The 115,343-nt window shown below is 35.3% G+C and carries 101 protein-coding genes and 4 tRNA genes (2 of these 105 cut by a window edge); 54 read left to right on the forward strand and 51 right to left on the reverse strand.

The window, feature by feature from the left end:
* A protein-coding gene (gene fahA / locus K0U91_RS02500; protein WP_220180292.1) for a fumarylacetoacetase crosses the window boundary here: on the forward strand, positions 1-1,009 show its 3' portion. 239 nt of this gene lie to the left of the window's left edge; 1,009 of the gene's 1,248 nt are visible here — the last part of the coding sequence; its start codon lies beyond the left edge, outside the window; it ends in the stop codon at positions 1,007-1,009.
* Between the two features lie 161 nt (positions 1,010-1,170).
* Positions 1,171-1,992: a flavin reductase family protein gene (locus tag K0U91_RS02505; protein WP_220180293.1), complete on the forward strand. Its 822-nt coding sequence runs from the start codon at positions 1,171-1,173 to the stop codon at positions 1,990-1,992.
* Between the two features lie 108 nt (positions 1,993-2,100).
* Here K0U91_RS02505 and K0U91_RS02510 read toward each other — a convergent pair whose 3' ends face one another.
* Positions 2,101-2,949 (reverse strand): alpha/beta hydrolase family protein, encoded by an 849-nt coding sequence (locus K0U91_RS02510; RefSeq protein ID WP_220180294.1) that lies wholly within the window; start codon positions 2,947-2,949, stop codon positions 2,101-2,103.
* Between the two features lie 115 nt (positions 2,950-3,064).
* On the opposite strand from K0U91_RS02510, the gene K0U91_RS02515 reads away from it, so the two are divergent.
* The 3 genes from K0U91_RS02515 to K0U91_RS02525 are packed head-to-tail and all read left to right on the forward strand — an operon-like array spanning position 3,065 to position 5,224.
* The gene (locus tag K0U91_RS02515) at positions 3,065-3,838 is read left to right on the forward strand and encodes a HipA family kinase (protein ID WP_219970922.1); all 774 of its coding nucleotides are present in this window, start codon (positions 3,065-3,067) and stop codon (positions 3,836-3,838) included.
* Positions 3,825-4,208, forward strand: coding sequence for a DUF3037 domain-containing protein (locus K0U91_RS02520; protein WP_219970875.1), 384 nt, complete (start codon positions 3,825-3,827; stop codon positions 4,206-4,208). The genes K0U91_RS02515 and K0U91_RS02520 overlap by 14 nt, the downstream gene beginning before the upstream one ends.
* A gap of 20 nt (positions 4,209-4,228) precedes the next feature.
* On the forward strand, positions 4,229-5,224 hold the full coding sequence (locus tag K0U91_RS02525; protein WP_220180295.1) for an alpha/beta hydrolase: 996 nt from the start codon (positions 4,229-4,231) through the stop codon (positions 5,222-5,224).
* Here K0U91_RS02525 and K0U91_RS02530 read toward each other — a convergent pair.
* From K0U91_RS02530 to K0U91_RS02545, 4 genes are all read right to left on the reverse strand, one after another.
* Entirely contained in the window at positions 5,205-5,726 is a 522-nt protein-coding gene (locus K0U91_RS02530) for a hypothetical protein (RefSeq protein WP_220180296.1), read from the reverse strand. The genes K0U91_RS02525 and K0U91_RS02530 overlap by 20 nt on opposite strands.
* A 20-nt stretch (positions 5,727-5,746) precedes the next feature.
* Positions 5,747-8,077, reverse strand: a complete 2,331-nt coding sequence (locus K0U91_RS02535; protein WP_219970872.1) for an ATP-dependent helicase — start codon at positions 8,075-8,077, stop codon at positions 5,747-5,749.
* A gap of 160 nt (positions 8,078-8,237) precedes the next feature.
* The gene (locus K0U91_RS02540; protein ID WP_219970871.1) at positions 8,238-8,606 is read right to left on the reverse strand and encodes a response regulator transcription factor; all 369 of its coding nucleotides are present in this window, start codon (positions 8,604-8,606) and stop codon (positions 8,238-8,240) included.
* Positions 8,599-10,467 carry a PAS domain-containing sensor histidine kinase gene (locus K0U91_RS02545; RefSeq protein WP_220180297.1) on the reverse strand — a complete coding sequence of 623 codons (1,869 nt, stop codon included), beginning with the start codon at positions 10,465-10,467 and terminating at the stop codon, positions 8,599-8,601. Before K0U91_RS02545 ends, K0U91_RS02540 begins: the two co-directional genes overlap by 8 nt.
* A 161-nt stretch (positions 10,468-10,628) precedes the next feature.
* Between K0U91_RS02545 and K0U91_RS02550 the strand changes: the two genes are divergently transcribed.
* The 3 genes from K0U91_RS02550 to secG all read left to right on the forward strand — a co-directional run bounded on the left by K0U91_RS02550 (position 10,629) and on the right by secG (position 14,561).
* Positions 10,629-11,942 carry a M16 family metallopeptidase gene (locus K0U91_RS02550; protein WP_219970869.1) on the forward strand — a complete coding sequence of 438 codons (1,314 nt, stop codon included), beginning with the start codon at positions 10,629-10,631 and terminating at the stop codon, positions 11,940-11,942.
* A gap of 102 nt (positions 11,943-12,044) precedes the next feature.
* Complete coding sequence (locus tag K0U91_RS02555) at positions 12,045-14,090, forward strand: M16 family metallopeptidase (protein WP_219970868.1); 2,046 nt, start codon at positions 12,045-12,047, stop codon at positions 14,088-14,090.
* 123 nt (positions 14,091-14,213) lie between these two features.
* On the forward strand, positions 14,214-14,561 hold the full coding sequence (gene secG, locus K0U91_RS02560) for a preprotein translocase subunit SecG (protein WP_220180298.1): 348 nt from the start codon (positions 14,214-14,216) through the stop codon (positions 14,559-14,561).
* A gap of 53 nt (positions 14,562-14,614) precedes the next feature.
* Here secG and K0U91_RS02565 read toward each other — a convergent pair whose 3' ends face one another.
* On the reverse strand, positions 14,615-15,454 hold the full coding sequence (locus K0U91_RS02565) for a glycosyltransferase family 2 protein (RefSeq protein ID WP_220180299.1): 840 nt from the start codon (positions 15,452-15,454) through the stop codon (positions 14,615-14,617).
* 1 nt (position 15,455) lies between these two features.
* Positions 15,456-16,067 carry a recombination mediator RecR gene (gene recR, locus K0U91_RS02570; RefSeq protein WP_219970864.1) on the reverse strand — a complete coding sequence of 204 codons (612 nt, stop codon included), beginning with the start codon at positions 16,065-16,067 and terminating at the stop codon, positions 15,456-15,458.
* A 160-nt stretch (positions 16,068-16,227) separates the two neighbouring features.
* Here recR and K0U91_RS02575 point away from each other — a divergent pair, with 160 nt between their 5' ends.
* The 3 genes from K0U91_RS02575 to K0U91_RS02585 all read left to right on the forward strand — a co-directional run bounded on the left by K0U91_RS02575 (position 16,228) and on the right by K0U91_RS02585 (position 18,955).
* Positions 16,228-16,830: an LURP-one-related/scramblase family protein gene (locus tag K0U91_RS02575; protein ID WP_219970862.1), complete on the forward strand. Its 603-nt coding sequence runs from the start codon at positions 16,228-16,230 to the stop codon at positions 16,828-16,830.
* A 38-nt stretch (positions 16,831-16,868) separates the two neighbouring features.
* Positions 16,869-17,360: a hypothetical protein gene (locus tag K0U91_RS02580; RefSeq protein WP_220180300.1), complete on the forward strand. Its 492-nt coding sequence runs from the start codon at positions 16,869-16,871 to the stop codon at positions 17,358-17,360.
* Between the two features lie 149 nt (positions 17,361-17,509).
* Positions 17,510-18,955, forward strand: coding sequence for an aminoacyl-histidine dipeptidase (locus K0U91_RS02585; RefSeq protein ID WP_220180301.1), 1,446 nt, complete (start codon positions 17,510-17,512; stop codon positions 18,953-18,955).
* Positions 18,956-19,082: 127 nt separating this feature from the next.
* Here the strand turns inward: K0U91_RS02585 and K0U91_RS02590 are convergent, their stop codons facing one another.
* Together K0U91_RS02590 and K0U91_RS02595 are read right to left on the reverse strand one after the other, a co-directional pair.
* Positions 19,083-19,412: a 2Fe-2S iron-sulfur cluster-binding family protein gene (locus K0U91_RS02590; protein WP_220180302.1), complete on the reverse strand. Its 330-nt coding sequence runs from the start codon at positions 19,410-19,412 to the stop codon at positions 19,083-19,085.
* 61 nt (positions 19,413-19,473) lie between these two features.
* On the reverse strand, positions 19,474-20,529 hold the full coding sequence (locus tag K0U91_RS02595; RefSeq protein ID WP_220180303.1) for an NAD(P)/FAD-dependent oxidoreductase: 1,056 nt from the start codon (positions 20,527-20,529) through the stop codon (positions 19,474-19,476).
* A 152-nt stretch (positions 20,530-20,681) separates the two neighbouring features.
* Here K0U91_RS02595 and K0U91_RS02600 point away from each other — a divergent pair, with 152 nt between their 5' ends.
* The gene (locus tag K0U91_RS02600) at positions 20,682-21,452 is read left to right on the forward strand and encodes a DUF3108 domain-containing protein (RefSeq protein WP_219970854.1); all 771 of its coding nucleotides are present in this window, start codon (positions 20,682-20,684) and stop codon (positions 21,450-21,452) included.
* A 502-nt stretch (positions 21,453-21,954) separates the two neighbouring features.
* Here K0U91_RS02600 and K0U91_RS02605 read toward each other — a convergent pair.
* The 4 genes from K0U91_RS02605 to K0U91_RS02620 all read right to left on the reverse strand — a co-directional run bounded on the left by K0U91_RS02605 (position 21,955) and on the right by K0U91_RS02620 (position 26,194).
* A complete protein-coding gene (locus K0U91_RS02605) occupies positions 21,955-22,596 on the reverse strand; it encodes a response regulator (protein ID WP_220180304.1) in 642 nt (213 codons plus the stop codon).
* Positions 22,593-24,149 carry a sensor histidine kinase gene (locus tag K0U91_RS02610; RefSeq protein ID WP_258561900.1) on the reverse strand — a complete coding sequence of 519 codons (1,557 nt, stop codon included), beginning with the start codon at positions 24,147-24,149 and terminating at the stop codon, positions 22,593-22,595. Before K0U91_RS02610 ends, K0U91_RS02605 begins: the two co-directional genes overlap by 4 nt.
* A 262-nt stretch (positions 24,150-24,411) precedes the next feature.
* Complete coding sequence (gene pheS / locus K0U91_RS02615) at positions 24,412-25,422, reverse strand: phenylalanine--tRNA ligase subunit alpha (protein ID WP_220180306.1); 1,011 nt, start codon at positions 25,420-25,422, stop codon at positions 24,412-24,414.
* A 112-nt stretch (positions 25,423-25,534) separates the two neighbouring features.
* A complete protein-coding gene (locus tag K0U91_RS02620; protein WP_220180307.1) occupies positions 25,535-26,194 on the reverse strand; it encodes a YceI family protein in 660 nt (219 codons plus the stop codon).
* Between the two features lie 72 nt (positions 26,195-26,266).
* Between K0U91_RS02620 and K0U91_RS02625 the strand changes: the two genes are divergently transcribed.
* The gene (locus K0U91_RS02625; protein WP_220180308.1) at positions 26,267-27,202 is read left to right on the forward strand and encodes a sulfate/molybdate ABC transporter ATP-binding protein; all 936 of its coding nucleotides are present in this window, start codon (positions 26,267-26,269) and stop codon (positions 27,200-27,202) included.
* 261 nt (positions 27,203-27,463) lie between these two features.
* Here the strand turns inward: K0U91_RS02625 and K0U91_RS02630 are convergent, their stop codons facing one another.
* Positions 27,464-27,808, reverse strand: a complete 345-nt coding sequence (locus K0U91_RS02630; protein WP_219970843.1) for a zinc ribbon domain-containing protein YjdM — start codon at positions 27,806-27,808, stop codon at positions 27,464-27,466.
* Between the two features lie 183 nt (positions 27,809-27,991).
* Between K0U91_RS02630 and K0U91_RS02635 the strand changes: the two genes are divergently transcribed.
* Positions 27,992-29,197, forward strand: a complete 1,206-nt coding sequence (locus K0U91_RS02635) for an RsmB/NOP family class I SAM-dependent RNA methyltransferase (RefSeq protein WP_220180309.1) — start codon at positions 27,992-27,994, stop codon at positions 29,195-29,197.
* A gap of 24 nt (positions 29,198-29,221) precedes the next feature.
* Here the strand turns inward: K0U91_RS02635 and K0U91_RS02640 are convergent, their stop codons facing one another.
* On the reverse strand, positions 29,222-30,172 hold the full coding sequence (locus K0U91_RS02640) for a hypothetical protein (protein ID WP_220180310.1): 951 nt from the start codon (positions 30,170-30,172) through the stop codon (positions 29,222-29,224).
* A 137-nt stretch (positions 30,173-30,309) separates the two neighbouring features.
* On the opposite strand from K0U91_RS02640, the gene K0U91_RS02645 reads away from it, so the two are divergent.
* The 7 genes from K0U91_RS02645 (at position 30,310) to K0U91_RS02675 (ending at position 38,854) form a co-directional block, all read left to right on the forward strand.
* Positions 30,310-31,974, forward strand: coding sequence for a GLPGLI family protein (locus tag K0U91_RS02645; protein WP_220180311.1), 1,665 nt, complete (start codon positions 30,310-30,312; stop codon positions 31,972-31,974).
* A gap of 318 nt (positions 31,975-32,292) precedes the next feature.
* Positions 32,293-33,960: an asparagine synthase B gene (asnB, locus tag K0U91_RS02650; RefSeq protein WP_220180312.1), complete on the forward strand. Its 1,668-nt coding sequence runs from the start codon at positions 32,293-32,295 to the stop codon at positions 33,958-33,960.
* A gap of 143 nt (positions 33,961-34,103) precedes the next feature.
* The gene (locus K0U91_RS02655) at positions 34,104-34,916 is read left to right on the forward strand and encodes a hypothetical protein (protein WP_219970839.1); all 813 of its coding nucleotides are present in this window, start codon (positions 34,104-34,106) and stop codon (positions 34,914-34,916) included.
* Between the two features lie 84 nt (positions 34,917-35,000).
* Positions 35,001-36,404 carry an MFS transporter gene (locus tag K0U91_RS02660; protein ID WP_220180313.1) on the forward strand — a complete coding sequence of 468 codons (1,404 nt, stop codon included), beginning with the start codon at positions 35,001-35,003 and terminating at the stop codon, positions 36,402-36,404.
* A 137-nt stretch (positions 36,405-36,541) separates the two neighbouring features.
* Positions 36,542-37,417 (forward strand): pirin family protein, encoded by an 876-nt coding sequence (locus K0U91_RS02665; RefSeq protein ID WP_219970838.1) that lies wholly within the window; start codon positions 36,542-36,544, stop codon positions 37,415-37,417.
* 145 nt (positions 37,418-37,562) lie between these two features.
* Positions 37,563-37,880 (forward strand): GNAT family N-acetyltransferase, encoded by a 318-nt coding sequence (locus tag K0U91_RS02670; RefSeq protein ID WP_220180314.1) that lies wholly within the window; start codon positions 37,563-37,565, stop codon positions 37,878-37,880.
* Positions 37,881-37,954: 74 nt separating this feature from the next.
* A complete protein-coding gene (locus tag K0U91_RS02675; protein WP_220180315.1) occupies positions 37,955-38,854 on the forward strand; it encodes a pirin family protein in 900 nt (299 codons plus the stop codon).
* A 46-nt stretch (positions 38,855-38,900) separates the two neighbouring features.
* Here K0U91_RS02675 and K0U91_RS02680 read toward each other — a convergent pair whose 3' ends face one another.
* Entirely contained in the window at positions 38,901-39,299 is a 399-nt protein-coding gene (locus K0U91_RS02680; RefSeq protein ID WP_220180316.1) for a hypothetical protein, read from the reverse strand.
* Between the two features lie 571 nt (positions 39,300-39,870).
* Here K0U91_RS02680 and K0U91_RS02685 point away from each other — a divergent pair.
* From K0U91_RS02685 to K0U91_RS02730, 10 genes are all read left to right on the forward strand, one after another.
* Positions 39,871-44,757, forward strand: a complete 4,887-nt coding sequence (locus K0U91_RS02685; RefSeq protein WP_220180317.1) for a fibronectin type III domain-containing protein — start codon at positions 39,871-39,873, stop codon at positions 44,755-44,757.
* A 5-nt stretch (positions 44,758-44,762) separates the two neighbouring features.
* Positions 44,763-45,005 carry a hypothetical protein gene (locus tag K0U91_RS02690; RefSeq protein WP_220180318.1) on the forward strand — a complete coding sequence of 81 codons (243 nt, stop codon included), beginning with the start codon at positions 44,763-44,765 and terminating at the stop codon, positions 45,003-45,005.
* Between the two features lie 151 nt (positions 45,006-45,156).
* Complete coding sequence (locus K0U91_RS02695; protein WP_219970832.1) at positions 45,157-45,690, forward strand: NADPH-dependent FMN reductase; 534 nt, start codon at positions 45,157-45,159, stop codon at positions 45,688-45,690.
* On the forward strand, positions 45,690-46,268 hold the full coding sequence (locus tag K0U91_RS02700; protein ID WP_219970831.1) for a TMEM175 family protein: 579 nt from the start codon (positions 45,690-45,692) through the stop codon (positions 46,266-46,268). Before K0U91_RS02695 ends, K0U91_RS02700 begins: the two co-directional genes overlap by 1 nt.
* Before the next feature lies 1 nt (position 46,269).
* Positions 46,270-46,488 (forward strand): (4Fe-4S)-binding protein, encoded by a 219-nt coding sequence (locus K0U91_RS02705; protein WP_219970830.1) that lies wholly within the window; start codon positions 46,270-46,272, stop codon positions 46,486-46,488.
* Positions 46,488-46,886, forward strand: a complete 399-nt coding sequence (locus K0U91_RS02710; RefSeq protein ID WP_220180319.1) for an OsmC family protein — start codon at positions 46,488-46,490, stop codon at positions 46,884-46,886. Before K0U91_RS02705 ends, K0U91_RS02710 begins: the two co-directional genes overlap by 1 nt.
* Position 46,887: 1 nt before the next feature.
* Positions 46,888-47,169, forward strand: a complete 282-nt coding sequence (locus K0U91_RS02715) for a GNAT family N-acetyltransferase (RefSeq protein ID WP_219970828.1) — start codon at positions 46,888-46,890, stop codon at positions 47,167-47,169.
* Between the two features lie 115 nt (positions 47,170-47,284).
* The gene (locus tag K0U91_RS02720) at positions 47,285-48,859 is read left to right on the forward strand and encodes a sodium:solute symporter (protein ID WP_220180320.1); all 1,575 of its coding nucleotides are present in this window, start codon (positions 47,285-47,287) and stop codon (positions 48,857-48,859) included.
* A 153-nt stretch (positions 48,860-49,012) separates the two neighbouring features.
* Complete coding sequence (locus tag K0U91_RS02725) at positions 49,013-49,864, forward strand: transketolase (protein WP_219970826.1); 852 nt, start codon at positions 49,013-49,015, stop codon at positions 49,862-49,864.
* A gap of 91 nt (positions 49,865-49,955) precedes the next feature.
* Positions 49,956-50,903: a transketolase family protein gene (locus K0U91_RS02730; RefSeq protein ID WP_219970825.1), complete on the forward strand. Its 948-nt coding sequence runs from the start codon at positions 49,956-49,958 to the stop codon at positions 50,901-50,903.
* 117 nt (positions 50,904-51,020) lie between these two features.
* Here K0U91_RS02730 and K0U91_RS02735 read toward each other — a convergent pair whose 3' ends face one another.
* The 3 genes from K0U91_RS02735 to K0U91_RS02745 all read right to left on the reverse strand — a co-directional run bounded on the left by K0U91_RS02735 (position 51,021) and on the right by K0U91_RS02745 (position 56,871).
* Entirely contained in the window at positions 51,021-51,410 is a 390-nt protein-coding gene (locus K0U91_RS02735; RefSeq protein ID WP_220180321.1) for a hypothetical protein, read from the reverse strand.
* 68 nt (positions 51,411-51,478) lie between these two features.
* A complete protein-coding gene (locus tag K0U91_RS02740) occupies positions 51,479-51,949 on the reverse strand; it encodes an Lrp/AsnC family transcriptional regulator (protein WP_047446659.1) in 471 nt (156 codons plus the stop codon).
* A 134-nt stretch (positions 51,950-52,083) separates the two neighbouring features.
* Positions 52,084-56,871 (reverse strand): translocation/assembly module TamB domain-containing protein, encoded by a 4,788-nt coding sequence (locus K0U91_RS02745; protein ID WP_220180322.1) that lies wholly within the window; start codon positions 56,869-56,871, stop codon positions 52,084-52,086.
* A 4-nt stretch (positions 56,872-56,875) separates the two neighbouring features.
* Here K0U91_RS02745 and tsaD point away from each other — a divergent pair, with 4 nt between their 5' ends.
* From tsaD to K0U91_RS02760, 3 genes are read left to right on the forward strand one after another with little or no spacing between them, the layout of a single operon-like run.
* Positions 56,876-57,892, forward strand: coding sequence for a tRNA (adenosine(37)-N6)-threonylcarbamoyltransferase complex transferase subunit TsaD (gene tsaD / locus K0U91_RS02750; protein WP_220180323.1), 1,017 nt, complete (start codon positions 56,876-56,878; stop codon positions 57,890-57,892).
* A gap of 3 nt (positions 57,893-57,895) precedes the next feature.
* Positions 57,896-58,306 carry a hypothetical protein gene (locus tag K0U91_RS02755; protein WP_220180324.1) on the forward strand — a complete coding sequence of 137 codons (411 nt, stop codon included), beginning with the start codon at positions 57,896-57,898 and terminating at the stop codon, positions 58,304-58,306.
* Between the two features lie 41 nt (positions 58,307-58,347).
* Positions 58,348-59,043, forward strand: coding sequence for an RsmE family RNA methyltransferase (locus K0U91_RS02760; RefSeq protein WP_220180325.1), 696 nt, complete (start codon positions 58,348-58,350; stop codon positions 59,041-59,043).
* Here the strand turns inward: K0U91_RS02760 and K0U91_RS02765 are convergent.
* Together K0U91_RS02765 and K0U91_RS02770 are read right to left on the reverse strand one after the other, a co-directional pair.
* Entirely contained in the window at positions 59,040-59,594 is a 555-nt protein-coding gene (locus K0U91_RS02765; RefSeq protein ID WP_220180326.1) for a hypothetical protein, read from the reverse strand. The genes K0U91_RS02760 and K0U91_RS02765 overlap by 4 nt on opposite strands.
* Complete coding sequence (locus K0U91_RS02770; RefSeq protein WP_220180327.1) at positions 59,594-60,268, reverse strand: TrmH family RNA methyltransferase; 675 nt, start codon at positions 60,266-60,268, stop codon at positions 59,594-59,596. The genes K0U91_RS02765 and K0U91_RS02770 overlap by 1 nt, the downstream gene beginning before the upstream one ends.
* A gap of 76 nt (positions 60,269-60,344) precedes the next feature.
* Between K0U91_RS02770 and K0U91_RS02775 the strand changes: the two genes are divergently transcribed.
* Together K0U91_RS02775 and K0U91_RS02780 are read left to right on the forward strand one after the other, a co-directional pair.
* A complete protein-coding gene (locus K0U91_RS02775; protein WP_220180328.1) occupies positions 60,345-61,361 on the forward strand; it encodes an asparaginase in 1,017 nt (338 codons plus the stop codon).
* A 55-nt stretch (positions 61,362-61,416) separates the two neighbouring features.
* A tRNA-Ser gene (locus K0U91_RS02780) sits at positions 61,417-61,503 on the forward strand.
* 271 nt (positions 61,504-61,774) lie between these two features.
* Here the strand turns inward: K0U91_RS02780 and K0U91_RS16190 are convergent.
* From K0U91_RS16190 to K0U91_RS02810, 6 genes are all read right to left on the reverse strand, one after another.
* The gene (locus tag K0U91_RS16190) at positions 61,775-62,881 is read right to left on the reverse strand and encodes a glycine-rich protein (RefSeq protein ID WP_258561901.1); all 1,107 of its coding nucleotides are present in this window, start codon (positions 62,879-62,881) and stop codon (positions 61,775-61,777) included.
* 950 nt (positions 62,882-63,831) lie between these two features.
* On the reverse strand, positions 63,832-64,527 hold the full coding sequence (locus tag K0U91_RS02790) for a hypothetical protein (RefSeq protein ID WP_220180329.1): 696 nt from the start codon (positions 64,525-64,527) through the stop codon (positions 63,832-63,834).
* A 304-nt stretch (positions 64,528-64,831) separates the two neighbouring features.
* Positions 64,832-66,274, reverse strand: coding sequence for a TolC family protein (locus tag K0U91_RS02795; RefSeq protein ID WP_219970815.1), 1,443 nt, complete (start codon positions 66,272-66,274; stop codon positions 64,832-64,834).
* Positions 66,261-69,455, reverse strand: a complete 3,195-nt coding sequence (locus tag K0U91_RS02800; protein ID WP_219970814.1) for an efflux RND transporter permease subunit — start codon at positions 69,453-69,455, stop codon at positions 66,261-66,263. The genes K0U91_RS02795 and K0U91_RS02800 overlap by 14 nt, the downstream gene beginning before the upstream one ends.
* A 7-nt stretch (positions 69,456-69,462) precedes the next feature.
* Positions 69,463-70,545, reverse strand: coding sequence for an efflux RND transporter periplasmic adaptor subunit (locus K0U91_RS02805; RefSeq protein ID WP_220180467.1), 1,083 nt, complete (start codon positions 70,543-70,545; stop codon positions 69,463-69,465).
* 132 nt (positions 70,546-70,677) lie between these two features.
* Positions 70,678-71,067 carry a hypothetical protein gene (locus K0U91_RS02810; RefSeq protein ID WP_220180330.1) on the reverse strand — a complete coding sequence of 130 codons (390 nt, stop codon included), beginning with the start codon at positions 71,065-71,067 and terminating at the stop codon, positions 70,678-70,680.
* 245 nt (positions 71,068-71,312) lie between these two features.
* On the opposite strand from K0U91_RS02810, the gene K0U91_RS02815 reads away from it, so the two are divergent.
* Positions 71,313-71,690 carry a hypothetical protein gene (locus tag K0U91_RS02815; protein WP_220180331.1) on the forward strand — a complete coding sequence of 126 codons (378 nt, stop codon included), beginning with the start codon at positions 71,313-71,315 and terminating at the stop codon, positions 71,688-71,690.
* Between the two features lie 28 nt (positions 71,691-71,718).
* On the opposite strand, the gene K0U91_RS02820 is transcribed toward K0U91_RS02815, so the two are convergent.
* The 8 genes from K0U91_RS02820 to K0U91_RS02855 form a co-directional block, all read right to left on the reverse strand.
* Positions 71,719-72,756, reverse strand: a complete 1,038-nt coding sequence (locus K0U91_RS02820; RefSeq protein WP_220180332.1) for an NAD(P)/FAD-dependent oxidoreductase — start codon at positions 72,754-72,756, stop codon at positions 71,719-71,721.
* Positions 72,757-72,810: 54 nt separating this feature from the next.
* Positions 72,811-73,749: a type IX secretion system ring subunit PorN/GldN gene (porN, locus tag K0U91_RS02825; RefSeq protein ID WP_220180333.1), complete on the reverse strand. Its 939-nt coding sequence runs from the start codon at positions 73,747-73,749 to the stop codon at positions 72,811-72,813.
* Positions 73,750-73,770: 21 nt separating this feature from the next.
* On the reverse strand, positions 73,771-75,363 hold the full coding sequence (gene porM / locus K0U91_RS02830) for a type IX secretion system motor protein PorM/GldM (protein WP_220180334.1): 1,593 nt from the start codon (positions 75,361-75,363) through the stop codon (positions 73,771-73,773).
* Between the two features lie 47 nt (positions 75,364-75,410).
* Entirely contained in the window at positions 75,411-76,103 is a 693-nt protein-coding gene (gene porL / locus K0U91_RS02835) for a type IX secretion system motor protein PorL/GldL (RefSeq protein ID WP_219970808.1), read from the reverse strand.
* A 63-nt stretch (positions 76,104-76,166) separates the two neighbouring features.
* On the reverse strand, positions 76,167-77,579 hold the full coding sequence (gene porK / locus K0U91_RS02840) for a T9SS ring complex lipoprotein PorK/GldK (RefSeq protein WP_219970807.1): 1,413 nt from the start codon (positions 77,577-77,579) through the stop codon (positions 76,167-76,169).
* Between the two features lie 107 nt (positions 77,580-77,686).
* Complete coding sequence (glmS, locus tag K0U91_RS02845) at positions 77,687-79,540, reverse strand: glutamine--fructose-6-phosphate transaminase (isomerizing) (protein ID WP_219970806.1); 1,854 nt, start codon at positions 79,538-79,540, stop codon at positions 77,687-77,689.
* A gap of 28 nt (positions 79,541-79,568) precedes the next feature.
* Positions 79,569-81,125: a DUF4270 family protein gene (locus K0U91_RS02850; RefSeq protein ID WP_220180335.1), complete on the reverse strand. Its 1,557-nt coding sequence runs from the start codon at positions 81,123-81,125 to the stop codon at positions 79,569-79,571.
* A gap of 23 nt (positions 81,126-81,148) precedes the next feature.
* The gene (locus tag K0U91_RS02855; protein WP_219970804.1) at positions 81,149-81,919 is read right to left on the reverse strand and encodes a glycogen/starch synthase; all 771 of its coding nucleotides are present in this window, start codon (positions 81,917-81,919) and stop codon (positions 81,149-81,151) included.
* Between the two features lie 169 nt (positions 81,920-82,088).
* Here K0U91_RS02855 and panC point away from each other — a divergent pair, with 169 nt between their 5' ends.
* Positions 82,089-82,937, forward strand: coding sequence for a pantoate--beta-alanine ligase (gene panC, locus K0U91_RS02860; protein WP_220180336.1), 849 nt, complete (start codon positions 82,089-82,091; stop codon positions 82,935-82,937).
* Positions 82,938-83,032: 95 nt separating this feature from the next.
* On the opposite strand, the gene K0U91_RS02865 is transcribed toward panC, so the two are convergent.
* The 3 genes from K0U91_RS02865 to K0U91_RS02875 all read right to left on the reverse strand — a co-directional run bounded on the left by K0U91_RS02865 (position 83,033) and on the right by K0U91_RS02875 (position 83,359).
* Positions 83,033-83,105 (reverse strand) — tRNA-Lys (locus K0U91_RS02865).
* A gap of 64 nt (positions 83,106-83,169) precedes the next feature.
* Positions 83,170-83,252, reverse strand: a tRNA-Leu gene (locus K0U91_RS02870).
* A 34-nt stretch (positions 83,253-83,286) separates the two neighbouring features.
* Positions 83,287-83,359, reverse strand: a tRNA-Lys gene (locus K0U91_RS02875).
* Between the two features lie 115 nt (positions 83,360-83,474).
* On the opposite strand from K0U91_RS02875, the gene K0U91_RS02880 reads away from it, so the two are divergent.
* Entirely contained in the window at positions 83,475-83,990 is a 516-nt protein-coding gene (locus tag K0U91_RS02880) for a shikimate kinase (protein WP_220180337.1), read from the forward strand.
* On the opposite strand, the gene K0U91_RS02885 is transcribed toward K0U91_RS02880, so the two are convergent.
* Positions 83,985-84,422 (reverse strand): RNA-binding S4 domain-containing protein, encoded by a 438-nt coding sequence (locus tag K0U91_RS02885; protein WP_219970801.1) that lies wholly within the window; start codon positions 84,420-84,422, stop codon positions 83,985-83,987. The genes K0U91_RS02880 and K0U91_RS02885 overlap by 6 nt on opposite strands.
* 54 nt (positions 84,423-84,476) lie before the next feature.
* Between K0U91_RS02885 and K0U91_RS02890 the strand changes: the two genes are divergently transcribed.
* Positions 84,477-85,202 (forward strand): hypothetical protein, encoded by a 726-nt coding sequence (locus tag K0U91_RS02890; RefSeq protein WP_220180338.1) that lies wholly within the window; start codon positions 84,477-84,479, stop codon positions 85,200-85,202.
* Positions 85,203-85,315: 113 nt separating this feature from the next.
* On the opposite strand, the gene mtaB is transcribed toward K0U91_RS02890, so the two are convergent.
* Complete coding sequence (gene mtaB / locus K0U91_RS02895) at positions 85,316-86,662, reverse strand: tRNA (N(6)-L-threonylcarbamoyladenosine(37)-C(2))-methylthiotransferase MtaB (protein WP_220180339.1); 1,347 nt, start codon at positions 86,660-86,662, stop codon at positions 85,316-85,318.
* A 206-nt stretch (positions 86,663-86,868) separates the two neighbouring features.
* On the opposite strand from mtaB, the gene K0U91_RS02900 reads away from it, so the two are divergent.
* Complete coding sequence (locus K0U91_RS02900) at positions 86,869-87,228, forward strand: nuclear transport factor 2 family protein (protein ID WP_220571813.1); 360 nt, start codon at positions 86,869-86,871, stop codon at positions 87,226-87,228.
* A gap of 43 nt (positions 87,229-87,271) precedes the next feature.
* On the opposite strand, the gene K0U91_RS02905 is transcribed toward K0U91_RS02900, so the two are convergent.
* Together K0U91_RS02905 and K0U91_RS02910 are read right to left on the reverse strand one after the other, a co-directional pair.
* Positions 87,272-89,368 (reverse strand): T9SS type B sorting domain-containing protein, encoded by a 2,097-nt coding sequence (locus tag K0U91_RS02905; protein ID WP_220180340.1) that lies wholly within the window; start codon positions 89,366-89,368, stop codon positions 87,272-87,274.
* A gap of 135 nt (positions 89,369-89,503) precedes the next feature.
* Positions 89,504-90,301, reverse strand: a complete 798-nt coding sequence (locus K0U91_RS02910) for a hypothetical protein (RefSeq protein WP_220180341.1) — start codon at positions 90,299-90,301, stop codon at positions 89,504-89,506.
* 154 nt (positions 90,302-90,455) lie between these two features.
* Between K0U91_RS02910 and glgP the strand changes: the two genes are divergently transcribed.
* Positions 90,456-92,120, forward strand: coding sequence for an alpha-glucan family phosphorylase (glgP, locus tag K0U91_RS02915; RefSeq protein WP_220180342.1), 1,665 nt, complete (start codon positions 90,456-90,458; stop codon positions 92,118-92,120).
* A 42-nt stretch (positions 92,121-92,162) separates the two neighbouring features.
* Here the strand turns inward: glgP and K0U91_RS02920 are convergent, their stop codons facing one another.
* A complete protein-coding gene (locus K0U91_RS02920) occupies positions 92,163-92,354 on the reverse strand; it encodes a DUF6496 domain-containing protein (RefSeq protein ID WP_219970794.1) in 192 nt (63 codons plus the stop codon).
* A gap of 11 nt (positions 92,355-92,365) precedes the next feature.
* On the reverse strand, positions 92,366-92,839 hold the full coding sequence (locus K0U91_RS02925) for a hypothetical protein (RefSeq protein WP_220180343.1): 474 nt from the start codon (positions 92,837-92,839) through the stop codon (positions 92,366-92,368).
* Between the two features lie 199 nt (positions 92,840-93,038).
* Between K0U91_RS02925 and K0U91_RS02930 the strand changes: the two genes are divergently transcribed.
* The 8 genes from K0U91_RS02930 to recG all read left to right on the forward strand — a co-directional run bounded on the left by K0U91_RS02930 (position 93,039) and on the right by recG (position 106,218).
* Positions 93,039-94,220, forward strand: a complete 1,182-nt coding sequence (locus K0U91_RS02930; protein WP_220180344.1) for a hypothetical protein — start codon at positions 93,039-93,041, stop codon at positions 94,218-94,220.
* Position 94,221: 1 nt separating this feature from the next.
* Entirely contained in the window at positions 94,222-95,607 is a 1,386-nt protein-coding gene (locus tag K0U91_RS02935) for a hypothetical protein (protein ID WP_220180345.1), read from the forward strand.
* Positions 95,608-95,702: 95 nt separating this feature from the next.
* On the forward strand, positions 95,703-97,832 hold the full coding sequence (locus tag K0U91_RS02940) for a S9 family peptidase (RefSeq protein WP_220180346.1): 2,130 nt from the start codon (positions 95,703-95,705) through the stop codon (positions 97,830-97,832).
* 252 nt (positions 97,833-98,084) lie between these two features.
* Complete coding sequence (locus tag K0U91_RS02945) at positions 98,085-99,734, forward strand: peptide MFS transporter (protein ID WP_219970789.1); 1,650 nt, start codon at positions 98,085-98,087, stop codon at positions 99,732-99,734.
* Between the two features lie 133 nt (positions 99,735-99,867).
* Positions 99,868-101,586 carry a peptide MFS transporter gene (locus tag K0U91_RS02950; RefSeq protein WP_220180347.1) on the forward strand — a complete coding sequence of 573 codons (1,719 nt, stop codon included), beginning with the start codon at positions 99,868-99,870 and terminating at the stop codon, positions 101,584-101,586.
* 137 nt (positions 101,587-101,723) lie between these two features.
* Positions 101,724-103,397, forward strand: coding sequence for a peptide MFS transporter (locus K0U91_RS02955; protein ID WP_220180348.1), 1,674 nt, complete (start codon positions 101,724-101,726; stop codon positions 103,395-103,397).
* A 29-nt stretch (positions 103,398-103,426) separates the two neighbouring features.
* On the forward strand, positions 103,427-103,960 hold the full coding sequence (locus tag K0U91_RS02960; protein WP_220180349.1) for a thioredoxin family protein: 534 nt from the start codon (positions 103,427-103,429) through the stop codon (positions 103,958-103,960).
* Between the two features lie 173 nt (positions 103,961-104,133).
* On the forward strand, positions 104,134-106,218 hold the full coding sequence (gene recG / locus K0U91_RS02965; RefSeq protein WP_220180350.1) for an ATP-dependent DNA helicase RecG: 2,085 nt from the start codon (positions 104,134-104,136) through the stop codon (positions 106,216-106,218).
* 46 nt (positions 106,219-106,264) lie between these two features.
* On the opposite strand, the gene K0U91_RS02970 is transcribed toward recG, so the two are convergent.
* Both K0U91_RS02970 and dapA read right to left on the reverse strand, forming a co-directional pair.
* Positions 106,265-106,762, reverse strand: coding sequence for a GNAT family N-acetyltransferase (locus K0U91_RS02970; RefSeq protein WP_220180351.1), 498 nt, complete (start codon positions 106,760-106,762; stop codon positions 106,265-106,267).
* Positions 106,763-106,827: 65 nt separating this feature from the next.
* A complete protein-coding gene (gene dapA, locus K0U91_RS02975; RefSeq protein WP_220180352.1) occupies positions 106,828-107,700 on the reverse strand; it encodes a 4-hydroxy-tetrahydrodipicolinate synthase in 873 nt (290 codons plus the stop codon).
* Positions 107,701-107,806: 106 nt separating this feature from the next.
* On the opposite strand from dapA, the gene K0U91_RS02980 reads away from it, so the two are divergent.
* The 4 genes from K0U91_RS02980 to recO all read left to right on the forward strand — a co-directional run bounded on the left by K0U91_RS02980 (position 107,807) and on the right by recO (position 112,568).
* Complete coding sequence (locus K0U91_RS02980; RefSeq protein ID WP_220180353.1) at positions 107,807-108,562, forward strand: 5'-nucleotidase C-terminal domain-containing protein; 756 nt, start codon at positions 107,807-107,809, stop codon at positions 108,560-108,562.
* On the forward strand, positions 108,562-109,512 hold the full coding sequence (locus tag K0U91_RS02985) for a bifunctional metallophosphatase/5'-nucleotidase (RefSeq protein WP_219970781.1): 951 nt from the start codon (positions 108,562-108,564) through the stop codon (positions 109,510-109,512). The genes K0U91_RS02980 and K0U91_RS02985 overlap by 1 nt, the downstream gene beginning before the upstream one ends.
* A gap of 78 nt (positions 109,513-109,590) precedes the next feature.
* Entirely contained in the window at positions 109,591-111,882 is a 2,292-nt protein-coding gene (gene porZ / locus K0U91_RS02990) for a type IX secretion system anionic LPS delivery protein PorZ (RefSeq protein WP_219970780.1), read from the forward strand.
* Complete coding sequence (recO, locus tag K0U91_RS02995) at positions 111,882-112,568, forward strand: DNA repair protein RecO (protein WP_220180354.1); 687 nt, start codon at positions 111,882-111,884, stop codon at positions 112,566-112,568. The genes porZ and recO overlap by 1 nt, the downstream gene beginning before the upstream one ends.
* A gap of 8 nt (positions 112,569-112,576) precedes the next feature.
* Here the strand turns inward: recO and K0U91_RS03000 are convergent, their stop codons facing one another.
* The 5 genes from K0U91_RS03000 to mqo all read right to left on the reverse strand — a co-directional run.
* Positions 112,577-113,386, reverse strand: coding sequence for a glucose 1-dehydrogenase (locus K0U91_RS03000; RefSeq protein WP_219970778.1), 810 nt, complete (start codon positions 113,384-113,386; stop codon positions 112,577-112,579).
* Between the two features lie 72 nt (positions 113,387-113,458).
* The gene (locus tag K0U91_RS03005; RefSeq protein WP_220180355.1) at positions 113,459-113,941 is read right to left on the reverse strand and encodes a GNAT family N-acetyltransferase; all 483 of its coding nucleotides are present in this window, start codon (positions 113,939-113,941) and stop codon (positions 113,459-113,461) included.
* Between the two features lie 7 nt (positions 113,942-113,948).
* The gene (locus tag K0U91_RS03010) at positions 113,949-114,575 is read right to left on the reverse strand and encodes a DUF1684 domain-containing protein (RefSeq protein WP_220180356.1); all 627 of its coding nucleotides are present in this window, start codon (positions 114,573-114,575) and stop codon (positions 113,949-113,951) included.
* Positions 114,576-114,974, reverse strand: a complete 399-nt coding sequence (locus K0U91_RS03015; protein ID WP_219970775.1) for a hypothetical protein — start codon at positions 114,972-114,974, stop codon at positions 114,576-114,578.
* A gap of 82 nt (positions 114,975-115,056) precedes the next feature.
* Positions 115,057-115,343 carry the end of a malate dehydrogenase (quinone) gene (gene mqo, locus K0U91_RS03020; protein ID WP_220180357.1) on the reverse strand. The gene runs 1,219 nt beyond the window's last position, so the window shows 287 of its 1,506 coding nt (coding positions 1,220-1,506); its start codon lies off the right edge, out of view; the stop codon is at positions 115,057-115,059.

The raw sequence follows: 115,343 nt of genomic DNA on the forward strand, positions 1-115,343 counted from the left end.
TGCTATCCGTCTTAAAATTCAGGAATTATTACAAGAAGGTTCTATTTTAGATAAGGATGAGAAAACCATTGAAGATGCATTTTACGATTTAGATCAAGTAAAAATGATTATGCCTGTTCATATTCCGAACTATACAGATTTTTACAGCAGCATTGAGCATGCAACCAATGTTGGAAAGATGTTCCGAGATCCCTCAAACGCTTTGTTACCCAATTGGAAGCACCTTCCGGTAGGTTATCACGGAAGAGCATCTTCAATTGTGGTTTCAGGAACTGATATCAACCGTCCAAAAGGCCAGATGAAACCTGCAGATGCTGACAAACCTGTATTCGGACCTTGCAAACAGCTGGATTTTGAATTGGAAATGGCTTTCATTATCAATCAGAATACAGAAATGGGAGAAAGTGTTTCTACAAAAGATGCTGAAGACGCAATTTTCGGAATGGTGGTTTTCAATGATTGGTCAGCAAGAGACATTCAGTCTTGGGAATATGTTCCGTTGGGACCATTTTTGGGTAAGAATTTCGGTTCATCCATTTCGCCTTGGGTAGTTACTTTAGAAGCTTTAGAACCATTCAGAACCACTTCCCCATCGCAAGAGCCGGAAGTTTTGGATTATTTAAAATTTGAAGGAGATAAAAATTACGATATCAATCTTGAAGTTTATCTTCAGCCAGAAAACGGTGAAGAAAACCTGATCTCAGAAAGCAATTACAAATACATGTACTGGAATATGACTCAGCAATTGGCTCATCATACCATAAACGGCTGTAATCTGGAAGTTGGTGATCTATACGCAAGCGGTACGATCTCAGGGAGTGACCCAAAATCCTTTGGTTCAATGCTTGAACTTACCTGGAGAGGACAAAATCCTATCACACTCAACAACGGACAAGAAAGAAAATTTATTGAGGATAACGATACCGTGACCATGAAAGCATGGGCTGAAAAAGGCGGAATTAGAGTTGGTTTCGGTGAGGTTTCCGGTAAAATTATTCCGACTAAATAATTTAAATAAACATTCAGATGCTTCGACTTCGTTCAGCATGACATCGCTACAAACATACTGCTAATTACAGTTAATATGAGAAATGTCCTGCTGAGCTTGTCGAAGCATCTTTCTTTAAAATAATTTGAATACTTAAGTTAGTTAAGTGCTAAAACAAAAACATGAAAACAGTAATTCCATCCGAAATATCTCCCGTACAACTACAAACCATTATGCAGACTGCCGTTTCACCGCGTCCTATTGCATTGGCTTCGACCGTTGACAAAGAAGGCAAAAGTAATTTATCGCCGTTCAGTTTTTTTAATATGTTCAGCACGGTTCCTCCGATTTTGATTTTTTCGCCATCAAGAAGAGTCCGAGACAATACCACAAAACATACGTTGGAAAACGTTTTGGAAGTTCCTGAAGTTGTCATTGGTACGGTTAATTTCCCCATTGTACAGCAAATCTCGTTGGCTTCCACGGAGTATGGTGACGGCGTTAATGAATTTATCAAGTCCGGATTGACAATGAAAGATGCAGACTTGGTGCAGCCAAAATTAATTATAGAATGTCCTGTCAATTTTGAATGTCAGGTTTTAGAAGTAAAATCTTTGGGCGATCAGGGAGGTGCAGGAAATTTGGTGATTTGCGAAGTTAAAAAAATCCATATCAGAGAAGAATATCTGAACGAAGAGGGAAATCTAGATCAGGCAAAACTAGACATGGTTGCACGTTTAAGCGGAAACTGGTATTCGAGAAATAATGAAAACAATCTGTTTGAAGTTCCCAAACCTTTGGTTACAAAAGGAATCGGTTTTGATTTGCTACCAAATGCCATAAAATATAGCAAAGTCTTTACAGGAAACGATCTGGGAATGCTTGCCAATGTAGAAGTTTTACCTTCTGAAGATTGTTATTCCGATGAAAATATTCATCTGAAAGCTCAGAAATTATTATTGGAAAATAAGATTGATGAGGCTTGGAGGATTTTAGTTAAATGATTTACTATTCTTAAAAACTTTAGATTTATTATATTTAACCACCCCGTCAAAAATTCTTTCGAATTTTCGCCACCCCTCCATTGTAGGGAATTCTCGCACGTTTTTTTGTTATTCATTCACAATTTTATCATTGATAAATTGAATACATTTTTCAATAACCGTGTTTAGATCTTCGGGCAATTCAGTTTCTGTCCATGGTTCTGTTGCTCCGAATGTGTGGTTGCCGTTTTCGATTAAAAATAATTCTGAATTGGGATTTAAAATATGTAAATGTTCTGCATTTTTCACATCAACGCCTTCATCGGAAGTTCCATGAATTATCAAAACATGTGCTTTTGACATTTCCATTGATCTTTCTGCATCAAAACGGTGCTCGCTATTTTTAAAATCTTCAAAAAATTGGTAGTAATGTGGCATTTCCTGTTTTGTACGGGCATTTTCAATATAATAAACTCCTTTAGCTTCCCATTCTGCAAGACCTTCATCTTTGGGAAAACGCTCTAAACTGTCTACACTGGCCAATGTGACCAAAGCATTAATTCTCTCATCCTCACAGGTTTTTACAATAGAAATTCCACCGCCTCTGCTGTGGCCAATAAGAATTACTTTCTGATCATCAACTTGTGGATCCTTGCTAAAATGATCAATGACCACTCCTAAATCTGACAATTCTTTTGTATAGTTATTATTTCCGAAAGCCTCCAAATCATCAAACCCTATTGGATTGATCAGTGTTGTTCCGTTGTGTGAAAAATTAAATTTCACAAAGAAAAGTCCTGCTTCAGCAAATTTCTCAGCCATTAAATTCCAGGAACCCCAATCTTTATATCCTTTGTAACCGTGAACAAAAATCACCAATGGTAATTTCTTATCTGATTTTAAATAATAAGTGTCAGCAAGGAAATCTTTGGTTTCCGGATTTGAAAGTATGATATTTTCATTTTTAGTGATATCCATATTTTGTTTTTTAAATTTCGCAGATGTAATCTTAAAATTCTAAAGGAATAAATAATTTTCATTCTAAAATAGTGTAAATAGAATGAAACACAAAGTAAAATCTTATTTTTGCGTTATGTTGGATTTACGAACAGTTACAGTAATGCGTTATATTCTTCCGTTGCGGGAGGGCGGTTCGCTTCCTGCTTTGGCAGAAGCTGATGATGATTTTAAATATGTTTTAAAATTTCGTGGTGCAGGTCATGGAGTAAAAATGCTGATTTCTGAGCTTTTAGGTGGGAAAATCGCAGAAGCTTTAGGTTTACAGATTCCAGAACTGGTTTTTGCCAATCTTGATGTGGATTTTGGCAGAACAGAAGCTGATGAAGAAATTCAGGATCTACTGAAGCTTTCGGAGGGTTTAAATTTAGGATTACATTATCTTTCAGAATCGATTGCATTTGATTCAAATATTAAAGTTGAACCTCTTTTAGCTTCGAAAATTGTCTGGCTGGATGCTTTTATTACCAATATTGACCGTACTTTTAGGAATACCAATCTTCTGATGTGGCATAAAGAATTGTGGGTTATTGATAATGGTGCCTCATTTTATTTTCACCACTCTTGGCAAAATTTTGATGTTGCTGCGAAGACCCCGTTCAAATATGTAAAAGACCATGTTTTACTTCCGCAGGCCACAATGTTGGATGAAGCTGAAAAGTTTGCCCATGAAGTTTTAAATGATGAGGTTTTCAGAGAGATCGTCAATTTGATCCCGCAAGATTGGTTACATTGGAACGATGCTGAAGAAAGCCCGGACGAGATCCGTGAGGTGTATTTTAACTTTATGAAAACACGATTAGAAAATTCTCAAATCTTTGTAAACGAAGCCAAAAATGCAAGAGGATAAAATATACGAATACGCCGTAATTCGCCTGGTGCCAAAGGTTGAAAGAGAAGAATTTTTCAACATAGGGCTTATCATGTTTTCAAAAAAAGAAAAATTTATACGGGTGGAATTTTATCTTTGTCCAGATAAATTTAAGTTAATCAAAAGCAAACTCGATTATGATGATATCATTCATAATCTTGAAAGTTTTCAGAAAATTGCCAATGGTGCAAAAGACGGCGGGCCGGTTGCCGAGATGGAAATTCCGGAACGTTTCCGCTGGCTGACTGCTTTGAGAAGCGCAGTTGTACAAACCTCAAGACCTCATCCCGGAAAATCTAAAGACCTGGAAGAGACTTTTGGTAAACTTTTTGAGGAGTTAGTAAAATAACACCTATTCAAAAATATTTTATGAATTTAGCAACTAGCAATATAAATATCTACAGGTTTTTTCTAAACCTGTTTTTTATTTTCTTTATTTCAGCATCCCTATTTGCACAAACCGAAAAAAGCACCCTTCTTCAGGAAAAAACGGCTGTTTCTGAAAATATTACTTATAAGAAAGACGGTACGGGTAAAGATCTTCTCTTAGATATTTATAAACCCAGAAAATCTACCGGGAAAATACCGGTTGTCATTTTTTTGCATGGCGGAGCTTGGGCGCTCGGCGACAAAGTAATTGCTCCGGATAATTACATCGAACAAACCATTTTAAAACTTACTGAAAAAAATTATGCTGTTTTAAGTGTCAATTATCGTTTGGTAAGTGAGGACATCCACTTTCCGGGTCCGATAGAAGATTCAAAAGACGCAGTAAGATGGGTAAGAAAAAATGCAGAAAGATATGGTTTTGATTCAGAGAATATTGGCTTTTGGGGAGTTTCTGCAGGTGCACATCTTTCATTGCTTTCCGCATACACTTCGGATAATGAATTTGTTGGAGATCCAGAACTTGCTAAATATTCCGGCAAGGTCAATTATGTAGTTGATAATTTTGGACCTACAGATATCAACAGACTTCTTCATACCAGAGCGCCAAAACCTTTATTGTTTATTGTTGGTTTAATTGCCGAAAAAATCATTGATATCAGATCAAAAATCGCAAAAGGAATGACAGGATATGATATAAAAACAGACCGGAAAAAAGTGATAGAATTTTGTAAAACGATCTCTCCTATTAACTACACTCAAAATACCGTTCCTACCTTAATCCTGCATGGAAATAAAGACAAAGTAGCACCTATAAGACACTCTAAAAGACTTGTAAAAATGCTTAAAAAGGCTAATACAGAAAATGAATTAATCGTTGTAGAAAAAGGTGATCACGGTTTCAGAACTACTGATAAGATGTATCAAAATGAGTTGAATGATGCGATGGTAAATTTTATCATTGCTCATAAAAAATAAACGAATTGGGAGGCTTTATTACAGGAATTTTACTTTTAAATTCAAATTCTCGTTGAGTTTCTATAAGTTTTAAAGTTTTTTTTGTTTTATAAATCCAATCAGCAAAATTTACTAACGATTTTGGTAAATGGTGACTATGAACTTTTATATTCTTATGTAATCCGTCTTTTTTAATAAAAAAGCTAAAGTATTCACCATCTGAATATTTTTCAAAATATAGAGTATCGAAACTTTTAAAATTGGTATTATTAATAAAACTATCAAACTCCTTTTTTTGCTGCTTATTGAGTTGAGAAATATAATTTGTTTCGCTTAATGGATGTTTCGAATCATCTGATGACCAATTTTGCCTAATAAAAACAGAATCGTTATTAGGATTAAATTTTATAGAAAAATCTGTTTCAAAAGTATTGTCAAATGAAAAATCAAATTCATCATAATCTTGTTTTTTACAACTTACGAGTAAAAATAAGAGTGATAAAATAGAAATTATTTTTTTCATTACACTAAAATTATCTAAAACTATATCTTCGTCAATTTAGCATATTTTAAAATCAAATTCTTTTCACCTTCGTGCAGGAAAACCACTTTTGCTTTGATATTCTGAGGATCAGTTCCGTCTAAGAATTTAACTTCACCGATACCGAAACGATCATGTCTTACCTTGTCTCCCACCTCGATATCCTGCGAAGAAGCCCCGCTTGGATTGATAATTTTTGCGGTACTTACGGGTTTTAATTTTCTCGGCTCGGCAATGGGCTTCTCATTTTCAGATCTTGCAATGGTTTTCTTTTCCACTTTTTTGAAGCTCCTCATTTCGGAAGGATGTTCATCAAAAATATTGGAAGTAATCCCTGCATTATTGATAAATCGGCTCTCAATAGCGGGATTTAATAATTCTAAATATTGCTCATCAACTTCACTCAAAAATCTTGAAGGTTCGGCATCGGTAATTTTCCCCCATTGAAAGCGTGAAACTGCGTATGAGAAGAATGCCTGCTTTTCAGCTCGGGTTAACGCAACATAAAATAAACGTCTTTCTTCTTCCAAATCTTCACGGGTCGCAGAACTCATAAAACTCGGAAACAGGTTTTCTTCTAATCCCACCAAATGCACAACAGGAAATTCTAAACCCTTAGAAAGGTGGATCGTCATCAGAGAAACCATATCTTCTCCGTCATCCTTTCTTTGGGTATCGGCAGAAAGTGCAATATTTTCAAGGAAATTAGGCAAGCTAGGATCGCCGTCTTCTAACTGCATTTGTTCTTCAATAAAGCCCTGCATCGAGTTCATTAATTCCTGAACGTTTTCTACACGCGAAACTCCTTCCGGAGTCTGATCGTCTTTTAAAAATTTAATCAAACCGCTTCGCTTTGCCACTTCCATTGCAACGCTGTATGCTGTTTCTGTTTTAAGCAAGACCTGAAATGCTTTGATCATTGACCAAAAATCGCTCAGTTTGGTTAAAACTCCATTGTTGAATTTCAATTGCGGCGCATACATTCCTAAATTATCCAAAACTTTTGACACCGGAATGTTTTGTGAATCTGCAAAAACAATTAATTTATTTTGTGTCGTTTCACCAATTCCCCGGGTTGGATAGTTGATGATCCTCATTAACGCTTCAGAGTCATTTTCATTTACCAAAAGACGAAGATATGCAATAAGATCTTTCACCTCTTTTCTTTGATAAAATGACAGACCGCCGTAGACTTTGTACGGAATATTTTTTCTTCTCAAAGAGTCTTCAAATGCTCTGGTCTGGGAGTTGGTACGGTATAAAATAGCAAAATCGCTGAATTTTTTCTGCTCTCTGTTTCTCAGTTCCCAAATATTTCCGGCCACGAAATTGGCTTCATCGGCATCAGATAGCGAACGGTAAACTTTTATTTTTTCACCTTCTTCGTTCTCACTAAAGACATTTTTCTTAAACTGCTGAAGGTTTTTGGAAATTACCACATTGGCAGCATTCACGATATTCTGCGTAGAACGGTAATTTTGTTCGAGTGAAACCGTCATGGCATCAGGATAATCTTTTTTGAAATTTAAAATATTATAAATATTCGCACCACGGAAAGAGTAAATCGACTGTGCATCATCGCCTACTACGCAAATATTTTCAAATTTTGAAGCTAAGGCTTTCACAATTAAATATTGAGAATGATTGGTATCCTGGTACTCATCTACCAAAATATATCGGAATCTGTCCTGGTATTTTGCTAAAACTTCAGGAAATCTTGTCAGCAATTCGTTAGTTTTCAGCAACAAATCATCAAAATCCATTGAGCCGTTTTTGTAGCAGGCTTCTACATATTTTTCATAAATCTTCCCGATGAATTTCATGTTGGCTTTTTCGTCAGCTTCCATTAATTCAGGATTGTTGTAGTATGCTTTTACGGTAATCAGATTATTTTTATAATTGGAAATTCTTGCCTGTACTTTTTTAGGCTTATACAAATCGGCATCAATATTCATATCTTTCAGCACTTTCCTGATGACATTTAAGGAATCCTGCTGATCATAAATCGTAAAGTTAGAAGGATAACCGAGATAATGCGCTTCACTTCTGAGGATTCTTGCAAAAACTGAGTGAAAAGTTCCCATCCAAAGACTTCTTGCATTGCTTTGTCCGACTACTTTTGCGATACGTTCCTTCATCTCTTTTGCTGCTTTATTGGTAAAGGTCAACGCCAGAATATTGAAAGGATCGATACCATTGGTAATCAAATGCGCAATCCGCATGGTAAGTACACGCGTTTTACCGGAACCCGCTCCTGCAAGCACCATGAGAGGTCCTTGTAATGAGGTAACGGCTTCGAATTGTGGTTCGTTGAGTCCTTTCAGATAATCCATACTGCAAAAAATTTGGGAACACAAAAATAGTGTATTATAAGGAGAATTCAAATGACGAATTTACATCTTGAAATTTAGAATTTCTGAATAAGATATTAGAATTTAAAAAAAAATCAGCAAAAAATTCTGCTGATTGATGATCTATTGTAAGTTTTGAAATTTATTTGGCATACGTTTTCAGTCGATCAACCATATCACCCAGGTCAAAAGGTTTTGCAATAAAAGCATCTGCACCGGCATCTAACGCAGACTGCTCCAAACCGCGGCTTGCTGACATAATCAAAACCGGAATATCTTTAAGGTTTTCATCAGCTTTGATCTCTTTACAGATATCTCTGCCATCTTCGCCAGAAAGCCACATATCCATTAAAATCACATTGGGTTTTGAATCGGGATTCAAAGTCTTGAGCATGTCTGAACCTTTATAAAATTTCTCAATCTCAAACCCTTCAAAATCAAGCATCATTTCTATAGAATCAACGATTGCAGGACTGTCATCTACCACTAAAACTTTTGTCTGACTAGGCATTTTGTTGTACGTTTTTATTTTTTGGAATTTCGAAACAAAAATCAGACCCTTTTTCTTCTGCCGACAATACGTAAATGCGTCCACCAGACCTTTTGATGATTTCAGATGATATATACAAACCAAGACCCAAACCAGGAAATGTATGTTCCTTTGAGTCGCTCACTCTGTAATATTGTTCAAAAACCTTGGCTTGCTTGTCTTGAGGAATTCCTATTCCGAAATCTCTCACACTGAAGGAGACCACATTGCCTTTCAGTTCTGTGGATATCTCGACTTTGTCTGCATTTGGAGAGTATTTTGTAGCATTACTGATCAGATTACTCATGACCTGTGAAATACGGTGGCGGTCTGCATTAACCATTCCGACTGTGGATTGATTAAGAATTATTCTGTGCCTTGAAGTCATCTGCTGTTCGGCGACAATTTCTTCGGTGAGCAGATCAAAATCAAATTCCGTTTCATTAAGCTGAATTTTTCCGTTCTGAATTTTGGTAACGTCCAACAGATCGCTGATCAGACTCGTCAATAAGTCAATCTGACCATCCATTTTTGCAGCGACTTCGGCATTTTTTAAATCATTCTTTTTAACAAGATTTTTCTCTATAAACTGAGTGTAAATTTTTAAACTCGTCAAAGGTGTTTTCAGCTCGTGACTGGCAATTCCTAAGAAATTATCTTTCTGTGTCTGCAGCTGTTTAAAATCATCAATATCTGTAAAAGTACCTATCCATTGTTTTACACTTCCGTTTTCATCAAAAGCGGGAACTGCTCTTCCCAGAAACCATCTGTACACTTCAGGTTTCCCGGGATCAATGAATTGGTATTCCATTTCAAAAGGCTTTCCTTCTTTTACACTTTCTGCCCAAAGGATTTCTACATTCTCGTAAACACCCGGTTTCATCACTCTTTTAACGCCAGCTGCAGGATCTTCATCTTTTTCAAATCCTGTATATCTGTACCAGTTATCATTCATATAAGTGATTTTTCCGTCTTTATCTGATGTCCACACAAACTGTGGCATAGAATCGGCCAGATCTCTGAATTTCTCTTCTCTTTCTTGAATTTCTTTTCGTGCGGTAACTAAATCTGTAACATCAACCGCCATATTGTGAATAGCATAGACTTCACCGGCAGAATTTTTTAATGGCTTATATGAAAAATTAAAATAGTAGCTCTGAAGCTTACCATCAACCACCAAATCTACGCGGTCTTCAGTAGCGGTGTACGTCTTTCCTGTTTTAAAAATATCTTTTAGAATACCGATAAAAGGCTGTCCCTCAAGCTCAGGCAAAGCATCTTCGAGTTTTAATCCTATTACAGAAGCATCTTTCCCCCATGTTTTGAGCATAAGATCATTGGCGAGCTCAATATATAAATCGTCTGTGCGATAAATGGCAATAGAATAGTCTGATTTTTTTATCAGATCCTCAAATCTGTATTCACTTTCTTTCAGCTTTCTTTCAGAGATGACCTGATCGGTTACTTCTGTTGCAACTACGCTTACCCCAATAATTTTGTGGTCTTCATTAAAAACCGGAGCATAAATGAAATCGAAAAAATATTCTTTTAAGTTTCCTGATTTTTCCAGGAAAACAGGAAGTTTATTTCCGTTAAAAATTTCTCCTTTAATATAGACATTGTCAAAGATTTCTACGAAACCCTGAGATTTGATTTCCGGAAGCGCTTCAAATAGAGGCTGACCAACCACAGAAGCATCTTTTCCCCATAATTCAAGCATCATTGGATTGGCATTGTGTATAATAAGATCATCACCAACCAGCAGACACATCGCGACCGGAGCCTGGCTGAATAATGTAATCAATGAATCCGGTGAAACATTCTTTTCTAAAAAACTTTTCATGAAAATCGATGGAATTGAGTTTTTAAATTTAGTTCTTAAAATGTGAGAACTTTATGATTGAAATCAAATTCAGATTCCAACTTTTAAAACTACAAAATTTTCTTAAAAATTTGTAACAATTAATGTATTTTTGGTACTCATTGACAAAACAATTTCTATTTATGAAAAAACGACTTCTTAGCGTTGCAGCTGCTGCTTTTTTTGGAGTAATGCTGAATGCACAACAAATCAAATTCGAAGAATATGATTTACCAAACGGTTTACACGTAATTCTTCATCAGGATAATTCAGCACCGGTAGTAACTACAGGTGTGATGTATCATGTAGGTGCAAAAGATGAAGTGATAGGAAGAACAGGTTTTGCTCACTTTTTTGAGCACCTATTATTTGAAGGAACTCCTAATATCAAAAGAGGAGAATGGTTTAAAATCGTTTCTTCAAACGGTGGACAAAACAATGCAAATACTACCAACGACAGAACGTATTATTACGAAACTTTCCCGTCAAATAACGAGCAATTGGGTCTTTGGATGGAAGCTGAAAGATTACGTCATGCAGAAATCAACCAGATTGGTGTAGATACACAAAGAGAAGTAGTAAAAGAAGAAAAGAGACTGCGAATGGATAATCAGCCTTATGGAAATCTTTTCACAACAGTACAAAAAAATCTTTTCACCAATCACCCTTACAACTGGCCGACTATCGGTTCTATGGAAGATTTGAATGGAGCAAAACTGGAAGAATTCAAAGCTTTTTATAAAAAATATTACGTTCCGAACAACGCAACTTTGGTTGTAGCAGGAGACATCAAACCTGAACAGACCAAAAAATGGATTCAGGAATACTACGGTGGAATTCCTAAAGGAACTGTTTATCCTAAAAACTTCCCGAAAGATACTCCTATCACTCAGGAAAAAGAAGTAACAGCAACTGATCCGAATATCCAGCTTCCTGCTTATGTTTTCGCATACAGAACTCCAGCGAACAAAGAAAAAGATGCTTATATACTAGATATGCTTTCTTCTTACCTGAGCAGCGGAAAATCTTCAGTTTTATACAAAAAATTAGTAGATCAGGAGAAAAAAGCGCTTCAGGTACAGGCTTTCAACCAAGGCCTTGAAGATTACGGTATTTTTGCATTCTTTGCAATCCCGATGGGAGCTACTACGAAGCAGACTTTACAGGCGGACATTGATGCTGAAATCAAAAAGCTTCAGACCACATTGATTTCTCAGGAAGATTACCAAAAACTTCAGAATCAGTTTGAGAATCAGTTTGTAAATGCTAACTCAAGCATTCAGGGAATTGCAGCTTCATTGGCTACAAACCACGTATTGATGGGAGATACAAATTTGATCAATAAAGAAATCGACATTTACAGATCTATTACTAAACAAGATCTTCAGAATGCTGCTAAAAAGTATCTTAATCCTAACCAAAGAGTAATCATTAATTACGTACCTGAAAAAAAGTAATCATTAAATAGATTCAAGATATTAGATTTCAGACAAATGACTTCTTTAATCTTAATACAATGATCGATTTAAATAAGGATTATTAAAATTAAATTTTTACAAATGAAAAAGCAATTAACATATATAGCCGTAGCATTTTTATTTACAGGAATGCTTTCTGCGCAAAAAATTGACCTTAATGCAATGCCAAAACCGGGACCCACTCCTGCGATCAACATTGCCCAGCCAAAAACTTTTCAGTTAAAAAACGGTTTAACTGTAATGGTCGTTGAAAACAATAAATTGCCAAGAGTCAACATGAGCCTTTCTATGGACAGACAACCTTATTTTGAGGGTGATGTTGCAGGAGTAAGCGAAATCATGGCCGATCAGCTTGGTAACGGAACAACGACTTTAAGCAAAGACGAATTCAACAAAAAAATAGACTTTTTGGGGGCCAACTTAGGTTTCTCTTCTGCAGGAGCTTCTTCTAATTCGCTTTCAAAGTATTTTCCTGAGGTTTTAGGTTTAATGTCGGATGCGATCATCAATCCTAAATTTTCTGCTGACGAAATTCAAAAATCTAAAGACAGAGCTATTGAAGGAATCAAAAGTGAAGAAAAAAATGCTTCATCAATCGCTTCAAGAGTTTCGAACGCTTTGATCTACGGAAAAAATACTTCAAGAGGAGAATTTGAAACGGTAGAATCTGTAAGCAAAATCCAATTAGCTGACGTACAGAACGTTTACAAAAAATATTACGCTCCGGATAACGCTTATCTGGTAATCGTAGGTGATGTAAAGTTTGACAAGGTAAAACCTTTGGTAGAAAAAGCATTCAGCAACTGGAAAAAAGCCAACACTACTTTTGCTCCAATGGAACCGGCTTCTAATGTTGCAAAAACAGAGATCAACGTAGTAGATGTTCCTTCTGCCGTGCAGTCTGTAGTTTCTGTAGGAAATATCAACACGCTGAAAATGAAAGATCCTAATTATTTTCCTGCTACAATTGCCAACTACATCTTAGGTGGCGGTGGTGAAGCAAGACTTTTCATGAATCTTCGTGAGAAAAACGGCTTTACTTACGGTGCTTACTCAAGCATGAATGCGAGCAAATATTCTCCTGATTTCTCAGCTGAAGCAAGCGTTAGAAATGAAGTTACTGATAAAGCAGTAAAAGAATTCATGAATGAAATCAACGGGATTTCTACAGTGAAAGCAGACGAATTGGCAAATGCAAAAGCTAAGTTGAAAGGAAGCTTCATCATGTCACTAGAGCAGCCTGCAACAATCGCAAGATTTGCAGTAAGCCAGAAAGTAAATGATCTTCCTGCCGATTTTTATACGAATTATTTAAAATCAATTGATAAAGTAACTGCAGCGGATGTTTCAAATGCTGTAAAAGCTACAGTTTTACCAAACCAAAGCAGAATCTTCATCGCAGGTAAAGCGTCTGATATCTCTGAAGGTTTAGAAAAATTGGGGTACCCTGTAAAATATTATGATGCCAATGCAAATCCGGTTGCAAAACCTTCTACTCAAAAAGTTGATGCAAGCGTAACCGTTGCTTCGGTTGTAGATAAATATATTACTGCAATCGGCGGGCAAGCAAATCTTGCAAAAGTTTCTTCTTATACAATGAATGCTTCTATGTCTATGCAAGGTCAGACTATAGATATCAAAGCAATCAAAGCACAAGGAGGAAAAGAGCTTCAATTAGTTACTATGGGAGCAATGACTCTTCAGAAGCAGGTTTTTGACGGAAAAACAGGATTTTCTGAGCAACAAGGTCAGAAAGTAGCAATGACAAAAGAAGAAATCGCAGACAATCTGAAAAATACTGAACTTTTCGAAGAATTAGGTTTTGCTAAATCTGCAGATTATAAATTGGCAGGAATTGAAAAAATTAACGGAGAAGATTCTTATGCAATCAAGGCGGGCGATGAGACTCATTATTATAGCGTAAAAACCGGTTTGAAAACAGGTAAAACTGAAGTACAAAAGGCCCAGGGACAGACATTCACAGTTCCTACAACGTATTCAAACTATAAAGATGTGGCAGGTGTGAAGATGCCTTATACCATTACGATGAGCCAGATGGGGATGGATATGACGATGAATGTAAAATCTTACGAGGTTAATCAGGCTAAAGACACTGATTTCAAATAAGAACTCAACATAGCATAAAAAAAGCGGTGACAATTGTTGCCGCTTTTTCTTTTTAGTGAAATCTTATTTTGCGGTTCTGCAAAAAAACATTAAATTTGCCCATTCAAAAAGATATTAGAATTAATGGATACTATATTTACACTATTGATGGTTCTTATTATGATTGCCAGCATTTTATTGGTAATCGTTGTTATGGCTCAAAATCCTAAAGGAGGCGGCCTTTCAAGTACATTCGGAGGTGCGTCTTCTGCACAGTTCGGAGTGCAGAGAACCAACGACTTCATGGAAAAATCTACATGGACTTTGGGAGCGACAATTATCGTTCTGATTTTAATCAGCGTAGTGGTAACAGGGAAACCTAAACAAACTGCACCGGGAATTCCACCAATGCCAAAAACTGAAGCTCCTGCTAATCAAACAGCTCCTGCTTCTAAAACTACAGCTCCGGTAAATGTTCCGGCTACTAAATAAGAAATTATTTTCAAGATAAATAAAAAAGCAACTTAATGAATTGAGTTGCTTTTTTATTTGAGTTTAATAAGCTCTATCTTGTGTCTTAATTTTAAACCGGCCTTAAGAAATGAATATTGTAGAGGTTTACTCTTGCGGTAGTATTTATCAATGAAAATCTGCATTGCTCCGTAAAATCTTTCGAGATAAATTTTATCTTTTATTGTGCTTTCGCCTTTATGATGAAGGATTGACGCTTTTCCATAATAATAATTCTGATAACCGCTTTTCAATAAAGTATAGCACAGATCAATGTCTTCACCGTACATAAAGTATTTTTCATCAAAACCGCCAACTTTTTGATAAACTTCTCTTTTAACAAGGAAAAATGCACCGGTAATCACTTCTATTTCTGCAATTTCAAATTCTTCAACATCATTTCGGTAATATGATTTTGAATTTTTCTTTTTGAAATTTGTAAACAGCTTTTCGAAAGAATTGAAAGTATCCGGAACAGAACGTTTGCTTTCCGGTAGAAAATTTCCGTTAGCATCATGCATCCTTACGCCTAAACAGCCAAAATTGGTTTTAGAATCGGCAAAATTCAAAATTTGATTTAAATAAAAACCTTCCAATTCGGTATCCGGATTTAAAATTAAAAGATATTCACCATTAGCTGTATCAATCGCTTTATTATTTGCTATCGCAAAACCTTCATTTTTTTCGGATGAAATAAATTTCACTTCCGAAAATTCTGAGATAAGCTCGCCCCACGAACTGTCGGTAGATTTGTTATCAATTACAATGATTTCGTAGTCGATTTCTTCGGCATATCTGTGAATGGACTGGAGACATTTTCTCAAAAGCTGAGTCACATTATAATTAACGATAACGATTGAAAGTTTTTGAGTCATTTTAATCTTTTTCGTTATATGGAAGCCTGTTGGTGATCGATCTTCCCAAGGAAATTTCGTCAGCATATTCTAATTCATCACCTACCGAGATTCCCCGTGCAATACTTGAAAACTGAATGCCCGAATTTTTGAATTTTTTATAAATATAATAAGCGGTGGTATCACCTTCCATCGTAGCACTCAAGGCAAAAATAAATTCTTTTGCGTGGCCGTGCTGCAGTTTTTTTTCAATACTTGGAATATTCAGCTGATGAGGTCCCACACCTTCCATCGGAGAAATTTTTCCTCCTAAAATCAAATATTTTCCTCTATATTTTCCGGTATTTTCTATAGCAATGACGTCACGCACATCTTCAACAATGCAAATCAGCTCATCACTGCGTTTATCGTTGCTGCAGATTTCGCAGATATCAAAATCTGAAAAATTATGACATTCTTTGCAATATTTGATTTCATTGACCAGATTGATAATAGAATTTCCCAAACCTGTCGCCCTGGAATTAGGCTGTTTAAGTAAATGAAGCGCAAGACGCAATGCCGTTTTCCTGCCAATTCCCGGAAGTCCGGAAATTTCCTCAACTGCTTTTGCCAATACCTTACTTGGATAATCCATAGAGCAAAAATAAGAATTATAGTTGAGAATTTTAAGATTGTAATCCGGAGAAGCATCACATTCTGATTATAAAAATTCTCTTTTTAAATGTTTTAATCTTTAAATTATTTAAAACCATTATCTTTGATCATCAAAATATTAAACAGAAAAATAAACTTTAATGGTACTTAACAACTTAAATTATCCGCTGGATTTTAAATTTAAAATTACAACGCTAGCCAGCGATTTCAACATAACAGACAGACAGGGAAACTCTGTAGCTTATGTGCGTCAGAAAATGTTTAAGCTGAAGGAAGATGTGATTGTTTTCAATGACGAAAGCAAGACAAAAGAACTTTTCAGAATTCAGGCCAACCAATGGATTGATTTTAATGCATCTTATTCTATAAAAGATACCCTAGGAAAGAACTTTGGTAGATTAGCAAGAAAAGGAATGCGTTCTATTTGGAAATCAACCTATGACATTTTAGATGAAAATGACCAAGCAAAATTTACGCTTAGCGAGGATAATGCTTGGGTAAAGTTTTTCGACGGAATGGTGGGTGAAATCCCTATTATCGGAATGTTTACAGGATACTTTCTAAACCCCTCTTACACTGTAAAAGGCAGTGACGGAAAAGATTATTTTAAATTAAAAAAAATGCCTTCCATGTTTGGAAGAAGATTTCAGCTTGACAGACTGATTGATATCGATGACCAGGATGAAAGTTTAGTCGTTCTTTCTCTATTGATGATGGTTCTTCTTGAGAGATCAAGAGGATAAGCTAAGCATTTTGCTTTTAAATTAAAAATAAATTTCAAATGAAATATCTTATCATTATTTGTTTTGCTCTGACTCTGATTGCCTGTAAAAGGGAGAAAGAAACAATTTCAAATTCAGCAAAAAAAGATTCGGTAAACATTACTCAGGATTCTGTAAAAACAGATGCTAAACCTGCTAATATTTTAGTAGATATATTTCCTTTTCCGAAAGAAATCAAAGAATGCTCTTGTTATTTTGCGAGAAACAAAGCAGATTTTGAAAACGAAAAATACATTTACGCCGATGATGCAGGGAAAACCGCTTACATGAAACTCGACGGCAAAAGAATTGCAATGAATCTGATTTCTTCTAGCGACATGGAAGTAGATGAAGAACTCAACAAAGAAATTGAAAATGAGAATTATAAAATCTCTGTGAGAGGCAAGAAAATAAAGAATGAAGAGGTTCTACTTTTTGAAGGTACTTTAACCATTGAAAAACCAGACGGAAGCATTACGACGATGCCAATTTATGGCGAGTGCGGATGCTAGATAATTAGTTAGTAATTAGTAAAAATACAGCTCCTGAATTTCGGGAGCATTTTTTATTTTTTTATTTGTCATATGCAATCGCCAAGTTTTAGTTTGGTATTTTCGTTTCTAAATCATAGCGATTTTGTAATTTTGATAAAAATAAATTTATGGAACTATCAAACATAGAACCGCAGATCATTTGGAAGAATTTTTCCAAATTAAATGCTGTTCCGAGACCGTCTAAAAAAGAAGGAAAAGTAATCGCTTTCATCAAAGAATTCGGTGAAAATTTAGGTTTAGAAACTACGGTTGATGAAGTAGGAAATGTAATAATTAAAAAACCTGCCACTGCAGGAATGGAAAACCGTAAATCCGTCGTGATGCAGTCGCATCTTGATATGGTTTGTCAGAAAAATAACGATGTAAATTTCGATTTTGAAACTCAGGGAATTCAAATGGAAGTTGACGGTGACTGGGTTAAAGCAAAAGGAACCACTCTAGGTGCAGACAACGGTTTAGGCGTTGCAACCATCATGTCAATTCTTGAAAGTTCTGATATTCCGCACCCTGATTTGGAGGCACTTTTTACCATTGATGAAGAAACGGGAATGACTGGAGCGTTAGGTCTAAAACCGGGTCAATTATCCGGGCAAATCCTTTTAAATCTGGATACAGAAGAAGATGACGAAATAGATATTGGTTGTGCAGGCGGAATTGATGTAACGGTAAGTAAAAACTATTCTACAGAAGCTTCTAACGGACAAATTGCAAGAATTGAAGTGAAAGGATTGCAGGGTGGACATTCAGGAATGGATATTCACAAAGGTTTCGGGAATGCCAATATTATTCTGGGAAGGATTTTGTATAAAGCTTTAGGAAACCAAAACATTCAGTTGATTTCTATCGACGGTGGCAGTTTAAGAAATGCCATTCCAAGAGAAGCTGTGGCTGTGATTTCTGTAAGAAACTCAGGAGAATTTATTGAGAATGTAGCCGATGGAATTAAAAAAGAAATTTTAGAAGAATTTGCTTCTATCGAGGCAGGACTTCAAATCAATATTGAAAATTCTACAAGCTCAGACAAAGCACTATCTGAGGAAGATTCAAAGAAAATTATTTTAGTTTTAAAATCCCTTCACAACGGAGTTTACAGAATGAGCCCTGATGTTAAGGATTTGGTAGAATCATCAAACAATGTAGCTAGAGTTGAATTGAAGGAAGGTGGTTTAAAAATTTTGAACCTTTCCAGATCATCGGTTGATTCATCTAAAGATTCTGTTGCCGAGCAATTAAAATCAGTATCAGAATTGGCAGGAATGAATGTAGAATTCAGTGGTTCTTATCCCGGCTGGAAACCAAAACCAGGTTCTGAAATCGTACAGCTGATGGAAAAAATCTATATCGAAAACTTTACAGAAACCCCTCATGTTGTAGCTTGCCATGCTGGATTAGAATGCGGAATCATCGGTGCCAATTATCCTGAAATGGAAATGGTAAGTTTTGGCCCAACTATTAGAGGAGCTCATTCGCCTGACGAAAAAGCAAATATTTCTTCGACACAAAAATTCTGGAGTTTTACAAAAGATATTTTAGCGAATATTCCTTTAAAATAAAGATAAATCACCATATTGAAATATCCAAATCATTTGATTTGGATATTTTTATTTGAACCATTAAAATTTTAAGAAAAAAACTCCTAAAAACAATTTAGGGAGTTTATATTTTCTTAGTAAAGATTTTCTAAGGATAAGGTGCAATCTCCACTTCAAGACCTTCCATAGCATCTGCAATATGAAGCTGACAGCCTAATCTGCTGTTTGGCTGTACGTGAAATGCTTCACCAAGCATTGCATCTTCCTCATCACCCATCGGCTCAAGTCCCGGATCTTGAATCACATAGACCTGACATGAGGCACACATGGCCATTCCGCCGCAGACTCCGATCGTTCCTTCCTCTGCCAATTCATAAGAACGGATGATTTCCATTAAATTCATTGACATATCTGTAGGCGCTACGATATCGTGGGTCAAACCTTCCCTGTCAGTGATTCTTATATTTATATCGCTCATTTTGTTGATTGATGGTTGATGCTTTCTGTTTAACAATTGATAACAAATACTGACAACTGAATTAATCTATCTTTTTTACAACTGCTTTTTCAGCTTCCTTACGGCTACCGTCGAATCCGTCTACTCCACTTACGGTAGTATATTTTAAAACGAATTTTTTACCCGGATTTAATCTGTTATAAACGCTCTGACACATTAAAGTAGCTTCGTGAAAGCCACAAAGAATCAGCTTTAATTTTCCAGGATAAGTGTTGATATCACCAATTGCGTAGATTCCTTCTATATTGGTTTGATAGTCTAAAGCATTGTTGACTACAATTGCATTTTTCTCGATATTTAAACCCCACTGAGCAATTTCGCCCAGCTTTGGAGTTAGTCCAAATAAAGGAATAAAATAATCAGTTTCTATATCAAATGCATCTTCGCCATCTCTTATCACGGTGATTGCTTCTACCTTACCGTCACCTTTTATGGCAGTGACTTCAGCAGGAGTAATCAATTTAATTTTTCCCTTATTTTTTAAATCCTGAACTTTTTCTACAGAATCTAAAGCTCCACGGAATTCGTTTCTTCTATGAATCAAAGTCACTTCACTTGCAACATTTGACAGGAAAACGCTCCAGTCTAAGGCAGAATCTCCACCACCTGCGATTACTACTTTTTTATTCCTGAAATGTTCCGGTTCTTTAACGAAATATTCCAGACCTTTCTCTTCATAATCAGCTACATTATCCATGGTAGGCTTTCTAGGCTCGAATGTTCCTAAACCACCCGCAATCGCAATTGCTTTACATCTATGGATTGTTCCTTTATTAGTAACCACCTCAAACCACTCTTCATCAATTTTTTTATATGATACTGCGGTTTCGCCTAATGTGAAACCTGGTTGAAACTGCTTGATCTGCTCCATCAAATTATCTACCAGTTCTCCTGCATTTACAGACGGATAACCCGGAATATCGAAAATCGGCTTCTTTGGGTACAGCTCTGCCAACTGACCTCCCGGTTGAGGAAGTGCATCTATGATGTGGCATTTCATTTTAAGCAAACCCGCTTCAAACACAGCAAAAAGCCCTGTTGGTCCTGCTCCGATAATTAATATGTCTGTCGTTATCATAATAGAAGATAATTTAATGGTATGTAGCTGCAAATTTACTAATTTTAATGCGAAGCATATTTAATCGAACTTAAATAAAAAACTGAGATTTATCAAATATCGTACTTAAAAAACTGCATTTTATTTGGCAGTGTTTTTGTAAAATTTATAACATGAGAAAATTATTTAATATTATAGCAATATTTGTATTCTTTTTAGGTCAGAGTCAGATTACCAATATCACCGATGGAGAATCTTTAACACTTCGGATTCATTACGGATTTTTAAACGCCGGATCTGCTAACCTTACCGCAAAAAAATCTGCTTATAAAGGTGTACCGCATTTATATGTAAAAGGAACCGGACAGACTACGGGCGCCGTTAAAGCTTTCTTTAAAGTAGAGGATGTTTATGAAAGCTACATCAATATGCAGACAGAACTGCCTAGCTTTTATGTAAGAAATGTAAAAGAAGGAACATACAGACAGCATTTACAGACTGTTTTTAATCATGATAACCACACCTTGGTTTTGACGGATAAAAAAACTCCTGCCAATGGTTCTAAAACCATAAAATCTGTAAAAGGCGTTCAGGATATGCTCTCTTGTTTCTATTTTTTAAGAAGCAAGACGACAGCAGAATTAAAAACCGGAACTGTTTTTAATATGAACGTTTGGATTGATGATGAGATGTTTCCATTTCAGCTAAAAGTCGTAGGAACAGAAAATTTAAAAACAAAATTCGGAACGATTAATGCGCTGAAAATTATTCCGTCTGTAAAAAGCGGAAGGGTTTTTAAACAAAAAGAAGGAGTGACGATGTGGGTTTCCAATGATGCCAATCACATTCCGTTGCTTCTAAAAGCCGAACTGGCAGTAGGATCGCTGAAAGCCAGCTTGGATGACTACAAAAATGTAAAATATCCTTTAAAGTTTACAAAATAGTTTTAATTCAGGAGGGCTGTAACAATATATTGTCAGAAGAAAAATAAAAGCCAAAGCAGAATTTGCTTTGGCTTTTTTCCTGCATCTATCACAGTACATTTTTTGCGGTGTGCTGATACCGGACTTATCACATGTGTTTTTAGAATCTTGTAATTTTTTTTTCATCTCAAGCGTCTCATACAGAGCCTTTCGGCTCTGAATTATGACACTTTAGTTTCATCAAGGTGTTTTATAAATGTTTATATCGGGAAATATCATCATTTATGGTTTTAGAATCAAATTTTGTTTTATTTAACAAATATGTTTAAATAACCATTTATATTGATACAAAAATACACAGATATAGATATATAATTTCTAAAAACACTTTAGATATATATCGCATCATCTGTAGATATTTATCGACAAACTATTGTACTTGATAATTTTACGGTTAAAAGTTGGAGGAATTTTTAAAAATTAGGAATCTTGAGCGTGATGAATGATTCTTCTTATTATAAAATCATTTATGATCTTTAATGAGTTCGATGAGTTCAACGATATTTTCAATCTTTAACTTATCAAACAACCGCTTTTTTTGAGTACTTACCGTATTCTGCTTGATGTTGAGTTTATTTGCAATTTCAAGATTTCCATACCCTTTCGCATACATTTCGGCGATCTGCATTTCTCTTTCTGTAAGGCGTGACAAAGGATTTAAGATATCACCGTTTCGCAACGAATTCATCAGCAAAGCCTGTACATCTGCTGAAATATATTCACCATCTCTAATCATCTTTTCTAAAGCATCTTTGATTTCGGATTCTTCGCTGAGTTTACTAAGAAAACCATTTGCACCTGCATTAATAAATTTAAGCGACTGTGCATATTCTGTACCTGTGAAAATAAGAATTTTAGTTTCCGGACTTATTTTTTTTATTTCTGGTAAAACACTGAAGCTGTTACCGTCAGGAAAATGAGCATCAATTATTGCTATGCTGATAGAATTCATTTTCATCAATTCTAGTGTCTGTTGCAGAGTAGATGCTTGAAAAACCTCATGATCTACATTCATTTCCTCAAGTAAAAACATAATCCCCTGTCTTATCAGACTGTGATCATCGGCAAGCAGAAATGTGACTGATGTTTGTTCAGAATAATTCATCTGTGAATCTTTAAATTGATCGTGAAAAACACATCAGTACCTTCATGCTGTTCACTTGAAACCGAAATATTTCCTGAATACAATTCTATAAGCTCTTTGCATAAGCTTAACCCAAGACCTGCACCCAAATTTTCTACCTCATTAGAAATAATTCCTTGATAATAAGGTTCAAATATTTTTTCTACATCCGATTTTGAAATCCCGACTCCTGTATCACTTATCTGTGTGATCAGCGCAATCGTATTTTCATCGGCAAGCTTTGCTGTAGTTGTAACAGTGATCTGCCCGTTTTCTGTAAATTTATTGGCGTTTCCTAGAATATTCATAAAAATCTGATTGATTTTAGTATTATCAGAAAAAATCATCAAATCCGGATCTATATTTTTATTAACTATGAATTTATTATTTCTAGTTTGGATGTAAGGTTCAATTGAATTTAGAATAGAATCTATTTCAGTATTAAGATTAAAAACAACGGGTATCAGTTTATTTTCTACATGCTGATTCTTTGTATATTCAAGAATCTGATTGGCTTGCATTAGTAGAGTATTATTGGTAAAGCTTATGGATTTCAGATATTCTTTGATGCTTTCATCAGTTGTTTTTTTATTAATTCTATTGATGAAAATACCTATAATTTTCAATGGCGATCTCAATTCGTGGCTAAGCATACCCAAAATCCTATTTTTAAAATTCAGGTTTTCACTGATTTGTTTATTGGCAGCATTCAATTTTCTTTCATATATGAAAGCAATTCTGGTAAAATACATGATTAAAATGGAGACGATGAACATCAAAACCATTAATCCCAATACCAGATATTTTCTGATTTTGTTGCTTTCAGAATTTTGGTCGGCATATTCTTTTTCCAGATCTGACTTAGAATCTTTAACTGCAAACTCGTAAATATTCATTAATCCATTGCTATATACCAATAATGAATTGAAGGTTGAATAAAATTTACTGTTGTCATTTTTATCTCTGTCTTTATTCTTCCCAACATTCACTCGAATTTTCTGCACTTCTTTAGTATAGTGCTTTGTGATTGACTTTATAATACTGTCAAATTCAGTTTTTATGGTGGGTACATCTAAGATTTTACCTCCTTTTACAGTGACCACAACGCTATCTTTTCTTACATTTTCCTTTCCTGCTATTGCATCACCTAAACGACCAAACAAACCTTTTTTCTTTAGCGTATCAGAATAAGTTTTTGTCTGAACTTCAAATTTATCAAAATTGTAATCGAAGTTATATTTTTTAAGCTTTGGTAAATCTTCGGGGATTTTTATATTTGATTTAGTAGAAAACTCATAGGTAGAATCTACTTTCAGTTTCAAATTTTTAGCATCTACAGCTTCACCCTTGTGTGATGCCAAAATAATTTTCAAATTTGGGTTCTGAAATTTGAAATTATTAATACTGTCCAGATTTTTTATCAGCTTATTAACAGAAATAAAATAAAATTTTAAGTACTCATCATTTTCACTTACTACATATTTCTGAAAATAATCCTGAGCATTGTTGAGTTCTTTTCTAGAGTCGTCAGTCAAATTTTCCAACCGGTGAACCTCACTTATCTGTTTTTCAATAAATTTTAGATTTCTATTATTGACAAACTCATTATAAAAAAATCCAGCTATGATACACTGTATTAGTAAAATGCAAATAATAAGAGAATATTGCACAACTTTTCTCAATCTAAAACTCATTGATTTTCTAATCATTCTTGTGTGTAATTATAGTATAAATTTAATAAAAAATCCTGTAAAAAATTAATTTACAGGATTTGAATTTATTTTAATTATAAATTGATTATAATGACTTAAATTGTTCTAGTGTTCTAATGTCATTTTCGAAGAACATTCTGATGTCGCTCATTTGGTAAAGAAGCATTGTAATTCTTTCAATACCCATTCCAAAAGCATAGCCTGAATATTTCTCAGAATCTATATTTACGTTTTTCAAAACTGCAGGATCTACCATTCCGCAACCCATAATTTCTAACCAACCTGTTCCTTTTGTGATTCTGTAATCTGTTTCAGAGTTTAATCCCCAGTATACATCAATCTCTGCACTTGGTTCTGTAAAAGGAAAATACGAAGGTCGCATTCTAATTTTAGATTTTCCGAAAAGTTCTGTTGTAAAAAACTGAATGGTCTGTTTTAAATCTGCAAAGCTTACATTCTCATCGATATATAAACCTTCAATCTGATGAAAGATACAGTGTGAGCGTGACGAGACCGCTTCATTTCTAAAAACCCTTCCCGGAGACAAAATTCTTATCGGCGGCTGATTTTCTTCCATATAACGGATCTGAACAGACGAAGTATGTGTTCTTAGAAGAATATCGGGGTTCTGCTCAATAAAAAAAGTATCCTGCATATCTCTTGCCGGGTGATATTCTGGTAAATTAAGTGCCGTAAAATTATGCCAATCGTCTTCAATCTCCGGCCCGTCTGCCACAGCGAACCCAATAGATTTAAAAATATCTATAATCCTGTTTTTCACTAAATTGATAGGATGTCTAGAACCCAGTTCTGAAGGAAAGGCCGGTTTTGTAAGATCTTCTTTCTCGAGGATAACAGAAGATTCAGCTGAACTTTTAAAGCCCTCCAATTTGGCAGCAACAGCTTGTTTCAAAGAATTGATTTTTTGTCCGAAATCTTTTTTCTGGTCGTTCGGAACAGTTTTTAATGATTCATAGAAATCATTCAGTACTCCTTTTTTACCGTTATACTTGATTCTGAAGTTCTCTATCTCATCTTTGGATGTTGCGCTGAAGCTCTGTACTTCGATGAGTAATTCTTCTATCTTTTCTGTCATTATATTAACCCTTTCAAAAAATGTAACTGCAAAAATAAGGTTTTCAGTTTAAAAAGTTTTTAATTATCATAAAAAATCTGCCTTTTCACAAAAACAGACTTTAATTAAAAAATTATTTCTTTTCCAAAGCTTTCATATTGATCTGAAGACTGACCTCATCTTTTATAACGCCATTTTCTGCAGGACTTTGGAATCTCACGCCAAATTCTTCTCTTTTTATATCTTTTGGTTCGGTTGCAATACTCACAACTCCATCATTTACAGAAACATTTGCTTTGAACTGAACAGGTTTTGTAATACCTTTTACCGTTAAATTACCATCCAATATTGTATTATAATCGCCTTGATCAGACGGAGTCACTTTTGTAATTTCGTAGGAGGCAGTTGGAAATTTTTCTGTTTCAAAGAAATCTCCGCTTTTTAAATGTCCATTTAGTTTATCCAACTGATCTGCATCATCCTGTAAATCTACAGAGGTAAGAGAATTCATATCCACTACGAATTGTCCGCTTTCCAATTGCCCATCTTTTACTGTAACATCACCGCTTTCAAAAGTAATGGTTCCGAAATGACTCGTATTTTCAGACTTGAAAACTTTATAACCCTTCCACTCCACTCTGCTGTTTAAAGTATCAACAACATATTTATTGCCGTCTTTTGTCGTAGCCACTTGGTTTCCTTCATTTATCAACGGTTTTTCTTTTTGACATGAGATAACTACAGCTGCAGCAAAAAGTGCAGGAATAGCCAGAGAGAATAATTTTCTTTGCATTATCATAAAATTTAAGTCTTTGCTAAATTACTAAAAATATGCCAGTGTTTTCTAAAACCGTATTTTTGTACAATGCTACTAGAGATAAACAACTTACATTTTTCACATACCAAAGAACAGCCCTTGTTCCGAAATTTTAACCTCAAACTTGAAGAGGGGAAAATACTGGCGTTGGCAGGCGAAAGCGGCTGTGGAAAATCCACCTTATTGAGCCTTGTATATGGGCTTTTAAACTGGGAACAGGGTGAAATTTTGTTTGAAGACAGAAAACTGATGGGACCTAAAGGAAACCTCGTTCCGGGAGAAGCTGAAATGAAATTTGTGGCACAGAGTTTTGACCTGATGCCTTATGCGACAGTAGCTGACAATGTGGGAAAATTTATTTCTAATATTAATTTAGCTAAGAAAAAAGAAACCGTAAACGAGCTTTTAGAGGTTGTAGGATTGGTAGAATCGGCTAATGCACTTCCTAAAAATCTGAGTGGCGGACAACAGCAAAGAGTTGCCATCGCAAGAGCACTTTCTGTTTTACCAAAATTACTTTTGCTGGATGAGCCTTTCAGCCATCTCGATTACGCCCGGAAAATCGAACTTCGGGAAAAGCTTTTCAGGTATGTGAAAGAAAAAAATATTTCACTGATCATTTCTACCCACGAACTGCAGGACATTATCCCGTGGCTTGACCAGATTGTTATTCTTGAAAACGGAAGACTTATACAGAATGACAACCCGGAAGAAACCTATAAAAACCCTTATAATACTTATGTAGCAAAACTTTTTGGAGAGGTCAATATCTTTACTGAATCTGAAATGAGCGATTTTGGAATTTCAAACTTTGCTTATTATCCAAATCAGATACACATTTCTGAAAATGGTTTTAATGCTGAGGTCATGGAAAGCAGGTTTGCAGGAAATCATTACTGGAATAAAATTATTTCTAACAATAAAGAACTGATTATGCATACCAACGAAAAGATTGGTGGCACACTGAAAATTTCTTTCAAATAACAACAATTTTTAGCATGCTTAATGTTAGTATGTGGATAAATTATAATGATTTATCTAGCTGATTATCAATAATATTAATACATTTGAGTCAGCAACAACATAAGGAAACTTTTGGCTCAATTCTCTTCCGCCATATAGACTGAAATTAGCTTTCTCCAGCAATGAAGCCTTTGGAAGAGTACACTGTCCAATCTTTTCCTTTTTTTATGCAAAAAATGCGTCCGAATTCGAACGCATTATATAGTATTAAAGAAAAAATTCTTAAGCCTTTTTCACAAATTCAGATTTTAAAGCCATTGATCCGAAACCATCAATTTTACAATCAATATTATGGTCGCTGTCTGGTCGCAACCGGATATTTTTCACTTTAGTTCCCGCTTTTACAGGTTTCGGAGCACCTTTTACAGGAAGATCTTTTACTACAACTACAGAATCTCCGTCTTGCAACTCATTCCCGTTAGCATCTAAAATTTTCCCAGAATTGTCAGTTTCTGCCGCATTTTCTTTAGGATTCCACTCATAAAAGCACTGCGAGCAAACCATCAAATCATCTTGCTCATAGGTAAATTCTGAATTGCATTTCGGACAAACTAAAGCCTCACTCATATGTTTAATTTTTGCAAAGGTAATTTTTTTGAGTTAGAAGTTAGAAGTTAGAAGTTAGAAGTTAGGCAAAGTTAAAAATACTATATTTAATGTAAGCTCAAATTGAATTTAACTCAAAATTATTAACCTAAAACTCTCAACTTAAATTCGTATTTTTGCAAGTTCAAACAGCATACTGCAACAATGGAATTAATACACAGAAACTTGGCCATCGGAATTCACGATGCTCTACAAGAAACCTTTTTTGAGAAAAATAAATACGCCGACAAAGTAATTGAAAGACTTTTAAAGGCTCACAGAAAGTGGGGAAGCCAGGACAGAGCAGTTGTTTCAGAGATTTTCTACAATATCATTCGTTGGAAAAGACGACTTGAATATTATATGGGTGAAAGCGTAAAACCTGATAACATTTACAAATTAATTGTTGCTTACTGTCTGTACAGCAAAACCAATTACAAAAGATTTGAAGAGTTTGAAGGCATCAAAATCGCTGACATTACGACCAAATTGAAAAAAGGAACGGTTCCTACAAAATCTATAGAATATTCAATTCCTGAATGGCTGGCTGAAACTTTAGAAAAAGAATTAGGCCCCATCTGGGAAAAAGAAATGAAGGCTTTGAATGAGCAGGCTCCTACTGTTTTGAGAGCAAATTCTCTGAAAACTTCAGCAAAAGAGCTTATTTCTGACCTTGCAGTTGAAAATGTCGTTGCTTACACTATAAAAAATTATCCTGACGCTGTGCAGCTAGAAGAAAAAAAGAACGTTTTTCTTACCAGCGCATTCAAAGACGGATTATTTGAAGTACAGGATGCTACCTCTCAGAAAATTGGTTATTTTCTTGATGTAAAAGAAGGCCAGAGAGTGGTTGACGTTTGCGCAGGAGCAGGTGGAAAAACACTTCACTTAGCCGCGTTGATGGGAAATAAAGGTCAGATTATCGCTTTAGATATTTACGAATGGAAATTGGCTGAGCTAAAGCGTCGTGCAAAAAGAGCCGGAGCGCACAATATCGAAACGCGTATGATTTCTGACAACAAAGTGATCAAACGTCTTCACGAGACTGCAGACAGGTTATTAATTGACGCACCTTGTTCAGGTTTGGGAGTTTTAAAAAGAAACCCGGACAGCAAATGGAAAATCGATCAGGCTTTCATCGACAGAATCAAAAAAGAACAGCAGCAGATCATTCAGGATTATTCTAAAATCCTTAAAAAAGGCGGAAAAATGGTGTATGCTACGTGTTCTATTCTTCCTTCTGAAAATAACGAGCAGGTTGCTGAATTTTTGAAAAACAACCCAGATTATAAATTAATCAAAGACGAGAAAATAATGCCAAGTCAAGGCTATGATGGTTTCTATATGGCTTTGATTGAGAGATTAGCTTAAATTCATCTCACATATACAAACAAACTACTCTATTTTTTGGAGTAGTTTTTTGTTGATATTGTAAATATATATGGTCTGATCACGGTCATATAAAATAATTTTATTTCCTATTTTATCTTTTGCCAGAACAAGAGGATACCAACTTCTTTTGGTTTCAATTTTTATTTTTTGTGATCTATTTTCTTCTCTGCCATCAAAGTATGTAAAGGTTTCCATATCATGAAAAACCAAAAAGAAATAATAACTTGAAGAATAAATATAATACTTAAAATCTTGAATTTTAAATTCATCTTTCAAAAAATCTCTATAAGGATTATCCGATTTAAATTTTTCTAAATTCATTCTAAAAACAAACTCGTTATTATTCCACGATATAATTGTTTCAGAATCTTCTGTTACAATTATATCTTCTTTAATAATCTCATCAATCAATTTTGAGTTTTGATTTACAATTTTAGAAATAAATTCTTGTGAGTTTGATAAGATTTTCATTTCCTCATCTTCATTATAAAAGTAAGGAGTGGAAACCAATGAATCGTTTATCTTCAGTTTATTTTGAATGGTATATTCTACCAACTTTAAAACATCGATTACATTTACTTTATCACTTATAATCCTTATTGCCAAACCTCTATTATTTGATTGTAGCAGAACTCCATCATCCAAAACAGCAACTTTATAATTTGAATTACCACTTTCTAAAATATAGAAATCATTCTTGTTGTCAGCTAAGTAGGTTTTTCTTTCAATCATAATTGTATCTCGGTACCCCATTTTATCAGAAATAATTTTTGATAATTTGCCGATAATATGCATTTTTAGTTCTTCTGATTCGATTGTTTTTGTTCCAAAATTGAATTGAGAAATAAAATAGGTTTTAATATTCCCAAAATTTTCAACTTTAACTTTGGGTTTGTGAGCACTAAAATTATTTGAGGTAATTAAAAATATAAACAAAAGAAAAAGTCTCTTCATTAATGTTATCAGTTTAAAAATAAACGTATTTATTAGTTAAATGTTTTACAAATATATACTTAAATCAACCTATTCATATAAAGATGTTTCATTGTATATCAACTAAAAATTATCTTTGCAAAAACCACTAAGATATCATGATCAGATCATTACTACTCAGTTTTTTCACACTTTTATCAGTTTTAAATTTCGCTCAGACCTACGAAATTCAATATGAAAGTTCATACAATGGGAAAGTTCAGCCTAACCAAAATCCTACAATTGTTTGGGTCAGTGAAAGTGAAAACTACATTCTAAATTCGAAAACAAAAGAACAAAAAAACGAATATCCTTTTGAGATCAGCAAAATTGAAAAACCATCAAATACGATCATTTCTTACGGATTTTTAAAGCCCGGTGAAATCATTTCGACTTCCGATTCAGAAGCAATCGCTAAACAAAGTTTTGAATTTACTGATAAAACAAAAAAAATATTAGGCTATACCTGCAAAAACGCAGTCACAAAAATCAATTCAAACACCATTGAAGTTTGGTACACAAATGATCTTAAACTGAAAGGTGGCCCATCAAGTCTTGGACAAAATTTAGGTTTGGTTTTGGAAATAGAACGCAACGGAAATTCTGCAACCACAGCAACTTCATTGAAGAAAATTAAAAGATCAGGAATTGAAAGCATCATTAACAAACCAATTTCTACAACAAATGTTTTAAGCTATAAAGATTTACTCTGGAAAAGCAGATTCACGACGTTAAAAGTTTTTGAAAATGAAATCATCAATTTCTCAGATCAGTCCAAATCTGATGAAAATATTAAAAGATTTGCTAACGGAACAATTATTTTAAGGAAAATTAAATTTCCGAAGATTTCGCAGGGCGAAAGTATTTTTGTCGAATTGAAACAACAATCAAACGGCGATGCTTATGACAGAACAGGAACGGTATTTTTCATTTCGGAAGATAAATCAAAATCTTTTTTTGACGGATTGGAAAAAGGAATAAAAACGCTTCCACTTTATAAAAACGGCAACGGAAAACAATATTTCGGAGTCATTTCAAATGAAAATTATCAGCCGACGGTTGAACTGATGAGATTCTTTACCGCTTTCGGAATCAATAAATTTAATAATTTAGAATTAAAAGATAAAACGTGGCAAACGGTGAGTCCGTTTCGTCAGGATATCACCGAATTGAAGCCTGCTCTTTCTGAAAAAGAAATCTGGATGGGAACTTTTATCGGGAATTACGACAAGGGTGGTCACAAAGTGAGTCTAGATATTACCATTCATAAAAGTGATCAGACTGTCAATAAAAATAACAGAATAATTCCGCTTTTTAATACGACAAACATTATGGAAATGGCAGGACAGGATTATGCGACGATGTTTAATAATGACAAAGGATTATTGGTTGAATTCACTTTAGAAAAAGACCTTACAAGTGCACAGTTAAGATATATCACCACCGGTCATGGTGGCTGGGAAAATGGCGATGAGTTTATTCCGAAAGAGAACTCAATCTATTTAGATGGAAAAATAACGTTCAAATTTACACCCTGGAGAACAGATTGCGGCTCCTACCGTTTATACAATCCTGCATCGGGAAATTTTCCTGACGGATTATCTTCTTCAGATCTCAGCAGGTCAAATTGGTGTCCGGGAACGATTACAAACCCAAACTATATTAAGTTAGGCAATTTAAAAGCGGGGAAACATACTATCCAGGTGAAAATTCCTCAGGGCGAACCGGAAGGCACGAGCTTCAGCGCATGGAATATTTCCGGAATATTGCTTGGATCTGAGTAAAACAAAACCTCCTTGCAATGTTATTGCAAGGAGGTAAAAACACAAATGATGAAAAAAAATTATTTCGAGCAACAAAGGAATGAAAAATATTTGAATTATTAATTACCATACATCAAGATTTTATAACTTTTTTTAATATTTCTCAGAAATTTACTATCTCGTTTACTGAAAAAATTTAAGATTATACGGAATAAATTTTAATTATAAATGATATTTTAATATTAAATGTATTTTTTAATTAAAAAAATAAACTGTAAGCAAAATTTTATTTTAAAATTTAAATACTATTCGTAGTTTTGATTTTAAATTAAATATAATATGTGTGGAATCGTATGCTTGTTTGATGCCAAACAACAAACCGAAATATTAAGACCTCAGGTTTTGGAAATGTCTAAAAAAATCCGTCACAGAGGTCCGGATTGGAGCGGTGTTTTTCAAAACGAAAAAGTTTTGTTTTCTCATGAAAGATTAGCGATCGTAGATCCTGCTTCCGGAAAACAGCCGTTGTTTTCTAAAGACGGTAAAATTGTTTTAGCAGTAAATGGCGAAATCTACAATCATCGGGAATTGAAAGAGGAATTTCAGGATTATGAATTTCAGACTAAATCCGATTGCGAAGTGATTATAGCACTATATCAAAAATATGGGAAAGACTTTATTGAAAAACTCAACGGTATTTTTGCTTTTGCTCTCTATGATATCGAAAATAACATTTACCTGATTGCCCGTGATCACATGGGAATTTGTCCTTTATATCAGGGTTGGGACAAAAACGGAAATTATTATATCGCCTCTGAGCTCAAAGCTTTGGAAGGTATCTGCAAAACGATAGACACTTTTCTCCCAGGACATTATGTTTACAATATTGAAGGAAGCGAACTTCAGCAGTGGTACAGAAGAGATTGGGAAAATTTTGATGCTGTAAAAGATAACGTAACGGATATTCAGTTAATAAGAAAAAGTCTGGAAGACGCAGTGCACAGGCAATTGATGAGTGATGTACCTTATGGAGTTTTGCTTTCGGGAGGCTTAGACTCATCCATTATATCGGCAGTTACTGCAAAATATGCGAGACAGAGAATTGAAAGCGGCGACACTCAGGAAGCGTGGTATCCGAGATTGCACAGTTTTGCAGTGGGTTTGGAAGGTTCTCCGGATTTGGCAGCAGCAAAAAAAGCGGCAGATCACATTGGCTCAGTTCATCATGAAGTTAATTTTACTGTTCAGGAAGGTTTAGACGCTATCCGTGATGTAATTTATCATTTAGAAACTTACGATGTAACAACTATCCGCGCTTCCACACCGATGTATCTTTTGGCAAGAGTGATCAAATCAATGGGAATCAAAATGGTGCTTTCCGGTGAAGGTGCTGATGAATTATTCGGTGGTTATCTGTACTTCCATAAAGCTCCGAATGCCAAAGAATTTCATGATGAGACGGTAAGAAAATTGAATAAACTTCACCTCTATGATTGCCTTAGGGCTAACAAAGCTTTGATGAGCTGGGGAATTGAAGGCAGAGTTCCATTTTTGGATAAAGAATTTATGGATGTTGCGATGAACGTAAATCCTCAGGATAAAATGATTGATAAAGCAAAAGGAAAAATTGAAAAATGGGTTTTAAGAAAAGCTTTTGAAGATCTTTTACCTGAATCTATTGCCTGGAGACAAAAAGAACAGTTTTCAGACGGTGTTGGATATTCATGGATCGATACTTTGAAAGAAGTTGCAGAAAAATATGTGACCGATGAGATGATGGCAAATGCAAAATTCAGATTTCCTCTCAACACACCTCAAAATAAAGAAGAATACCGTTACAGAACAATTTTTGAAGAACATTTTCCAAGCGAAACGGCGGCAGCGACTGTACCTTCCGTACCTTCTGTTGCGTGCTCCACTCCTATCGCTCTAGAATGGGATGAAGCATTTAAGAAAATGAATGACCCAAGCGGAAGAGCTGTAAAAGTGCATGAAACTTCTTACTAAAGCAACAAAATTTATCAATCCTGTATTCGTACAGGATTTTTTCTTAAATAAAACCAATAATATTTGGATAATTTAACTAAGTATTAAACTTATTATCTAATAAATAATTATATTTGAAAAATTAAAAAAATCTTTGCTGTAAAATGAAAAGAAACATTACTATTTTATTTGCTTTACTATCAGTGAGCTTCGCTTTCGGACAAGGTAAATATGGAAAATATCTCAATTCTAAAAAGCTGGCTCTTACTTATAAAAGCGTAAAACCTGCTGAGAAAGACGACTACTATCAGCAATATTACTGGTTGGTAAAAGCTGAACAGCTAAAAACATTCCCTCACCTTGCGGATATAAAACCTGTGGTTCTTTATAACTTTGTGAAAAAAGTAAATCCTCAGAACCCGACTAAAAAACTGGATGACAGAGGAAAAGAACTGAGAAAAACAGCAGAGCTATCTTTAGATCAATATTTCAAAAACAAAAATTTCCAGAATAACCAGGTATTATTGCTTAATTTGGAAACGTATGTAGATCCTTCTCAAGGTGAATATTTCACAAAAGTAGATGCAGAAAAAATCAAGCAGTTGGTGCCAAAAGAATTTTTCGGTTTTGCTTCGTTAAATAAGAAAACGATGGAAGAAACCAATTATTACCTTTGGGTTGACAAGAAAAAAGACGAGTTCAAAATTGTAGACATCGTTCCTAGTGAAAAAGACAAGAAATTTTATGCTTCGCTGAAACAGTATTTACCAAAATATAAATTCGAGAAAAAATATATGCCGACTGTAAAAAAGGGAAGTAAAGCTGATAAAACGGACAAAGATTTCTTCTACATAATGCCGTTTGAGCGAAATGTAGACAACATCGAATACAAAACAGACGATTTCGAAACATTCACACTAAGCCAGGTAAAAAGAGAAGGTGAAGCGTGGATAGGAGTAGAAAAGCCTAAAAAATAAATCCAAAAGTCCTGTGAGATTTCACAGGACTTTTTTAATGTTATAAAATGGTTTTAAAATTGCTTTTAAAATCATTTCTTGCTCATGCCGACCACCACATCTCCACGCCAGACCGTAAAAAAAGTTCTCCCTTTAATTTTAGCAACTGCGATCTTCATGCAGATGCTCGATTCTACGATTCTCAATACCTCCCTGCCGTCTATTGCAAGAGATTTAAAGGAATCTCCGCTGAATATGCAGAATGCAATCATCAGTTATGTTTTGACATTAGCGGTATTCATGCCGGCTAGCGGATTTTTGGCAGACCGTTTTGGAACAAGGAGGGTGTTTATATTTTCTTTGATCCTTTTCAGTTTAGGCTCGGTATTTTGCGCACTTTCCCAAAATTTAACACATTTGGTGATTTCAAGGGTGATTCAGGGAGTTGGCGGAAGTCTGATGACACCAGTAGGAAAATTAGCTTTAATTAAAACATTCAACCGAAACGAATTGCTTAAGGCGATGAATTTTGCTATAGTTCCTGCATTGATAGGCCCTGTTTTAGGTCCCTTGGTGGGTGGGTATATGGTCGATTACCTTTCGTGGCACTGGATTTTTCTGATCAACATTCCGATTGGGATTCTTGGGATCATTTTAGGTTTAAAATACATGCCGAATTACAACTCCAAAGAAACCGATTTTGATCTGAAAGGATTTATGATTTTTGCCGCAGCTTCTCTCCTGCTTTCCTTTGCACTTGAGCTTTTCGGAGATATGCAGAATATCACGCCGGTTTTGCTTGTTTTCATTTTGGGTTTTATGTTTCTGTATTATTATTACCACCATGCAAAAAAGGGAAAGAATCCTATTTTCCCATTGAGTTTATTTCAGGTCCGTACCTTTCGTGTAGGTATTTTGGGAAATCTTGCAACACGTTTAGGAATCAGCTCTGTTCCTTTGTTATTGCCTTTGATGATTCAGATTGCGTACGGCCAATCCGCAGTTATTTCAGGATGGATTATTGCCCCGATGGCGCTGACTGCAATGTTCGGAAAATCATCTGTCATTAGAATCTTAAATAAATTTGGCTACAAAAGAACCTTGATGGTGAATACATTTATTATTGGAATTTTAATCTGCTGTCTTGCCATTCCGGATATTCATACCTCAATTTTTTGGTTTGTGCCGGTAATTGCCATTTTAGGATTTTTCAATTCGATACAGTTTACATCAATGAACACCATCTCTATTGCAGATCTACGTAATTTCCAGACCAGCAGCGGAAATTCTCTGATTTCGGTCAATCAGCAATTAGCTATCGGTTTCGGAATTGCATTTGGTCTGATTGTTTTAAAAATTTACGAAAACAGCCCCGAACTTATCAAAGATGAAACACACAACGCATTCCGCTTAACATTTCTTACAGTCGGAATTCTGACCATTTTGTCAAGTTTGGTTTTCAGAAGACTGCATGTTTCCGATGGCCGTAATATGAAATCAGAAGCTTAGCAGAGTATAGAGTAAAAACACTCCAAATCTAAAACTCTCAAACACCACAGCTTTCACTCAAAACCACAACTTACCACACATCAATGGAATTCTCTTTTCACTGTCCTAATTTTGTTTAAAATTAAAACAAGCATATTATGACAACTAAAAAAGTAGAAATCATAGTTCCACCGAAACCTGCGCATTTTGTAGGTGATGGTTTTAGGGTGCATAATTTTATTCCGAGCGTTCAGAAACTGGATATGAAAAGGATGGATCCTTTCATCATGCTCGATTATAATTCTAAGTTTCATTTTAACCCATCCGAAACTCCAAAAGGTGTTGGCGTACATCCGCATCGCGGTTTTGAAACCGTAACCATCGCTTATCAGGGAAAAGTAGAACATCACGATAGTGCAGGTGGCGGTGGAATCATCGGTCAAGGTGACGTACAGTGGATGACTGCGGCAAGTGGGGTTCTTCATAAAGAATATCATGAAAAAGAATGGTCTAAGCTAGGCGGAATTTTCCAGATGGTCCAACTTTGGGTAAATCTTCCTGCAAAAGACAAAATGAGCAAACCCAAATATCAGGCAATCTCTAATTCAGATATGAAAAAAATAGATCTGTCTGAGAATGGCTTAATTGAAGTTATTGCAGGAGAATTTAATGGTAATAAAGGCCCTGCTTTCACGTTCAGTCCTGTCAATCTGATGAATGCTAAATTGAAATCGGGAGGAAAAGCAACCTTTAATTTTCCTGCCAATTTTAATACTGCAGCTTTAATTATAGAAGGTAGTATTATTGTAAACGGAGAAGAAAAAGTTCCGGTCAACAATTTTGTACTATTTAAAAATGAGGGCGAAAGCTTTACTCTTGAAGCAACTGAAGATTCAATAGTATTAATTATCAGCGGACAGCCTTTGAATGAGCCAATTTTTCCGCATGGGCCTTTTGTGATGAATTCGAGAGAAGAAATCATGCAGGCTTTTGAAGATTTTAATACCGGAAAATTTGGGTATTTAGAAGATTAAGTTCAGTTATAAATATAAAATTATATTTACAGTTTGTAATTCCGGAGGAATCTGCGCTTAGCTCATTATAACGGCTGAGATCCTTTCACGACGACAAACTGAATGCTAAGTATGAAAAATTAATTCACAAATAAATATAAAAATCATGAAACCAGAATTTGAGAACATTTCATTAGTAAAAAACGAAGAAAAAAAGAGATTTGAAATTGAATATAAAGGTCATCTTGCATTTATCGACTGTAAAGAAAAGAGCCGTCAGATTGCTTTAATTCATACAGAAGCAGAATCTGAATTGGCAGGAACCGGAGCCGCTGCCGCCTTGGTAGAAAAGACCCTGATCTATATCGAAAACAGTGGCAAAAAGCTGCTCCCTTTTTGTCCTTACGTTTTTGCTTTTATCAAAAAACATCCTGAATGGAAACGTATTGTTGATGAAAGGTTTGAAGGATATGACCAGCTTTAATTTTCATTAAACTTACAATATCAAGTAGAAATTTAATTAATTTAGCCTAAACTAAAAACTAAATCAGACTTATCATGTCAAACATCGGACTCATCTTAGAAGAAAAATCAGCAGATATAGGTAATTTTTTAGTGGGAAGACTTTTACCTTTCCGTGAAAAAAGAGCCGTCGGACCTTTTGTATTTATCGATCACATGGGACCTGCTGAATTGAAAGATTATCAGAATCTTGACGTTCCGCCACACCCGCACATCGGGCTTTCAACTTTAACTTATCTTCTCGAAGGATCTATTTTTCACCGAGACAGCATTGGCAGTGCGCTTGAAATAAGACCGGGTGCTGTCAACTGGATGACCGCCGGAAAAGGGGTAGTACATTCTGAAAGAACGCCTGAATATTTAAGACAAACCGATAAAAAGCTTCACGGATTCCAAATCTGGGTAGGTCTCCCGAAACATCTGGAGCAAAGCGAACCAACGTTCAGCCATATCGAAGCAGATGAGCTTCCGGTTTGGCAGGAAGGTGAAGTTCAGTACAAATTAATTGCCGGTGAAGCTTTTGGCAAAAAATCGCCGGTTCCTGTTCATAGTAAATTGTTTTTTATTGAAATTAAAACCAAAAGTATACAGAAAATAAGTATCGGGCAAGATCTTTACGGTGAAGCAGCAATGTATGTTTTGGATGGAACTGTAAAAATAGAAGGAAATGATTATGGATCAAAACAGCTTTTGATCGCAAAAAATGCCCAACTGTGCGAGTTTGAAATGAGCGACAATGCGACGGTCTACCTTTTTGGCGGCGAACCTTTTGATGAAGAGCGTTTTATATTCTGGAATTTTGTCAATTCAGACAAAGAATTGATTGATAAAGCAAAAGTAAACTGGAATGACCAGAATCACGAAGCTTTCCCATTGGTTCCGGGAGATGAAGAAGAATTTGTACCGCTTCCGAAAGCTATTTTAAACAGGAAATAAAACAAAAGTAAGCCACTTGTTTTGTAGTGGCTTAGCTTTTAAATCATTAATCTTCTCTTTGAGCTTCTGAAAGCTTTGCAATGAAATCTGTCCAAAGCTTAGAGTCTCCGGAAGTCATTTTTGATGACCAATTTGCATGCTGTGCAGTCCATTCTTTTGATTTTTCTGTGAGTTCCAGACTTTTTGGTACATCTCCGGCTTTTGAAGCTGCAGCCATTTCAGAAACCATGGTAGCGTATTCAGTAGCGAATTCCTGAACTTCCGGATTGCTGAATTTTGGTACCGGCACACCATCTATAGTGACGCCAGATGTTTCAGAGACATTTTTCTCCGGAACAGCAGAATTTTCTGCTTGAAGGCTCTCAGCTTTTGAGGCTTTAGTGTTTTTGCATGCTGTAATGCATATTAATGCAACAGCAAACAACATTAGGATAGTTTTTTTCATAAATATCTGATTTTATCTGTATTACAAATATAAATTAATTTATGAATTATTTAAATAAAAATATATTTAGGGTTAAATAATTCAAAGAAACAATACATGTTGTAAAAAATCAATAATTATTTTTATTTGTATAAATTTTTACTGATTTCTAATATAATAATTATACACATAAATTTTTACCATGAATAATTTAATATGATAATTTAGTAAACATTACAATGCAGTCTTATTTCTACCTTAATTAAAATATTTTGAAAGTTGTTGTTAACAATTTTTGTCATTAAATTTATATTATTGAATTATATAACATAATAATTTATTATTAACAAATTAAAATAATAATAAGATTATAAATTAATAAAAATTAGAAATAATAAATATTGACCTAAATAAAAAAAACACATTAATAACAAATCTCCATATTTATTTAAAATAATTCATAAAAAACGTTGTTTTATTGATAAAATTATTTAATTTTATCAAAATTATTAAGTTATTTAAAATAATAAAATATGAAACAATTTTATAAATGGGGGAAAAATCGGCCTAAAAACTTGTACTGTTTTAGTAAATGGTACAAACTATTACCATTTCTTATCACCTCATTACTGCGTCAAATGTAATGGGGCAAAATGCATCCCAATATTCTTTTACACAATCTAATGGTACTTACACTGCACTGTCTACTCCTACTGTATTAGGATCTGGTTCTGCACTTGACAATCAAACTTATTCTATAGCACCAGCAAGTTTAAGTGGTTTTAGTTTTAATTTTGCGGGAACAAATTACACTGCATTTACAGTCTCTGCAAATGGATTTATTGGTTTCGGATCTAGTCTAATGAGCGGAAGTACTTATACTCCAATTAGTTCAAGTACAGGAAGTAATGCTTTCGTGGCGGCATATGCTGATGATCTAGGGGGGCTAAGTGCAAGTACCCAAATTTCTTGGAAACTTGAAGGTTCTTCGCCAAATAGAGAATTGGTAATAGAATATAAAAATATAAGAAACTATAATACAAGTGGTATAGATTTATCTTTCCAAATCAGACTACGAGAAACTACAAATGTTATTAATATAGTATATGGCACTATGACATATACGAGTACTACAAGTGATGCCAGTCAGGTTGGTATTAAGTCAAGTACTACTACAGGACATTTTAGCAACAGAACAACTACTACCAATTGGAATTCTACTACAGCTGGAGCTTCAAATTCAGTAACCTGTACGGTATTAAATACAGTAACAATGCCTTCATCAGGACTTACATTTAGTTATAGTCCTCCATTACCTTGTACCGGAACACCTGTAGCCGGATCTGTAACTCCTACCACACAAAATATCTGTAGTGGAACGGTACCAGCAGTTTTAGCACTTACCGGGTATTCTACAGATAGCGGTATTGCTTTTCAATGGGAACAATCTTCTGATAACAGTTCTTGGACAAATGTAACCGGAGGATCAGGAGCTACCACAGCAACATATACTCCCGCATCTTTTGGGGGTGCACTTATTTACTATAGATGTAAAGTTACCTGTACAGCTAGTACATTGTTTAGCTACTCAAATGCTGTAACGATTGATAATACTATAAATCCAACAACACAAGTTAGTGGATTAGCGTTTTCCAATATAACTCAGGCTGGTTTTACTTCAACATGGACTAACGGTAATGGAAATAGAAGAGTTGTATATATAAGCAATAATCCTATAACAGACCCTACAAATGGTAGTGCTAATGCACTTACAGCAAATAGTATTTATGCAGGAAGTGGGCAACAAATTGTTTATGATGGTACGGGAACATCAGTAGCTATTACCGGACTTATTCCCGGAACAACATATTATGTAAAAGTGTATGAATATACTCGTTGTGGCTCTGCAAACCCATATACATATTACTATAACACAAGCTCAGGTACTAACGCAAGTACAGGTAGTCCTTCGGCACCCGTGGCTGTTCCATGGACAGAAGCATTTACCACTACTTCCTTACCAAGTTCTTGGGCTAACACTTCTACATGGCTAATTGGTAATATAAATACAACTATAAATGATGGTACAACTTCTAATTATATTTATTATAACTTGTACAGCACAGCTACAACAGCAAATTTTTCGACGGCAACTTTTTCGCCGCTACCTGCAAATTATCGATTAAGATTTAATTATAACTTAGCAAATTTCAATAGTCCTTTTGGTCCACCAGCCACTGGAAGTGGAAACTTTATTGTGGCAATTTCTACAAATAACGGAAGCACTTATACCAATGTGGCCACAGTAGCAAACAATGGCGTAGCAGGATGGCAAACCTATACTTACGACTTATCATCTTATGTTGGACAACAAATTAAGGTAAAACTAACTGGTAACTGGACTTCCGGAGATTATTATTTATCTTTTGATAATTTCAGAATAGAGGAAATCGCCGCATGCGACATTGTAACCAGTATATCTTCATCTAATATTACTGCAGTAGGTGCGGCTCTAAATTGGACATCATCTTCCTCCAATCCAAGTGGAGGCTATGAATACGAAATAAGAACCAGCGGTGCTGCTGGAAGCGGATCAACAGGTTTAGTTTCTAGCGGATCTGTTGGGGCAGGTATTTTAACTGCTAATATTTCCGGATTATCTCCTGCAACATTTTACAATGCATATATAAGAAGTAATTGTGATGCTCAAGGTTATAGTCTTTGGAGTAGTGCTGCACCATTTACCACATTCTGCAATACTCCGTCTGACGCTAGTAACATTGTGATCTCAAATATCACTGCCACAACATTAACACTTAGTTACACAACAGCACCTGTAGCACCTACAGGATATATGCTTTTTCAATCCACAAGTGCAGTTGCTCCCACTCTTACCAACGGTTCGTCATACACTAGTGGGGCAAGCTATACTCTTGGAGGACAAAATTACTTATGTCTCGTGAATAACAATGTAGGAACTTCTTTCAATATAACTTCACTTACCAGCAATTCAAGGCTTTATTATTACGTATTTTCAATTACAAATAGCGGTTGTAGTAACTCCTACTCTCCAGGCATTAGCAGTGCTCCCGTAACAACGTGTTCAGCAGCACCTACCTCACCTAGAGTAACGGGAATTACAACTAATGGAGCCAATGTATCTTGGACGGCTTCTGCTGTTGGAGGAGCCTTTGCAACCATAAACTATTCTTTAGAACTTTATACAGATGCAGCATATACAAACCAAGTTGCCGGCTCTCCGTATTCTACTGGAACGCTTCTTACTCAAGCATTGAATGGTTTATCTCCTTCTACACAGTATTATTATCGTATAAGATCTACAAACGGATCTTGTGGCAGCCTTGCTACCGGCACTTTTACTACACTTTGCAGTACAATATCGGCACCTACTGCAACACAAGATTTTAGTACTTTTTCGGGAGCGGCACCTAGCCCAGCATGTTGGTCTGAAGCCACAGGAGTTTTAGCTACTACTTCTACATTATCTGGAACAACGAGCGCATGGCTTAATAAAACCAATGGGTTTGCCAATATAAGCTCAACAAATATGGGGGTTTCCATCAATTTATACGGCACAAAAAATGAATGGATTATTTCTCCGGCGATAGATCTTGGCTCTACACCGGGATTGTACATATTAAAATATAAATATGCTGTAACGGGATATAATAACACAACAACTCAAACTACTTTAAGCACTCATAAAGTAAGTGTTGTTATTTCCACCAACGGTGGCGCTACATGGAGCAGCGCAAATACTCTAAAAACCTATACAGGCGCTGGTACATATAGCAATACAGGAGCTTTTGAAACAATAAATCTAAGTACATATTACGGAGTCGTAAAAATTGCTTTTGTAGCAACAACATCTTCTAACACACCAGATATAGATTTTCATATTGATGATTTTTCTATAGAAGCAGTGCCTTCTCCTATTTGGACAGGAAATCCTGCATCTTGGGTAAACGGATCACCTATAGCTAATTTACCCGCTACTATTGATGCAGACTATTCCGGGCCTTCTTTCACTTCCTTAAATCTAACGGTGAATACCGGAAAAATACTTGATATAAATAATGGAACAACGGTAACAACCGCTAACATTTCAAACAATGGTAATATTAATGTGAATGATGGAGGAAACCTTATTCAAACTGTGGGGTCCTCTTACTCAGGAAGCGGAATCTTTAAAGTAAATAAAAACGGAACCAGTTTACCAGACAGATATGCATTTTGGGCTTCTCCTGTAGTGGGACAAAACCTAAGTGAAATTTATGGATCCGGAAACACTCCGCCGTATATTACAACTTATGAAACTTCAACTGATTATTTTATCAATGCAGCTTCTACCACAGGTGCGTTTGGTGTTGGATATGCGATTAAAACACCATCTGTTTCAAATACTACATTCGCAGGAAACCCAAATAACAATGCCCAAACAACAGCTATATCTACTTTAGGAAACGGATTCAATTTAATAGGAAATCCATATCCCTCTAATTTAGATTTGAACGCATTTTATAATGCCAATTCATCAAATATTGCTAATACATTATACTTCTGGGATAACACAAGTAGTAACGTTACTACCCAGCAAGGAGCTACAACTACAAACTTTGGATATGCTACTTACAATCCAGTTTCTAGCACCTGGGCTCCTGCTCCCAATATTTCTGCTGTTCCTACTGATACTGCAGCAAAAATAGGACAAGCATTTATTATAAAGGCTTCCAGCGGTACTTCTGTAAATTTTAACAATACTATGAGGGTTTCTAATTCTGCAGCTTTCTTTAATAAAAACAACTCTAATATTGAAGGTAAGTATTGGCTAAAACTAGCTACGTCTTACAACACTAATAATACATTAGCCATTGTATATGATCAAGCAGCCAATAATTCTTTAGATAATTATGATTCTAAAGCGTTTGGAAATACTTCAGACAGTTTTTACTCATTAGTCAATGCTGATCAATTGATTATTCAAGGAAGATCTGGTTTCAATATCAATGATGTAGTACCTCTGGGTAACAAACATTTTGAAAATGGAACTTTTGTAATCTCATTGTCACAAAAAGAAGGATTGTTTAGTAACGGACAAGAAATTTATTTACACGATAAATTGCAGAATACCTACACAAATTTGCAAACTTCGAACTATAGCTTCACCAGTAATTCGGGTGAAACAGCGAACAGATTTGAAATTGTATATAAGTTAGGTACTCTAAGTACTTCCGAAACGCAAAACTCTGATATAAAAATATATAAAGATGGTGATGATTTCGTGGTTGAAAACAGCAAATCTATCCAAAGTGTGCAATTATTTGATGCTTCCGGAAGACTTGTTCAAAACTTAAAATCTAACGAAAAAACAATAAGATTGAAAGGAATAAGCCAAGGAATGTATATTATAAAGGCTACTTCTGAGGGTAAAGAATACACAAGAAAAATTATAAAATAAGGATTATGAAAAAAATATTGATCACATCGTTCATTTTATGTTCTTTCTTTGGATTAGCTCAGCAAAATTCAAATATTTTTACAAAAGATAATACAACATATTCTGAATCTACGACAGAACAAGACGTTATGGTTGAACCTGGAAATCCAGGAGATCCTGTACCGATTGACAATTATATACCTCCATTAATGGTAATTTCAATTTTACTTATAATTTACAGCAGTAAAAAAATTAAAAAAATCGATTAAAGTAGAATAATTTATTAATAATCAGCCGCTTCGTTTTTTACGAGGCGGTTATTTTTTAAACAAAAATCAGAATGGGATACATCTTGTCATTAACTTTATATGCCAGTAATCATAATAAATATTTATTTTTGATTAGTTTTATAAAATAACAATGAAAATATTAGCATTTGCAGGAAGCACCTCTTCCACATCCATTAATAGAGAGTTGGTAAAATTTGTTTTGAAAAGTTTTCCACAAGAAGAGATCAAGTTAATTGATTTGAACGATTTTTCAATGCCGGTTTTTTCTGTTGACCTGGAAAAGAAAGGATTTCCGGATGAAGCGCATCAATTTTTAAAAAATATTGAAGAATGTGATGTGATCATTTGTTCGCTTGCAGAACACAACCGCTCTTACAGTGCAGCTTTTAAAAATATTTTTGACTGGGCTTCCCGAATCAATGTAAAAGTTTTCCAAAATAAGCCAATGCTTTTGATGAGTACTTCTCCAGGCGGTTACGGCGGCGGAAACGTAATGAATACGGCAAAAACTTTTTTTCCTCAATTTGGTGCTGATGTAAAAGAAACTTTTTCATTGCCTAAATTTTATGAAAATTTCGATTTGGAAAGCGGGGTCATCAATCCGGAAATGCTGGTAGATCTGAATGGCAAGATTGAAAATTTTAAAGACCAGATCAAAAACTAATGACAAAAGGGAGATTAGAAGCTTTCAGCGATGGCGTTTTAGCTGTCATTATCACAATTATGGTTCTTGAGCTAAAAGTACCTGAAGGAAGTGATTGGGTAAGTCTGAAACCCCTTATCGCTAAGTTTTTGGCTTATATCTTCAGCTTTATTTACATAGGAATTTATTGGAATAACCATCATCACCTGTTTCAGGCTGTAAAAAAGGTTAACGGAAATATTCTTTGGGCTAATCTTCATTTATTATTCTGGCTTTCATTAATGCCTTCTGCAACAGAATGGATCGGAGCCACACACTTTGCAAAAAACCCTGTAACCATATATGGTTTTGGATTAATCATGTGCGCAATTGCCTACACCATATTGGAAAATTTAATCCTTAAAAACGAAGGTGAAAATTCAACTTTAAAAGAAGCTATACATTCTAAATTCAAAGAATATATCTCTATTGTATTTTATATTTTAGGGATCGTCACTTCTTTTTTCTATCCTTATATTGCCATAGGTTTTTACTATATTGTTGCTTTAATATGGCTGATTCCTGATAAAAGAATTGAAAAATTACTAAAAGAAAATTAACATGGAAACACACGAGTATATCAACGGTGAGATAACCGTCATTTGGGAACCGAAAAAGTGCATCCACGCTGCAATCTGTGTAAAAAGTCTTCCGCAGGTGTATCGTCCAAATGAAAAACCTTGGCTAAAACCGGAAAACGCAACACCTATGGAGCTGAAAAATCAAATTGATCTTTGTCCTTCAGGAGCATTAAGTTATAAATTCAACACAAAAAAATAATGGCTGTAACCGTAAAAGCAAGTCTAGGCAAAACAAAATATTATACCGAAGTTGTCGCCGGTGAAAATCAACTGATCACAGACGAGCCTATAGATAAAGGCGGCCAGAATAAAGGCTTTAATCCGTTTGAAATTTTAGCCACATCTCTGGCAAGCTGTACTGCTGCAACGCTCAGAATGTATATTGACAGAAAAGAATGGGATATCGAAAAAATTAATGTAGAAGTTGAACTTGAAAATTTTCCGCTGACGAGATTGGCGGTTTTTAGAAGAAGTATCAGCTTTGAGGGAAGTAATATCAATGAAGATCAGCTAAAAAGACTGTACACCATCGCAGATGCATGCCCAATTCACAAAATATTGACCAACGAAATAGAAATACAAACCAAAATTTCATAAGATGATAGAAATTAAACAAAACAATGACGACAAACACGGAAGCTTTGAAGCTTTAATTGATGGAAAAAGAGCAGGATTAATGACATATACTTGGGCCGGTGAAGCAAGATTCATCATCGATCATACCGAAGTTGAGGAAGAATATAATGGAAAAGGCGTAGGAAAAGAAATGCTGATCAAAGCAGTAGAATTTGCAAGAGAAAATAATAAAAAGATCATTCCGCTTTGTCCGTTTGCAAAAGCGACGTTCCAGAAAAATAAAGATTTGCAGGATGTGCTTTAATTGTATAGAATTTAAAAAAATATTTATAAAAACCTTTCAGGAAATTTCTCTGGAAGGTTTTTCTTTTTCAGCAGAAACAAAAAAAACTATATTTGCTAAAATTTAAAACCTACACATGAATTCCGGAACCATACTTTTGCTCTTTGTATTTATCTATTTCATCGGTCTTTTGGTGATTTCTTATTTTACGAGCCGAAATTCTGACAACCAGTCTTTCTTTATCGGAAACAAAAAAAGCAAATGGTGGCTTGTTGCTTTCGGAATGATCGGAACCAGCCTGAGTGGCGTAACTTTTATTTCTGTTCCCGGAACTGTCGGGAAAATGACGGGTTCTGAATACATCTTCGGAGGTTTTGAGTATTACATGATGGTGATCGGTTTTTTTATCGGGTATTTCATTGTGGCGGCGGTGCTCCTTCCCCTCTATTATAAGATGAACCTGACTTCGATTTACACCTATTTAGGAAAAAGGTTCAATGTAGAAGCACACAAGATCGGTTCCATTTTCTTCATCATTTCAAGAGCAATTGGTGCTACTGCGCGTCTTTATCTTGTCGTGAATGTTTTACAGATATTTTTGCTCGAAGGGTTGGGTGTTCCGTTCTGGGTAACGGCTGCAGTGCTTTTGCTGATGGTGCTGTTATATACTTTTGAGGGCGGGGTAAAAACTATTGTGATTACCGATACTCTTCAAACATCTTTTATGATTATCAGTCTGGTTGCGTGTATCGTGTATATTTTATCCAATTTAAATTTATCTTTCGGCGAAGCCTATACCATTTTGGGAGAAAAAAATTACACCCATTTTATTAATTTTGATCCCAATTCAAAAACCTTTTTCCTGAAAACCATTTTAGGCGGAATTTTTATTACCATTGCAATGACCGGATTAGATCAGGAAATGATGCAGAAAAACATTTCTGTTGACAATCTGAAAAATTCAAAGAAAAACATGCTTACTTTCGCAGGAACACTGCTTTTTGTGAATCTTGCTTTTTTGTTTTTGGGTGGCTTGCTTTATCTTTTTGCATTACAAAATGGTGCCGGATATTCTCAGATAACAAACATTGTAGAAGGAAAAGAAGTCGTTTCTAATATTTTCGGATTCAAAGATGCTGCCGGAAATGTAAAAAACATCATGGGAGACGATTTATTCCCTGCATTATCGCTTAACGGGTATTTTCCGATGCCAATTTCTGTCATTTTCATCATCGGATTGATATCAGCACTGTTCCCATCTGCGGATGGCGCGTTGACAGCGGTTACAAGTTCTTACTGTGTAGATTTATTAAATTTAAATGAAGATAAAATAAGGACTGAAAAGCAAAAAAAACATCTCCGTATGAAGATCCATTTGACGTTTACAGTGGTCTTCTTCATCCTGATTATGGTTTTTAAAGCAATGAATGACAAGTCGATCGTTTACCTTATCATGGAAATTGCAGGTTACACTTATGGACCACTTTTAGGCCTTTTTGCTTTCGGGATTTTTACCAAGTTCCAGATTTCAAGAAAATATTCCATTCTAACGATAACGCTTTTGGCTCCGGTCTTAACTTATCTTATTAATTATATGGTTACCACTTACACCGATTACAGAATTGGTGTAGAGCTTATTATTTTGAATGGATTGCTAACGTTTATTGGGTTGTGGCTGGTGAAAAATAAAAATTATTTGAAGTTGGTGTAAGTTATTATGACACCTAGCTTATTGTACGAACCGGTCGAGGTTTAGACCATAAAAAAGCAGATACTAACAGAATCCGGGGCTCAACATCCGGATTTTTCCATTTCCGTAAGCCAGCAAAAAATTGTAGATTTGCGTGCAAATAAATCCTATATAATGAGTAAAAGTATTGAAGAGCTGAAATCTCTTACTACGCAAATCAGAAGAGACATTTTGAGAATGGTTCATGCTGTAAATTCGGGACATCCTGGTGGAAGTTTAGGCTGTACAGAGTATTTCACAGCACTCTATGGCAAAGTAATGAATTACAATCTTCCCTTCACCATGGAAGGCAAAAACGAAGATCATTTCTACCTTTCAAACGGACATATTTCACCGGTTTTCTATTCTACATTGGCAAGATTCGGGTTTTTTCCGGTGGACGAATTAAAAACTTTCAGAAAACTGGATTCAAGATTACAAGGTCACCCAACTACCCACGAAGGTTTGCCGGGAATCAGAATTGCTTCAGGATCTTTAGGTCAGGGACTTTCTGTAGCACTTGGTGTTGCTGAGGGTAAAAAATTAGACGGTGACGATTCTTTGGTATATACCCTTCACGGCGACGGAGAATTGCAGGAAGGTCAGGTTTGGGAAGCATTAATGTACGCTGCAGCTAAAAAAGTTGATAATATCATCTCAACAATTGATTACAACGGACGCCAGATTGACGGTGATACCGATGATGTTTTAAGCTTAGGAAATTTACATGCAAAATTAGAAGCTTTCGGCTGGACTGTTTTGGAAGAGAAAAACGGTAACGATCTTGAAACAGTAATCGCGATTCTTGAAAGAGCAAAAACTGAAACGGGAAAAGGTAAACCGGTAATTATCATCCTACATACAGAGATGGGATTTGGTGTAGATTATATGATGGGAACTCATTCTTGGCATGGTAAAGCTCCGAATGACGAGCAACTGGATACCGCTTTCAAACAATTATACCTCGAAGCTCCTACAGATTATTAACATCATTGATAATTGATAGGCGATTAATGATTTTCGCATTTTCATATCAATTATCAAGCAACATTAATCAATTATAAATTAGAAATTCCTCATGAAATATACATATACAGAAAAAAAAGATACCCGTTCAGGATTCGGAGCCGGATTGGCTGAATTGGCTGACACAAATCCCAATGTAGTAGCACTTTGTGCAGATCTTATCGGTTCTTTGAAAATGGAGAAATTTATCGAAAAAGCTCCTGAAAGATTTTATCAGGTAGGTATCGCAGAAGCCAATATGATGGGTTTGGCTGCGGGCTTGAGCATCACAGGAAAAATTCCTTTTACAGGAACTTTTGCCAACTTTTCTACTTCAAGGGTGTACGACCAGATTCGTCAGTCTATTGCTTATTCAGGAAAAAACGTTAAAATCTGTGCTTCTCATGCAGGTCTTACTTTAGGTGAAGACGGCGCAACACACCAAGTTTTAGAAGATATCGGTATGATGAAAATGCTTCCGGGAATGACGGTGATCAACCCTTGTGACTACAACCAGACAAAAGCTGCTACGATTGCAATTGCAGATTTTGAAGGTCCTGTTTATTTGAGATTTGGAAGGCCTACAGTACCCGTTTTTATTCCGGAAGATATGCCTTTCGAGATCGGAAAAGGAATTCTTTTACAGGAAGGAACAGATGTAACGATTGTTGCAACGGGCCACTTGGTATGGGAGTCATTGGTTGCTGCGGATGAACTTGAAAAAGAGGGCATTTCTTGTGAAGTAATCAATATTCACACGATTAAACCATTAGACGAGGAAATCATTTTAAAATCTGTTGAAAAAACAGGTAAAATTGTAACTGCTGAAGAACACAATTACTTAGGTGGATTAGGTGAATCAGTTGCAGGAATGTTAGCTAGAAAAAGACCTACGAGACAAGAATTTGTGGCTGTGAATGATACTTTCGGAGAATCTGCAACACCTGCTGAATTAATGAAAAAATATAAAATTGACGCAGCTGCCGTGAAGGAAGCGGTCAAAAGAATTTTAGATAAATAACTTCTTTTGAAGTCAAAATTAGAAAGCATCCAAATTGGATGCTTTTTTTTATCATTAAAAATTAATGCAAATCAAATATAAAGTTTCGTTTAAAAATCTGAATCTTCAAATGTCTTTTTATCTAAAAAACTTCCATTTTGGAATAATAGCCAACATCCCAAATCCTGTAAAAAGGAAAAGATTGGTCACATCAGAATAAAGGAAAGTAGACAGATAATAATTGTGCATAAAGAAGTGCAAAACCAACATTACGGGAAACAAAATTATGCCTATTTTACGATAAAAATACATCAGTGTAATTCCTGCAATCATCAACAAGTCTACCGAAAATATAAAGTAAAAATATTCTGAAGGAATATTCAGAGTTTTATGCTGCAGGTATTCATCTACGTCTAATCCTATTCCCATAAAGGTAAATAAAAGCAGGGCAGCCAAGGCTAAAATAAAACCCCATCCTTTCTTCGGATTTTCATCAAAATAACTGTATTCTTTGTATTCCTTATCCATAGTACAAAAATAAAGAACTTATGAATACATTCATAAGTTCTTCGGTATTTATATCGTCTAAAATTTGATTAAATTGATATTGCGTTGATCAATCTGTTTTTGTCGCTTAAAAACTCTTCCATAGAGATCATACTTTCAGTTCTCATCACATCCTGGATATCATCGATCTGATAAATAATTTTTTTAGCGTCTTCAGTATTTTTTGCTTTTACCTTGCAGAAAATATTATATTTTCCGGAGATAACGCTTGCTTCTACTACGTTTGGAATTGTTCCCAATTCTTTCAAAACCTCTTGTGTGCGGTTTGATTTTGTTAAAAGAATTCCTATAAAAGCTGTAAAGTGGTAATCTAGCTTACCATAATCTAAATTAAGAGATGATCCTAAAATAATACCTGCATCTTCCATTTTCTTCACCCTTACGTGTATTGTTCCTGCAGATACGTCCATCTGTTTTGCAATTTCTGTAAAAGGCATTCTTGTGTTTTCTACTAAGAAATCAAGAATTTTCTTGTCTATTTCGTCCAGTTGATAGTTCATATTAGTGAAATTATATTTTTCCTAAAAAATCAATAAATTTTTTACAAAATTAAGAAAAATATATTAACTAAAAAAAATATATCAAACATTAACAATAATTAACACGGATGATAAAAATCATTCAAGTATTCAGATTATTTAAGCCTAGATATTACGGAATCTGTTTTTATTTCATTATTAGCAGAAGGCCTATTTTTATCTTTTTTCTTCTTTTTAAAGAAAGAATTGAAGCTTTTACTCCATACGATACCACCGCCATACGCTTGATTTGCAGAACCATTGGTACCCACTGTCCCTACTCCCATTCCGATATTGGTTGGTTTAGAATATCCTCTTAACAATAAAGTTCCGTCATTTTTCTTAGAAATGTCATACTCTATAGATCCTTCTCCGGAGAGATAGTTGTTATCGGTACCCTCAGTTTTATTTAAAGGAATACCTAAACCAGTTTTGACAGTAACTCTTGGCGAAAGGTCAAAACTTACACCTGCATTAGCTCTGTCTCCACTATTTGAATATTGGTCGCCTCTCACATAATTAAGGTCAATCTGGAATTCACTGCTCATCGTATTAAGAACAGATCCCAATTGCTTTAAAAGCATGTTGTAACCTGAAGATTCTGCGACTCCTACTGCATCAATATCTACTCCACCAGTATTAGAAACGTTAAAACTGTTTAACAAAAGAATGGAACCAAACTGAAGAACATTTTCTCCTTCTGTCTGATTAATTTTTGCCGCTAAAGTTTCTTTCACTTGGCTAGAAACATCCAGTGCTGTAACATTTAGTGCAATATCTGGGTCATTCAGCGTGTTAGTAATATTTGCTTGCAGCAATATACTGATTGGCTGCAATTGGCCCATATTCAGATATTCTCCTGCATTGGAAACCATTCTTACATAATTTGCGGTAATATCCAGAGCTGGTTTCATCGCATCACCATCCCAACGGATGCTGCTGTTTTTTTGAATTTGAAAAGTTCTGTTAAGAATGGCTTTGGAAACAAAAGTTCCACTGTCTACCATGTAAGACCCGTTCATCGAAATTGCTCCCTGTCTGCCCATCTGGAATCTCAGATCCTCTGCAACCCCTTTTACAGTGATATTTCCGACATCATCACCTACTAAAACATTGACCGTAGTTCCTTTATCCACATCAAGACTGAAATCGATATTCATATTAGCTCCCGATTTTTTCTTGTCTTCTAAAGTAACCAGACCGTCTTTACCTTCTTTTAAGAATCTGAGCATCTTAAATTCTTCAACATTGGAGGTAGAACTAGAATTAAAAGTGAATGTGCTTCCATTCAGCGCTTTCATGTTCGGAGTTGATAAATTTAAAGCGGAAACAGGACCATCGACATAGAGATCTCCCTGTCCGTAGACTCTTCCCCAGAAAAGATCATACTCTTTTTGCGTAGTATTCAGCATCAATAAATTATCGGCTCTCATTACAAGGTTGACTCCCATTGAGGATAAGGTTTCAAATTGTATTGCCCCGGAAATTGTGCCCTGAGAATTTGTTCTACCGTCGTGCACCCCAATATTATTTAAAATTGCCAAACCTCTTGAAAGCGGAATAACTGTATCATCAAAAGAATAATCTACACCCGTGAATAGAAGTTTTAAACCAAATTCTTTTAAAGCAATATCTCCGCTGTAATCTAAGTTTTTCAAAGTTCCGTTGATCTTCAGATCTCCGGTTGCTTTTCCTCTCAAGTTTCCAAAAATAGCCTGAACAAACTGTTGGGTAAAAGCCAGATCAAACTCATCCAGCTGTGCTACCAAATCAATAGTCGGAGACGGGGTATTGTTATTAACAGTTCCCGTGAGGTGAAGATTATTGTTCCCGATTACACCTGCTGAAGTAACTTTCACATCAACATCATACACATTTAATGAAAAACCGTTAACCGCAGAAATGGTAAGGTCTCCCATATCATTCCCGTTCATCATAATGTCATCAACCGTTAAATCAACAAGGGGCTGCAATGTGCTTTTATCCATCCTGATCTTCACATTACCGTTGGCTAAACCCTTGATATCCATAGGATTTCCGCCCGCCTGCATCTCTAATAATTTTTCAATCGCAAAATCCTGAACTTCAGCATCAACATAGAAATCTTTAGCAGATTTAAATGTAGATTCGTTGATCAATAATGAGCTTTGATCTGAATAGATTCTGAGGTTTTTAATTTCAAAATCCTGTGTCTTTTTTCTGTAACTTATGTAATGATCTAATCCCGGTGACGTGTCGATTGCCCATTTTACATTATTAAAACTTACTTCTGTAGGTTCAAATCTGAAAATATAATCTCCCGCAGGATTTGTCGACTGATTAAAGTTAATTGCGTAATTCTTCAGATTGTCATCCAATTCATCTTCCGGACTTCCATGTTTAAAACTTGTTGCAATACGAAGCGTAGTATTGTTTTCATTTTTTCCGGTCAGAAGAATGTCTTTAAGAATGTTTTTATTGTATTCTATTCTTTTAATTTTCGCATACAGTTGCTGGTCGAGGTTAGCTGTATTTATTCTCACCATTACGCTGTCTACCAGCGCGCTGTCTCTGGTTATCATCTCCCGCTCATTGATCTTATAATCTGGATTAGCACTTGCTAAAGCCTTATCAGCATCGGTAATTTCCTCTTTTTTGGTCATTACATATTTCAGCGAGGCGGCATCAAGATTTAGAATGAGATTATTTGAATTTCCTTCGTATTCACCCTCTACGGTTGCGCCTTGAGGAAGCTTCAGATCCGGCATAAAATAGCTGACCAAACCTTGCTGAACGTCAAAGTTCATTGTGAATCTCTGTCCGCGATACAATTTTCTCGGTGGCGGGCCGACCAATATCTTACCTAGCCCGTTTTCTACCATTCCGGCAAGATCGGCAAGGTTATATTTACCGGAAATTTTACCATCAACTGCTCCGGGAGCCTTTACATCAATCACCCGATTTCCGCCTTCTATAAATGTTTTTACTTTTGCATTCGGAATCTGGTAACGCTGTGTAGCGGTTGCAAAATTGATATTATTTGCTTCAACATCCAGATTCAAATCATTTAAATTGGTCATCGATATCTTCCCGTTTACCCTTCCGCTAACGATCTGGTTTCCGGGTTTGCCGGTGAAGTAATTCATATTAAGATGTGATACACTTGCATCAATATTGGCGGAGATTCTTGAAGTGCTGAAATCGATAAGGCCTTTTAGGGTTGCTTTTGCCTGTTCATCATTAACAGTAATTAACCCATTGTATTTTCTGTGATCAAGTAAACCGTCTAAATTCAGATTATTGATTTCCTTATTCATGATATCAATACTCGAAATTTGAGATCTCGTTCTGATGCGCATGGTTTTTACATCAAAACTTTGCCCGTCGATATTGAATTTCCCTGAAATCAGACCCACCGTTTTACTTTTGGTAATCACCGAAGTATTTAAATCTTTTACTTCTGCATATCCTTTGTATTTAGGCATTGTTGTACTGAAGTCCGTCAATGAAAAATTGGAAATTTTTGCCTGTCCGATTCCGGTCATCAGTTTTCCGGAGGACACATATACTTGTTTTGGATTTACTTTTACATCTCCGTTGTATTTTAATTTCCCAAAATCATCTGCGAAGTTTTTCATTTTAGCTGAAATAAATTTCGGCATCATGGCTTTTAGATCTTTATAGGTAAAATCTGCGGAAAGATTATTGGTTTCGATCAAAAAATTACCTTTTAAAAGATTGGTAATATACATTTTTTGGGTGGCAATATTCACCGATGGATTTCTGATCAGGAAGTTATCTAAAGTGAATTTGTTCAGCGGACCTGTCATTTTCCCGCTAATATTAAAAGGAATAAAATTATCCCAATTGGTTACAAAATAAGAGATGTCATACCCGCTCAGCTGGCTTCCCATTTTGAGATTCATATCCCATTTTACTTTGTTGGCAAAATCTGCCCAGGAACCCCTATTTAAATTAAATTTAATATCTCCCTGAAGAAGAGAATGATCTGTATTCAGCGTTAAATCTTTCAGATAAAGAAAATCTTCGGTCATTGAAAAATCGGTAGAGAACGTATCTACAAAATGAGATTTCCCCCATCTTTTTGTGGTAAATGTGAAATTATTGATTTGAGCTGAAATATCTGCACCGTTCACCTTAAGTATTGGAGCGATCAGGTTCACATTCGTTGCTGTCAGCCATTTCCCAGCTTCTCCGGGAGAGTTCTGATTGACAATAGAAACTTTAGAATCAAGTATTTCTAATCGTGAGTTTAGCTGAAAAGGAGGTTTTGTAGAATCTTTTTTCTTACCGCTGTCGAAGAGTTTGGTAAAACGGATGAAATTTGAAATACTGTCGCCTTTATACGTAATGACTTTTATGTCGGCATCAATAAGTCTTAAACCGTTAAAACTTAATGAATTGTTTTTACCAATATTGGTTGCCAAAGAAAACCAATCTGAATTGGCTTTAAATTCTCTCGCTTTGATGAAATCTAAATCTTTATAATCTTTTATCCTTAATCCTTTGATGGTAACATCTCCAAAGAAATCAACCTCTACACTTTCGGTAGACATTTTAGCTTTAAAATCTCTGTTGACAATCTGTAAAGCTTGATCTGCAGCCCATCGTTTGGTAACCGGAAGATTAATGGCAATGAGAATAACGGCAACGAGTGCCAGAATTGTCCAGAAAAGGATCAGTAAAAGTCTTGCCCACCATGAATAGCTGGTTACATCTTTTGCAGCCTGCTTACCAAATTCCTGAGCGGTATCTATTGGGTGTTTTATGGCATCAGAAGCGAGCTCAGAAGCCTCTTTCACAGTCTCCTGAACATTATCAACCGTTTTCTGCACCTGATCTCCTAAGTTTTCAGCTACCGATTTTTTATGCTCATTTTCGTTATTATTCTCTAACTTTGCCATTACTATGAGTGACTCTATAATTTTAGGTATCGAATCGTCTTGTGACGATACTTCAGCAGCCATTATCAAAGGAAATACTATTCTTTCAAATATTGCCGCAAACCAGGAAATCCATAAAGAATATGGAGGTGTGGTTCCTGAGCTGGCGTCACGAGCTCATCAGCAGAATATCATTCCTGTAGTAGAAAAATCCTTCACCAAAGCAAATATACAACAAAATGCAATCTCTGCCATAGGCTTCACTCGTGGTCCGGGACTTTTGGGCTCTCTTCTTGTAGGTACATCGTTTGCTAAGTCACTGGCGATGAGTCTGGACGTTCCTTTAATAGAAGTTAACCATCTTCAGGCGCATATTTTGGCGCACTTCATCGACGATGCAAATCCTATGCCGCCAAAATTCCCGTTCTTGTGTCTTACGGTGAGCGGCGGCCATACCATGATCGTTTTGGTGAAAGATTATTTTGACATGGAAATTATCGGGAAAACAATTGATGATGCAGCGGGTGAAGCATTTGATAAAATCGGGAAAATATTTGATCTTGATTATCCGGCGGGACCAATCATTGATCGATTGGCAAAAGAAGGAAATCCTGATTCTTTTATCTTTAACAAACCAAGACTAGAAAATTACGACTACTCTTTCAGCGGAATCAAAACTTCGGTTTTATATTTCATCCAAAAAGAAATAAAGAAAAACTCTGATTTTATAAAAGAAAATATGAATGATCTTTGTGCATCGGTACAAAAATGCATCATTGAAATTTTAATGAATAAACTGGAGAAAGCAGCGAAAGATCTCGATATTAAAGAAGTTGCAATTGCAGGCGGCGTTTCTGCCAATTCAGCTTTAAGAAAAGTCATGCAGGACAACCAAAAGAAATTAGGCTGGAATATATATATTCCGAAATTTGAATACACTACTGACAATGCTGCAATGATTGCAATGGTTGCCCAGCTGAAATTTGAAAGAGGAGAATTTACAGATCTCAGAACAACGGCAACATCAAAATACGATTTATAAATCATGAAAATACTGTTAGAAGAAAAAATACTGGGGACACAATCTAAAAAAAACTCAAAATATTATTGGGTCTTGGAAACGGTTACCGGAAAAAATGAAGTGCAAAAAAAAGATGAAGACGAAGATTATTTAATGATAAGTTCGGAAACCGGATATATTCAGAATGTAAAGGAAGAGATTATTGAGAAAATCAATTCAGAAAATGTCTTCAGCTTTGCATACGATCCAAAAGAAGCTGATTATTTATCTATCAAAAACAATTTAAGGAAAAATGAATATCTCAATTTGATTTTCATGAATAATCTTTGGGTCGAAGAAATTTACGCTTGTTCGTACAGAGACTGTGAAGGCGACATATACACAACGATAAAAACCGGAGTGGCGTTTTTAAGTGATAATGAAATTTGGTTTTAGGAATCATATATCAATAATTAAGGCAGGTTTAAATAAAAGATATGAAACTTTTTTTTGGAGAAATCAATAACGGAAAAGCTATTATCAACGACGAAGAACAGCAGCACATCGTGAAAGTTCTTCGCATGAAAGATGGCGAGGAAATTCATGTGACTGACGGAAAAGGAAATTTGGCTTCCGGAACATTGATGATTGAAGGCAAAAAAGCAGGAATTGAGGTTTCACAAATAAAAACTGAAACTCCAGATTTCAATCCAAAACTTCATATTGCGATTGCTCCGACAAAAAATATTGACCGCATTGAATTTTTCGTTGAAAAAGCTGTAGAAATGGGAATTTCTGAGATTACGATTCTTCAAACCGAGAAAACTGAGCGTAAAAATCTGAATATTGATAAAATCAGAAAACAGGCGATCGCAGCATCAAAGCAAAGCTTGAGATTTCATTTTACGATAATTAATGATTTGGTTAAATTGCCAGATTTTCTTAAAAATGTAGATTCAGAAACTACTTTTGTGGCGCATTGCAACGAAAATTTAGAAAGAATTCATTTAAACGAAATTCCAAAATTAGAAAGCTACACTTTTCTGATTGGCCCTGAAGGCGATTTTTCAGATAAAGAAATTCTGTTTTTGGCTGAGAAAGGAATTAAAGCAGTTTCTCTAGGAAATCAAAGATTGAGAACGGAAACTGCAGGTGTTTTTGTAGCGGCCTGGAATTATAATAAGATGATTTAATCTATCCAGTTATATTTAAGTTTGATTTTCTCAAATTTCACTTCTCCTTTTTTAATGTAATATTCTAATGAGTCATTAGTTTCAATATTTTCAAAAGAATATCCTTTTTTAATATCCGAAATAGTGTCTCCTTGGATTTTAAATTCGTAAAATTGATATGATTTCCCAATTCCTCCTTGAATGTAAACCATTCGCCAAAGTTCATTTTTCTTTTCCAATAATCTTAATTGTCTAAAAGGCATATTAGGTTTGACAACAACGTCTGTTATATTGAATTCTTTGTCAGGATTTGCGATATTGATTTCACCATTTTCTGTCGCTTGAAAAAAATCTTTAATTTGTTGCGGAATTTTATATTTGTCATTAAAAATAATCCATTCTAAATCCTTTATATCGTCTGGATTGAAAGTTTTAATATCAGAACTGTTGATGTTTACAGCTGTAGAATCAATCGCTATGACTGTTGAATGATTTTTCGAAATAGCCTTCTGGCTTTTCCTTTCGCAAGAAAAAATAAATATCAGAACAATCAGCGAAAGTATATTTTTCATCAAATAAAATTCAAGTTATTATCTTTTTGATACTTAGCCAAAATCTGCTCTCCACTTTTTATAGAACTAACAGCCCAACGGATTTTCATTCTCAAAAGTTTTTCTTCATCTAATTTATAATCAATACCGGATTTCATCAGTTTCTGCTTTAATTCATACATACAAAGCGAGGCCGCAACCGAAACGTTAAAACTTCTCGTAAAACCATACATCGGAATCGCCAACGTTTCATCTGCAAAATCTAAAATCTCCTGAGAAACGCCTTCCATTTCAGTGCCGAATACTAATGCAATCGGTTCGGTGATTTCATATTCGGGAAGCATTTTGGCATTATTTTCTAACGAAACTGCAACGATTTTGTAGCCCTTGTTTTTAATTTTCTGAAATGATTCCATATTTCGTGAAAGCTTTTCTACTTCAACCCAAGTATCTGCGCCTTTGGTCACCCGAAGATTCGGTTCAAAGTTATTTTCTTCCTGTAAAGCCACTACTTTATGAAAACCACAAGCTTCCACAGAACGTACGATTGCTGCTGCATTTCTAAACTGATAGACATCTTCTAAAACCGGAAGCACAAAATCTGAACTTTCAGGAGCGAAAAGTTCAATTTTTTTGAGCCTTTCTTCCGTTAGAAACTGCTTCAGGTAACCGTAAGTTTTTTCTAAATTTTCCATCTATTTTCAAATCTTTGCAAATTAACGTAATTTTGAAATTCTGAACTGATTCATTTTTAAAATTCTTTGATAAATTATGAAGCGAAAAGTCCTTCTTATTTATACCGGCGGTACAATTGGTATGGAAAAAGATTACGAAACCGGGAGTCTCCGTGCCTTTGATTTCGGAAATATTTTTGAGAAAATGCCCGAAATGAAGCTAATGGAGTGTGAAGTTTTTGTTCACCCCTTTGCCAAACCGCTAGATTCTTCGGATATGGGACCTGAAGAATGGAGAATTATTGCCAATTATATCTCGAAGCACTACGAAAAATATGACGGATTTCTTGTGCTTCACGGTACAGACACTATGTCTTATACTGCTTCAGCATTAAGTTTTATGCTGAAAGGTTTGAGAAAACCGGTAATCTTAACCGGTTCACAGCTTCCAATCGGAGACCTGCGCACTGATGCTAAAGAAAATCTTTTGACAAGTCTCTATTATGCAAGTCTTTATGAAGAGAATGAAGCGGTGATTCAGGAAGTTTCGATTTATTTTGAATATAAATTATTAAGAGGAAACCGCACATTAAAATATTCGGCAGAATTCTTTGATGCATATGCAAGCCCTAACTACCCTATTCTAGGGCAATCTGGAGTTCATTTAAAAATTGATAAAGACAATTTATTCCGCTGCGATCCGAAAGTTGAATTTCATGTTGATGAACATATTTCTGAAGACGTTTTGTTCTGGAGAATTTTTCCCGGAATGAAATTAAATCATTTTAAAGAAATTCCGAAAATGAAAGTTCTGATTTTGCAGGTTTTCGGCTCTGGAACAATTTTCAGTAGTGAAAAAACTCTGGAAACGTTGCAACAAATCAGAAGCAATGGAACAGAAATCGTTGTCGTTAGCCAGTGTATCTCAGGCGGCATCTCGTTTGGAAAATATGAAAACAGCAATATTTTCTCGAGAATCGGAGCTATTAGCGGAAAAGATATGACGGCAGAATCTGCAATTACAAAAGCAATGCACTTAATTGACAACCCAAACTATACAAGAACTTTTGCCGATAATTTCTCAAGAAATATTTGTGGCGAAATAAGTGACTAACAAAATAAGAATTTGTAAATTCAATAAAATAGCTTATTTTTGCAGTCTTCAAAACAGAGAGGTGTCCGAGTGGTTGAAGGAGCTACCCTGGAAAGGTAGTATACGGGTAACTGTATCGTGGGTTCGAATCCCATCTTCTCTACAAACAAAGCGTTGATTCTTCAACGCTTTATTATATTTTAAAAATCTCGCTAAAATTCGATTTGCTTATATTTTTTATTTTTTTTAAGAAATATTTAAAGTGTTTACAAAAAATAAACTCTCATTTCTGAGAGCTTATTCATTAAAAATTTATCAAATAATTACTATTTCTTGATGAATTTATTCTCAGCCGAAGTAGAGCTTTGAATATCGCTTACATACATTCCGTTAACAAATGTAGGAGAACAGATTCTTCAAATTTAAATTGTTTACTAATTCTTAATAAACTTAGATTTTAATAAATCTTTTCCTTTATCTTCAATAGCAATCACATAAGTACCTTTTTTCAATCCTGAAACATCAATTCTTCCGCCAGTCATATCTCCCTTAATTACCAACTGCCCTGCAATGTTATAAATTATATATGTTGCTTTATCTGAAACTTTTGTTACGTTTAAGAAATCTGTTGCTGGGTTGGGATAAATATTTATATTATTCTTTTTACTTACCTCAGATGTTGACAACGGAATATTAGTGATTGTAACTCTTCCGTTACCCGTAGTATCAGGATTGGCAACAAAACCAGGTTGACCAAATTGTATAGTGACACCACCGGTTACACCTCCAACGTAGGAAGAACCACCGCCACCGGCTCCTCCCCAGTGCCCGCTACCACCGCCATAATATCCACCGCCACCAGCTGTACCACCCAAAGTTCCTGTACTTGAATAGTTTCCACCAGTTCCTAATGCTCCAGCTGTAGAATAACTTGGTATTCCTCCAGTTGCAGATGTACCTCCTGCGGTTTGACTTCCACCACCCCCTGTATAAGTTGCTCCACGACTACTTCCTCCATTACTGCCAGTAGCACCGCCGCCATTTCCGCCATTTCCGGTATAAGTATTATAACCGGTACCACCGCCACCGCCGCCTGCAACAATTATTCTGTCTGCATAGGTCGTATTTTGAGTTGTCCTGATATCAGTTCCTCCACCGCCAGTTCCACCGTTATTGCCGCTAGAGTGTGTACCTAAACAGCTACCACCTCCATTCCATCCACCTGGTGTTGAACTCGTTACCGTGCTTCCCTTACCTCCAACATAAATATAATAAGTTGTAGAGGTCGTAACCAGCAAAGTTCCGGTACTATATCCACCTTTACCACCTGTTCCCTTAAGTGCATCACCTCCATCAGCTCCCCACATTTCTATCTGATATGAACCTGCAGTAAGGGTCACCGATTGTACAGCTCCTGTATAAGAGAAAGTCTGTGCTTGTACTTGAGTAACAGACAAAATCGCACCAAATAATATTAAAAATGAGGCTTTGGTTTTTAATCCCCATATCTTAAGCTTCGATTGTTGTGTAGTTTTTTTCATGATTATAAATTTAACGTATTAAACATATGCTTTAAACCTACTGCTTACATTTTCACCGTTAGAGCGGCAATTTATTTACGCTAGAGGCTTTTATATAGACAGCCACTATATTTCCTGAAGGATGTACAGCAGCAATTAGACGAAGAATATATCCATTGTATGAAATGGGAAGTTTAAATAACATCGTATTATTTGTACAATGAACAGTACCATCATGCTGCAACCTAAAACATTGCATTGACCGTAAAATAGCTAAAAATGAGTAGATTTTTTCTAGATTATAGTTTATTTGCTGTTATTTATTTTAGGTTGAATTAAAGAAAAAAGGATTTGTAATGTTGTAAAGATGTTGTTTCATAGGCTATATTATTTAAATGTTAGAATGCATAATCTATAAACTTTTGTATTATATGTAATTAAAAATTAAATATATAAAAAAAAACAATATGAAATATGTAATAAAATAGATGAACTTCATATATTATCTGTTGCTGTAAAAATTCATCAGAATTACTGAAAATAATTCTAACCATTTGAAACAAATAAATATTCTTGGACATAAAATGTGCATTATTACGGCAATCTCCTTCTGCTCATAACTAGTCTGCACAAATAATCTTTTTTAAAAACAAACCAGATCAATAGATCTGGTTTTTGCTTGAAATACAATTCAAAAAAAATGCATTTCAACAATATAATAAAGTGAATGAATGTTTGAATCTATGTTTTATGACGGAGGTAAATTCAATAATGAATCTTATTTATAGTAATCTTAATTACAACTACTTCTTCACGGAAAGGCAAATCTACTAGCCCCGATTGCAGCAATTGTCTGAGCTCATTTTATATCAAGGTTGCGGCGGCTTTGCCGCCGCAACCTTGATATAAAATAGCGAGTGCGGAAAGCGGGTAATAGCTTCAAAAAAAATATTCGTCATTGTTTAAAAAAATCAGTTGCAAATGGTAAGAAAACTGTGACCTCTCATGTGGACTTTTACCAGAGCTTCAGACTTCAGCTCGCTATACAAACTTTGATCAAAGGCTTCGATAGCTTTAAGCTTCTGATCTATAAAATCTGCGATTCTTACCACGGAAAAATGAAAATTTTTGTAATTGGAGATGTCAACCGTGCTTCCAAAATGTGGCAGATATGCTTTGAGAAAAGGAAGAATTTTTTGATGATCGTTGTAATTCAGGCAGTATCCGTTTTTTTCTTTCAGAGTGATTATTTCGTAGTTATTGACGTAATCCAAAATGGTTTCATTTTCTTTTATTGAAATCTGATATTGCTGAAAATAGGCATTGATTTTATCTAAAACACATTGGGCATACTCCATCATAGAGATGGACTTTGTTTCAGAAACCTGACTGGGTTTTGTATTTGAATTTTTAGAATGATGGTCAATATTGAACGAAATTCCATAATTATCCAGCGATGAAAAAAAACAGTTTTTCACCTGAATGTTTGCATCAGCCTGAAGCTTATCATCAACAAAACTGTAGTTCAAATACGGTTTATAAAGCTTGGCAATACTTTTGAGAAAGTCTGTCTCATTTGTATTGTGATATTGCTCAAACCATAGTTCAAGATTGTTATAATAATTTCTTTCAAATTCTCTGAAATCTAAATAAAATGTGATTTCCATAATTTTAATATTTTATAATACAAAGCTATTGGTGTAATGCGACAAAACTTGACGTGTTTTATTTTGAATTTAAATAATTTGCAAAACTCTTCAAAAGTGACATCTTGAAATCCTATTTTGTTATATTAAATTATCGCTCCATCATTTCTCCGGCGTTTTTTCGTCAAGAAAACATCTTTGTATTGACGGCTTAAATTGCATTGGGCAAAATATTAAAACATTGAATTAACAAAAGAAGCCCGGCTCTGAAAACAGAACCGGACTCCAGGATTGAAATAATGATATATGAATAAAAAAAACTAACTTATTTCCAGCCGCCTCCTAAACTTTTGTAAATGTCGACAACGGTGCTCAATTGTTTCTCTTTAGCTTCGATCAATTCCATTTTTGCATCTAATGCGTCTCTTTGGTTTAAAAGAACTTCAAGATAATCTGCTCTGGAATTCATGAAAAGCTGATTAGCAATATGGATAGATTGGTCTAAAGCCTGAGTTTCCTGAGATTTTAACTGATAATACTGATCGATATTTTTCACTTTAGACATTAGATTTGAAATATCCAGATATGCATTCAGAATGGTTTTGTCATATTCATATAAAGCCTGAATCTGTTTTGCATCTGCTGTCTGAAAATTAGCTTTAATCGCACTTTTGTTGATTAGCGGTCCTGCCAATTCACCGACTAAACTTGTAGCAATCGACTCGGGTAATTTTACAAGATAAGAAGGTTTAAATGCTTCTAATCCTAATGTTGCAGAAATTTCCAAACTTGGATAGAATTCTTTTCTTGCCGCTTCAACATCTAATTTTGCAGCTTTTAATTCTAATTCAGCCTGCTTAATATCGGGACGGTTGGCCAATAACTGCGACGGAATTCCCGTGTACACCGTTTGCGGAATGGTAGACATAAAACTCTCTTTCGTTCTCACAATCGGTTGCGGATAACGACCACAAAGCGCATTGATCTGATTTTCCTTTTCAGTAATTTCCTGACGAATTGTATATTCTGTCGCTTTAGATTTTGCCAGCTCAGCTTCAAATTTTTTCACTGCCAATTCTGTTGCTGCAGCGGCCTGTTTCTGAATTTTAGCAATTTCTAAAGCTCTCGTCTGCAGTTTGATATACTGCTGAATAATATCCAGCTGATTATCTAATGCCAACAATTCGTAATAATTATCAGCCACTTCCTCGATCAGATTAGAAAGAACAAAATTCTTCCCTTCAACAGTTGAAAGATAATGTGCTACAGCAGCATCCTTCTCGGTTCTGAGTTTTTTCCAGATGTCGATTTCCCAGTTGGCCATCAAACCCCCTTCGAAATTTCCAAGCGGATCAGGAATCTCTTTTCCTGGCTCGATTTCCGTACTTGCATCACCGGCTCCTTCACTGGTATAACGCCCTACTTTACTCACTCCCATTCCTAATCCTGCTTTCACGGACGGACTTAATCTGCCTTTTTTGGCAACAATTCCGCTTTTTGCAATCTCTATCTCCTGAAGCGTGATCATTAATTCCTGATTATTTTTTAACGAAGTTTCAATTAAACTAACCAGATTCGGATCTGTGAAAAACTGTCTCCACGGTGTAGTTCCGCTGTTGGTATTTGCGTCCTGCTCTTCATTTTGATTAAAATTCTCAGGAATATTATTTTTTACTTCGTCCTGAATAACAGTTGCCATAGGCGCCTTACAACTTGCTAAAACAAGCGATAAGACGATGGCTGTTATATATTTATTATAAATCTTCATGTTTGTTATCGTGTTGGTAAGGTTCTGTCTGTTCGGTTAAAGGATTTTCTTCTTCGTATTTTGCCAATCGGGATTTATCGGCAATCGTTCCGAAAATGTAGTATAATCCCGGAATAATCAACAGTCCGAAAATGGTTCCGATGAGCATTCCTCCTGCTGCTGCGGTACCAATCGTTCTGTTTCCTACAGCTCCAGGTCCGGTTGCCATGACCAAAGGAATTAATCCTGCAATAAATGCGAATGAAGTCATTAGAATCGGTCTGAAACGGATTGCAGCTCCTTCAATTGCCGCCTGAGCTACAGGTATTCCTTCTTCTGCTTTTTTCTGAACGGCAAATTCAATGATCAATACGGCATTTTTACCTAAAAGTCCGATCAGCATGACCATCGCAACCTGTGCATAAATATTGTTTTCCAATCCTAATAATTTAAGACAAATAAAAGCTCCGAAAATTCCTGTCGGTAATGAAAGAATTACAGGTAATGGAAGAATAAAGCTTTCGTACTGCGCCGAAAGAATTAAATAAACAAATCCTAAACAGATCAGGAAGATGTAAACCGCTTCATTTCCACGACCCACTTCATCTTTTGAAATTCCGGCCCAATCAATACCAAAACCACGTGGTAAAGTTTTATCGGCAACTTCCTGAATAGCTTTGATTGCCTGTCCCGAACTGTAACCCGGAGCCGGAGTTCCACTGACTTCAGAAGAATTGTACATATTATGTCTCGTGATTTCAGAAAGACCATACACTTTTTCCAAATGCATAAAATCTGAATAAGGAACCATTTGATCTTTATCGTTTTTCACATATAATTTCAATAAATCACTAGGCAAAGCACGATATTGTGGACCTGCCTGAACAATCACTTTATAAGGTCTGTCGAAACGGATGAAACTTGTTTCGTAGTTTGAACCAATTAATGTTGATAAATTATCCATTGCTTTTTCAATACTTACGCCTTTTTGTTCGGCTAAATCATTATCGATTTTAAGCATATATTGAGGAAAACTCGCAGAATAAAATGTGAATGCAGAACCCAGTTCAGGACGTTTTTTCAATTCTTTCACAAAATCCGTACTCACCTGCTCCATTTTTTGGTAATCACCACTTCCTGCTTTATCCAAAAGTCTCAGTTCAAATCCACCTGCAGCTCCATAACCCGGAATCGAAGGCGGTTGGAAAAACTCAATATTGGCTCCCGGAATATTTTTGGCTTTTTCTTCTAGCTTTTCGATTATTTCAGCAGCAGATTCTGAACGATCTTCCCAACTTTTCAGATTGATCAAACACGTTCCTGAGTTTGAACCTGTTCCTTCTGTAAGAATTTCATAACCTGCCAATGAAGAAACAGATTGTACTCCATCAATATCTTCCGATTCTTTCAACAATTCTCTTGCAATTTGATTTGTTCTTTCTAATGTTGAACCAGGCGGTGTTTGAATAATGGCATAAATCATCCCCTGATCTTCTCCAGGAATAAATCCTGAAGGCAGTGAGTTGCTTAAAAAGTAAGTACATGCGCAGAAAATCAAAAGTAGAGGAAGCGTGACAAATTTTTTAGTCACTGTTTTATTCAGCAACTTCTCATATTTTCCTGCTCCTCTTGTAAATACGTTATTAAATTTAGCTAAAAGAATCGTGATCGGACCTCTCTTTTTAGCTTTTCCGTGGTTGTTTTTTAAGATTAAAGCACATAAAGCCGGAGTCAGCGTCAATGCAACAACTCCCGAAAGAATAATCGACGATGCCATTGTAATGGAAAACTGGCGGTAGAAAACTCCGACCGGACCCGACATAAACGCCACCGGAATAAATACAGCTGCCATTACCAAAGTAATTGCGATAATTGCTCCGCTGATTTCATGCATTGCTTCTTCGGTAGCCTTTAATGCTGAAAGACCCTTTTCCTCCATTTTGGCGTGAACGGCTTCAATCACCACAATCGCATCATCGACGACGACCCCAATTGCCATTACCAAAGCGAAAAGTGAAATCATATTTAACGTAATTCCAAATGCGGACATTACAGCGAAAGTTCCCACCAATGAAACCGGAACTGCAATCGCCGGAATCAACGTTGAACGCCAATCTCCAAGAAATAAAAACACAACAATCGCCACCAAAATAAAGGCTTCAAATAAAGTATGAACCACCTTTTCAATCGATGCATCCAGGAATCTTGAAACGTCATAACTGATGTCGTAATGCATTCCTTTCGGGAAATTGGTTTTTTCAAGATCCGCCATCAAGGTTTTTACATTTTTGATAACATCACTTGCATTGGATCCGTACGATTGTTTTACAGTGATTGCTGCAGATGGTTTTCCGTTTAATGTAGAATAAATATCGTACATCGATGAACCAAATTCTATATCGGCAACATCTTTTAATCTTACAAATTCTCCGGCAGATTTAGCTTTAAGAATGATATTTCCGTAATCTTTTTCATTATTAAAACGTCCCGGATATTTTAAGATATATTCAAATGACTGAGAACGTTTTCCTGAACTTTCACCTGTTTTTCCCGGTGATGCTTCCAAACTTTGCTCGTTCAAAGCTTCCATTACTTCATCTGCTGAAATATTGTAAGCGGTTAAACGATCCGGTTTCAGCCAAATACGCATTGCATATTCTCTTGTTCCCAAAATATCGGCAAAACCAACTCCGCTTACCCTTCTCAATTCCGACATTACATTAATATCTGCATAGTTGAAAAGGAATTTCTGGTCGGCTTTAGGATCGTCACTGTACAAATTAATATACATCAGCATATTCGGTTCTTCACGGGTAATTTTCACCCCTTCACGTACGACCAACGGCGGAAGTTTATTAACTGCGGATGAAACACGATTCTGAACGTTTACTGCGGCAACATTGGGATCAGTTCCCAAATCAAAAACTACCTGAATAGAAGTTTCACCATCGTTTCCGGCATCGGAAGTCATGTATTTCATTCCGGGAACACCATTTAAAGATCTTTCCAAAGGAATAACTACTGCTTTTACCAGCAATTCGTTGTTCGCTCCGGGATAGGTTGCGGTGATATTTACCTTTGGTGGAGAAATCGCAGGAAATTGAGTGATCGGAAGTTTCATTAAGGATAAAACTCCCATAAAAACAATAATCAGCGAGATTACAATTGACAGAACAGGTCTGCGAATGAATTTTTTAAACATAATTCTTCTATTCTGCTTTTAATTTTAAATTCTGAAGAACTTTCTTCGGATCCTTGAATTTCACTTTTACTTTCTGATCGTCTTTCACTTTCTGAACACCTTCCAACAAGATTTTTTCATCCGGAGAAATACCTGAAGAAATTACATAGATATCTGGTAGTTCATAAGAAACTTTGATATTTTTAGATTTCGCAACTCCGTTTTTATCAATTACGAAGACATATTTCTGATCCTGAATTTCATAAGTCGCTTTCTGTGGGATGATTAAAGCATTTTTAAGCGGTAAAGTCATACGAACTTTTCCAGTTTCACCATTTCTTAACAGCTTTTCAGGATTTGGAAATTTGGCTCTAAAAGCAATATTTCCGGTTTCATTATCAAACTGACCTTCGATCGTCTGAATTTCACCTTGTTGATTAAATATTTCGCCGTTTGCCATCATTAAGCTTACACTTTGGTTTCCGCGATCTGCAACATGAGTTTGATAATTTAAATATTCAGGTTCAGAAACATTGAAATAACTGTATATATTTGTATTGTCTGAAAGAGTCGTCAAAAGATCACCTTCATCCACCAGACTTCCCAATTTCAACGGAATTCTATCAATAATCCCTGAAAATGGTGCTTTAATATCTGTAAATGAAAGATGAATTTGCGCTAATTTCATTTCTGCATTAGCAGCATCTAATTTAGCTTTTGCCATTAATCTTTCATTTTTTGAAACAATATTGTTGCTGGCAAGAGTACTTGCATTTTTCAGTTCGATAGAAGCCTGCTCAACTTCAGCTCTTGCTTTGAGTAATTCTGCCTGATAAATCTGTGGCATAATTCTGAATAATGTTTGCCCGGCTCTTACATATTGACCTTCGTCTACGTAAATCTTCTCAAGGAAACCTTTTTCCTGAGCACGAACCTCGATGTTCTTCACTGACTGGATCTGAGCGACAAAATCTTTGTTAATAATCGTATCCATCTTCACGGGCGACGTTACCGGATACACAGAATCTTCCTGTTTTTCTTCTTTCTTTTCGTTACAGCTAAACAGTAACAGAACGGCGCTTAGGACCATGCCTGAGACAACTCTTTTCATCATAATCTAGAGTATATAAATCGTTAAATGTTGAAATTAAATAATGAGAATATTTGCTGATACGTGCAGATTAACACAACGCAAACAGTTTGTACCAAGACGGAACAAACTAAAAATTTGGTAAAAGAAATTTTAAATTCTGATAGAACGAATCAGAATGAATGTTTTTACAGAACTGAAATGCTGTACCAATCCTGAAACTGAGGGCTTACATCTTTTTTTAAATAACAAGCCAAATGAATAAAGCAAACCGAATACATTTGCAAAAACGACAATGGACTGCAATGTATCAGATAACTGAAAATCATCTTCTGCAAGCTCAAAAGAAAAATTATCTGAGCCGTCTGCTATTTGATGAGCAGAAAACTTTTGGATAGTTCCGTTTGAATGATCAATCTTATTAGGATAATTGTGAGAAACATGACCAGAGAAATCACTGCGCAAAGTTTTGACATTAAGTTTGCTTTCTACTACAAAAAGCAGAAAAAGGATAGTCAAAAAATATACAATACAGTTTTTCATTTGAAGTGGCAAAGTTAAGTTTAGATTTTAAAAGTCAATTCATCATTAACAAAATTTAACTTTCTGAGATTTACTTAAGAAATCGAATGATAGAAACAAAAATTACATATTACTTAAAAAAATATTCAAAATCCTTTCCCAAAATTATTTAAATTATCAAATATTAACATATTTTAAAGAAAAATAATTGTAATTTTACCCAATCACATCAATATTAAATGAACCATCAAAAATCACAATTCGAAATGAAAAAAATAGTTTTTGGATTCTTTATAATCCTCACATTTACAGCATGTAAACATTCAGCTAAAGATCCTGACGTGGCAATTATCAAAAATGAGACTGCATCTAAGGATGATGTAAGCAAAGAAACTATTTCTGACCGCCACGGAGATGAAATGGAGATTATCACCAACAATACAAGAGATATTGTAACTGTACATTTGAATGGGAAGACGTATGAACTTAAAAAAAATCATACAACATCCGGATTTTCTACAGAAGACAACAAATATCTCTACACAGAGACCAATAATGAAGTTACTTTGCTGAAAAAAGATATGGATATGGTACTATTTCACGGAAAAAAAAGTCAGGCCGAGACTAAAATGGCTTCACAATAACAAAAAAAGACGCTTTAAAAGCGTCTTTTTAATTTTTAAATCTTTCTAAAGAAATCTCTCCGGGCAAAGGAATATCGTTTTCTATAAAATCATACAGATTTTTAGAAAAGTAGCATCCATTCAAAATACCTCTTGCGCCCAAACCATTAAAAACATATAAATTATAATGCTGAGAATGCCTTCCCACAATCGGTCGGCGGTCTGTTACTGTTGGTCTAAAACCAAAATGTATTTCTTCAATATCAAAGTCATTTAAGTAAAATTCAGATAAACCGTTTTGCAGCTGCTCTACCGCAGATTGGTCAATATGCTCATGCAATTGTTCTCTGTCATACGTTCCGCCGTAGAAATGAAGACCATTATTCAACGGAAATAGAAAATGTTTCTTCTTAATGGTAATATCTTCCAGAATCGGTTGAGAAAGTTTAACTCTGATATGATGTCCCTTATTAGGAATCACAGGAATGTCTGAGAAATACGGGTTATTTTTAACACCCATTCCTTCGCAAAAAATAATATTTTTAAATTGAAAATCCTGATAAATTGAGTTTTGAGCATCAACTTCATTATAATTAAATTTTTCTTTAATTAATTGAGCGTTACTTTCATGAAACCCAAATAAATCATTAAAAAATCCATGAACATTTAATCTTGCTGATTGTTTTACCAATCCTGTACTAAAATCATTTTTAACATCTTCTAAGGGCTTAAAATTATCACTTAAAAAACTGGAAAGTTCTGAAGTCTGCGACTTTTTGAGCCATAATTTCTGTTCATTTTCATCATGAAAAATTCTGTGGATGGATGCATCGATTAAATAATTTATCCCCGTATATTTTTCTATTTCACCAAGAGAAATTTTAAGAAAATCTAATTGTTCCTGAGCGAGCCAGAATGTGGTAAACTTTTTTAGGACAACAGGATTTATAATGCCGGCAGAAATCTGTGAAGCGCTCTTACGACTTTCAGAAAATATCACAAATGATTTTTTGTTTTTTGTAAGCTGATGGGCAAAAAACAAAGCAGCGTACCCATCTCCCACAATTATATAATCTACATTTTTCATAATAAAAAAACCTGAGTAAAAGTACTCAGGTTTTTTATAATTATCAAGTGAAACTTAGTAATTCCACATATCATTCTCCATTTGAAGAATTTGTTCTTTGATTTTATCACTTTCCTCTAACTGCTCATCAGCATCTCTAGGAATATAATCTTTGATGACACCGTCTCCTAGGCCATTTGATGACTTATAGATAATTGATGAGAATCTTCTTGCATTGATTATGTCGTCGTAAGATAAGTCTGCAGATGAGTTCTTTCTGTTGAAAACATAATTGTTTGCCAAAATTTCTCTAGCTTTTGGATAGTATACCCAAAATAGATCCACCAATTCATCAGCACCAGCTAAAGGCTGACCATCGGGACCAATTCTACCAATCGATGATGGATCTGGACCCATAGCAGCAATACCTAATGGTCTGTATTTCATCTGACCATCTCTCTTATCAACAAACCACATACCCATAATCTTAAGAACTTTAACTTTATCTGTTGTAGTTCTAATTAAATCTGTGTATTGTTTCTTCTGTTCTTCTGTAGGTGTTACTCCAGAATTGATAATTTCAATTAATTCATCATCAACTCTTACGCTCTCTAATTTTTTTCTAATACCATCCGGAGTAGATTTAGTAGAGAAATTTTCATCTTCATAAACTTCTTCAATTTTCCCTTCTAATGCTGCATCTAACAAAATCTGATATAAAGATCTTGTATTTTTTGAAAGTAAACCATTAGGATTATCATAATAGAATGGCTGATTAATTTTATCGTTCATGTCTATAATCTCCCATACCATCATGCTTTTTAAGATGTCTTTATCATCTACAAAACCGTACTCTAGTGGCTTTACTTTATTGCTAATAACAGTATCTCCCACTTTTCTCATATTTTCAGACCTCATTTGTCTGAACTCTTCCGGAGAAGAAGCATTTAGAATAGTTTGGGAAAATGCAAATCCGGTAACTAAAACTAAAAGACTGCTAATATATTTTTTCATAATATGAATTTACAAATTAACTTATTGAACATTGATAATAACTGGTGAAATCTCCTTTAATGTTTGATTACCCAGACCTGTAGCTTTTGCTTGAATATCATAAATCTGAACTACATCACCAGGTCTAAGATTTCTTAGTAGACCTTCAGCTGAAGATAAAGAACTACCTTGAATCAGTGTACCTGCTCTTCCTGGAAGTTTCAAAATAAAGCTATTAACAGTAAATGAAACTGGGAAATCAAAATCAGGCAATGCCGCAGCTACAATTTGATTAGGAATTGAACCTACTGGCATAAAATTAACTGCTTTTCCTCTTATTTGCCCTTGTGGCCTAGGAACACCTTTGATTCTATATTCAAACACTTGAGATACAGATTTTCCTGTTGGGTCTGTTCCAGATAATGTTAATTTAACCGTAGTACCAGTTGAAGGAATAACATTCCATTTACCTTTCCCAGTATTTTTAACTACTGCTCCAGGAGCTGATAGTGACAATTTTGAATTATCTGCACCTAAAATAGATCCGGTAACAGGGTTTTCTAAACCTCTATACATTACATTCATCTTATCAGCTGATAGTAATAGACCTTGTTCTAATTTTACTTGCTGAGGACCAGCAATTACATTATAGGTATGCGTAAAAGGATATTGCGTTGCTTTTCCTGTAGCATCCGTTAAGGTAATAGTACCACCAATCTTTCTCTCTCCAAGCCCTCCGGTATTTAAAGGAAGATAACCTTTACCATTTTCCTGTCTGCTTACACCACTGATGCTAATTTTATTGCTGTTAGAATAATTCCCTAACATAATAATTGCTTCAGCTTTTTTACCAGACTGAACGTCTGTAGGTGCAGAAACAATCGCTTCATACTGATTAAACTTAATGCTTGCATCTACTTTTTCCTGAAGCATTAAAGCTAATGCATCAGATTGTACGTTTCTTGCATCATTCTGAATAATCTCAAGATTTGATATCGCAGCAATAAGTGGCTGATGATAAAATTTATTCTGAAACCAAGTTTTACCGTTTGGAGATTTCCCCTGAGGATAATCTGTAATGATAGATCTGTTTGCTCTGTCTACTAACTTCAACAACTGAGGATTATTTCCGAAAGTGCTCACGATGTAACTTCTTACATCTTCCATTTTCTTTTTCAGTTCAGTAGCATTGTTTGAGATAGAATTTTCGTCACCTTCTTTGAAAAAATATTCGGTTGTAGCTTCATTATTATTTAATGCTGAGAAATTCTCGCTAACATCCATATCTTTTCCTGTTTTAGGATCTTTATCAAAGAATTCTGAGTTTTTCTTCAAAATAACTTTAATACCTTCTGCAGAAGACACCAAATCATCGATTTTACCTTTCAAAACCTTATATTGTTCCCAAGGCTGAGCATAGGTATCGGGTACCTGCTGAGCTTTCGCTGCCAAAGTAACTTCAAAAATATCCTGATTTTTATCTTCTGTCAGATGTCTGGTTTCATTAAGAGCCCTGGTAGAATCATAATATGATCTGATGATTTCAACATCAATATTTAACGCCATCATTGCGATGAAAACCAAATACATCAGGTTGATCATCTTCTGACGTGGAGTCTGTTTTCCTTTTGCCATTCTTTCTTCTTTAGTTTTTTTGAATTAAATTAAATAATGGTTCGGGATTATGACTTCATTGCTGTTAACATGCCTCCGTAAACTCTGTTTAAGCTGTTTAAGTTTGATGTTAAACCTTGTAATTCTAGATTAAACTTCTCAGAATGTGCAGCTGACTTTTGCATATCTTCAACATATTTTTTAGCAAATTCAGATTGTCTCTGACCGCTTTCTAACTGCATAGCATATAGAGCGTTCATGCTTTCCATGTGTTGAGCAGCTTTGTTTAACTGATCATTATATTTATGAGTAGAAGCAGATACATCAACAGTTTGGTTGATTTGATCTACAGAACTTGAAAATTTATCGATTCCTGTTCTTAATCTGTCAAATAACTGCACATCTAATTTTGCATCCTGAAGCATCTTATCCAGTTTACCAGATAAAGAATTTTCTAATTCTGCAAAATGATCAGCTGTATTTTTAGCAGAAACATTTGAATGTAATGGGTTTGGGTTTGCATGCTTATCTAATAATTCAGGATAAACATTTTCCCAGTGGTAAGACTCTTCAGCTGCTGGAGGGTCGAAAGCGAAAATAATAAAGATAATTGCCTCTGTAACAAGTCCCACTGTAAGTGCAATGTTACCATTAATTGGGCCAAATGAAATGTGAGTAATTTTAAGCCAAGCTCCAAGAATTACAATTGCAGCACCGAATGAATAGAAGAAATTCATCCAAGCATCTTTAGTCTTAAACATATAAGTTAGTTTTTTTAATATTAAATAAAATTGTTTCTGAAAATAATTTAATTGATAAGATTCTTATCTGGTAACTCTTTTTACCTTAACAGCTGCTTCAGGGATATCCTGTACAGTTCTGAATCCGATATAACTTCTTGCAGAGTCTTTGCTTTCAAAATCTCTAGCTCCAGTCATCAACATATATCCAACATCTTTCCAAGAACCTCCTCTTACAGATCTTTTAGCATCTTCTTTATCCTTAGTAGAAGGATTTAAAGTTGAAGAGAAACCATAAGATGAATTGTTGTAAGCAGATTCTGTCCATTCAGAAACATTTCCTGACATATCGAATAATCCAAATCCGTTTTTCTTAAATTTCTTTACCGGAGCAGCATACATGTAAGTACCTTTCACAGCATCTTCCATATAATCGCCTCTTTTCGGTTTGAAGTTTGCAAGATAACAACCTCTATCATCCATTAAATAAGGACCTCCCCAAGGATAAGTAGCGTTTTGCTTACCTCCTCTTGCAGCGTACTCCCACTCTAATTCAGTTGGAAGACGGAACTGTAAAGGTCTTTGTTTTTTTCTTTTCATGCTTTCATTGTAGTCAGATTTCAATTTTGATCTGAAATTACAATATGCTCTAGCCTGGTCCCAAGTTACCCCAACTACAGGATAATCTTTGTAAGCTTTGTGCCAGAAATATTGTTCAAACAATGGCTCATTATATGTAAAGTGGAAATCTTTAACCCAAACTGTTGTGTCCGGATAGATTGCAATGCTTTCACTTCTAAGGTAATTAACACCTCTTTCGTTTTCAGCAAGAGCTACATCCATATCTCCCCATCTATAATTGTATTTTAATTTACTAACGTCAAGTAATCTTTCGCTACCTACTCTAGAAGAAGCTGGTAAATACATAGATTCTAAAACTTCAGCATATTCTACATCTGGATATTTAGATGTGTTCCAATGCAATGGAATTTTCCAATCTAATTTTTTTGTATCATCAAAACCATCTCTTCCACCTGCTCCTTCAAGATATTCCTGATATGCAGTAAGATTTTCTTCTTTTTTTGCAAGGTATGCATAGTCTCCGATGCCTGTACCTTTACCACCACCTTCACCACCTTCTCCGGCAGCTTCAGCTAGCATGGTTCTTGCAATAGAGTCTCTAACATAATTAATAAACACTCTGTACTCTGCGTTTGTAGTTTCTGCTTCATCCATAAAGAATGACGATACAGTTACTGTTTTCAATGGTGCTTTTTCAGGGCTGTCTGTGAAATCCACATCAGCTTGACCTGCAACGAAAGATCCTCCTGGGATGGCAACCATACCAAACGGTCTTTCCGCAACAAATGATTTTGTTTTTTCTCTAGGTATCAATTCCCCTTTTGTTCCTGGCTTCCCAACAGAAGAAGATCCACCACCTGAACAAGATACCGATGCTACCGACGCAGACAATAATAAAAGAAATATCCTTTTCATGTTAATTTTTATAATTAAGCCGTAAATATATAATTTTTTTAAGAAACTTTTAAGATTTTTTTTAGAATAACGAAAAAAATCTAAATTTATTTTATTTGCAAGTATTTTTACTCTACAGTTACAGATTTTGCAAGGTTTCTCGGCTGATCAACGTTTGCACCACGGTAAACTGCTATGTAATAAGCGAGTAACTGCAATGGAACTGAAGCAACTATGGGTGAAAAACACTCTGAAGTTTCAGGAATTTCAATCACATAATCAGCCATTGCTTTTACCTGCGTATCTCCTTTATTCACAATTGCAATTACTTTTCCTTTTCTGGCTTTAATTTCCTGCACATTGCTTACAATCTTATCATAATGACCTTTTTTAGGCGCTATAATAACAATAGGCATGTTTTCGTCAATTAACGCAATAGGTCCGTGCTTCATTTCTGCTGCAGGATAACCTTCAGCATGGATGTAAGAAATTTCTTTTAACTTCAATGCTCCTTCTAGTGCAGCCGGATAATTGTACCCTCTGCCCAGGTAAAGGAAGTTGGTTGCGTTTATGAAATCTTTAGCAATACTTTGAGTCAACTCGTGAGTTGCTTCTAAGACTTCTTCAATCTTCTTAGGAATGGCATTTAATTCAGCGATTAAGCTCATAAATTCTGCATTTCCTAAGTTTCCGTTATGCTTTCCTAATTTCAACGCTATAAGCGAAAGAATCGTAAGCTGAGCAGTAAACGCTTTTGTGGATGCAACACCAATCTCAGGTCCTGCATGGGTATAAGAACCGGCATCTGTAATTCTAGCAATTGACGAATCAACTACATTACAAATTCCATAAATAAACGCTCCTTTTTCTTTTGCCAGTTTCAATGCTGCCATTGTATCAGCAGTTTCACCTGACTGAGAAATAGCAATAACAACGTCTTTATCTGTAATAATTGGGTTTCTGTATCTAAATTCTGAAGCATATTCTACTTCTACAGGCACTCTTGCAAATTCCTCAATTAAATATTCACCGATAAGACCTGCGTGCCAAGAAGTACCACAGGCAATAATGATGATTCTGTTGGCATTTTTAAATCTTTCAAGATGATCCCAGATTCCCGCCATTTTAATAATTCCTTCATCCACAATAAGTCTGCCTCTCATGGTATCATGAATTGATTTTGGCTGTTCGAAGATTTCTTTAAGCATAAAATGCTCATATCCACCCTTTTCAATCTGCTCCAAATTTAATTTAAGTTCCTGAATTTCAGGAATTATCTTAGAATTATCAGTAATTGTTCTGATATCTACACCGTTTTCTAAGGAAAGAATCGCCATATGACCTTCTTCCAAATAAATAGCTTCTTTGGTAAATTCTACAAATGGAGATGCATCCGATGCAATGAAATATTCTTTATCACCAATTCCGATGGCTAAAGGAGAACCTAATCTACCAACAACCAAAACTCCCGGATAATCTTCATGCATTACAGTAATCGCATAGGCACCGTATACTTCATTCAAAGCATATCTTACTGCTGTAGGAAAATCTATCTCAGGATTAATATCCATAAAATACTGGATCAGATTTACCAAAACTTCTGTATCTGTTTCAGATTTAAAAGAAAAACCTTTACCCGTAAGCATCGTTTTGATCGTATCGTAATTTTCGATAATACCATTGTGAACGATGGCAATTTTTCCGCTGTTAGATAAATGGGGATGGGAATTTCTGTCACTAGGTACACCGTGTGTTGCCCATCTCGTGTGACCCATACCTACCTTTGCAAATCCTTTCAGCTGACCTGAGATATTTACTAGATCATCAACTTTACCTTTTGTTTTTTCAACGTCAAAGGCATTATTTTCGCCTTCCAAAACGATTCCGGCACTGTCGTAACCTCTATATTCTAATCTTCTCAGCCCATTAATAACAATATCATAGGCATCCTGAAAGCCTGTATAACCAACTATTCCACACATATTTCTATAAAAGTGTTTTTTTTATTTATTATTTTGTACCGTAGGTAACTCGTAATTGAATTTTATCAGAATTTCCAGTATCTGATCCGATGAAAACAGCTCTATCTAAAGAGAAATTTCTCGAAGTAAACTGGTATCCTGCCAATGTACTTCCGGTAGAAGATTGCAGGAAATTACCCATATCTATTTTGAAATATTTATCCTTATAATATTCTACTCCCGATTCAGGTGATTCAACAATATCTTTCAAAGATTGTGTTACTGTAAAATCGTAATAAGCAGGATTTTTATCTAAATCATATGCTTTAATGTAAGCAAAATTAGGTGTAGTTACAAGCGCTAACAAATCATTTGTGAAATTTGTTGTTTCTTTAGGATTAGAAGGATCTGTTTTCCTATCAATATCTTTTTGAACGATTGTCAAAATTGTAGGTTTTTTAAGATGACTCTTCCATGCATCCTTATCAGTATACATTCTTATTTTTGCACTGATAATCGCTGCTTTATTTTTTTGATACAAAGTTTTAAGCGCTTCAATCGTTGCCACAGGAAATTTAATTCCTATAGAATTACCTCCCATTGCCTGTGCGAAAAGTTTAGTATCTCCAGTAGGATTTCCAGTGCTTGCTGTCTCCAATGCAGAATCGCTTCTATCATACACATAGTTTCCAACATGTACGTTTCCGTTACCAACTGAGAAAGCATATTTCTTTTGAGTTTTTGCAGTTGCACCGGTATCAAGAGATTTATAATACATGATCAACTCCACAGTTGAAGGTGAAAACTGAACCAGATATCCATCACTATCATTTACAGAAATTTTTAAACCTCTGAAATATCTGATGAAATTGGAAACATCTTTCAATTCAGGCTGTCCTTTTTTATCAATAATCTTCGTCTTAAAGAAAATAGGGTCAAGTGGAATTCTAAAGCCAACATCAGATGTAAACAATGAACTGTTGTCTGAATCTTTAGTAATAGCAACAGAATTTACATATCCGTTGAAAACTTTAGAACCTAATAGTTGGTTTGCTAGATAAGCCTTATTTGAATAAGCAATATCTGTGTATCCATTTAAAAATTCTGTAACCTCTTGTACATTTACAGTCAGATTACCTCCATTTAATTTTGTTCTTCCATATTTGGTTGCAGGATATCTGTTAATTATTTTTTTAGCAGGCACAGAACCATCCGGATAAATATAATTTTCATCTGTCGTAGTCGTAAGTGAATCTGAAGCGTACAAAGGCTTAATGACCAATACTACAGAATCAACTTCAGCACTTCCCCCAAAATCAGGATCATAAGCAGGAAGTCTAAGCTGAGTATAATAAGCTGCTTTTTGCATCCCAAACTGACTTTCGGTAAAAGCTCCTAAAGTCGCTAAACCTAATTTTGAAGCATCACTTCTGATACTGTCATTATTATCAATGTTATAAGCGATAACATCATAAGGAACTTCATGGCCCTCTGTAGCGCCATCTAAAAATAATTGCTCACCCAAAGAATCCGGATCAGGTTCGCAATTGTAAACCAACATCCCTCCAAAAATCACCATTGAAAGTATAGTGAAGGCTTTTTTCATATTGTTAATCATCAAAATTTCTTTTAATATAGTTTACTGATAGAATCTATGTCTAAATATTCAGATTTAGAAGTGGAGGTTTCATTGAAAGCTTTATCTAAATCGCCTTCTAAAAACTCATCTCCTTTTACCACTTCATCCACATATTTCATACTTTCGATTACAAAGCTTTGAAAACTAGGAGTATTTAACGCCTCTAATCCCGAAATATTATCAAACTGCAATTTTTCAACAATACTTTTATCCAAAGGAGCATCTTTCTCATTGTATAATGAAAGAACAATTTTTGCATCCTTAAAATAAGTATCAGATTGATAAAAAGTTTTTAAATAAACCGGAATAAAAGAAGCCATCCAGCCGTTAAGGTGAATAACGTCCGGTACCCAATTAAGCTTTTTGATTGTTTCTATAACGCCTCTGGCAAAGAAAATTGCGCGTTCATCGTTATCAGGAAAGGCAGCGCCTTCATCATCAAAATAATATTGTTTTCTTTTAAAATATTCTTCGTTGTCGATAAAATAAACCTGCAATCTTTCTCCCGGAAGAGATGCTACTTTAATAATCAGGGGCTGATCTAAATCGTTAATGATAATATTCATCCCAGAAAGGCGGATTACCTCGTGAAGCTGAAATTTTCTTTCACTTATCTGTCCGAATCTTGGCATAAAAACTCTTACATCATTGCCTTCTTGGTGCATTTTAAGTGCCATTTTGTTTACCACTGTTCCTAAATTTGTATCTTCTTGATAAGGGTACATCTCTGTGGTAATGTACAGTATTTTCTGATTGGGCATATAATTTTTATATAATTTTAAATAATCCTATAGGTTGCAAAATTACAAAAAAACATCCAACATTATTGTAATTAACATTTTTTTACGATAAAGGCCTAAATCAAAGTGTTAAATCTTGAAAATTCTTATGAGATAATTTACTATTTTTGATTCGCTATTAAAATAAATTATGGAAGTTCTAAGAAACAAAAAAACACTTCAAGACTTTATTGAAAGACAAAAAGAAATGGGAAAGAAAATTGGTTTTGCCCCGACGATGGGTGCGTTACACAATGGTCACCTTTCTTTGTATGAAGCTGCACGTACAGAAAATGATTTGGTGATTTCTTCAATATTTGTGAACCCCACCCAATTTAACAATGCGGAAGATTTAAAAAAATATCCGAGGGATGTAGACAGAGACCTCTCTATGCTTGAGAAATCAGGTTTGGTAGATGCCGTTTATATTCCCGAAGTGCAAGATATTTATCCCGAGAAAGCAGAAAGCCTGCATTACGATTTTGATGGCTTAGAAAACGAAATGGAAGGAAAATCCCGGCCCGGACACTTTGATGGTGTAGGAACTGTTGTTGAAGAGCTATTCAGACAGGTAAAACCCGACAATGCCTATTTTGGCGAGAAAGATTTTCAGCAATTGGCAATCATCCGTAAAATGACCGAAAAAAAACAACTTCATATCAATATTGTAGGAGTAGATATTTACAGGGCGGAAAACGGATTGGCTTTAAGCTCAAGAAACCAAAGATTGACAGAGAGCAGGAGAGATGAAGCTAAAATCATCTATGAAACATTAGTAAAAGTAAATGATTGGTTTAGAGTAGTTTCTGTTTCCGAAATAAAAAATAGAGTAAAAGATATTTTTGATGACCAAAAAGGCATGAATCTTGAATACTTCATGATCGCTGACGAAAAAACTTTGAAAGAAACCGATTTTTTTTATAAAGATAAATTGTACAGGGCGTTTATCGTCGTGGTGGTAGATGGTGTGAGATTAATCGACAATATGCATCTAGATTAGGCATAAATAAAAAATCAAAGGCCTCCTGAAGGAAGCCTTTGAACACCAAATCACAAAATATTAATATGAAAAAAATTTACTTTTCAGTAAACTTGTGACCCGGCTGGGATTCGAACCCAGGACCCATACATTAAAAGTGTATTGCTCTACCAGCTGAGCTACCGAGTCGGTCTTGTTTTTACATTCGATAAATATAAAATAATTTTCAGACTTATCAAATTTTTTTTTGCAGTGCCTGCGACTGGACTCGAACCAGCACATCCTTAGGAAACCACCCCCTCAAGATGGCGTGTCTACCAATTTCACCACGCAGGCAAAAAAATTATAAAAAATACAAATTTTTTGCTAGTGACCCGGCTGGGATTCGAACCCAGGACCCATACATTAAAAGTGTATTGCTCTACCAGCTGAGCTACCGAGTCGGCCACTATGTAATCAAGATTTCATCGCAATTGATGTCCTTGTTTTTAGTGGTGCAAAGATAGAGCTTTTTTCATTATCTCAAAACTTTTTCGCAAATTTGTTCAAAATAAATTCATGATAATTTCACTGGTCGGATACATGGGAAGTGGCAAATCTCACATTTCCAAAATTTTAAGCGAAAAAATTAATTTTAAACTCATCGACCTTGATAGAGAAATTTCTAAGCGGAATAAAATGACGATCCCCGAAATCTTCGAAAAAAAGGGCGAAATCTATTTCCGCAAGCTTGAAAGAGAAACATTAGAAGAGATTCTGGCAACCGAAGAAAACATTGTTTTGAGCTTGGGCGGAGGAACACCTGTTTATTACAACAATATGGAAATCATTAACCATAATTCTAAAAGCATTTTTCTAAGATCATCTGTCAATACTTTAGTGGAAAGAATTTCAAAACAAAAGGAGAAAAGGCCCTTAATTGCAAATATTTCAGACGAAAACCTTCCCGAGTTTATTGCTAAACATCTCTTCGAGAGGAATGAATTTTACCGTAAAGCTCAATTCATCATCGGGACAGATTCTAAACAACCTGAAGAAATCATGAACGAGATCATTGATAAATTATATTTATGAATCTTTTTCTTCTTCCGAATTATTCTCCCCAAAAAAATCATCCCAGTCTGTAAAATCTGCATCAACATCATTTTCTACATAGCCATCAATTTCTCTTCTGTCTTTTTTGGTAGGTCTTCCTTCACCTCTGTCGCGGTAATAGCTTTGAGTCATTTTGCGGACTTTCAATATCTCATACTGCTCTTTGTCGGTAACATCTTTAATATGTAGGGAAACTAATTTTGCCCCAATTCTGCTTTTGGGGATCTGTATGACTTTTATTTTATAATCGATCTGATTTTTACGGATTTTTATTACATCACCCTCCTTCACCTCTTTAGACGACTTTACTACAGAGTCTCCTATTGATACTCTGTTCTTTTTGATCTCATCCGTAGCAATACTTCTGGTCTTGTAAAAGCGAATACTCCATAAAAATTTATCTATTCTCATTATTTTTTATACTTTTGCCGTTATATTATCTGTAAAGTAATTAAAGTTTTTGAAATGAAAAAAATATTTTTGTATATCCTTGCCGGATCTTTGTGTTTTTCGGCTTGTAAAAAAGATGATGATGAAGTAGCAACATATGTTGAGCCTGAAAACATTGCAACTCAAAACACGTATGACGATCAGGCTATTCAAAAATTTTTGAATGATAATTACCTGGATGCGCAGGGTAATATAAAATCTTTCAGCAGCACGGATGCAGCTGATGATAATGAAGTTAAACTGATTAATTTAAATCCTCAGACTTTGCCTTCAGGTGTAATTTACATCGTAAGAAACAATGCTCAGCCAACGCCCGGAACTACAATTGCGCCCACAGACATTGTAAGATTGATGATGCGTGCCAGAACTTCTCTTGCAGGTAACACAGATGGTGAAACCAAATTTCTTACTACAGAGCAGTTTGTAAATTACAGCCCACTGGACGGTACAGGTTCTCCTATTGTTGACCCTATGTTTTATTATGTAACAGATGCAAAAATGGCATTATACAAAAATACAGACCGTAATTTTTACGAAATTGAGGGCTTTAAAGAAGCATTGCAGAAATTCAAAGCTTTCAATAAAGCTGATGATGAAAACTATAACCTTCAGGGTGTAATTATTGTCCCTTCAAGAGCGGCATTTGCCAGAGATTCACATTATAATTACAGTGGATATTCTTTCAGAAACAGAACATTTATTTTTAACTTTCAGGTGTATAAGACTACGCCAAGAACTTAAGCTGGTATAAAATAAAAAACTCCGCTTCAAATATTTTGAGGCGGAGTTTTTATTTATTGATTAATCAAATCATCATGTAACAAGCATAATTTAGTAGAAATAAAGCTGTCGGATTATACTTTTGATAAAAAACTTTCGTAAGACGATTGCACAGAAACTGTACCATCAGACTCTATTTTTTCTAATTTTAAGAATTCAATCTGATTAACAGATGCCGAATCAAAATCTTTCTGCACTCTCACATAATTTTTTGTGAAACCGTACATTTTTCCGTCCTTATTTTCGTGTTCCCAAAGTACAGGAAGTGTTTGCCCAAGCTGAGTCTGGTAGAATGCCATTTTCTTTTTCTCAGAAAGAATTCTCAACATTTTGTTGCGTCGTTTTCTTTCAGGAATCGGAACTGCACCATCCATTTCTGCGGCTTCCGTATTTTCTCTTTCAGAATAGGTAAAAACGTGCAGATAAGAAATCGGAAGTTCATTTAGAAAGTTATAAGTTTCCATAAATAGTTCTTCTGTTTCACCCGGAAAGCCAACAATGACATCAACACCAATGGCCGCATCGGGCATCACCTCGCGTATTTTATTGACTCTGTTGTTGTATAATCTGGTCAGATAGCGACGCTTCATTTTTTTCAATAAATCATCACTTCCCGATTGCAGCGGAATGTGAAAATGCGGAACAAAGCTTTTACTTTTAGATACCAACTCAATGCTTTCATCTTTCAAAAGATTCGGTTCGATTGACGAAATACGGATTCTTTCGATACCGTCAACCTGATCTAATTCTTTAATTAAATCTAAAAAAGTATGCTCATGCTTTTTATTTCCAAACTCGCCTTTACCGTAATCTCCGATGTTTACACCTGTAAGAACAATTTCTTTGATGCCCTTTTCAGCAATTTCCTTAGCGTTTTTAAGAACATTTTCAATAGTATCCGAACGGGAAATCCCTCTGGCTAAAGGAATTGTACAATATGTGCATTTGTAATCGCAGCCATCCTGAACTTTCAGGAAAGCTCGCGTTCGGTCTCCGATAGAATAGCTTCCAATGAAGAAATCTGTTTCTTCAATTTCGCAAGAATGCACAACACCCTCACTTTGAGACTTTTCCAGATCATCAAGATAACTTAAAATATTGAATTTTTCTTTGGCTCCAAGAACCAAATCTACGCCCGTAATCTGTGAAATTTCTTCCGGTTTTAATTGAGCATAACATCCTATAATGACAACCAGACCTTCAGGATTGGCTTTCATTGCTCTTTTTACATGAAGCTTACACTCGCGGTCGGCATTTTCTGTCACCGAACATGTGTTGATAACATACACATCTGCTTTCCCATCAAAACCTACCTTATCGTAACCTGCATCTGTCAATTGGCGGGCAATGGTAGATGTTTCCGCAAAATTTAATTTGCAGCCAAGCGTATGAAATGCGGCAGTTCTGTGAATGTGAGACATTTTTTCTGTTCCTGAATTTGTGGGTGCAAAGATAATGAATTTAGTATGAAATTGGATCGATTCAATCTATTATGCTGTTATTATGAATTTTAAATGGCATTTATTTCACTACCTTTCGCAAAACTTAGTTCTTACTTGGAGGCTTTTCGTTTGAGCAAAAAATCCGGATAACAGCTTTTTGCGTATATAAATATAAACTCCGATAAATGAATTGTATGGTTAGCCATTTTATGCAGGATTTAAATTCCCTGAATATTGAAAAGCTGGAAAAATGGTTTACTGACGAAACTGTATTATGGATTCCGCCCACAGAAGAAATTTCTGGTAAAACCAGGATTTTGGCTTTGTTCAGAGCTATTTTTAGACGTTATGAAAATATCGAATGGAGCGTATCTGAAATTTTCCCCTTAGGAAATAACAAATTTTTTTATCAGACCAATTCTTTAGGGAATATGTATGGAAAAGGCACGTACAAAAACGAAATTTGCACTATTATTCAATTTTCAGAATGCGGAAAAATTCAGTATCTATCAGATTATTTTAAAGATACCAATATTTTTAATTAAAAAAACCACCTTTCTCAAGATGGTTTTTTGTATTTAATTATAATTATTCTCTGTTTTTCACCATTACCCAACCTGTATATTTGAATAGGGTATTCTTCTGATCATTTTCGTTCCATATTACAGAATACCAATAATTTCCGGTAGGAACTTTTTTACCTCCTGATGTTCCATCCCATTTATAATTGTTTAATTTATCTGCCTGGAAGATTTTATTCCCATATCTGTCAAATATATTGAACACTAAATTTTGTTTATGTCCTAGAGCAGAATAATCAATGATATCGTTGATGCCGTCACCATTGGGCGTAATCACGTTGATTAAATTAGGAACTACAATATTGACCGTTATTGGTTCGCAATCATAAGAATCTTTTACATAAATAACATGATCACCTCTCGAAATATTATTAAACACATTAGAATCCTGCCAATTGATATTATCCATAGAATATTTGTAAGGAGCATTACCGCCGTTGACATTTACGGTAACTGTGGTATTTGAGATTTCTACACTTGTTACGACGGGCTGCTCAGAAGCATATACCTTTACCGTTTGATATGAGATACATTCTCCTGTTTTTAATTTTACCCAGTATGTTCCAACACCCACGTTTGTGATGATCTGTGTTGTTGCGCCGGTACTCCATTCATATCCGTCGAATCCTACACCTGCATCAAGAGTGGTTTTATCTTCAATACAGATGATTTTATCCTTTAAAATTGCCGAATAAACAGGAGGAATTACTTCTAATGTAACTTTAGCAACAGCGTAACATCCATTTCCATCAGTCACTTTAATGTAAACGACACCGCTTGGAGCGATATATGCGGCAGGTGTTGATATTTCATTGGTTCCATTTATTGCATCCTGCAAAGATTTATAATATTTTTTTGTGATCCCGGTTTGTAACGTCACATTTGCTGTAGTAAGATTAAACGCTGCAGTAACTAAATTTTGCTGTAGTGCACAGAAGCGTAAAACGGCATCATTAACCACTACTTCCGGATAAAAATTCAATGTAATTGCAGCCGTATCAGAGCATCCTTCGGCTGTTTTCACTAAAGCATATATCACCCCGCCTGCAGATACATACTGAGTAGGATTGGTGATTTCAAGTGTACCTGCATTCAGGTTAGCCATTGTCGGATAATATTTTATGGTCACGTTTGGACCTGTAAAAACTGCCGCCGATGTAAGATTAAAAACCGCTGTACCCGTTTTGTTGTTGTTACAGGCCAATAATGTTTTATCAAGAGCATTTATATTGCCCTGCTTAAATTTAAAAGGACCTATTTGTCTACAAAAATTAATCGGATTTGTTGGATTCACTGGATCCTGGTACCGTATGCTGTAATAGTAAACTGTTGTAGTATTTACGGTAATAGGTGCTGTGATTGGGTTTGTTCCGGCCAATGCATCGTTCTGTGTAGTATGATAAGAAATTACAAAATTGGGGTTTCCATTGAGAATTCCAGCTGTAAGTGTATTGAAATCAAAAACCGCAGGACTTACGCAAATGATGACCTCTTTTGGATCAGCAGGATTTGCTGCAGGAACTCCCGGAGCAACAAATGGATTAGGCTGCAATGCAGGATGTGTAAATGGCGAAGCCAATGTAGCCGTACCTCCCCAGGTTAAAGAAAATGGAGCAACCGTACTTGCGCCGGCACCTACCCAGTTATCGATGTATAAATAATATGTCTGACCTGCTACTACATCTAAGTACTGACAATAAGGTGTGAGTGAACCTCCGGCAGCATTGGTAATCGTACTGGTCATATTCAGACCTGTAGACGCTCCTACTCCGAGTACTGTTGCAGCATTACAGCGAATAGGCGTACCTAAGCTTCCGCACGCTACATTAGGCCCGTAGATTGCCCAGTCATAATCTGCATCCGGATCATTAGGAACCAAATTGAAAGTCAATGTTCCACTTGTAGCAATGGTAAGTTTGTACCATATAGAGTTATGCTCTCCGGTAGTTAGACAGCCGCCTAATGACTCATTTACCGCTCCGATTCCTGTCGGGCCGTAGTTAATTGTAGAATTTCCACAGACCGTTAATGCCGTCGAACAATCTGCCTGAGAAAATAAGCTCTGCGAAATACAAAACAAAATAAAAAGTAGAGTTTTTTTCATATAGAAGTGATTATTAGTGTTTAAACCGTATCAAATATACTAAAATTTAAATTATAATCACCAAATAATGATAATAGCAAAGTATTTAATAAAAAAAATATTATTTATTTACATATTCAATACTGATATTAAGAATTACTTAATGCTCGTCATATTACCACATAGGTTTTCCAGGTGAAAAATTTTATGAAACGGGCTTTTCACCTCATCCAAATGCTCTTTATCCTGAATGAAAGTATATCTTGATGCCAAAGAATTCATATCAGAAACAATCACCAGCCAACACTCATCAACTGATCTGTCATAGTAAGGAAATTTTTCGTTTTTCTTTTCTATGATTTCTAAAATTTTCTCAGAACAGAGCTCGTCAAAGAGATTCATATTGTATTCATGGGTAATAAAAACATTTCTGCGGTGAGACGATTTCCGGATGCTCTTTACACATCCTACTGCCTTATTTTTTTTGATGCTTTTATAAATACTAAAAATGATTTCCTCCTGCTGTTCGGGGTTGTCAAATTTCAAAGGAGTACGAAATGATAAAAAATAAACACCACGATATTTCGTGGTGTCTTCCTTTTCTAATAATATTTCTGCCTGACGGAATATTTTGTTCAGATTACTTTCAACCTTCTTCATTTCAAGATGATTGATGACTTCTGTCAATTCTATCCCTATCTTTTTGTTGTTAAATTTTGCGATAAAATCCGGGCTCTCGCAGGTAAGATTTTCAAATGTAATTTCAGGAAAATGGTGCATAAAAGAATTGAGCAGTAAAATCTCTGTTTTCTTTTTATATTTTTCCCGGTCATGAAGAGGAGATTCGTCGATTGTGCGATGGTATTTCTCCATCGGTTTCTTTTTCAGATGCTGATTAAGATAGTATAAGCTCAGATTCTTGATTAAATCTTCATCAGAAAAAATCTTTTTCATTGCTGGAAGTTTTTGATTATCAAAAATTTATATTTTAAAGGTAGTAAAAAAAACTATTCACCAGAAAGATTTAAAAATATTTATTATATAATTAATGTAAAGTTTATTTTCTTAATCAATACCTTTGAAACTTTAAACACAATAATTGAATTTTATGGATTTTAAAAACTTTAAAATACCTTACAGCATTGACGAGAAGTATTCTAAAAAAATTGCCTATTTTTCGATGGAATTTGCCCTTGAGCAAGTACTAAAAATATATTCCGGTGGATTGGGATTTCTCGCAGGCTCTCACATGAGAAGCGCTTACAATCTGAAACAGGATTTGGTAGGAATTGGCATTCTTTGGAAATTCGGCTATTACGATCAGGCAAGAAATCATGATCAGACCTTACAGCCGACATGGACGAGGAAAATGTACAGCTTTTTGGAAGATACAGGGATTAAATTTCAGATTGAAATTCACAGCGCACCAGTTTGGGTAAAAGTATGGTATCTTGACCCTGAAATTTTCCATACAGCGCCGATGTTTTTTCTTTCTACAGACGTTCCGGAAAATGATCATATCTCAAAAACAATCAGCCATAAACTATATGATGCCAATGAATCTACGAAGTTGGCTCAATATATTTTATTGGGAAAAGGTGGTGCAAAACTAATAGATGAGCTTAATATCGAAAGAGAAGTGTATCATTTAAATGAAGCACACGGGCTTCCTGCAGCATTTTATCTGTTAAAAAAATACGATGGAAATCTTAAAAAAGTAAAAGAAAAATTAGTTTTCACGACACATACACCAGAAGAAGCCGGGAACGAAAAGCATAATCTTAAATTATGCTACGATATGTCGTATTTTTCAGGCATGAGTATGGAGGAAGCGAAAAAACTGGAAGGTTCTGACGGTGAGCTTTTCAATCATTCTCTCTGTGCATTAAAAATGGCAAGAATAGCCAATGGAGTTTCTCAGCTTCACGGTGTGGTTTCCAGAGCGATGTGGAGTAAATATTCTGGAATTTGCGAGATCAAATCAATTACCAATGCTCAGGAATTTAAATATTGGTCTGATAAGCAGCTTTATAATGCGAAAGACGAAAACGATGAAACTGTTTTTGATTACCGCAAAAAAACCTTGAAGAAAAGACTTTTTAATATTGTTGCAGACCAAACGGGAAATCTGTTTAATCCAAACGTTTTTACCATTGTCTGGGCTAGAAGATTTGCAGGATACAAACGTGCAGATCTGCTGCTTCATGATAAAGACAGATTTTATAAACTGCTGAACAATCCGAAATATCCGGTGCAGATTATTTGGGCAGGAAAGCCTTATCCAATGGATTATTCTTCTATTTCAACATTCAATACTTTGGTAGAAGAAAGTAAAAACCACGCAAATATGGCCGTTTTGACGGGTTATGAATTATCTTTAAGCAAATCTCTGAAACAAGGCTCAGATTTGTGGCTCAACAACCCGAGAGTGCCAAGAGAAGCTTCGGGAACTTCTGGGATGTCTGCTGCAATGAACGGCTCGGTAAACCTGTCGACTGACGATGGATGGATTCCTGAATTTGCAAAACATGGTGAAAATTCTTTCGTCGTCCCCAAGTGTGATTACGAAAAAATGAGTATTTACGAACAGGATAATTATGATCTTAATGCATTATATGAAATCCTTGAAAAGGAAATCCTTCCTACTTATTATGACGAGCCGAAAAAATGGCGAAAAATACAGCAAAATGCTATGAATGATGTCAAAGACCAGTTCAACAGCGACCGAATGGCTGATGAATATTATGAAGTTCTTTACAACCAGAAAATGTAAAAATATAAAACCTTCCGCAGTTCACGGAAGGTTTTTTTACAATTAATCTTTTTTCTTTTTCTCTTTAGGTACTTTCAAACCTTTTTCACGTGCTTCAGATATTCCGATGGCTACTGCCTGCTTTTTATCTGTCACTTTCTTGCCGGATGATGACTTGAGCTTTCCATCTTTAAATTCTTTCATCACCTTTCCCACTTTTTCCTGAGCTTTCTCTGAATATTTAGTCTTGCTCATCATTGATATATTTAAGATTTAGATATAGAAACTCCAATTTCATAAACATGGGCATGCTTCAAATATTTTGAACGTTCTCTTGATGTCACAGATTCCAATTTATCATTTTTGATGACAATAATGGGGTCTTCGGCATTTTCGATTTCAAAATTGGCAAGATATCTTTCATCAGGTGCGTCACCTCTCATTTTTGACTGCATCTTTTGCAGCTCATCGGCATATTGCTTGAAACCGGGATCTGATGAATGAATGAATTTATACTCATCACCTGCATCTACATAATAATGAAGGTTTTTTTCTATAAGACCAGCTTCCGAAGTAATTTGCGGATTGTCATTTCCATCTTTAAAACCAACTTCTACTACAGTTCCACCAATTTTATCAGCATGCTCCTGTGCGTCTTTAATGCTTGAAAAACCGGTGTACACAATTTGATCATCCAATTCGTATTTATTCAGTTTCTGATGATGTGCATTTGTTTCCATAATTATCATTTTTAATGTTAAAAAATATATTCAATTTTTCTGCCAAAATTTAGTACCTCTTTATCTGTTACAACATTGACACTAATAAGGTAGTCATTTATTTACATTATAAACATCAATAAATATATTTATTTAGAAATTTTTGATTTAAGCATCTACTAATTAAAAAAAAATTAAATTTGCGCAAAATCTTACCTATATGAAACTGAGTTTTATTTTTTCTATTTTTCTATCATGTACAGCAATATTGGGCCATGCTCAAAGAATTGATGCTGAGAATATTTCCTTTCAATTACTAAAAGAACCGACTAATGCTGTGGAAGCTCAAAACAGAAATTATTCTGTCACTGTCAATTCACCGTATAATATCACAAAAGAAGATGCCATAAAAGAGGCAAAAGACAAACATCAGAAAAATGTAGATAATTATGACCAAAGCGTACAAGATGCCAAAAATCAACACGCTGAAAAATTAAAAGACTATGAAGCTGACGTAAAAAGACTTAACGAAAAATACAGAACAGAATCTGAGCAGTATAACAAAATGAAAACTGTAGAAAAAATTGCTATGAATGCAATGCCACCGGTTTTGAGACTGCCATCGCGTCCGCAAATGAATATCCCGCAAAAACCATTGTACACTGAGCCTGATCTTCGAAATGCACTAATAGTTGACAATAAGGTCCTTGCTTCTCAAATATCGATTGACGGCTTCACAAGAGGCGGAAATTACATTGATATTGCCATCAATATGGAGAGAACAAATTTTCAGGATAATGCAGGAAAATCATTTGCCAATCAGCCTACAAAGTTAGTCGTAAAGCAAGGTGGAACAGTAAAAATTGATAAAAATCTGTTTTCAGATTTTGAGGAGATCGCTTCTAGCCCCACTAATGAAATCAACTTGAGTGCTCACGAAAAAAATTATCTTCAGAAGGTGATTGCTAAGATCAATGATATTCTGGCTGAAAACTATGGCTTCTCAAAAATTATCTCAACGGTAAAATTAGAAAGTGTAAAAAACAAAGGAGAATATGACGATTTGGAAAAAGCGCATATTTACGTGACAACGAATCTTAAAAAAATGCAGGCAAAACCAGATTACGCTCCCAACAAAACAGCTTTTGAAAATTTGAACAAAGGTATTGACATCTGGAAAGCAACTCTTAAAAAGATCGATTACAACGATAAAAAAGCAATATTCAACGGCAAAATCGCAACCTATTTATATTTAAATTTAATACGTCTAAATCTTGCATTGGGAAATAAAACAGAGGCAGAAAAGTATCTTAACGAAATGCAGGAACACCTGGTAGATTTAAAATTATCTTTTGACCAAAATTATGAGCTGAAAGCTCTGGAACAAAAACTTTATAATTAAGATGAAAAAAACATTTATCATTACACTATCAGTAGTCAGTGCATTGGCTTTCGGGCAGAAGAAATTCGTTTACGGAGAAGGTTTTGAATATAATTCTCAATATGAAAAAGATATCAAGCTCGTTCTTTGTGATGACTATAATCAGTATGTATTCAGTGATATTAATGAAGACGGCTACAGCAGTTATCCTCATAAAAAAATAATCATCAGGAAACTTGATCAGAACGGAAGCCTTATCGATACTTTTATTAAAGATTATGCCAATAAAACAAACGGCGTTATTCACAATTATCTGGGATCTACAGAGATCGGCAAAGATCAGTTTGTAGTTTTCACTGAAGAGATTCAAAACAAAACAAACAGAAAAGAAATCTATCAGCACGTTTTCAATAAAAAAGATGGTAATTTTATCACCACAAGCATTGCAAAACTTTTCGTAGAATCTGGTTTAAAGCAAGGTACAACCTATGTCAGATTCTCAGAAAACGGAAAATATGCTGCGATCATCAATGACAGATCGGTCTCTAAAAAAACAGCCAATACTATTGATAATATGGTGATTGATCTTGCCACACTTTCAAAGAAATGGGAAAAAGAGATCACACTGGATACCGATTATATGGAAGATGAGCTTGCAGTAACCAATTCCGGGAGAGTATTGATTTTAAGAAAATCTACCGGCTGGAAAGAGTCTTCAAAATTGGTGTATGTTTCGGCGCAAGGCGAACAGGAAATTCCTTTAAAAGAAAAACTGATCTTGAAAACATTAACTCCGGTTTCTATTAATGATCAGGATTATCTTGTGTCATTCGGTTACTTTACGGGGATCAGAGTTAATCAGAGTAATTTTGCTGATATGGCATTCATCAATCTTCAAAACGGAAATATTGCCATGAGTGAAGTTCCGGAATACAGAAATAATACAACAATGTCTGGTATAGATATTCCGATTGCCCAGGTTGTGAACGGTAAAACATATCTGTACGGATTTGACATTAACAAAAGAATGCCGCAGTCTACCTCGTCAAATCGTTTCCCAGATCCTATTATCACCTACGGAACAGGAAGATGGTTCGCAGTAAGTTCTGATGGCGCTACAAGCTCGACTCCAACGGGAAGCAACGGAAAAGTAGGCTATTTTGTGAAAGGTAGCTCAAATTATCTATTTACCGACAATTATAATTTAACAGCCTTCAAAATGGGAAATACAGCAAAATCGGGAACTTTGAGCATCAATAACAATAGTGAAGGAAACGGAACCGTAAAAAGCGGTGAACCTGTCTTAACTTCAATAAGATACATTCCTGAATCTGACAGAATAATTTTCCTCAGAAAATTAGACGCCAATCATTTTGACACAAAAAGTGTTTATAATTGGGATAAATAAAATATTTAAAAACATTATACAGCCGGCAGAAAAAATCTCTGCCGGCTTTTTTTATAAATTACTATATTTGAAGTCTTACGACATTTAGATTTAAAATGAAAAAACTTTTACTTACACTTAGTCTTGTTGCTGTGTTTCAAAATGTAGCGGCGCAGGAAATCACTTTAGATAAAATATATTCGGGATATTACCGCGGAAAAGGTATTGCCGGAATCACGTCTATGAAAAACGGTGAAAATTATCTTGTCATCGAGCAGGGCGGAATTGCAAAATATTCTTATAAAACCTCTCAGAAGGAAGGAAATTTGGTTGACGGAAGTTTTGAAAGCTATGAATTTTCTGATGATGAGTCAAAAATTCTTCTTTTAAAAGATAGCCAACCGATTTACAGACACTCTTTTTTAGGAAAATATGACATAAAAGATTTAAAATCTGGAAAAACGACAAGCCTGAACGAAGGTAAATTTGTTCAGGAACCTAGATTTTCTCCCGACGCCACTAAGATTTCTTTCATCGTCGATAATAATTTATTCTTTCAGGATCTTAGTTCAGGAAAAATCACACAAATTACGGAGCATGGAGTAAAAAACAAAGTTTTGAACGGTCTTGCTGACTGGGTGTATGAAGAAGAATTCGGTCATGCGAGATTGTATGAATGGACGAAAAACTCTGCCGATATAGTATTTGTAAAGCTGGTAGAAACTGATGTTCCGGAAATTTACATTCCGATGTATGGGAAATCGCTGTACCCAACCGAGATGCGTTACAAATATCCGAAAGCCGGAGAAAAAAACTCTGTGGCATCGGCATATACTTATCATTTGGCAGACGGAAAAAAGACTAAAGTCAATTTAGATCAATTTAAAAACTATTACATTCCGAATGTTATTCAAACTTCAAATGCTGATGAAATTGTTTTGATCACTTCACAGAGAACTCAAAATGCTTCTGATGTTTTGAAGGTAAATACAAAAACAGGTGAAGTTACAAAACTATTTACTGAAACGGATGATAAATGGATTGATACAGACAATGTAACACTTGAATTTTTAGAAGACAACAGTTTTCTTTGGGGATCTGAGAGAGACGGAAACCGCCATCTGTATTGGTATGACAAAGATGGAAAATTGAAAAAACAGATCACGAAAGGAAATTGGGAAATAACCGATTATTATGGTTATAACCCTAAATCTAATGAGATTTACGTACAGACCACTGAAAAAGGAAGCATCAATAAGGTAGTTTCCAAAATCAATATTCAGAACGGGAAAGCACAGCTGATTTCTAATGCTGAAGGGAATAATTCGGCCAATTTCAGCAAAAATTATAATTATTTTATTGAAACTTCTTCTACCGTTTCAAAACCGTACACCTATGTTTTAAAAAACGGATCAGGGAAAACAGTGAAAGAGCTTCAGAATAATAATGACCAGCTGAAAAAACTACAGGCTGATAATTTTGTTAATAAAGAGTTCATTACAATTCCCAACGAAGCCGGAGATCAGATGAACGCATGGATTATTAAGCCAAAAAACTTTGATCCGAACAAAAAGTATCCGTTATTCATGTTCCAGTATTCTGGTCCGGGATCGCAGCAGGTTGCAAATTCCTGGGATAACGGAAACGCGCTCTGGTTTGAAATGCTGGCTCAGAAAGGATACATCGTGGCTTGTGTAGATGGGCGTGGAACAGGTTTTAAGGGAGCTAAATTTAAAAAAGTAACCTTTAAAAACTTAGGGAAATATGAAATTGAAGATCAGATTGCTGCCGCAAAATGGTTCGGAACCCAATCTTACATCGACAAAAGCAGAATCGGTATTTTCGGATGGAGTTTCGGGGGTTACATGGCAAGTTTGGCAATGACAAAAGGCGCAGATGTTTTCAAAACAGGAATTGCCGTTGCACCGGTAACCAACTGGAGATATTATGATTCTGTGTATACCGAAAGATTTTTGCTGACACCGCAGGAAAATCCGACTGGTTATGATGACAATTCGCCGACAACGTATGCCAATTTATTAAAAGGTAAATTTCTACTGATCCACGGAACTGCCGATGACAACGTACATTTCCAAAATTCGCTGGAGTTTTCTGAAGCGTTGATTCAGAACAAAAAGCAATTTGAATTTATGGCATATCCCGACAAAAACCACGGAATTTATGGCGGACAGACCAGACCTCAACTGTACCAGAAAATGACAGATTTTATTTTGGAAAATTTATAAATAAGAAATGAAAAAATATTTATACAGTATTTTTTACTAGCGCTAATTCACAAATCAAAACTTTACGGAATTTCTAAAACTGAACAATCAACTAAATCTGATATTGTTGAGGAAGTAATGTATACCAATCCTCCTCCACCAATAATAAAAAATAAATAAAATATATTTTCAACCTTTCAGAATCATCCTGAAAGGTTTTTTTATAAAATTTCAAATTAAAAAGCTATTTTTGAAAAATTTGAAATTTGAATTATGAAAACCAAACACCCAAAAGGCCTTCCGTACTTATTTTTCACAGAAATGTGGGAGCGTTTCGGCTATTATCTTATCCTCGGAATCTTTGTACTCTACATGATAGACAGCGAAAAAGGCGGTTTGGCATTTGACGATAAAAATGCAGACGATATCTTCGGAACTTTTATCGCTCTTACATATTTGACCCCTTTTTTAGGTGGTTTTTTAGCCGACAGAGTTTTGGGTTACATAAAAGCTATCTACATCGGAGGTTTCCTGATGGGATTAGGATATATAGGCGTCGGTTTGTTTAAGGAGCTTCCTCTTTTTTATGCCTCATTAGGATTAATTATCATCGGAAACGGTTTTTTCAAGCCAAGTATATCTACACTCTTAGGTAATTTATACAACGAAGAACCTTACAAAGCCAATAAAGACGCCGGTTATAACATATTTTATATGGGGATCAACATCGGGGCATTTGTCTGCAATATTATTGCGGCCTTTATGCGAAACAAATATGGTTGGGGTCCCGCTTTTATGACTGCAGGAGTCGGAATGTTTATAGGATTGCTGGTTTTTACAATCGGTAGAAGACATATTCTAAAAGCCAATATTCTAAAACCCGTACAGGAAGGTGATACCAAAATTTCTGATATTTTATTAAAGGTATTTTTACCTGCTATTATATTTGGGCTTATCGGATGGTTTATTCCGGATAATATTTTTGGAAGTGATAGCACAGACGCCTTTATTTTTGCATGTGTCCCGGTAATCTATTTCTACGTTATGCTTTACGTAAAAGCCAATGCAGAAGATAAAAAGCCAATCGGTGCCTTGCTTGCCATCTTTGCCGTAAGTTTAATGTTTTGGGCGGTTTTTAAGCAAAACGGAACTGCTTTAACACGTTGGGCAAATTATTACACAGACAGATCGGTACCTGCTCCACTGGAAAAACCTCTTGAAGCTATTTTCTTAGTCGATAAAAAAGACTTCCAGGATAAAGAAGTTTCCGTATATGATGATCAGTATCAGGTTAAAAAGGAGGATGGAAAAGCTTTAAAAGAAAATGGAAAAGATATATATTTTAGAAATATTTCCAAAGCTGAACGTACAAAACTGAATTCTGACCCTGCGCAGCAAGTCAGCCTTTACAATACAGAATTATTTCAATCTATCAATCCTGGCTGGGTCATTTTACTTACACCGGTTGTAGTTGCATTTTTTATGATGCTGCGAAGAAAAGGAAAAGAGCCAAGCACACCTTCAAAAATTGTTTTAGGGTTATTTATATCGGCTTTGTCATGTCTGGTAATGGTTGGCGCTGTATATGCCGGTCAAAACGGATGGATTAAAGTCTCCGCATTGTGGCTGGTTGCCGCGTATGGAGTAATTACAGTGGGCGAACTTTGTCTTTCACCTATGGGATTATCGTTGGTGTCAAAACTTTCACCACCAAGGTTAACAGCCTTAATGATGGGAGGTTTTTTCCTTTCAACATCCATCGGAAACAAACTTTCAGGAGTTTTAGCAAGTTTTTGGTATGATTATGATAACAAGGCCAATTTTTTTATCGTTAATTTTGGTTTATTACTTTTGGCAACGCTTTTAGGCTTATCAATTTTAAAAAGATTAAATAAAATAATGAAGGAAAAAGGAGTTAATTAATTTCTTTTTCATCCAATACAAGTAAAAGCTGTAGATTAATCTGCAGCTTTTTTGCTTAAAATAAAATTAAATCTTGTCAAAAACTCAAAAAAAACTATATTTGCTAGTCTTAACAAAAATTAACAATTAATATATGGATACAGCGGTTCAGGCGAAGACTAAACACCCTAAAGGATTATGGGTTCTATTCGGAACAGAGATGTGGGAACGTTTCAACTTTTATGGTATGAGAGCATTGCTTACCTTGTTTATGGTAAACTCCCTCCTTATAAAAGAAGCAGATGCAGCAATTATTTATGGTGGGTTTTTGGCACTTTGTTATTTAACACCACTTTTAGGAGGTTTTATTGCAGATAAGTACATTGGTAACAGAAATGCAATTTTGGTAGGTGGTACTTTGATGGCACTTGGGCAATTGCTTTTATTCTTCAGTGCTTCTACGTTTTCTGCCAATTTAGGAGGTGCTAAAACAATGATGTGGCTGGCTTTATTCATAATTATTTTCGGAAACGGTTTCTTTAAGCCGAATATTTCTTCGATGGTAGGAAGTCTTTATCCTAAACAGGAAAAATCTAAGCTTGATTCTGCTTTTACCATTTTCTACATGGGTATTAATATTGGTGCATTTCTAGGCCAATTTATTTGCCCTTACTTAGGAGATGTAAAAGATTCTGAAGGTGTCAGAGATATTTTCGCTTTTAAGTGGGGGTTTTTAGCCGCTTCTATTGCAATGCTTATAGGAACAGTAACTTTCTTTATTCTTAAAAATAAATATGTTGTAACTCCTGAAGGAAGACCAATCGGTGGATTACCTAAAAACAATACCAGCGACGATTTTGAAGAAGGAGAAACACAAACGGCAGTATTTTCCGGTAAAAATATGGGGATTGCAGCAGTGTTATTCGTTGCATTATTCTTTGTATTCAGATATATTCTGGTGAGCGAATTTGGATTTAGCTCTGTTGGGATGGGACAATTAATTAAAGGATTAATCTATCCGTTCATTTACGCTGCAGGAATCTCTTTAGCATTCTTAATCATGAGTTCTGCTGAAAACAAGGTAGAAAGACAAAGAATCTGGGTGATCTATATCGTTTCGTTCTTCATCATTTTCTTTTGGGCAGCTTTTGAGCAGGCTGGTTCATCACTAACCTTCATCGCAGATAATCAAACCGACAGGAATATCTTTGGTTGGAATATGCCGCCGTCAATGGTACAGATTTTCAACGGGTTATTCGTTGTAGTATTAGCACTACCTTTCAGTTTACTTTGGGATAAATTAAGAGCACAAGGAAAAGAGCCGGTTTCGCCGATGAAACAAGCAATGGGACTTGCATTAATTGCATTAAGTTATTTCATTATCGCATACAACGTAAAAGATTTAGGGAACACAGGCTTATTGGCTATAAAATGGCTAATGCTACTATATTTAATTCAAACAATGGGTGAGCTTTGTTTATCACCAATCGGGTTATCTTTGGTAGGAAAATTAGCTCCAAAAAGATTTGCTTCTTTATTGTACGGAGTTTTCTTTATATCAAATGCTGCGGGTTATGCTTTAGCGGGTTCATTAGGAGCAATAATTCCGGCAACGGGAGACAAATTTGTCAAAGCTGAAAAACTAGGTGTAAACCTTCAAGACGTTTTAGACAAAAAAGTAACGCTAACACCACAACAATTAGCTTTATTTGAAAAAGAACAATTACCGACTGCAAATACAACATTTGCAGGAGTAGAAATTCACAACTTGTTTGAATTCTTCATGGTATTTGTGGTACTTTGCGGAATTGCAGCTGTCATTCTTGCAATTTTATCACCGAGATTAAAGAAGATGATGAATGGCGTAAGCTAAGATCCATTTTAAAAATAATATTAAAAACCTCTGATTTTTTCAGAGGTTTTTTTATAAATTAGTGCGATGCAATGTGGCAATTTTCATATGTCGTTACAAAAATTGAAAATTCAATAATTATTCATTAATCATTACTTATGAATTTAACTTTAGAAGAAATACAGAATTTTAAAGGAAAATATCCAAAACAAATCTGGAGTCTTTTTTTTTCAGAAATGTGGGAACGTTTCTGCTTTTACGGAATGCGAGGAATGCTTGTTTTCTTCATGATCTCACAATTGAATTTTCATGAGAAGGAAGCCAATCTTCAATACGGCGCCACACAGGCTTTCGTGTATGCTTTTACATTCGTAGGCGGGCTTTTTGCCGATAAAATTTTAGGTTTCAGAAAATCGCTTTTTTGGGGTGGGTTGTTAATGATTGTTGGAAGTTTAATTTTAGCCACAGATCCACATCAGTTTTTCTTTTTGGGAATCGCATTTACCGTTGTCGGAACAGGTTTTTTTAAACCCAATATCTCTTCAATGGTTGGGCAGTTGTATAAACCTAATGATTCAAGAGCCGATGCCGGTTTTTCACTTTTTTATGCAGGAATTAATTTAGGAGCACTGTTGGGTGGTTATTTATGCATCGCAATCGGTAAAGGTGAGCTTTTCGGAGGTCTTATCTCTGAAGAATTCCGATGGAATGTTGCTTTTGGATTGGCGGCTATTGTAATGGTTATCAGTTTGATTAATTTTGTATTCACTCAGAAAAGCTTGGGAACAATTGGTTTAGAACCTGAATCAAATAAAGTGATTACAAAGAAAAATCTTACAAAATATATCGTTTCTGTTGTTCTCATTTATTTATTTTTTGCGAGAATGTTTATTAGATTTCTAGACAGTTCAGTGTTTAAAACAGACTCTCCAAAACTTATTTTGAGCTTAGTTGCTTTCACAATCGTATATGCTGCAATTTCTTATCTGATTTATTTAGGAGGAAAATTTTTAAAATATGCTGTGTATCTGATTTCTTTAGTATTTGTTCCCGTGATAATGCTAATGGTTTCTGTCCCAGAGTACACAGATTATTTTATGTGGACTGTAGGACCATTAACGTTAATTTATCTGTTTTATGAAATGTCAAAAGTAACTTCGGCCGAGCGAAGGAAACTCTGGGCAGCTTTGGTTTTTATCTTATTTTCGATTTTATTTTGGGGAATTTATGAGCAAAGCGGAGGGTCATTAAGTATTTTTGCAGCAAAAAATTTAAATAAAGACCTGTTAGGATTAGACCCGAATGGCGTCAACAATTCCGGAGGTGCATTTTTTATCATTTTCTTGGCACCAATTCTCGGATTATTATGGATTTGGATGAGCAAAAGAAAAATAGAGCCTAATACCATTATTAAGTTCGGGTTAGGATTTATTTTCCTTGGATTAGGATATTACGTGCTTTTTGCAACAAGGTTTTTTGCAGATCTACAAGGTATCACTTCGTTAAATTTCTTCACAATTGCTCTATTGGTTATTACGCTCGGAGAACTTTGCCTCTCACCTATCGGATTATCAATCATGACCAAACTTTCTACTAAAAATCTTCAGGGAATGATGATGGGAATGTGGTTTCTTGCCTCAGCGTACGGACAGTATGTTGCCGGAATTATAGGAGCAAGTTTGGTATCTGCAAAAGAAAATGCTTCCAATTATGATGCATTGTTAACATACACAGAAGGTTACAAACAATTGGCTCTGTATGCCATTATTGCAGGTGTGGTACTGATTTTGATATCTCCTTTCGTCAAGAAACTGATGCAGGAAGTAAAATAATCATCAGAAAGTTGTACAAATATCAAATTATGAAGAAAATTACCATTCTATTATTCCTTTTTTTTAGCAGCTTACATTTTGCTCAGGTACAATGGATGACCATAGAAGAAGCCATAAATGCTCAAAAAACTCAGCCTAAGAAAATACTTATCGATTTCTACGCAGACTGGTGCGGACCGTGCAAAATCATGGATAAAAAAACATACGGACATCCTGTGATTGCAGAGTTTTTAAATCAAAATTATTATGCTGTGAAATTTAATGCCGAAGAGAAAAAACAGGTAGAAGCTTTCGGTAGAACATTTTCAAACGATACTAAGGAACATAAAAAAGGCAGAAACTCATTGCACGAATTTACACAGTTTATGAATGTAGGAGCTGTTCCCAGTACTGTTTTTTTAGATGAAAGCGGAGCACCAATAACCATTTTACAAGGAGAATTATCAGCAAAAGAACTCGAGCCTTATCTTTCATTGATTTCAAATGATTTATACAAAAAAATAAAAACACGTCAGGAATGGGAAGATTTTCAGAAAAAATTCAAATCGAATATTAAAGATTAGAAATGACGATTTGCTTTGGCTAATATCTTTTAGTTTAAAAAAGAATTAGTTTTCAAATAAAATCTGCTCAATCTGAATAATCTGCGAGAATAATAAAACAATCTCTAAAGCTTTCAAATCTGAAAGCTTTTTTTATTTCCAAATTTTCCCGAAATTCGTGCCTTTCTTATCTATTGACTTTAGAAACTTCCATAGAATACGTCAAAGGAATTGGTCCTGAACGAGCCAAACTCATCAAAAATGTGTTGGGGATTTCCACTGTGGAAGACCTTCTGCACTTCTACCCTATTCGCTATATCGATAAAAATAAGCTATATAAAATCGGAAGCCTTCAGGAAAGCAATCTTGAAATTCAGCTGAAAGGGAAAATTTCTAACGTTCAAGAGATTCATAACGGGAAAATAAAAAGACTGACTGCTAAATTCAATGATGACACAGGAAGTATGGATCTTGTTTGGTTTCAATACTCAAAATGGCTGAAAGAGCAGCTTCCGATGAATCGCGAAGTTTTTGTTTTCGGAAAGATCAATGCGTTCAACAATCAATTCTCGATGCCGCACCCGGAAATTGAAATTGATGAGAACAAAGAAAAAGACAATCGCTTACGCCCCATTTATCCAAGTTCTGAAAAGCTGGTCAAAAGAGGCCTGAATCAGAAATTTTTTCAGGTAATTCTGCGGAATATCTGTAAAGAAATTCCTAATTTAATTCATGAAAATCTCCCCGAATACATCATCAAATCGATGAAATTTTTATCGAGACAACAGACTTATTTAAATATTCATTTCCCTGCAAATTTTGCGTATTTTGAGAAAGCGAATCTTAGATTAAAATTTGAAGAATCATTCTTTTTTCAGCTGGGTTTTGGTTTAAAAAAAATGCATCATAAAGCCAAATCAAACGGAAATCCGTTCCCGATTGTGGGCGATTATTTTACAGGATTTTATGAAAATCACATGCCTTTTGAACTTACCAATGCACAAAAAAGAGTTTTAAAGGAAATCAGATCAGATATGAAAAAGCCTATTCAGATGAACCGCCTTTTGCAGGGTGATGTAGGTTCAGGCAAAACCATGGTCGCTTTGCTGACAATGCTGATTGCTTTGGATAATGGCTTTCAAAGCTGTTTGATGGCTCCTACAGAAATTCTTGCCCAGCAACATTACAACGGAATTAAAGATTTACTGAAAGACACCCCTATTAAAGTCAGTATTCTTACCGGTTCTGTAAAAGCTTCTGCACGAAAAATCATTCACGAGGAACTGGAAAACGGTAAACTTTCAATTCTGGTGGGGACTCATGCCGTTTTGGAAGATAAGGTAAAATTTAAAAATCTCGGTTTAGCGATTATCGATGAACAGCATCGATTTGGTGTTGCGCAGCGGGCAAAACTTTGGGCGAAGAATAAAATCCCGCCTCATATTTTAGTAATGACCGCAACTCCTATTCCAAGAACTTTAGCAATGAGTTTTTACTCTGATCTTGATGTTTCGGTAATCGATGAAATGCCCGTTGGAAGAAAACCCATTATCACCGCTCATAGAAGGGAAAAAGATCGAACTTTTGTCTATAATTTCTGTCGTGATGAGATCAAAAAAGGAAGACAGATTTACTTTGTTTATCCTTTGATTGAAGAATCTGAAACATTAGATTATAAAAATTTAATGGAAGGCCTGGAACATGTAATGCAGTCTTTTTCTGAGTACAATGTTGCCATGCTCCACGGCCGTATGAAACCTGATGAGAAAGATATTGCAATGAATTATTTTGCTTCCGGGAAAGCTGAAATTATGGTTGCAACAACAGTAATTGAGGTTGGTGTCAATGTTCCAAATGCATCTGTTATGGTGATTGAAAGTGCGGAAAGATTCGGTCTATCACAGCTTCATCAGTTGCGTGGCCGCGTGGGAAGAGGTGCCGAACAGAGCTATTGTATTCTGATGACTTCCGACAAATTATCCACAGAAAGCCGAACCAGAATTAGAACGATGACCGAAACCAATGACGGCTTTAAAATTTCTGAGGTTGATATGCAGTTGCGCGGTCCGGGAGATATTTTGGGAACCCAGCAAAGTGGTGTCATTGATTTCAAAAAACTGGATTTGGTCAATGATTCAGAGATTATCAAAAATACCAAAAATATGGTTGAAAAGATTCTTGAAGCAGATCCTTTGCTTGCAAGAATTGATCATCAGCTGATTAAAAATTATTATTTGCAGTATTATAAGGGAAAAAATAAGTGGAGTAAGATTTCTTAATTTTTTTTAATCTAAAACTACTCAGTTCAACGCTTGAAGGATCTATTTATAAAAAAATCTCCATCAAATAATCATCCATCACAAAGTCATTTCCGATGTCAAAAACACCTTCATCATAGATTTTATAGCCTTGAGACTCGTAAAATTTTTTTGCTGAATTATATTTGTTAACATTTAAAATAATTCTGGCATCTCCACTTTCTTTTACTCTTTCATTTAAAAAATTCAAAGTTTTTTTTCCTAAGCCTTTTCCTTTGCTTTCCGGAACTAAATAAATCCGGTGTAATTTGGTTGTTTGATTTTCGTAATGATTTTCGTAGCCTAAAAATCCGTCATAAGAATTTGATTTTTCATCAAAAACCAAAAAATAATAGTAATTAGGATTTTTTAAATGTTCAGAAATTTCAGCTTTTGAATACATTGTATCCAACATGTATTTCATTTGCTCTTCGGAAAGGATTTCTGCGTAAGCATTTCTCCAGGATCTTTTTGCCAAATCCTGAATCACAGGTATATCTTCTTCTGTTGCTTTAATTAGTTTCATATCTTTTGATTAAAAAAAGTGAAAAACCATTGGCTTTCCACTTCACTAATAATTATCTCTAAGTATTAAATTTTCTCCATTTCAGCTTTTATTTTTCCATAAAGCCCTTCTGAAGCCGGAACTAATGGAAGTCTCAGATAATTTTTGATCAATCCTTTTTCTGATAAAATTACTTTAATCCCACAAGGATTCCCTTCTGCAAAAATCAATCTTGTGATCTCAACTAATTTATTATGAATTTTATATGCTTCATCCACTTTTTTATCAAAAGCTAACTGAACCATCGTAGAAAATTCTTTCGGGTAACCTTGTCCGATCACAGAAATTACTCCATCTCCACCGGCTAACGTTACAGGAAGCGTAAACTCATCATCACCTGAAACTATAGAAAATCCTTCCGGCTTTTTTCTCAAAATATCAAAATACTGAAGAATATTAGGCGAAGCTTCTTTAATTAAAAACAAATTTGGAAACTCTTTTGCCAAACGAAGTGTTGTTTCAGCCTCAACATTTTGTCCCGTCCTTGAAGGTACGTTATAAATAATGATATTTTTTCCGGTAGAAGCCAAAGCTTTATAATGCTGGTAGAGCCCTTCCTGATTTGGTTTATTATAGTAAGGAGATACTGATAAAACTGCTGCGAACGCAGATAAATCGGTTTCTTCGATTTGCTTTTTGACTTCAAGAGTATTGTTTCCTCCAATGCCTAAAACGAGCGGAAGACGTTTATCATTGACTTTAATGATGTGCTCTACGATCTGTTTCTTCTCATCGGAAGAAAGTGTAGCAGCTTCCGCTGTAGTTCCCAATACCACCAAGTAGTTGGTCCCGTTTTCGATATTATATTCAACAAGTTTTGTCAAACTTTCGAAATCTACGGATAAATCTTCATTAAAGGGCGTTACCAAAGCAACACCTACTCCTTTTAAAATGCTCATCTTCTTGAATTATTTTCCCCAAATTTAATAATTTCATACAAGAATTTACAATATTTAATCCTGTTTTATTATACATATAATTATATTTGCATATACTAAAGAAATTATGCAAAATAAATTCTTACTGCTAGGAATTGCCCTTTTATCACTCACCGCCTGCAAAACGACATTGCTGCAGGTTACCAATGTACAGACGCAGAAGAATATTTCTATAAATCAAGATCTGAAGGACGATGAAAATCTTGCTCAATTTATCGAGCCATATACCTTAAAACTCAATAAAGAGATGAACCAAAAGATCTCACATACCAATGTAGATCTTACAAAAGAAGGAGATAACAGTAATCTGGGTAATCTTTTGGCAGATTATACTTTTGACGGAGCTGATGTTTGGGCCAAAGCAAATCTTAACAAAAATATTGATGCAGCGTTGATCAACATTGGCGGAATCCGTACGACGATCGGGAAAGGCGACATCCTCCGAAAAAATGTTTTTGAAGTCATGCCGTTTGAAAATGAAGTGATTATTGTAAAAATGAAAGGAGCTGACCTTCAGGGATTATTTGATTATTATGCAAAAAACCAAGTCAACAATCCTGTTTCGCATTTATATATTGAAACCAATAACGGAAAGCTAAACAAAGGTTTGATTAATGGAAATCAAGTAAATCCTTCACAGGATTATTATATTGCGACATCAGATTACCTGGCTTTAGGTGGCGATAATATGAGGTTTTTTGCTAAAGGCGAATCAATTCCTACAGGTATAAAACTGAGAGATTTGTTCATCGATTATTTTAAGAGAGATCAGCAGATCAGTCCTAAAGAAGAAATTCGTCTAAATTTTATCGGGAAGAAATAATGGATAGAAAAAGTTTTTTAAAAACGATAACCGGAGGAACTTTAGCAATGACTTTAGCTCCTAATCTGGTAATGGCAGAAGAATTAAATGTAAGCATTTCTAAATCATCCAATAAACTAACGATTCTTCATACCAACGATCAGCACAGCAGAATTGAACCTTTTGATGAAAGCTATACTAAAAACCCGAATCAGGGAGGTTTTGCAAGAAGAGCGACTTTAATTCAAAAAATAAGAAGTGAAGAAAACAATCTTTTATTGCTCGATTCGGGAGATATTTTTCAGGGCACACCTTATTTTAATTTTTTCGGAGGCGAATTAGAGTTTAAGCTCATGTCGATGATGAAATATGATGCTTCCACGATGGGAAATCACGATTTTGATAATGGTTTAGATGGGTTTTTAAAAGTTTTGCCTAATGCGCAATTTCCTTTTATCTGCTCAAACTATGATTTTAAAAACACTATTTTAGACGGAAAAACTTCTCAATATAAAATTTTCAGCAAAAACGGAATCAAAGTCGGAATTTTTGGTGTTGGCATTCAGCTAGACGGTTTGGTAGGTAAAAAACAATATGCCGAGACGGTTTGGTCAGATCCTATTGATGTTGCTCAGCATTATTCTGATTTCCTGAAAAAAGAAAAAAAATGTGATCTAGTCATTTGTCTTTCACATATCGGATATGATTACAAAGACAGCCCGGAAAAAATAAATGATAAGATTTTAGCTTCCAAAACAGAAAATATTGACTTAATTTTGGGAGGTCACACTCATACATTTTTACCGGAACCTCAAATTTTTAAAAATAGACAGGGGAAAAATGTTTTGGTAAACCAGGTTGGCTGGGCAGGTCTTCTCTTAGGGAGAATAGATTTCTTTTTTGATAAAAATAAAAACGTACAACAGATTTCCTGGAAAAATCAGGCAATTGACAGCAACATAATAGCATAATATGAATCGTCTTTTTTGGAAACAGCATGATAAAAAATTCCGCGATTGCATATGAACTTAAAAAATGTAATTCTACATATGAAAAAATTTTCTATAATTTCTCTTGGTGTCTTAGCATCTTTCCCGATGGTGAATGCTCAAAATATTGCATCCAAAAAATGGGCAGATCTATTTTCTTACAATAATGTATTGGCAATAAAAGAAGATAATGGAAAAATCATTGCTGCAACAGAAAACGGAATTTTTCATTATACCATTTCAACAGGAGAAATTTCAAAAATTTCCAAGGCAAACGGGCTTCATGAAGTGAAAATATCAGCTTTTGATTATAATCCACAGACAAAAATAGGTCTTGTCGGCTATCAAAACGGTTCTTTAGATGTCATTACTCCACAAGGGATCACTTACGTTGTAGACATTCCGATTGCTACAGGATATAATGCTAGTAAAAAAATCAATCATATCTCTATTACCGGTGACAGGGCGGTTGTTTCTGTCGGGTATGGAGTTTCTATTTTTGATTTAAAGAAAAAAGAATTCGGAGATTCAGCATTTTTCGTTACGGGAGGTGTCTATCAGGCAAGTAACGAGGCTACTATCAAGGATAATAAAGTATTTTCCGTAACCAATACGGGATTAAAAACCCACGAACTGAATACTACATTCCCTGTGTTTTCTACCTGGGCTACCGAACTTCCTGGGAATTTTACGGATATAGACTCTGAAAATGCAATTGCTTTTTCCTCATCAACAGCTACCTATATTTACAATAATGGCGTTTCTACTCCTTTAGCTCAAACTTTTGGAAATGTGAGCGATGTTGTAGTAAATGCTGACAATATTATCGTTACAGATGCCAGCAGAATTTACAGCTACGGTATAAACGGAACTTTTGCAGGCTCTGTTACTGTAGGTGAAGAATGTAATACTGCAACAAAAGTAGGAGCAAAAATATACTGCGGAACTATTTTATCAGGTCTGAAAAGTGAAGACAATATCGTATTTAAACCCGATGGGCCACATTTTAATTACTCTTACAAGATCAGATTATTTAATGACAATCAGCTTTTGGTCTCTTCGGGAGGCAGAGAAGGCGGCTTTAATACCGGCTTATTTAATCCAAAAAATCCTGGATTCTACTATTTTAATGGAACAGAATGGATTTATTCTTCTTATTTTAAAAGCAACACTACTAGATTTAATATTCTAGATGCTATTGCAGACCCGGTGAATGCAAATGAATTTTTCTTTACTAATTACAATAATGCACCAGGTCATGGTATTTATAAAATGAAATATAATGCAGGAAGTAAAGATTTTGAATTTGTAAAAAAATATGGCTTAGATGCAATTGATCCTTCCCTGCCTTTAAATGACTATTTAAACAGACCTGTAGGTTTCGCGGTTGATGACCAGAACAATCTTTTTGCGAGCTTGGCATTTGCCGGTAGCAATGGGGCGACACCGGCATTCGCATATTACGATAGAGCAACTGATGGTTTTCTGATTAAATACGTCACCGGGCTTACGAGTAACGGAGCACAACAGCTAGTCTACCATGAGAATAAATTTTGGACACCGCTTCCCAGATCGAATAATTTTTTAGTGTACGATACTAAAAAAAGTCAGAGCATCACTGATGATACTTTTACAATTTTGTCAGAAAACAACGGACTGCCGCCGGGTTCTGGAGGAAGCCTTTCAGTAGCTTTTGACAAATCTAATGATGCCTGGATAGGTACAGATGCCGGACTCAGAATTCTAACCAATGCAGCGGCTGAAATAGATAATGATCCCACATTAGAACCAATCGTGATCGAACAAAGCGGTCTCGCTGAAGAACTGTTTAGAGATTCGCAGGTGTTACAGATTGAAGTTGACGGTGGAAATCAAAAATGGGTTTCTATCGATGGTGGCGGTGTGTATTATCTATCCGCATCAGGTGAGCAGGTTATCAAGAGATTTACAAAAGAAAATTCGCCTCTTCCTACAAACACTGTAACTGATATTAAAGTCGATAAAAAAACCGGAAAAGTGTATTTCGTGACATATGACGGAATTGTGACCTATCAAGGTGATGTTGCAGATGTTACTTCAGACTTCGGAAATGTTTTGGTTTATCCAAATCCTGTGGTTTATGCTCAATTTAAAGGCAATGTGACCATCAGAGGTTTGGCAGAAAAAACCAACATAAGAATTACAGATGCCGCAGGTAATATTGTACATTCTGCCGTTGCAAGATCAGGATATTACGAATGGGATCTGAATAATCAAAAAGGAAAACGAGTGGCATCAGGAATTTATTTTGTACTGATGACCAACGAAGACGGAAGTGATAAAGCAACTGCAAAAATAGCTGTTGTTAATTAATGAATTCACAAACCGGATTTCTGCTTTCATTTATAAAATATGGTGAAAATGATGCAATTCTGCATTGTTTTACAGAAGAAGAGGGCTATCATACTTATTTTCTCAGAGGAATTTACACCAAGAAAAATAAGAAGAAAGCCTTTCTTTTGCCTTTAAATAAACTAAATTTTTCAGTTCGCGCAGGTAAAAGTGGCAGCATGCAGACGGTTTCGAGTTTTGAGATGCTTAATTTGCACGATATATATACAGACATTAAAGCAAATACTGTGGTGTTTTTTATTTCAGATTTTTTAAATCAAATTTTAAGAAATGACAATAAAAATCTGGAAGTTTTTCACAGCATAGATGAGTTTATTGATCAGCTTGGGGCCAAAAACTATCAGTCTCATCTTATCTTTTTGATCAAAATTTTAAAAATTCAGGGTGTTGCACCACTATTAGGTAAAGGAGATTTTCTTGATCCGGAAACAGGAACTTTCATTCAGTCTTCAACGCATCCTATTTTCGACAGTGAAAATTCTTTATTTTGGAAAAGTATTATTTCATCTCAAGATCCATATGGGATAAAGATCCCATCGCCAAAAAGAAAGAATTTCTTAGATAGTATTCTGGTATATTATCATTATCACATTTCAGATTTTAGAACTCCGAATTCTTTAGAGATTATCCAGCAGATTTTTGAATAGATAATCAATTATCCTCCATCTGCAAAACTTTCAAGGCTCGTCATTCCGCCATCCACGAATATGCTTGCCCCGGAAATATAATCTGCCAAATCACTTGCTAAAAATGCAGCAAGATTACCGATATCTTGCGGCTGACCAATTCTATTGTAAGGAATAAGTTCGAGTAAAGAATTCAAAGCATCTTTGGTTTCCCAGGCCGATTTGTTGATGGGTGTCTGAATTGCTCCCGGACCAATTGAATTTACACGAATCTTAGCCGGTCCATACTCCTGTGCTAAAGTCTGCATCAGCATTTTAATCGCTCCTTTACTCGCTGCATAATTCGCATGACCAGCCCAGGGAATAACCTCGTGGACTGAACTGATGTGAATGATTTTTCCGCAGGCAATGGAACGTGAAGTGTCAATTCCGCGTCTCAGGAATTCTTTGATGGCTTCTCTGGAGCATAGAAAGTGGCCGGTCAAATTGACACCCATTACTGCATTCCAGTCTTCAAGGGTCATTTCAGTAAATTTTGCATCTTTTTGAATTCCTGCATTGTTAATTAAAATATCAACCGTCCCGTATTCTGCGATGACATCCATAAACATTTTCACCACCTCATCTTCTTTGGAGACATCACACTGATAAGTTATTCCGTTTCCGCCGGCTTCGGTGATTTCTTTTAAAACTTTTTGAGCGCTTTCTAAAGATTTTTCTGACGAATGATTGATCACTACTGCGGCTCCGGCCTCTGCTAGGGATTTGGCAATTCCTGTTCCGATTCCGCTGGAAGCACCTGTAATGATAGCAACCTGATTTTGAAGTGATATTTGCATATTTATGATTTGAAATGTTCACATTTTACTGAAAGTATCACGCCAAAGTAGGAGTTTTATTCTTAAAAATTTTTAAATTTTTTTAGACATTAAAAATTGTGGCCCGTTTATTCCTTCTCTCATTTTACCGCCATACAGATATCCTGTTATAAGATAAAGATCAAATGCCTGAGTATTTTTTTCATTCACTGCCAAAACTATTTCGTTGCATTCTGTAAAATGTTCTTTTATAAAGTGGTCAACCTCAATCATGGCTTGTCTACCGATTCCTTTACCCTGAAAATCAGGATTAACAGATAGCGAACGGAGTAAAACAGAATCCGGATTTTCTGTAAGATCAAATTTATCTTCACCAAAATCAATCACGAAAAATCCGGCAATTTTTTCTTCATAAAAAATTGTAATAGGATACGCAAAAAAATCTTCGTGTTGATTTCTCTCTTCAATCTTTTTTAGAGCTTGTTTCGCTGTAGCTGTAAACCGCGACTGAATATCGTCTAAAACATAATCAAGCTCAGCCAAATGTTCTGGTTCGTAAAATTTTAAACTTGTCATATCAATATTAATGGTGGTAAATATCTTCGTACATTACGCCGGCCCGTATTTCAACGGCTAATTTATTCTCCCCCGGAACAATTGGGCAGCTGTAATTATGTGCATTGTAAGCACAAAAAGGCTGATACGACTGATTAAAATCTAAAATAATGGTATCGCCTTCCGGAATCGTAAGATCAATATACTTTCCGCCGCCGTAGGTTTCTTTATTGTTGGTTTCGTCCCGAAAAGGAAGAAAAAGATGATCTTTATATTTTTCCATCTTCATTAAATCTAAACTTTGATAGATCTTCAAAGCGTGCATTTTTCCATTTAACGTAAAAGTTGCTGTACCAAACTCCTGATATGATTTTGATTTTCCCGACGATGTTGGCAGATCAAAAGGCTGTGGATTTTCGGTTTTGGTAAATTTTGCGGTGACTCTGTACTTTAAATCAATCGGAAAGAAAGGATGATATTTGAATTTAGCAAAATTATCATCTCGTAGGGGTGTTTCTTTTGGATCTAAATATTCTCTATTTAAGTCTGACTGAAACTTTTTGATTTCCTGAATTTCCTTAGAAATGTGTTTATTTTTCTGAGAAAACATAAAGATCGGAAACAGTAATAGTAAAAATAAGATGGGCTTTTTCATTTAATCTTCTGATATTTTAATTCTGTAAATATCTGATCCGTTTCTTTTAATTGATTTCACAAAAAATCCTCCTTCTTCGGGAATAATTTCTTTAAAATCGAAACTTGTACAATCTTTGGGAAGCCCTGAAAAGATTAAAGTAAACCAAAAATCTCTCATAAATGGAACCGCTGTCCAGTTTGGGTAAATCGTAATATTTTCTGCATGAATCAATTTACTTTTATGGCTTGAATCGTTGTCTACAAGGTAAGTCGTATTCCATATTCGGATGAGATTTCCCAAAAATGGAGATGCCGGAAAACAACAATGTACAATCACCTGTTTCTCTTCTTCAATTTTGGTCTGAAGAGATTCTAGCAATTCTTTTGCAATAATGGGTTTTACCAAGACTTCTTCCATAGTTGATGGATAAGTGAGAAATTGGTAATAAGTAATATCAAATTATTCAGGTTGAACATTACTTATACCGATTACTCATATTTTAATGTTTAAGTTCTAATTTTTCTTTGCTGTATGCTCTTATTTTTTCGGTAAGCTCGCGGTTATCAGCCAATTTTTGTCCGTAAGACGGAATCATTTCAAGTAATTTTGCTTTCCATTCACCGTTCAGCTTTTCAGGGAAACATTTTTCCAATACATTCAACATCGCAAAAACGGCTGTTGAAGCTCCGGGTGAAGCGCCCAGTAATGAAGCAATTGTTCCCTGCTTATTGACGACAACTTCAGTCCCGAATTCCAGCCTGCCACCGAGTTCTTCATCTTTTTTGA

Origin of the sequence: Chryseobacterium sp. LJ668 (genome assembly GCF_019613955.1) — a bacterium.
Lineage (GTDB): Bacteria > Bacteroidota > Bacteroidia > Flavobacteriales > Weeksellaceae > Chryseobacterium.

Excerpts from the sequence above, each read along its gene's own strand:
- K0U91_RS03010 (WP_220180356.1), bottom strand. The coding sequence starts at position 114,575 with ATGAAAAAGCCCATCTTATTTTTACTATTACTGTTTCCGATCTTTATG.
- K0U91_RS02800 (WP_219970814.1), bottom strand. The coding sequence starts at position 69,455 with ATGTTTAAAAAATTCATTCGCAGACCTGTTCTGTCAATTGTAATCTCG.
- K0U91_RS02660 (WP_220180313.1), top strand. The coding sequence starts at position 35,001 with ATGCCGACCACCACATCTCCACGCCAGACCGTAAAAAAAGTTCTCCCT.
- K0U91_RS02910 (WP_220180341.1), bottom strand. The coding sequence starts at position 90,301 with ATGAAAAAGATTTTTTCTGATGAAGATTTAATCAAGAATCTGAGCTTA.
- K0U91_RS02575 (WP_219970862.1), top strand. The coding sequence starts at position 16,228 with ATGGTACTTAACAACTTAAATTATCCGCTGGATTTTAAATTTAAAATT.
- K0U91_RS02520 (WP_219970875.1), top strand. The coding sequence starts at position 3,825 with ATGCAAGAGGATAAAATATACGAATACGCCGTAATTCGCCTGGTGCCA.
- K0U91_RS02510 (WP_220180294.1), bottom strand. The coding sequence starts at position 2,949 with ATGGATATCACTAAAAATGAAAATATCATACTTTCAAATCCGGAAACC.
- porN (WP_220180333.1), bottom strand. The coding sequence starts at position 73,749 with ATGAAAAAATATATTAGCAGTCTTTTAGTTTTAGTTACCGGATTTGCA.
- K0U91_RS02735 (WP_220180321.1), bottom strand. The coding sequence starts at position 51,410 with ATGGATAAGGAATACAAAGAATACAGTTATTTTGATGAAAATCCGAAG.
- K0U91_RS02555 (WP_219970868.1), top strand. The coding sequence starts at position 12,045 with ATGAAAAAGCAATTAACATATATAGCCGTAGCATTTTTATTTACAGGA.
- recR (WP_219970864.1), bottom strand. The coding sequence starts at position 16,067 with ATGGATTATCCAAGTAAGGTATTGGCAAAAGCAGTTGAGGAAATTTCC.
- secG (WP_220180298.1), top strand. The coding sequence starts at position 14,214 with ATGGATACTATATTTACACTATTGATGGTTCTTATTATGATTGCCAGC.
- K0U91_RS02690 (WP_220180318.1), top strand. The coding sequence starts at position 44,763 with ATGAAAAAAATATTGATCACATCGTTCATTTTATGTTCTTTCTTTGGA.
- K0U91_RS02795 (WP_219970815.1), bottom strand. The coding sequence starts at position 66,274 with ATGAAGATTTATAATAAATATATAACAGCCATCGTCTTATCGCTTGTT.
- K0U91_RS02925 (WP_220180343.1), bottom strand. The coding sequence starts at position 92,839 with ATGGAAACAAATGCACATCATCAGAAACTGAATAAATACGAATTGGAT.
- K0U91_RS02950 (WP_220180347.1), top strand. The coding sequence starts at position 99,868 with ATGGATACAGCGGTTCAGGCGAAGACTAAACACCCTAAAGGATTATGG.
- K0U91_RS16190 (WP_258561901.1), bottom strand. The coding sequence starts at position 62,881 with ATGAAAAAAACTACACAACAATCGAAGCTTAAGATATGGGGATTAAAA.
- K0U91_RS02700 (WP_219970831.1), top strand. The coding sequence starts at position 45,690 with ATGACAAAAGGGAGATTAGAAGCTTTCAGCGATGGCGTTTTAGCTGTC.
- K0U91_RS02810 (WP_220180330.1), bottom strand. The coding sequence starts at position 71,067 with ATGAAAAACTGTATTGTATATTTTTTGACTATCCTTTTTCTGCTTTTT.
- glgP (WP_220180342.1), top strand. The coding sequence starts at position 90,456 with ATGGATTTTAAAAACTTTAAAATACCTTACAGCATTGACGAGAAGTAT.
- K0U91_RS02670 (WP_220180314.1), top strand. The coding sequence starts at position 37,563 with ATGAAACCAGAATTTGAGAACATTTCATTAGTAAAAAACGAAGAAAAA.
- K0U91_RS02980 (WP_220180353.1), top strand. The coding sequence starts at position 107,807 with ATGCAAAATAAATTCTTACTGCTAGGAATTGCCCTTTTATCACTCACC.
- K0U91_RS02985 (WP_219970781.1), top strand. The coding sequence starts at position 108,562 with ATGGATAGAAAAAGTTTTTTAAAAACGATAACCGGAGGAACTTTAGCA.
- K0U91_RS02655 (WP_219970839.1), top strand. The coding sequence starts at position 34,104 with ATGAAAAGAAACATTACTATTTTATTTGCTTTACTATCAGTGAGCTTC.
- porM (WP_220180334.1), bottom strand. The coding sequence starts at position 75,363 with ATGGCAAAAGGAAAACAGACTCCACGTCAGAAGATGATCAACCTGATG.
- K0U91_RS03000 (WP_219970778.1), bottom strand. The coding sequence starts at position 113,386 with ATGCAAATATCACTTCAAAATCAGGTTGCTATCATTACAGGTGCTTCC.
- K0U91_RS02890 (WP_220180338.1), top strand. The coding sequence starts at position 84,477 with ATGAAAAAAATATTTTTGTATATCCTTGCCGGATCTTTGTGTTTTTCG.
- K0U91_RS02630 (WP_219970843.1), bottom strand. The coding sequence starts at position 27,808 with ATGAGTGAGGCTTTAGTTTGTCCGAAATGCAATTCAGAATTTACCTAT.
- K0U91_RS02820 (WP_220180332.1), bottom strand. The coding sequence starts at position 72,756 with ATGAAAAATGTAGATTATATAATTGTGGGAGATGGGTACGCTGCTTTG.
- K0U91_RS02755 (WP_220180324.1), top strand. The coding sequence starts at position 57,896 with ATGAAAATACTGTTAGAAGAAAAAATACTGGGGACACAATCTAAAAAA.
- K0U91_RS02550 (WP_219970869.1), top strand. The coding sequence starts at position 10,629 with ATGAAAAAACGACTTCTTAGCGTTGCAGCTGCTGCTTTTTTTGGAGTA.
- K0U91_RS02935 (WP_220180345.1), top strand. The coding sequence starts at position 94,222 with ATGAAAAAAACATTTATCATTACACTATCAGTAGTCAGTGCATTGGCT.
- K0U91_RS02525 (WP_220180295.1), top strand. The coding sequence starts at position 4,229 with ATGAATTTAGCAACTAGCAATATAAATATCTACAGGTTTTTTCTAAAC.
- K0U91_RS02595 (WP_220180303.1), bottom strand. The coding sequence starts at position 20,529 with ATGATAACGACAGACATATTAATTATCGGAGCAGGACCAACAGGGCTT.
- K0U91_RS02580 (WP_220180300.1), top strand. The coding sequence starts at position 16,869 with ATGAAATATCTTATCATTATTTGTTTTGCTCTGACTCTGATTGCCTGT.
- K0U91_RS02770 (WP_220180327.1), bottom strand. The coding sequence starts at position 60,268 with ATGGAAAATTTAGAAAAAACTTACGGTTACCTGAAGCAGTTTCTAACG.
- porZ (WP_219970780.1), top strand. The coding sequence starts at position 109,591 with ATGAAAAAATTTTCTATAATTTCTCTTGGTGTCTTAGCATCTTTCCCG.
- K0U91_RS02535 (WP_219970872.1), bottom strand. The coding sequence starts at position 8,077 with ATGGATTATCTGAAAGGACTCAACGAACCACAATTCGAAGCCGTTACC.
- K0U91_RS02545 (WP_220180297.1), bottom strand. The coding sequence starts at position 10,467 with ATGAAAAGTTTTTTAGAAAAGAATGTTTCACCGGATTCATTGATTACA.
- K0U91_RS02685 (WP_220180317.1), top strand. The coding sequence starts at position 39,871 with ATGGTACAAACTATTACCATTTCTTATCACCTCATTACTGCGTCAAAT.
- K0U91_RS02855 (WP_219970804.1), bottom strand. The coding sequence starts at position 81,919 with ATGCCCAATCAGAAAATACTGTACATTACCACAGAGATGTACCCTTAT.
- recO (WP_220180354.1), top strand. The coding sequence starts at position 111,882 with ATGAATTCACAAACCGGATTTCTGCTTTCATTTATAAAATATGGTGAA.
- K0U91_RS02585 (WP_220180301.1), top strand. The coding sequence starts at position 17,510 with ATGGAACTATCAAACATAGAACCGCAGATCATTTGGAAGAATTTTTCC.
- K0U91_RS02920 (WP_219970794.1), bottom strand. The coding sequence starts at position 92,354 with ATGAGCAAGACTAAATATTCAGAGAAAGCTCAGGAAAAAGTGGGAAAG.
- K0U91_RS02850 (WP_220180335.1), bottom strand. The coding sequence starts at position 81,125 with ATGAAAAAAGCCTTCACTATACTTTCAATGGTGATTTTTGGAGGGATG.
- tsaD (WP_220180323.1), top strand. The coding sequence starts at position 56,876 with ATGAGTGACTCTATAATTTTAGGTATCGAATCGTCTTGTGACGATACT.
- K0U91_RS02940 (WP_220180346.1), top strand. The coding sequence starts at position 95,703 with ATGAAAAAACTTTTACTTACACTTAGTCTTGTTGCTGTGTTTCAAAAT.
- K0U91_RS02790 (WP_220180329.1), bottom strand. The coding sequence starts at position 64,527 with ATGGAAATCACATTTTATTTAGATTTCAGAGAATTTGAAAGAAATTAT.
- K0U91_RS02665 (WP_219970838.1), top strand. The coding sequence starts at position 36,542 with ATGACAACTAAAAAAGTAGAAATCATAGTTCCACCGAAACCTGCGCAT.
- K0U91_RS02970 (WP_220180351.1), bottom strand. The coding sequence starts at position 106,762 with ATGAAACTAATTAAAGCAACAGAAGAAGATATACCTGTGATTCAGGAT.
- K0U91_RS03005 (WP_220180355.1), bottom strand. The coding sequence starts at position 113,941 with ATGACAAGTTTAAAATTTTACGAACCAGAACATTTGGCTGAGCTTGAT.
- K0U91_RS02680 (WP_220180316.1), bottom strand. The coding sequence starts at position 39,299 with ATGAAAAAAACTATCCTAATGTTGTTTGCTGTTGCATTAATATGCATT.
- glmS (WP_219970806.1), bottom strand. The coding sequence starts at position 79,540 with ATGTGTGGAATAGTTGGTTATACAGGCTTTCAGGATGCCTATGATATT.
- K0U91_RS02765 (WP_220180326.1), bottom strand. The coding sequence starts at position 59,594 with ATGAAAAATATACTTTCGCTGATTGTTCTGATATTTATTTTTTCTTGC.
- K0U91_RS02885 (WP_219970801.1), bottom strand. The coding sequence starts at position 84,422 with ATGAGAATAGATAAATTTTTATGGAGTATTCGCTTTTACAAGACCAGA.
- K0U91_RS02960 (WP_220180349.1), top strand. The coding sequence starts at position 103,427 with ATGAAGAAAATTACCATTCTATTATTCCTTTTTTTTAGCAGCTTACAT.
- K0U91_RS02625 (WP_220180308.1), top strand. The coding sequence starts at position 26,267 with ATGCTACTAGAGATAAACAACTTACATTTTTCACATACCAAAGAACAG.
- K0U91_RS02760 (WP_220180325.1), top strand. The coding sequence starts at position 58,348 with ATGAAACTTTTTTTTGGAGAAATCAATAACGGAAAAGCTATTATCAAC.
- K0U91_RS02720 (WP_220180320.1), top strand. The coding sequence starts at position 47,285 with ATGAATTCCGGAACCATACTTTTGCTCTTTGTATTTATCTATTTCATC.
- K0U91_RS02530 (WP_220180296.1), bottom strand. The coding sequence starts at position 5,726 with ATGAAAAAAATAATTTCTATTTTATCACTCTTATTTTTACTCGTAAGT.
- K0U91_RS02945 (WP_219970789.1), top strand. The coding sequence starts at position 98,085 with ATGAAAACCAAACACCCAAAAGGCCTTCCGTACTTATTTTTCACAGAA.
- K0U91_RS02745 (WP_220180322.1), bottom strand. The coding sequence starts at position 56,871 with ATGGCAAAGTTAGAGAATAATAACGAAAATGAGCATAAAAAATCGGTA.
- K0U91_RS02905 (WP_220180340.1), bottom strand. The coding sequence starts at position 89,368 with ATGAAAAAAACTCTACTTTTTATTTTGTTTTGTATTTCGCAGAGCTTA.
- K0U91_RS02515 (WP_219970922.1), top strand. The coding sequence starts at position 3,065 with ATGTTGGATTTACGAACAGTTACAGTAATGCGTTATATTCTTCCGTTG.
- K0U91_RS02605 (WP_220180304.1), bottom strand. The coding sequence starts at position 22,596 with ATGAATTATTCTGAACAAACATCAGTCACATTTCTGCTTGCCGATGAT.
- K0U91_RS02705 (WP_219970830.1), top strand. The coding sequence starts at position 46,270 with ATGGAAACACACGAGTATATCAACGGTGAGATAACCGTCATTTGGGAA.
- K0U91_RS02815 (WP_220180331.1), top strand. The coding sequence starts at position 71,313 with ATGAAAAAAATAGTTTTTGGATTCTTTATAATCCTCACATTTACAGCA.
- K0U91_RS02620 (WP_220180307.1), bottom strand. The coding sequence starts at position 26,194 with ATGCAAAGAAAATTATTCTCTCTGGCTATTCCTGCACTTTTTGCTGCA.
- K0U91_RS02740 (WP_047446659.1), bottom strand. The coding sequence starts at position 51,949 with ATGAACTATCAACTGGACGAAATAGACAAGAAAATTCTTGATTTCTTA.
- K0U91_RS03015 (WP_219970775.1), bottom strand. The coding sequence starts at position 114,974 with ATGGAAGAAGTCTTGGTAAAACCCATTATTGCAAAAGAATTGCTAGAA.
- asnB (WP_220180312.1), top strand. The coding sequence starts at position 32,293 with ATGTGTGGAATCGTATGCTTGTTTGATGCCAAACAACAAACCGAAATA.
- K0U91_RS02715 (WP_219970828.1), top strand. The coding sequence starts at position 46,888 with ATGATAGAAATTAAACAAAACAATGACGACAAACACGGAAGCTTTGAA.
- K0U91_RS02805 (WP_220180467.1), bottom strand. The coding sequence starts at position 70,545 with ATGAAAAGAGTTGTCTCAGGCATGGTCCTAAGCGCCGTTCTGTTACTG.
- dapA (WP_220180352.1), bottom strand. The coding sequence starts at position 107,700 with ATGAGCATTTTAAAAGGAGTAGGTGTTGCTTTGGTAACGCCCTTTAAT.
- K0U91_RS02730 (WP_219970825.1), top strand. The coding sequence starts at position 49,956 with ATGAAATATACATATACAGAAAAAAAAGATACCCGTTCAGGATTCGGA.
- K0U91_RS02505 (WP_220180293.1), top strand. The coding sequence starts at position 1,171 with ATGAAAACAGTAATTCCATCCGAAATATCTCCCGTACAACTACAAACC.
- K0U91_RS02565 (WP_220180299.1), bottom strand. The coding sequence starts at position 15,454 with ATGACTCAAAAACTTTCAATCGTTATCGTTAATTATAATGTGACTCAG.
- K0U91_RS02955 (WP_220180348.1), top strand. The coding sequence starts at position 101,724 with ATGAATTTAACTTTAGAAGAAATACAGAATTTTAAAGGAAAATATCCA.
- K0U91_RS02930 (WP_220180344.1), top strand. The coding sequence starts at position 93,039 with ATGAAACTGAGTTTTATTTTTTCTATTTTTCTATCATGTACAGCAATA.
- K0U91_RS02900 (WP_220571813.1), top strand. The coding sequence starts at position 86,869 with ATGAATTGTATGGTTAGCCATTTTATGCAGGATTTAAATTCCCTGAAT.
- porK (WP_219970807.1), bottom strand. The coding sequence starts at position 77,579 with ATGAAAAGGATATTTCTTTTATTATTGTCTGCGTCGGTAGCATCGGTA.
- K0U91_RS02725 (WP_219970826.1), top strand. The coding sequence starts at position 49,013 with ATGAGTAAAAGTATTGAAGAGCTGAAATCTCTTACTACGCAAATCAGA.
- panC (WP_220180336.1), top strand. The coding sequence starts at position 82,089 with ATGGAAGTTCTAAGAAACAAAAAAACACTTCAAGACTTTATTGAAAGA.
- K0U91_RS02880 (WP_220180337.1), top strand. The coding sequence starts at position 83,475 with ATGATAATTTCACTGGTCGGATACATGGGAAGTGGCAAATCTCACATT.
- K0U91_RS02710 (WP_220180319.1), top strand. The coding sequence starts at position 46,488 with ATGGCTGTAACCGTAAAAGCAAGTCTAGGCAAAACAAAATATTATACC.
- K0U91_RS02635 (WP_220180309.1), top strand. The coding sequence starts at position 27,992 with ATGGAATTAATACACAGAAACTTGGCCATCGGAATTCACGATGCTCTA.
- K0U91_RS02645 (WP_220180311.1), top strand. The coding sequence starts at position 30,310 with ATGATCAGATCATTACTACTCAGTTTTTTCACACTTTTATCAGTTTTA.
- mtaB (WP_220180339.1), bottom strand. The coding sequence starts at position 86,662 with ATGTCTCACATTCACAGAACTGCCGCATTTCATACGCTTGGCTGCAAA.
- K0U91_RS02590 (WP_220180302.1), bottom strand. The coding sequence starts at position 19,412 with ATGAGCGATATAAATATAAGAATCACTGACAGGGAAGGTTTGACCCAC.
- K0U91_RS02675 (WP_220180315.1), top strand. The coding sequence starts at position 37,955 with ATGTCAAACATCGGACTCATCTTAGAAGAAAAATCAGCAGATATAGGT.
- K0U91_RS02540 (WP_219970871.1), bottom strand. The coding sequence starts at position 8,606 with ATGCCTAGTCAGACAAAAGTTTTAGTGGTAGATGACAGTCCTGCAATC.
- porL (WP_219970808.1), bottom strand. The coding sequence starts at position 76,103 with ATGTTTAAGACTAAAGATGCTTGGATGAATTTCTTCTATTCATTCGGT.
- K0U91_RS02695 (WP_219970832.1), top strand. The coding sequence starts at position 45,157 with ATGAAAATATTAGCATTTGCAGGAAGCACCTCTTCCACATCCATTAAT.
- pheS (WP_220180306.1), bottom strand. The coding sequence starts at position 25,422 with ATGACAGAAAAGATAGAAGAATTACTCATCGAAGTACAGAGCTTCAGC.
- K0U91_RS02775 (WP_220180328.1), top strand. The coding sequence starts at position 60,345 with ATGAAGCGAAAAGTCCTTCTTATTTATACCGGCGGTACAATTGGTATG.
- K0U91_RS02640 (WP_220180310.1), bottom strand. The coding sequence starts at position 30,172 with ATGAAGAGACTTTTTCTTTTGTTTATATTTTTAATTACCTCAAATAAT.
- K0U91_RS02600 (WP_219970854.1), top strand. The coding sequence starts at position 20,682 with ATGAGAAAATTATTTAATATTATAGCAATATTTGTATTCTTTTTAGGT.